Source organism: Streptomyces sp. NPDC020747, from assembly GCF_044334695.1.
In the GTDB taxonomy this organism is placed as follows: domain Bacteria; phylum Actinomycetota; class Actinomycetes; order Streptomycetales; family Streptomycetaceae; genus Streptomyces.
The window spans coordinates 1,003,509-1,118,851 of sequence record NZ_JBIRTJ010000001.1 but is presented as its reverse complement, the minus strand read 5'-3'; the positions used below and the strand labels follow the sequence as shown (position 1 = coordinate 1,118,851).

The following is a 115,343-nucleotide window of genomic DNA, read 5'->3' as shown; positions in this document are numbered from 1 at the left end:
CGCTCCACCTGTCAGTACCTTCTCTGAGCGACTAGGAGCGGCGCCATGGACTTCGGACTCGTCCTGCAGACAGACCCACCTGCCTCCCGCGTCATCAGCCTGATGAAGCGGGCCGAGCGCAACGGCTTCACGTACGGCTGGACGTTCGACTCCGCCGTGCTCTGGCAGGAGCCGTTCGTGATCTACAGCCAGATCCTCTCCAACACCACGAAGCTGAAGGTCGGCCCGATGGTGACGAACCCGGGCACCCGCACCTGGGAGGTCACCGCATCGACCTTCGCCACGCTCAACGACATGTTCGGCAACCGCACGGTCTGCGGTATCGGGCGCGGCGACTCGGCGATGCGCGTGGCCGGCCGCAAGCCCAACACGCTCGCCCGGATCAGCGAGGCCATGAAGGTCATCCGGGCGCTGGGCCGCGGCGACGAGGCGGACCTCGGCGGCACGGTCATCAAGTTCCCGTGGATCAAGCCCGGCGCCGAACTCCCGGTCTGGATGGCCGCGTACGGCCCCAAGGCGCTGAAGATGACCGGTGAGGAGGCCGACGGCTTCATCCTCCAGCTCGCCGACCTCTACCTGACCGAGTCCATGGTCAAGGCCGTGAAGACCGCGGCCGCCGAAGCCGGACGCGACCCCGCCGACGTCAAGATCTGTGTGGCCGCGCCCGCCTACGTCACCGAGGACGACTCGCCCGAGGCGCTCGCCCACGCGCGTGAGCAGTGCCGCTGGTTCGGCGGAATGGTCGGCAACCACGTCGCCGACCTCGTCTCCAAGTACGGCGAGCACTCCGCCGCCGTACCCGACGAACTCACCGACTACATCAAGTCCCGTGAGGGCTACGACTACTCGCACCACGGACGCAGCGGAAACCCCGACACCCAGTTCGTGCCCGACGAGATCGTCGACCGGTTCTGTCTGATCGGCACGGCCGAGAAGCACATCGAGAAGCTGAACGCGCTGCGCGAGCTGGGCGTCGACCAGTTCGCCCTGTACGACATGCATGACGCTCAAGAGGCGGTCATCGAGGCGTATGGATCAACGGTCATTCCCGCCGTCAACGGTTGAGGGCTGGTCAAGACTATTGACGACCTGTCCCAATAGTTGATGGTCGACCCATCCATCAACCATTGACGGCATCGGCTCCACTCTGCTCCACCTACTCAAGGCTCCACCCACTCAAGTCGTCCCCTTCCCACCTCCCCGGGAAGGGGACCGCACCACCGCAACACCGCACGACCACCCCCACGGCGCCACCCGCACGGCCTTTCCCGTCCCGCCTCATCGATTGGCCTGCCCATGACCGAAACCGTCCCCACGGGGCCGCCGATATCCCAGTCCGCCGACACCGCCGGCCGGATCGAACTCAGCCCCGGGGCCTTCCCCGACGACAGCCCCTTCGCCAACGACGACCTGCGTCCCGTCCCGGTCTCCGAGCGCAAGTGGACGACGTACAACTTCGCGGCGCTGTGGATATCCATGGCCCACTGCATCCCCAGCTGGACCCTGGCCTCCGGCCTGGTCGCCCTCGGCATGGACTGGAAGCAGGCCGTCTTCACCATCGCCCTGGCCAACATCATCGTGCTGCTGCCGATGCTGGCCACCGGTCACGCGGGGCCGAAGTACGGCATCCCGTTCCCCGTGCTCGCCCGCGCCTCGTTCGGGCTTCGCGGCGCCAACATCCCGGCGCTGATCCGCGCCGCCGTGGCCTGTGGCTGGTTCGGTATCCAGACCTGGATCGGCGGCAGCGGCATCTTCGCCCTGGGCTCCAAGCTCACCGGCGGTGAGTGGGAGAACGCGGGGAAGGTCGCGGGCAACCCGTGGCCGCTGTGGCTCTGCTTCCTCCTCTTCTGGGCCCTGCAGATCGCGATCATCTACCGCGGTATGGACTTCCTGCGGCACTTCGAGAACTGGGCCGCGCCCGTCGTGATCGTCGGTGCGTTCGCGCTGCTCATCTGGATCGCGGTCAAGGCCGACGGCTTCGGCGCGCTGCTCGACCAGCCGTCGAAGCTCGGCTGGGGCGCGGACTTCTGGCCGGTCTTCTTCCCGTCCCTGATGGGCATGATCGGCTTCTGGGCGACGCTGTCCCTCAACATCCCCGACTTCACGCGCTTCGGCGCCAGCCAGAAGGCGCAGACCTGGGGGCAGACCCTCGGCCTGCCGACGACGATGACGCTCTTCGCGATCCTCGCCGTGCTGGTCACCTCCGGCTCCGAGGCGATCTACGGGGAGGCGATCTGGGACCCGGTGGCCCTCGCGGCCAAGACGGACAACGCCTTCGGTCTGCTCTTCGCACTCTTCATCGTGTTGATCGCCACGATCTCCGTCAACATCGCGGCGAACGTGGTCTCCCCGGCCTACGACCTGTCCAACCTGGCCCCGAAGTTCATCAACTTCCGTACGGGCGCGCTGATTACGGGTGTCATCGGCATCCTGATCTTCCCGTGGAAGCTGATTTCCACGCCCCAGTTCTACATCTTCACCTGGCTCGGCGTGGTCGGCGGTCTGCTCGGCACGGTCGCGGGCATCCTGATCGCCGACTACTGGATCGTCCGCCGTACGGTCCTGCATCTCGCCGACCTCTACACGCCCGGCGGACGCTACTGGTACACGAACGGCTGGAACTGGCGGGCGGTGCTGGCCTTCGTGGTCGGCGGTGTCCTGGCGGTCGGCGGCTCGTACTCGAACGTCGACGCCGAGGGCGCCAAACTCGGCCCGTTCCCGACGGACGGACTCATCCCGTTCCTCAAGCCGCTCGCGGACTACGGCTGGGCGATCGGCCTCGCCTCGTCGCTCGTCCTGTACGTCGCGTTGATGGCGCCCTTCGCACGGGCGGAGCGGGCAGAGCGAGAGGGGCGCGCGGCGAAGGCCGACCAGGTCGCCTGACGGCGGCGGGCCGTGCTGGGAGCCCTCTTACTGAGCGGCCTCCAGCGCGGCCATCGCCTCCTTGGCGGCCTTGATGGCGCCCTTGTTGATCTCGTCCGTACTCGGCGCCTTCTTCGACTCGAAGTCACTGCCGTTGTACGTGATGACCACCAGGGCGTTGGACGCCTGGACGAACACCTGGCCCTCGCGCGTCTGTTGCTTGTCCTCGGTGGTCAGGTTCACCACCGAGTAGGCCGCGTCCCCGAGACCGGGAACGACCCCGCCGCCGCTCTTCTCCGTCGTGCGCTGCTTGTAGGCGGTCTGAGCGGTCTGGTCCGATTTCTTGATTTCGTACGAAATATCGAGCCAGCGGTAGTCGAAGCCCTTGAGCGCGTTCCACGAACAGGTGCGGCGCAGCGACTCGTCGGTCGACGGGATCTCCTTGCCGGCCGTCTTGGCGTCCGGCACCAGCGAGGTCACCGTCTTCTTCGTCACGCCCGTGCAGGGCGCGGGTGAGGTGCGGTACGTGCGGGTCGCCGCCGAGGTCGACGGCGCGGACGGTGACGGCCCGCCGTCGGGGGCCGCCTTCTTCTCCGTGGCCGGGGTCGCGGCGAACGGCCCGGACGACAACGACCAGCCCGCCAGGGCGAGCACGACAACCGGCAGCAGACGCGCGGTGAGAGCGAGAGGAAGAGAACGCACGGCGCACATTTCGTGGGGGACGGTGCGGAGAGTCCGCACAGCGGACGGGACGCCAGTGTCACATGCCTGCCTGTGGGGCGGTAGTACGAACTCGCTCCGTGCCCGGGTGGTGACAGGGACTCACCCTTGACCGTCCGTGACCCCGTGCGATACCGGAGCACCGAGGGGCATGGCCCGCTCGATGCGGTCGACGGCGGCGAACGCACCGTACGCGACGAGCTGGACCAGACAACGGTCCGTGTACGGCGGCTGCTTCCACGCCGCCACGTCCTCGTCGGTGATCCGGTACGGAGCCAGCGCGGCCAGTAACGCCAGCCGCGCCCCGGGCCTGTGCCTCCGGTCCGGCAGGGCGTCCCACATCAACGGCTGATGCGTACCGTCCCACGCCGCGACGACGTCTCGTACGAGGTCCTGGTCGGCCTCGGTCAGCAGGCCGGCGCCCTCCGAGGCGGCCGTCCGCAGTGCCGCGTAGGCCGGGGCGACCGTCGTGCCGGCCGCCCAGGACGGGCCGGGGCCAGGGTCGCCGTCGAGGAGGGCGAGGCTCGCGCCCGGGGGGAGACGCCGGCGAACGGTCTTGGCCAGGGAACGGCCGGCGAGGCTGCGGACCGGCCTGAACCGCTGGGTGTTGCCCGGCAGCAGGTTCTCCGTCAGCAGGGCCGAGACGATCCGGTTGATGAAGTGGAAGGACAGGGCGGTCCCCACGTACGCGGCGGTGTGCCGGACGAAGAAGGGCAGCGGGGTGAGATCCGGGCTGCCGGGGATCCGGGTCGCCTCTCCCCAGGCGACCATGCGCGCCTGCACCTCCTTCTCCGGGGTCCCGCCGCGGGCCAGCCGCTCCGCGAGGGCGTGGTCGCCGGTGGCGTGCAGCAGGACGGTGTGCGCGTCCACGCAGAACGGGCACCTGTTGGCGCGGGACACCCCGAGCGCGGCCAGCTCCTTGCCGGTGCGGCTGCCGTCGCCCGCGAGGAGCGACTCACGCATCAACGCCCAGGTGGCGGCGAGGAGTTCGGGCGCGGAGGACAGGACGACGAAGGTGACGGCACCGTCGACCCCGAAGTCCTCGGAGAGCTGTCGGTAGACCTCCGCGGTCCGGCCGGTGGCGGACCTGGGCGGCGGAGGCTGGGTGTAGCGAAAGGGCGTGGTCACGAAGGGGTACTTGAAGGGTGTGGTCATGCCGAGAACCCTCGCTCCCGAGGGTGCCTGCGGGCGTCGTACGGCCGAAGGCAGTTGGCGGTGCTCCGACGCGACCGTGCCGGGCATTGGACTACTGCGCCGGGAGTAGTCGCGGGGCCGTCCACAGGGCTGACGACCCTGTCGGTACGGCGGTCTACGGTACGGACATGGACGCGGACCAGGTCACCCTCAAGCGGCTCGCCGACGTGGCGCTCGCCGTCGTGATCGGCGCGATCGTCGTGTCCGTGGCGGCCTTCCGCAAGGACACCGAGCCGGTCGACTACGCGCTGATCGTGACCGGTTCGCTCGCGCTGGCCGCGTACCGGAAGGCGCCTCGCGCGGTGCTCGCCGTGACCACGGCCGCGCTGGCCGGCTATGTGCTGCACGCCGAGCCCGGGCCGGTGGCCTCCCTCCCGGTGATGGCCGCGGTCCACACGGCGGCACAGGCGGGGCACCGGGGTGTGGCCGCGGCCGCCGGCGGGGTGTTCCTCGGAGCGTGGCTCGCGACGGGGATCACCTCCCAGGCCACCGTCGAGCAGACCGCGTTGCTCGCGGGCTGGTTCCTGTGCGCCGTCGTCACCGGTCTCGCGGGCCGCAACTGGCAGGCCTATCTGCGCCAGACCGAACAGCGTGCCCTGGAGGCCGAACGCACCCGTGAGGAGGCGGCGTTGCGCCGGGCGGGCGAGGAACGCCTGCGTATCGCCCGCGAGTTGCACGACTCCCTCACGCACAGCATCTCGATCGTCAAGCTCCAGGCGGGAGTCGCCGTCCACCTCGCGCGCAAGCGCGGCGAGGAGATACCCCCGGCCCTGCTCGCCATCCAGGAGGCGGGCGGCGAGGCCATGCGCGAACTGCGCGCCACCCTTGAGGTGTTGCGCACCGACGAGCCGACCGGCACCCCGGCCCTGCTCGTGGAGCGCGCGCGGGCCGCGGGCCTCGCCGTCGACCTGACCGTGACCGGCCATGAGCGCCCGCTGACGGCGACCGTGGACCGTGCCGCGTACCGCATCGTCCAGGAGGCCCTGACGAACGCCGCCCGGCACGCCGGGCCCGCCAAGGTTGCCGTCCAACTGGAGTACGAAGAGCGCGAGTTGACGATACGCGTCGAGGACGACGGCACCGCCGAACCGTCCCGGCCGTGCGCCGAGGGCATCGGGCTCACCGGCATGCGCGAACGCGTCACGGCCCTCGGCGGCACCCTGCACGCCGCCCCGCGCGCGGAGGGCGGCTTCTCGGTACGGGCCAAAGTGCCGCTGGACCTGCCGTGAGCGGCCTGATCAGGGTCGCGCTGGTCGACGACCAGGCCCTGATGCGCGCCGGGTTCCGGGCCCTCCTGGACGCCGAGGAGGGCATCGAGGTGGTCGGCGAGGCCGCCGACGGGGAGCAGGGCCTGGCGCTGGTGCGCGCGCATGTCCCGGACATCGCCCTCGTCGACGTCCAGATGCCGGTGATGACGGGCATCGAGGCGACCCGCCGCATCGCCGCCGACCCCGGACTGTCCGGCGTACGCGTGGTGATGCTGACCAACTACGGCCTGGACGAGTACGTCTTCGAGGCGCTGCGGGCCGGCGCCAGCGGGTTCCTGCTCAAGGACACCGAGCCCGCCGACCTGCTCCAGGCCATCGAGGTCGTCGCGCGCGGCGAGGCCCTGCTGTCGCCGTCCGTCACCCGCACGCTGATCGGCGAGTTCGTGGCCCGGCCGCCGGACCGGGCCAGCGCTCCCGGCCTGGAGTGCCTCACCCGCCGCGAGCGCGAGGTCACCGCGCTCGCCGCGCGTGGCCTCACCAACGAGGAGATCGCCGCCCACATGGTCATCAGCCCCTTCACGGTCAAGACCCATGTCAGCCGCGCGATGACCAAGCTGGCAGCGCGAGATCGCGCCCAACTGGTCGTGTTCGCCTACGAGTCGGGGCTGGTCGCGGCACGGGGGCACGTGGAGTGAGGGACAACGGGGGAGCGTGGTGAGGGTGCCGGGGAGCGGAGTGACGGCTTCCGTCGAGGTCTCGTGTGATGATCGGCGCGTGATCGCGATACGTCCGAGATCGGTCCGCAGAGTCGCCCTCGCCTGTCTGCTGGTGCTGGGGGTGATCGCGGGTGTGAGCGGCTGCGGGCTCTCCGCCGAGTTGGACCGTGAGCGCAACCCCGAACGCAGGCCCACGCCGACGCCCACGCCGAACGTGGAGGTGCCGACCCGGGCGGCGGATCCGTCCCCGTCCGGGATCCCCACGCACTCTCCGTCCGTACCCGTCCAGGAGGGGCAGGGCTGTCCGCCGTCCGGCCTGCGCTTCTACGCCGACGAGGGCGACGCGGCCATGGGACTGCGTGCCATGGGCCTCGACGTCACCAACTGCGGTGACCGCCCGTACAAGTTGAACGGCTACCCGGCCGTCACCGTCCTCGATGCCTCGGGCGCCCCCTTCCCGGGCGTACGGACCGTCGAGGGCACGGACAAGGTGTCCATGGCGCCGGAGGACCCCGGCCCCCGGCCGCTGACCCTCGAACCCGGCGAGAGCGCACACGCGGCCCTGTACTGGCGGATGCACAACCAGGACGGTGTCTACCTCCGCGTCGCCCCGGAGAAGGGGGACGACACCGTGACCGTACGGCCGCCGTATCCGCTCGACATCGGCCCCGAGAACATCCTGGGGACGACGGCCTGGCAGCCCTCGGAGTAGGGGGCGGGAGCGGGCTGCGTACGATCGCCGGACGCCTGCCGGACGCCCGCCCACAGTCCGGATGCCCGCGCCGCAGTGAGGAGTTCCTCCGTGTTCACTACCCGACCCACCCTCCAGGGCACCTTCGGGATGGTGTCCTCCACGCACTGGCTCGCCTCGCAGTCGGCGATGGCCGTACTGGAGGACGGCGGCAACGCGTACGACGCCGCCGTCGCCGCCGGATTCGTGCTGCACGTCGTCGAGCCGCACCTCAACGGGCCCGCCGGCGAGGTGCCGATCATCCTCGCCCCGGCGGGCGGGGAGGTACGGGTGCTGTGCGGACAGGGCGTGGCACCGGCCGGGGCCACGATCGCCCACTACAGGGGACTGGGTTTGGATCTCGTACCCGGTACCGGACCCCTCGCGGCCGCGGTGCCGGGGGCCTTCGACGCGTGGATGCTGCTGCTGCGCGACCACGGCACGAAGTCCCTGGCGGACGTCCTGAAGTACGCCATCGGATACGCGGAGGACGGGCACGCGCCCGTGGAGCGCGTCGGCGAGACCGTCGAGACGATACGGGAGCTCTTCGAGACCGAGTGGACGTCCTCGGCCGACGTGTACCTGCCGGACGGGCGGCCCCCGCGCCCGGGCGAGCTGTTCCGGAATCCGACGCTGGCCGCGACGTGGAAGCGGCTGGTGGCGGAGGCCGCGGAGGAGGCGGGCGGCGACCGGGAGTCTGGAGTTGGTCAGGAGCCCGGAGACCGGATCGCCGAGATCGAGGCGGCGCGGCGGATCTGGCGCGAGGGCTTCATCGCCGAGGCCCTGGTACGGCAGGCGGCCCGGCCCACCATGGACACCAGCGGTGAACGGCACTGCGGCACGCTGACGGCGGCCGACCTGGCGGGCTGGTCCGCGTCCTACGAGGCACCGGCCACGTACGACTGGCGGGGCTGGACCCTCTGCAAGGCCGGGCCCTGGAGCCAGGGCCCGGTGCTCCTCCAGCAGCTGGCCCTGCTGCCGCCGGAGCTGCCGCGGTACGGCTCCGCCGAGTACGTGCACCTGCTGATCGAGGGCTGCAAGCTCGCGATGGCCGACCGGGAGGCGTGGTACGGGGACGCGGGCGAGGTGCCCCTGGAGGAGCTGCTGTCGGCGGAGTACAACGCCGGGCGGCGGGCGCTGGTCGGGGAGAAGGCCTCCTACGAGCTGCGGCCCGGCAGCCCCGGAGGGCGGGCCCCACGGCTCAGCGGGTACGCGCGCGTGGTGGCCGCGGGGGAGGAGGACGGGTACGACGCGCTCGGGGTGCCGGGAGCGGGGGAGCCGACGGTGGCGCGGGCGGGGGGCGCGGCGGGCGTGGGCGCCGGCCGCGCGGAGGCGGGCCGGGCGGGCCTCGGAGAGCCGACCGTGGCCAAGCGGCCGACCTCGCCCGTGCCCGGCGAGCCCGACGTCTCCGCGGACGGGGCGACCCGGGGCGACACCTGTCACCTCGACATCGTCGACCGCTGGGGCAACATGGTCGCGGCCACGCCCAGCGGCGGCTGGCTGCAGTCCAACCCGGTCGTGCCCGAGCTGGGCTTCCCGCTCGGTACCCGGCTCCAGATGGCCTGGCTGGACGAGGGGCTGCCCAACTCCCTGACCCCGGGCCGCCGACCGCGTACGACGCTCACGCCCTCGCTCGCGCTGCGGGACGGGGTGCCGGTCATGGCCTTCGGCACCCCCGGCGGTGATCAGCAGGACCAGTGGCAGCTGCACTTCTTCCTGGCCGTCGCCCTGCGTGCTCAGGTGCGCGGCGGCCTGGATCTCCAGGGCGCCATCGACGCCCCGAACTGGCACAACGACAGCTTCCCCGGTTCCTTCTACCCGCGCGGAATGCGTCCCGGCAGCGTCACCGTCGAGTCCCGCACGGATCCGGAGGTGGTGGAGGAGCTGCGCCGCCGCGGCCACGACGTCGAGGTCGGCGACGCCTGGTCCGAGGGCCGGCTGTGCGCGGTGGCGCGGGACCCGCGGACCGGAGTGCTGTCGGCGGCGGCGAACCCGCGCGGGATGCAGGGGTACGCGGTCGGACGCTGACGCCGGTCCTGGTTCTGGTCCCGGTCCTGGTCCCTGCACAGGTCACGTGGCGCTGAGCTCGTAACACCCGTTGTTCATGGTGATTCCACCCGGGATACACCGGGCGGGTGGGGATTGTCAGTGGCGCGTGCTCTCATGGAGGCATGATCCAGGACATCGAAACCATCGACGAGTTTCTCGCACACCGCACCGCCGACGTAGAAGAGGCCGTCCGTACGGCGGCCGCCACGGAGATCATGCCGCGCTTCCGGCAGCTCGCCGCGCACGAGATAGACGAGAAGACCGGTCCGCACGATCTGGTCACGGACGCCGACCGCAAGGCCGAGGAGTTTCTCACCGAGGCGCTGGTCAAGCTGCTGCCCGGCTCGGTCGTCGTGGGCGAGGAGGCGGTCCACGCCAACCCCGCGACGTACGAGGCGATCAAGGGCGAGGCCCCGGTCTGGATAGTCGACCCGGTGGACGGCACCCGACAGTTCGTCCACGGCGACCCCGGCTTCTGCACCCTGGTCGCACTCGCCCACCGCGGAGTCCTGCTGGCGTCCTGGACGTACGCACCGGCCCGCGACCAACTCGCCGTGGCCGTCCGGGGCAAGGGTGCCCTCTTGGACGGCGAGCCCCTCCGCGCCGGCTCGCCCGCGCCCGGCCGTGACCTCGAAGTGGCCACGTCCCACCCGGACTACACGACGGACGACCAGAAGCGCGCGCTCCTCGGCCTCTGGACGGAAGGCGTCGGCCCGCGCGCGTGCGGCTCGGCCGGCCTTGAGTATCTCGCCGTCGCCCGGGGCGAGTTGGACGCTACCGCGTTCTCGTGGGAGGCGGCCTGGGACCACGCGGCGGGCCTCCTGCTCGTCGAGGAGGCGGGCGGCGCGCACCTGACGCTCACGGGCGAGCCCTTCCGGATAACCGGCGGCAACACACTGCCGTTCACGGCGGCACGGGACGCGGCCACGGCCCGCCGGGTCCTCGGACTGCTGTCGGGCGGGGCCTGACCTGAGACGGCCCGGGGCTGAGACGGGCTGCGACGGGCCGAGACGGGGCTCTCGGAGGCCCGGCATATCCTGATCCCCAGTGGCCGTCGGCTGACAAAGGAGTCCGAAGGTGCCGTCGATGCTCGATGCCGTCGTGGTGGGTGCGGGGCCGAACGGACTGACGGCTGCCGTGGAGCTGGCCCGGCGCGGCTTCTCCGTGGCCGTCTTCGAAGCGCGCGACACGGTCGGGGGAGGTGCCCGCACCGAGGAGCTGACCCTGCCCGGCTTCCGGCACGACCCGTGCTCCGCCGCACATCCCCTGGGCATCAACTCACCCGCGTTCCGCGCGATACCGCTGGCGAGGTACGGCCTGGAGTGGCTGCAGCCCGAACTGCCCATGGCACACCCCTTCCTGGACGGTACGGCGGCCGTGCTGTCGCGTTCCGTGGCGGAGACGGCCGCCTCGTTCGGACCGCGTGACGCGGGCGCGTACCGCAGGCTCGTCGAGCCGTTCACCCATACCTGGGACACCCTGGCGCGGGACTTCATGTCCCTGCCGCTCACCGCCCTGCCGCGCGACCCGGTCACCCTCGCCCGGTTCGGCCTGGCCGGTCTGCCGCCCTCGACCTGGCTGATGCGCCGGTTCCGCGACGACCGGGCCAGGGCCCTGTTCGCCGGACTGGTCGCGCACGTCATGGCCCCGCTGGGCGGGTTCGCGACCGGCGCCGTCGGCCTCGTCTTCGCGCTGGCCGCCCACGCCCGGGGCTGGCCCGTCGCCCGCGGCGGCTCCCAGTCGATCTCCGACGCGCTGACCGCGTACCTGAAGGACCTCGGCGGCGCCGTCCACACCGACTACGAGGTCAAGCGGCTCGACGACCTGCCGCCCGCGCGCGCGTACGTCTTCGACACCTCGCCCACCGCGCTGGGCCGCATCGCGGGCTTCGGGCGGTACTACGAGCGGTTCCGGTACGGGGCGGGCGTCTTCAAGGTCGACTACGCCCTCGACGGGCCGGTGCCGTGGACCGCGAAGGAAGCCCGCGCGGCCGGCACGGTGCAGGTCGGCGCGAGCAGCAAGGAGATCGGTACCGCCCTGCGCCTGGCGTCCCGGGAGGGCCGTGCCCCCGACGCGCCGTTCCTGATCACCGTGCAGCCGAGCGTCGTCGACCCGTCCAGGGCGCCGGCCGGAAAGCATGTCTTCTGGGCGTACGGCCACGTGCCGAACGGCTGGACCGGGGACCTCACTGACGCGATGGAGCGCCAGCTGGAGCGGTTCGCGCCCGGGTTCCGGGACCGCGTCCTCGCCCGCGCCACGGCGGGCCCGCCCGAACTCGCCGCGCGCAACGCCAACTACGTGGGCGGCGACATCGCCTGCGGCGCGGCCTCCGGCCTCCAGCTGATGCTGCGCCCCAAGCTGTCCCTGTTCCCGTACAGCACCCCGCATCCGGCTGTGTTCATCTGCTCCTCGGCCACCCCGCCGGGCGCGGGCGTGCACGGCATGTCGGGGCACAACGCGGCCAAGGCCGTGTGGCGGAGGCTGCGTCAGTCATGACCGCCGTCGAGTTCGTCCGGGGCGACATCACCCGGCAGAGCGTGGACGCGATCGTCAACGCCGCGAACTCCTCCCTGCTGGGCGGCGGAGGCGTGGACGGCGCCATCCACCGGCGCGGCGGCCCCGAGATCCTCGCCGAGTGCCGCGCACTCCGCGCCTCCCACTACGGCAAGGGCCTGCGTACGGGGCAGGCCGTCGCCACCACGGCGGGCAAGCTGGACGCGCGCTGGGTGATCCACACGGTCGGCCCCGTCTTCAGCCGGAGCGAGGACCGCTCGGAGCTGCTGGCCTCCTGCTACCGGGAGTCGCTGCGGGTCGCCGACGAACTGGGCGCGCGGACCGTCGCGTTCCCGGCCGTCTCCGCCGGGATCTACGGATGGCCGATGGACGATGCGGCCCGCATCGCGGTCGGTACGGTTCGGGACACCGAGACGGCGGTCACCGAGGCCAGGTTCGTCCTCTTCGACGAGCGGGCGTACGAGGCGTTCGCGGCGCGGCTGCGCTGACCTGACCTGCCCTCAGGATCACACAAAGTCCGACAGGGTCATTGCTCCGATTGTGTTCGGGTCCTAGGGTTTTCTGTGGCTCACTAGGTGTCTTTGTCCTCAGCGGTCGCATTCTGTCCTGACATCAACTTCCGTCTGTCAGCCGCTTCGACCAGCTCGACAGAGCTGGCGCTCCCTCAGTTCGCGCACCCCACATGTCGTACCGAGGAAGGCCACAGCCATGCCGCACCCGCACGCGCAGATGCCTCCCGTCAGCCGCCGCCGACTGCTTGAGGGAGGGGCCGCCGTCCTCGGCGTGCTCGCCCTGCCCGCGTCGTCCGCCCCGGCGTACGCGGCCGAAAGGCCCGGTGCCGCCGCCGGCACACCGGAGTGGAACGGCGCCATCGACGTCTTCCGGGTGGGGACCGAGCCGCCCCACACCACGCTCACCCCGTACGCGGACGTCGGTCAGGCGCTGGCCGGCGACCGCACGCGTTCGCCGTACCGGATGAGTCTCGACGGGAAGTGGAAGTTCGCCTACGCCGACCGTCCCGACGACCGGGACACCGACTTCCACCGCACGGACGTCGACGACAGCTCCTGGGACACCATCCCGGTCCCCTCCGCCTGGCAGGTGCACGGCTACGACTTCCCGATCTACATCAACATCACGTATCCCTACTGGGGTCCCAACGGCCTGGGCGAGGAGCCGCAGCCGCCGGCGGCCCCGACCCGCTACAACCCCGTGGGCCAGTACCGGCGCACCTTCACCGTCCCCGAGGGATGGGCGGGGCGGCGGACGTTCCTGCACTTCGAGGGCGTGAAGTCCGCCCACTACGTGTGGATCAACGGCGAGTTGGTGGGCTACAGCGAGGACTCCTACGTCCCCGCCGAGTACGACATCACCCCGCACCTCAAGCCCGGCACCAACCAGATCGCGGTGGAGGTGTACCGCTACTCCGACGGCGACTGGCTGGAGGACCAGGACATGATCCGGCTGAGCGGCATCTTCCGCTCGGTCCACCTGTACTCCACACCGGCCGTGCACCTGCGCGACTTCAAGCTGGACACCCCGCTGAGCGACGACTACAAGGCCGCCGAACTGTCCGTCACCGCGAGCGTGCGCGCCTACGGAGACGGCAAGGACAAGGACAAGGGCAGTGGCGAGGGCAAGGGCAACGGCGAGGCTGACGGCAGCGGGCGGTACTCCGTCGAGACGCAGCTCTACGACGCGCGCGGACACGCCGTCTGGCCCCGCCCGCTGCAGCAGGCCGTCGACCTCGGCTCGGCCCCGGCCGGCGAGGACGTGACCGTACAGGCAGCCAAGGCGGTACCCGCGCCGAAGCTGTGGTCGGCCGAGGACCCGTACCTCTACACGGCCGTGCTGCGGCTGCGCGATCCGGCGGGCAAGGTCGTCGAGACGGTCTCGCACCGGGTCGGCCTGCGCGAGTTCGCGCTCAAGGGCGGGCTGATGCGCATCAACGGCAGACCCGTTTCCTTCCGGGGCACCAACCGGCACGAGATGCACCCCGACCGCGGCACCGCGCTCACCAGGGCGGACCTGGTCAAGGACATGGAAATCGTCAAGCGGCTGAACATCAACACGGTCCGCACCTCGCACTACCCCAACAACACGCTCTGGTACGAGCTCGCCGACGAGTACGGCCTGTACCTCGTGGACGAGACCAACCTCGAGACCCACGGCATCCGCGACGAGTACCCGGGCAACCACGCCGACTGGAGCAGGGCCTGCGTGTCCCGCGCCCAGAACATGGTCCACCGCGACAAGAACCACGCCTCCGTCGTCATCTGGTCGCTCGGCAACGAGGCGGGCGGCGGCAGCACGTTCGTCGCCATGCACGACTGGATCCGCTCCTACGACACCACCCGCGTCATCCAGTACGAGGGCGACGACCGCCCGGGGATCAGCGACATCCGCTCGGAGATGTACGACAGCCCCGCGCGCGTCGAACAGCGGGCGAAGGACACCGCCGACACCCGCCCGTACGTCATGATCGAGTACTCCCACTCGATGGGGAACTCGACGGGCAACTTCCAGAAGTACTGGGACCTCATCCGCCGCCACGACGTCCTTCAGGGCGGCTGGATCTGGGACTTCGTCGACCAGTCACTGACCTGGCCGACCCCGAGGCGCGTGCTGTTCACCGAGGCCGGGCCCGGCAGGGTGCGCGGTGAGATCCAGGCGAGCAGCGCGACCTTCGACCGTGAGAAGGGCCTGTCCGGCAGTACCGTCTTCGCCCGTGACACCGGCCTCGACATCACCGGCTCGCTGACGCTGGAGGCCTGGGTCACCCCGTCCGTGACCGGCTACCACCAGCCGCTCATCGTCAAGGGCGACACCCAGTACGCCCTGAAACAGTCGGACAGGACCCTGGAGTTCTTCATCCACGGCGGCGGCCAGTGGATCGCCGCGAACTGGGCCCTGCCGGACGACTGGACCGGCAAGGAGCACCACGTCGCGGGTGTCTTCGACGCGGAGGCGGGCACGCTGACCCTCTACGTCGACGGCGCGGCGAAGGCCACCAGGACCACCACCCGGCGGCCCGCCAACAACACCGCACCGCTGTCGCTCGCGACCGATGTCGACAACCCGACCCGGGAGTTCAGCGGCACGATCCGGCGGGCGCGCGTCTACGCCCGCGCCCTGTCCGCGGCCGAGCTCGCGTCGGACGGGCGCGGACCCGGCGACGACGGGGTGCGGTTCTGGTTCGACGCGGCCACCGTCAAGGTCACCGAGAAGCGGCCGAAGGAGCGCACGTTCTTCGCGTACGGCGGTGACTGGGGCGACCACCCCAACGACGGGGCCTTCGTCGCGGACGGCATCGTCACCGCCGACCGCGGACACACCGGCAAGGCCGCGGAGGTCAAGCAGGTCTACCAGGCGATCAACGCCGCACCGGCGTCCGGCACATCCCTCGCCGCCGGAGCCGCCGGAGCCGCGGTCACCCTCACCAACGAGTACCTGTTCACCAACCTCCGTGAATTCGACGGGAGTTGGACCCTCGTCGCCGACGGCGAGGTCGTACGGCGCGGGAAACTGAGCCGCGCCCAGCTGGACGTCCCGCCGCTCAGCAGCAAGGACATCACCGTGGCCTTCAGACTGCCGGCCGATCCGGCGCCCGGCGCGGAGTACTTCCTGCAGCTGTCCTTCACCACCAAGGAACGCACGAAGTGGGCGAAGGCCGGCTTCGAGGTGGCCAAGAAGCAGCTCCCGGTCGACGCCGACAGCCCGCCCGTGCGCCCAGTCCCGCTGGAGCGCGTGCCCGCCCTGCGACACCAGGACCGCGAACAGTCCATCACGGTCCAGGGCAAGGCTTTCTCCGTCACCGTCGACAAGCGCACGGGCGTCATCACGTCGTACGAGGTCCGTGGCACCCGGCTGATCACCTCCGGGCCCGTGCCGAACTTCTGGCGTGCACCGATCGACAACGACAGGGGCAACGGCCAGCACGTCCGCAACCAGACCTGGCGTGACGCCGGGGCGCTGCGGAAGGTGACGGACGTCAGCGTGCGTGCCCTGCGCGACCGGGCCGTCGAGATCAAGGTCGCGGGGACCCTGCCCACGACCACCGCATCGACGTACACCACCACGTACACGGTCTTCGGCAACGGCGAGATCAAGGTCGACAACACCCTCCACCCGGGCGCGGCGAACCTGCCCTACATCCCGGAGGTCGGCACCCTGCTGTTCCTGCCGGGGCGGCTGGAGCGCCTGCACTACTACGGCCGTGGCCCTGAGGAGAACCACTGGGACCGCAACACCGGCACCGACGTGGGCCTGTACTCCGGGACCGTCTCCGGGCAGTGGACGCCCTACATCCGCCCGCAGGAGAACGGCAACAAGACCGACGTCCGCTGGGCCGCACTGACCGACCGCGGCGGCGCCGGGCTGCTGGTCTCCGGCGAACCGCTCCTTGAGGTCAACGCCTCGCACTTCACGCCCGAGGACCTGTCCGTCGGGACGCGCCACGACTACCAGCTGACCCCGCGGGACGAGGTCGTCCTTCGCCTGAACCACCGGCAGATGGGGGTGGGCGGAGACAACAGCTGGGGCGCGCACACGCACGACGAGTACAAGCTCTTCGCCGACCGGGACTACTCCTACACCTACCGGCTGCGCCCGCTCACCGACGTCGACACGGCGATGGCGGCGTCACGGCGGCCCACGGCGGGGGAGTTCTCCGGGTAGTACGGCGGGGGAATTCCCCGGGAGCGGCGACACGCCCACCGTCCGGGCTCCGATTCTTTCGATCTTGTGTTCGGCGAGACGTAGGCTCGCCTCAGCAGGGGGGACGGCTCGGGGACCGTACGGGGTGGGGCATTGTGCACGACGACGAACTGATCCGGCCGCTACCGGAGTTGCTGAAGCGGCATGCCGCAAGGGCGGCCGACCGGGTCGCCTTCTCGGACTCCGCGCGTGGCGTGAGTTACGGGGAACTGGAGCAGCGCACAGGGAAGTTGGCCGGTCATCTGGCGGGGGCGGGGCTCGTTCGGGGTGACCGGGTCGCGGTCCTGCTGGGCAACTGCGTCGAGCTGGTGGAGAGTTGCCTCGCAGTGACGCGGGCGAACGGGGTCGGTGTCCTGCTGAACCCCCGCTCCTCCGACTCGGAACTCGCGCACCTGCTGACGGACAGTGGCGCCTCGGTGATCGTCACGGACCGGGCGCACCTCGGCCAATTGGCCCGGTTGGGTGAGGAGTTCGGCTGTCTGCGGGTGCTGGTCACCGGGGCGGGACCGGTGCCCGCGGAAGCCCCCGGCGGGACCGTGCTCTTCGACGCGGCGGTTGCGGACGAGGGCGCCGGACCGGCGCGGGACGACCTCGGACTCGACGAGCCGGCATGGCTGCTCTACACCTCCGGAACCACCCACCGGCCCAAGGGAGTTGTGTCCACGCAGCGCACCGCGCTCTGGTCGGCACAGGCCTGCTACGCGCCGATCTTCGGGCTCTCGTCCGGGGACCGGCTGCTGTGGCCGCTCCCGCTGTTCCACAGCTTCGGGCACTCTCTCGCCGTGCTGGGCGTCGTCGCCACCGGCGCGAGCGCGCACATCACCGGGGAACTCCTGCCGCCCGGTGGGCTGTTGCGCGTAATCGACGAAGCGCATGAGGCGCATGAGGCGCACGAGCGGCCCGAAGGGCCGTTCACGTTGATGGCCGGTGTCCCCGCGACCTACCACCGGCTGGTGTCGGCGGCCGGGGAGACCGCCGCCAGGCCCTCGCGTTCCGGGCTGCGGCACTGCGTCGTCGCGGGCGCGCCGAGTCCGCCGTCGCTCGCCCGGGCCGTCGAGGAGGTGCTCGGGGCACCCCTGCTGGACGCGTACGGCAGCACCGAGACGTGCGGGATGATCGCCGTGAACCGGCCTGACGGGCCCAGGGCCGACGGCTCGTGCGGGCCTCCGGTGCCCGGCATGGACGTACGGCTCGTCGATCCTCGCTCTGGGCGCGACGCGGAGGACGGCGACGAGGGCGAGGTGTGGGTGCGCGGCCCCGGGCTCATGACCGGGTACCACAACCAGCCCGAGGCGACCGGCGCCGCGCTCAAGGACGGCTGGTACCGCACCGGGGACCTGGCCCGCCGGGTCGAGCACGGGCATCTCGTCCTCACCGGCCGGGTCAGCGAACTGATCATCACCGGCGGCGAGAACATCCACCCCACCGAGATCGAACAGGCCCTGCTCAGCTGCCCCGGAGTGGCCGACGCCGTCGTCGTGGGCGCCCCGCACGACGTCCTCGGCGAGGTCCCGGTCGCCTTCGTCGTGCCCGGTCCGGGTGGGCTCGACCCGCAGCGCGTGCTGAGGACGTGCCGCACCCTGCTGTCCGACCACAAGGTGCCCGCGGAGATCCACGAGATCGCCGCCGTGCCGCGTACGGCATCCGGCAAGATCGCCCGCCGCGCGGTCGTGCCGGGGCTTGCACGGCCCGCACCCGACCTCCGTTTCCAGCCCGATACGCTCGGAATGCCCGAAGTACCTGAAAAGTCAGGCGTGTTGAGTGCCTCGGCGCTGCGCGAGCGGCTGGCCCCCCTCTCGCCTGAGGAACGCGAGCGCGTACTGCGTGAGACCGTGCTCTCCGTGACGGCGGAGGTCCGCGGTGAGCGGCCGTACGAACGGCGGGACGCGGAGCGCCCCTTCATCGAACTGGGGCTCACCTCCCTGGGCGCAGTCACGTTGATCGAGCGCCTGGGCGCGGCGACCGGGCTGCGGCTGCCGACCACGCTCGTCTACGACTTCCCGACACCAGCCGACGTGGCACGCCGCCTGCGGACCGCCCTCTTCACCCAGGGGGCAGCGGGTGCCGAGAGCCCTGCGGCCGACCCCGGCGAGGCCGACGACCCGGTGGTCGTCGTCGCCATGGCCTGCCGCTACCCCGGTGACGTCCAGTCGCCGGAGGACCTGTGGCGGCTGGTCTCCGAAGGCAGGGACGCCGTCTCGGACTTTCCCGCCGACCGTGGCTGGGACCTGGACGCCCTGTACGACCCCGATCCGGACCGCCTCGGGACGTCGTACGCGCGCAGCGGCGGATTCCTGCACCGGGCCGCCGAGTTCGACGCGGGCCTCTTCGGGATCTCGCCGCGCGAGGCGCTGGCCATGGACCCGCAGCAGCGACTGCTCCTTGAGACCTCGTGGGAGGTCTGGGAGCGTGCCGGGATCGACCCGGCGTCCCTGCGCGACAGCGACACGGGTGTGTTCGTCGGCGTGATGTACGCCGACTACGCGGACCGATTCGGCACCGAGCCGCACGAGTTGGAGGCGCACCTGGGCCTGGGCTCGGCCGGGAGCGTCGCCTCCGGGCGGATCGCCTACACGTTCGGGCTGCGCGGCCCGGCGATCACCCTCGACACCGCGTGCTCGGCCTCGTTGGTGTCGCTGCACTGGGCGGCGCGTGCGCTGCGCTCGGGCGAGTGCTCGATGGCCCTGGCGGGCGGTGTCACGGTGATGGCGACACCGAGGTCGTTCACCATGTTCAGCAGGCAGCGCGGGTTGTCGCCCGACGGCCGCTGCAAGTCGTTCTCCTCGTCGGCGGACGGCACCGGCTGGGGCGAGGGCGTCGGGCTCGTACTGCTGGAGCGGCTGTCCGACGCGCGGCGCAACGGACATCCGGTACTGGCCGTGCTGCGGGGTTCCGCCGTCAACTCCGACGGGGCGTCCAACGGGCTCACGGCACCCAACGGCCAGGCGCAGCGGCAGCTCATCGCCCGCGCGCTCGCCGACTCCGGGCTCCGGGCGAGCGACGTCGACGCGGTGGAGGGGCACGGCACCGGCACGAAGCTCGGCGATCCGATCGAGGCGAGCGCGCTGCTGGCCACGTACGGACAGGAACGCGCCCCGGAGCAGCCGCCGCTCTGGCTGGGCTCGGTCAAGTCCAACCTCGGGCACACCCAGGCCGCCGCCGGGGTCGCCGGAGTCATCAAGATGGTGCAGGCCATGCGGCATGCGGAGCTGCCCGCGACACTGCACGCCGAGACGCCGTCCCCGCACGTCGACTGGTCCTCGGGCCGGGTGGAACTGCTGACGGCGGCCCGGCCCTGGCCGTCGTCGCCCGACCGGCTGCGTAGGGCGGGTGTCTCGGCGTTCGGGATCGGCGGGACCAACGCCCACGTGATCCTCGAAGAGGCGCCGGCGGTCCTCGAAGAGGCCTCGGCGATCCTGGAAGAGCCGCTCACACCGCCCACGGACGGACGGCAGCCCGCTCGAACGACCGAGCGTGCTGAGACGGCCGACACGGCCGACACGGCGACGCAACTGCCCCGGCTGCCCTGGCTGTTGGCAGGAGCCGACGAGCACGCCCTGCGAGGCCAAGCGCGGCGGCTGGCCGACGAGTTGGCTGCCGGGCCCGCGGCGCTCACCCCCGCCGACTCGGCCGACATCGCTCTCTCGCTGGCCGTGTCGAGGTCGGCGCTCACACACCGTGCCGCCATCGCCCCGGGGGAGCGGGAGTTGGCGGGGCTCCGAGCCATTGCGGAGGGTGAGCTCGCCCCCGGAACCGTCCAGGGTGTCGCCGACCCCGGCATCCGCACGGCGTTCCTGTTCACCGGGCAGGGTGCCCAACGCGTAGGCATGGGACGGGAGTTGGCCGAGGCCTTCCCTGCTTTCGCGATCGCCTTCGACGAGGTGTGCAAGTCACTCGACGGACGGCTCGAACGCCCGCTGCGCACGGTGGTGTTCGCGGAGGACGGTTCACCGGACGCGTCGCTCCTCGACCGTACGGACTTCACCCAGGCCGCTCTGTTCGCCTTCGAGGTGGCGCTGTTCCGCCTGCTGGAATCCTGGGGCGTACGGCCCGACTTCCTGGTCGGACACTCGGTCGGGGAACTGGCCGCGGCGCATGTCGCCGGGGTGCTGGACCTGCCCGACGCCGCCGCCCTCGTCGCGGCCCGCGGCCGCCTGATGCAGGCGCTGCCGGAGGGCGGGGCGATGGTCGCGCTGTACGCGGCCGAGGACGAGGTCGTCCCCGTACTGACCGAACTCGGTCTCACGGACCGGGTCGCGATCGCCTCCGTGAACGGGCCGCGCTCCGTGGCGATCTCCGGCGTACGCGACGCCGTGTTCGCCGTCGCGGACGTGTTCGCGGAGCGTGGGCGCGGGACCGTACGGCTGCGGGTGAGCCATGCCTTCCACTCGCCGCTGGTGGAGCCAATGCTCGACGAATTCCGGCTCGTGGCCGAGGAGTCGACGTACCGGCAGCCGCGGATTCCGGTGGTGTCCACGGTGTCGGGGCGTCCGGCCGACGCCGAGGCCGGAGAGCTCTGCTCGGCTGAGTACTGGGTACGGCATGCCCGTCTGCCGGTGCGGTTCGCGGACGCCGTGCGGTGGCTCGGCGAGAGCGAGGACGTCGGGGCGTTCCTGGAGGTCGGTCCCGCCCCCGTGCTCACCGCGGCGGCCGAGGGTGTGCTGTCGCGTCCTGGCATCCGTGGCAGTGCCGAATTCGCCGCGGCCGTCGGGCAGTTGTCGGATGGGTCCGGCATACGGGAACCCGAGTCGCTGCTGTCGGCCGTGGCCCGGCTCCATGTGCGCGGTGCGGGTGTCGACTGGGCTGCGGTGTTCGCAGATTCGGGGGCGCGGCGGGTCGATCTGCCGACGTACGCGTTCCAGCGGCGGCGGTACTGGCTGGACGCTCCCCGTGCGGGTGCTGGGGCTCGGGCCGGCGCACAGGGGCATCCGCTGCTCGGCCCGGCGTTCACGGTGCCGGACACGGACCGGACAGTACTGTCCGGGTGGCTCTCGACGGTGGCACAGCCCTGGCTCGGCGACCATGTGGTCGCGGGGAGGGCCCTCGTCCCCGCGACCGCCTTCGTGGAGATGGCCGTCCGCGCCGGCGACGAGGTCGGCTGCGCCCGCCTGGACGAACTCGTGGTCGTGGCGCCGCTCGTGCTGTCCGGCGGCGCGGGGGTGCAGGTCCAGGTGGTGGTCGGGCCGGGGGACGACTCCGGGCGGCGTTCGGTGGACGTCTACTCGCGGCCGGACGAGCCGGGTGAGCCGGAGGGTGCGGAAGAGGACTGGACGCGGCATGTCACAGGGGCGCTGAGCGGGGCGCCTTCGGCGACGGCGGACCCGTCGGAGAGCGACCTCGAGGTGTGGCCTCCCGAAGGCGCCGTAGAGGTACAACTCACCGACGCGTACGAGACGTTGGTGGACGGTGACCTCGGCTACGGGCCCGCGTTCCAGGGCGTCCGTGCCGTGTGGCGGCGGGGAGCGGAGCTCTTCGCGGAGGTCCGGCTCCCCGAGGAACAGGCCCCGGACGCCGCCCGCTTCGGCATACATCCGGCCCTGCTGGACGCGGCGGTGCACAGCATGCTGCTTGCCGGGCCCGGCGCAGAGGCTGGGTCCGGCTCCGAGCCCGGCTCGGGTTCCGGGCCCGGTTCTCGCTCGGGTTCCGACCCCGGTTTCCGCTCCGGCTCTGGCTCCGGCTCAGGTTCCGTGCGGCTGCCGTTCGCGTGGAGTGGTGTGCAGTTGTACGCCGACGGGGCGTCCGAGGTACGGGTGCGGCTGACACCGACGGGACCGGGGGCCGTCACGGTGACACTCGCCGACACGGCTGGGCGGCCGGTGGCCGGAGTCGAGTCACTGGTCACCCGAGAACTGCCCGGCGGCCAGCTGGATTCGGCCGACGACGTGGTGCGGCGGGCGTTGCTGCGCCCCGACTGGACACAGGTCGTCCCGGTCGCCCCGGTTGCCAACCCGCCTGCCGACTCCGGGGGCGGGGCTGCCTGGACGGTGCTGGGGCCGGACGAGTTGGGCCTCGGCGCGTACCTTCCATCGGCGAGTAGCGCGGACATCCCGCGGGCCGGGAAACCCTCCGTGCCCGACGTCGTGGTGCTCACGGCCCTCACCCCCGCTGCGACCCCCGATCCCGTCTCCGCAACACACCGACTGACCGCCAGAGTCCTGGAAGCACTGCGGACCTGGCAGGCCAATCCACAGGCGGCGGGTTCACGGCTGCTCGTCGTGACCCGGGACGCCACCGCACCGGCCCCGGACCTCGCCGGAGCCGCCGTATGGGGCCTCGTGCGCACAGCCCAGTCGGAGATGCCGGGCCGTGTCGTCCTGGTCGACGTGGACGGACGGCCGGAGTCCTTGCGGATGCTGTCCACGGCAGTGGCCACTGGCGAACCCCAACTCTCCATCCGGTCCGGACGGCTGATGGCACCGCGGCTGGTCGCGGCCTCCGCCGCCGGTCGGGCCGAAACCGGAGCCTTCGGCCCGCACGGCACCGTGCTGATCACCGGCGGCACGGGCGCGCTCGGTGCGGAGCTGGCCCGGCATCTGGTCACCGCGCACGGCGTACGGCATCTGCTGCTCTCCGGGCGACGCGGCCCGCAGGCACCGGGCGTGGCCGAACTACGTACGGAATTGGAGGAGTTGGGTGCCGAGGTGCGCGTGGTCGCGTGCGACGCGGCCGACCGTTCCGCCCTGGCCGAGGTGATCGGGCTCTGCGAGCCTCCGCTGAGTGCCGTGGTCCACGCGGCGGGGGTGCTCGACGACGGCGTACTGGACTCGCTCACGCCGGAGCGGATGGCGGCGGTGCTGCGGCCCAAGGCGGACGCGGCCTGGCACCTTCATGAGCTGACCCGTGATCTGGACCTGTCGGCGTTCGTGCTGTTCTCCTCGGTGTCGGGGCTGCTCGGCCGGCCAGGCCAGGGCAACTACGCGGCGGCGAACTCCTTCCTGGACGCCCTCGCCCACCACCGCGTCTCGCTGGGGCTGCCGGCGGTCTCCCTCGCGTGGGGGCTGTGGGAGCAGGACGGCGGCATGGCGGCCGGACTCCGCGAGGCGACGGCCCGGGAACTGGTCCGGGCGCTCTCCCCGGAGCAGGGCATGGCGCTGTTCGACGCGGCGCTGCGCACCGACGAGCCCGTGCTCGCACCCGTCCTGCTGGACCGGGCCGCACTCCGGTCCGCCGACGGGCTCGTACCACCGCTGTTGCGCGGGCTGGTACGCACGGGACGACCGGCGGCCGCCCACGGCTCCGGAACCGGTGCCGGTGCGCAGCTCGCGGCGGAGCAGGAAGCATGGCGCGAGCGGTTGGCGGGGTTGCCCGACGGGGAACGGGAGGACGCGCTGGCAGAGCTGGTACGTGAGACGGTCGCCGTGGTCCTCGGATACCCCGACGGCGACGCGCTGCCCGCCGGAAAGCCGCTCGCCGACCTCGGCTTCGACTCCCTGATGGCGGTCCAGCTCCGCAACACGCTCAGCACGGCCACGGGGCTCTGGCTGCCCGCCACGGTGGTGTTCGACCACCCCACGGCGGACGCGCTCGCCCGGCATCTGCTCGACCTGATCAGCGGCGAAACGCCCGAGACGCAGGCGCAGACGCAGGCACAGGCGCAGATGCAGGCACAGACGCCGGGACAGGCGTCGGATCCGGACCTCGGGCAGAGGCCGTCGGATCACGTGCCGCTCCACGTGCCGGTCCACGGGCAGAATCACGGGCCTGATCCGAAAAGGCAGCCCGACCCTGCACCCGCGCCCGCACTGCCCGACCCCGTATCCCGCCCCTCCCAGACCCTCGCCGCCCTCTACCGCACGCTCTGCGCGAAGGGCGAGGTGACCGCGGGCATGCACATGCTGTTCTCGGCATCGCGCGCACTGCCGACGTTCGGGGCGGACGAGAGCCGGGCGCACGCCCTCCCGCCCCTCCGCCGGGCCGAGGGCCCCGCCCGTCCCGTGCTCGTCTTCCTCGGAGGGCACCATCCGCCCTTCGCCGTACCGGGAGGAGAGTTCGCCGACTTCCACCGCTGCTTCGACGGCGAACGAGACGTACTGGAACTCCCGCACCCGGGCCTCGGCGCGGGCGCCGCCGTGCCCGCCGACCGTGAGGCGCTGGCGCGCACCCACGCCGAGACGGTGCTGCGGCACGTCGGCGACCGGCCCTTCGTCCTCCTCGGCGCGTCCACGGGCGGTGCCACCGCCCACGCCATGACCCGGGAACTCGAACGGCTCGGGACGCCTCCCGCGGGCCAGATTCTGCTCGACACGTACCTCATCGACGAGGACAACAGCCGCAAGGACTGGCTGCTCGCCCTGCCCGCCGCCGTCGCACCCCGCCTGTACGAGGACACCGGCGTCGCCGCCATGGGGGCGTACACGCGGATCTTCATGGACTGGGACCCGGAACCGGTCGACACGCCGACCCTGCTGGTACGGGCCACGCACCCCACGCCGGAGATGGCGGCGGGACCGGACGCGGGCCGCTGGCGGACCTCGTGGCCGCTGCCGCACGAGCACGTGGACGTCCCGGGCGACCATCTGACCCTCCTCCGGGAAGATGCCCGTACGACGGCGTCCGCGGTCCGCACCTGGATCGGCACCCTCGGCGGGGCGGAGGGAGACGTCCTCGGGTAGGGGAGGCAGGCGTCCGGCGGAGGCAGGCGCCCTCAGGTAGATGTCGGATTCTCGCCAGCCGGTGCCATGACCATGGCCGATGCTGGGAGGTATGCAGAACGGGATGCACACCGACACCGAGCGCTGCGTACGCGCCGTCCGGTCGAAGGACGCCCGCTTCGACGGGTGGTTCTTCACCGCGGTGCTGACCACGCGGATCTACTGCCGACCGAGTTGCCCCGTCGTGCCGCCGAAGCCGGAGAACATGACGTTCCACCCGAGCGCCGCCGCCTGCCAGCAGGCCGGGTTCCGGGCCTGCAAGCGGTGCCGCCCCGACACGAGCCCCGGCTCGCCCGAGTGGAACCAGCGCGCCGACCTCGTGGCCCGCGCGATGCGGCTGATCGGCGACGGGATCGTGGACCGCGAGGGTGTGCCGGGCCTGGCGACCCGGCTCGGCTACAGCACCCGGCAGATCGAACGGCAGCTCCTCGCCGAGCTGGGCGCCGGACCGCTCGCCCTCGCCCGCGCCCAGCGCGCCCAGACGGCACGGCTGCTCATCGAGACGACCCCGCTCCCGATGGCCGACATCGCCTTCGCGGCAGGCTTCTCCTCCATCCGCACCTTCAACGACACGGTCCGCGAGGTCTTCGCCCTCTCACCGAGCGAGCTGCGCACCAGGGTCCCGAAGAACCGGGCCGGCCACGCCAACTCGTCCGGCACACCCGGGGTGTTGAGCCTCCGCCTGCCCTTCAGGTCCCCGCTCAACCCCGACAACCTCTTCGGCCACCTCGCCGCCACCGCCGTACCGGGCGTGGAGGAGTGGCGCGACGGCGCGTACCGGCGCACCCTGCGTCTGCCCTACGGCCACGGCGTCGTCTCGCTCACCCCGACGGCCGACCACATCGGCTGCCGGCTGACCCTCAGCGACATGCGCGACCTGACCGTCGCCATCAGCCGCTGCCGCCGCATGCTCGACCTGGACGCCGACCCGGTCGCGGTCGACGACCAACTGCGTACGGACCCACTGCTGGCCCCGCTCGTCGACAAGGCGCCGGGCCGCCGGGTGCCGCGTACGGTCGACGAGGCCGAGTTCGCCGTACGGGCCGTGCTGGGCCAGCAGGTCTCCACGGCCGCGGCCCGTACGCACGCGGCCCGCCTGGTCGCGGCGCACGGCGAAGCGGTCGACGACCCCGAAGGCGGGCTCACGCACCTCTTCCCGTCCGCCGAGTCGCTGGCGGCCCTCGACCCCGAGGCCCTCGCCATGCCGGCCACCCGCCGGGCCACCCTCACCACCCTCGTCCACCAACTGGCCGACGGAACGCTTCACTTGGGCGTGGAGAGCGACTGGGCGGAGAGCAGGGCCCGGCTGCTCGCGCTGCCGGGTTTCGGGCCGTGGACCGTCGAGGTCATCGCCATGCGCGCCCTCGGCGACCCCGACGCCTTCCTGCCCACCGACCTCGGAATCCGGCGTGCCGCCCAGGAGTTGGGCCTGCCGTCCACCCCCGCCGCGCTCACGGCACGGGCCGCGGACTGGCGCCCCTGGCGCGCGTACGCCGTGCAGTACCTGTGGGCGACCGACAGCCACCCGATCAACTTCCTTCCCGCATGATTCCTGATTCCGGCCCGAGGACCTTCAGTGAAACAGCACACCGTGATCGACAGCCCCTACGGCCCGCTCACCCTCGTCGCCACCGACGGCGTCCTGTCCGGCCTCTACATGACCGACCAGCGCCACCGCCCACCCCAGGAGACCTTCGGCGACCCGGACGACACACCCTTCACCGAGGTGATCGACGAACTACAGGCCTATTTCAAGGGTGAGTTGAAGGAGTTCAACGTCCAACTCCACCTGGACGGCACCCCGTTCCAACGGTCCGTCTGGGAACAGCTCCAGAAGATCCCGTACGGCGAGACCCGTTCGTACGGCGAACTCGCCGACGCCCTCGGCAACCCGAACGCATCCCGCGCGGTCGGCCTCGCCAACGGCAAGAACCCCCTCGGGATCATCGTGCCCTGCCACCGGGTCGTCGGCGCCAACGGCAGCCTGACCGGCTACGGCGGCGGCCTGGAACGCAAACGCCAACTGCTGGACTTCGAACGGGGAGAGGCGGACACCGCACTGTTCTGAATCGGATCTGAGCCGAGTCCGAAGCGGGCGCCCGCGCCTGTTCCCGGTTCTCCGTTCCGCCGCCGATCAGCCGGCCAGGCCCCGCAGCAGCCGGGGCAGAGCCGTGCCGATCGGCTCCCGGACGACGTCGTCGGCGCGATCGTCGTACGGGGTCGGCTCGGCGTTGACGATGACGAGCCGTGCGTCGTGGTCGGCGGCGATTCCGGCGAGGCCGGCGGCGGGCTGGACCTGGAGGCTGGTGCCGACGGCGATGAACACCTGGCAGGCCTTGGTGATCGCGACCGCCTCGCCGAGCACCTCGGGGTCGAGCCGCTCGCCGAAGAACACCGTCGCCGACTTCAGGACGCCGCCGCACTCCAGGCACGGTGGATCCTCCTCACCGGCCTCGACCCGGGCGAGGGCGTCCTCCATCGGTCCCCGCGCATGGCACTTCGTGCACACGAACCTCCGTGCGGTGCCGTGCAGTTCGAGCACCTTGCGCGCGGGCATTCCGGCCAGCTGGTGCAGCCCGTCCACGTTCTGCGTGAGCACCCTGACCGGCACCCCGGCCCGCTCCAGTTCGGCCACGGCCAGGTGCGCGGCGTTCGGCTCTGCCTGCAGCGTGCGGTTCTTCCGCCGCATCTGCCAGGACCGGCGCCGGATCTCCGGATCACCCATGTAGTACTCGTACGTCACGAGCTTCTGCGCCTCGGGATCCCGCTGCCACAGCCCGTTGGGGCCGCGATAGTCGGGGATCCCGGAATCGGTGGAGACACCTGCCCCGCTGAGGAGGGCGACGAGCGGCTTGTTCATGGGCCGAGGGTAGGTCGCGTGTCCACGCGGGGCGAGCGGATATCGGGCGCCTGCACGGCACGCGTCGTGCCGGTCGATGGGTCATGTGAGCGGCGGAGGTGGGGAATCCCAAGGCTCAGGCCACGGGACGCCCGTTCTCCAGCTCCATTGTCCCCGCGCCCGTCGCGAGCACGTCCAGTGAGGCGAGCACCCGGCCGCCCAGGGAACCCGAGATGTACTCGGAGAGCTCCTCGCGGGCCACGAGACGCCAGGACAGCAGCTCCTCCTCCTGGAGCCGGATCGCCTTGAACTGGTCCTCCGACAGGACGCCGCCGTCGTACAGGTACGCCACGATCGGCGGCCGCGTGGTCGCGGGCACCCAGTCCACGGCGAGCAGCCGGCCGATCTCCAGGTCCAGGCCGATCTCCTCCAGCGTCTCCCGGCGGGCGCCCTGCCGCGGGGTCTCGCCGTCGTCGGACTCGACGGTTCCGCCGGGCAGCGCCCAGCCGTCGCGGTAGTTGGGCTCGACGAGCAGCACACGGCCCTCGGCGTCACGGAAGAGCGCGGCGGCACCGACGAGGACACGGGGCAGTCCTGCGATGTACGCGGCGTAGTCAGGAGTCGTCATTGGGGCAGCGTAACGAGGCAGGACCGGCGCCCGGGCAAGATCACCCGGGAGTAATCCTTACGAGGTCACCGCCCCGGCGGGCGGGCCGGCGCCCACCGCCAACCGCACTGTCCGCTCCGCCAGTTCGCTGATCCGTACGCCGTCGAAGCCGAACACCGCGCTGTGCACGGTGTCCTCCAGCGGAACCGTCCACTGCGGGGGAATCGCGGCGGCTCCGCCCAGCACGCCCGCGACGGAACCCGCGGTCGCGCCGTTCGAGTCGGTGTCCAGGCCGCCGCGGACGGTGAGGGTGATGGAGCGGGTGAAGTCGCCCTCGCCGTACAGGAGTCCGGCCGTCAGGACGGCGGCGTTCGGGACCGTGTGGATCCACCCGAGGCCCGCCGTCTCCTCCGCCACCGTGTCGAGCGTGTCCTCCCAGCCCAGCCGGCTCTCGTGGAGGGTCATCACCCGGCGCACGGTACGCGCCAGGCGGCTGCTCGCCGGGATCACGGTGAGCGCGATGTCCAGGGCGTCCCGCACGGTCGGCGCGGTGAACGCGGCGGCCACCAGCGAGGCGGCCCACATCGCCCCGTACACACCGTTCCCCGTATGGGACAGGACAGCGTCCCGGCGGGCCAGCGAGGCCGCGCGCCGGGGCAGGCCCGGACTGGTCCAGCCGTAGATGTCGGCGCGGATGAGGGCTCCGATCCACTCCTGGTACGGGTTGTCGTAGGTCGCCGTCAGTGGCGGCTTCAGCCCGTTCGCGAGGTTCCGGTACGCGACGCGCTCCGCCGTGAACGTCTGCAGATACGGCAGCCGCAGCAGCCACAGGTCGCCCAGCTGCTCCGTACTGAAGCCGAAACCGTGCGTCTCCAGGAGATGCAGACCGAGGATCGCGTAGTCCACGTCGTCGTCACGGCAGCTGCCGTGGATCCGGCCGCGTACGCACCTGCGCCACTCCGGCCGCAGCACGAACTCGTCGCCGGGGCCGGCCGGCGGCTCGGGCAGGTAGTCGGTGAGGGGCAGCGCGTCGGCCTGCCGCAGGTAGCGGTCGATGCGGTCCCGCGTCCAGTAGTCACCCCGCTCCACCGGTTTGCCGAGCATGTTGCCCGCGATCCGGCCGAGCCAGCCGCCGAGGACGCGATCCGCGAGATCGTCAACGCCCACAGTGGTCATACACCCGGTGTACCGAATTCCTGCCGCTCCTGCCCGCTGTACGTAAATCAGGCATCGCACCACATGAGAGGCTCGTCAGGTTTTAGTCGTATTGCGGTTGGGGCCCGTGAACCGGGGCCCCGAGAACCCTGGGAGATCCATGAAGTCGATGAGCCGTACGACCGTCCTGGCGGCCGGTGCCGCCGCCGCGGTCGTCGCTGTCCTGTCCGTCACCGGCGCGGCGCCCGCGCAGGCGGCCCCCGCCGAGCCTCTGGTGAACACCGGGGACGTCGGGGTGCGGACCGGGGACGTCGACGCCCTGGAGGACGTGCTGGAGCACATCAGCGTGCCGTTCGGGGGCAGCGGGACGCTGACGCATCAGCTGTACGACTCCCGCGGCACCGACGCCGGCTGACCCGCGGCCGCTGTCCGGGACGTGAGAACCGCCCTGGGCAGCGGCCCCCTCCTGCGGTTAGGGTCGCAGCGGCGCGACTGCCTTGACGTGTGCAAGGCCCGAAGAGCAAGGGGAATGCAAGGTGGCGGACGCTGCAGTGAATCGGGGCCAGGGCCGGAACCAGCGGGTGCTCATCGCCGCGGACAAGTTCAAGGGCTCGCTCACGGCCGTGCAGGTGGCCGAGCGGGTGACGGCCGGACTGCGCAGGGTCGCACCGCGCGTCGAGGTCGAGGCGCTGCCGGTCGCCGACGGCGGTGACGGCACGGTCGACGCGGCGGTCGCCGCCGGGTTCGAGCGGCGTGAGGTACGGGTCGCCGGACCGCTCGGCGACGAGATCACCGCCGCGTTCGCGCTGCGCGACGACACCGCCGTCGTGGAGATGGCCGAGGCCAGCGGCCTCCAGCGGCTGGCCGCCGGGTCCTTCGCGCCGCTCACGTCGTCCACGTACGGGTCGGGGGAGCTGATCCGTGCCGCGCTGGACGCCGGGGCCCGGACCATCGTGTTCGGTGTCGGCGGCAGCGCCACCACGGACGGCGGGGCCGGGATGCTGGCCGCGCTCGGAGCACGCTTCCTCGACGAGGACGGCGAGCCGGTGCCGCCCGGCGGCGGCTCCCTGGGACAGCTCGCCACCGCGGACCTGTCCGGTCTGGACCCCCGCCTCTCCTCCGTCGACGTCGTCCTCGCCAGTGACGTGGACAATCCGCTGACCGGGCCCAAGGGGGCGCCGGCGGTGTACGGGCCGCAGAAGGGGGCCTCGCCCGACGACGTGGCGGTCCTGGACGCGGGGCTCGCGCACTTCGCCGCGGTGCTGGAGAAGACGATCGGGTCGAAGGCGGCGGAGTACGCCGTCGCGCCCGGGGCCGGGGCGGCGGGCGGTATCGGTTACGGGGCTCTGGTGGGCCTCGGCGCGAGCTTCCGCCCAGGCATCGAGGTCATGCTCGACGTCCTCGGCTTCGCCCCCGCGCTTGAGCGAGCCACGCTCGTCATCACCGGTGAGGGTTCCCTCGACGCGCAGACCCTCCACGGCAAGGCTCCCGCCGGGGTCGCGGCCGCCGCCCGGGCCGCCGACAAGGAGGTCATCGCCGTCTGCGGCCGCCTCGCCCTCCAGCCGGAGGCCCTCGGCCGGGCCGGCATCCGCCGCGCCTACCCCCTCACGGACGTCGAGCCCGACGTCTCCCGTTGCATCGCCGAAGCGGGTCCCATCCTGGAGGACGTGGGCGAACGCATCGCCCGGGACTTCCTGATCTGAGGGTCCGGTGGTGGCGGGGGCATTTCTTCGCCCCCGCCACCCCTTCCCATTCCCGTCCCTTTTCGGGGGCTCCGCCCCCGAACCCCCGCTCCTCAAACGCCGGAGGGGCTAACTACCAGCCCGTCCGGCGTTTGAGGACGAGCGCGTCAGCGCGATGCGGGGGTCTGGGGGCGCAGCCCCCAGGAACGGGATGGGACGGGTAGGGGCGGCGGGGGCGAAACCCCCTAGCTCAATCGATACGCATCCAACGCCAACGTCATCTCGATCAAATCCCGAGGCCGAGCCAACGACCGGGACGTCAGTTGCTCCAACCGCCGCAAGCGGTTGAACACCGTGTTCCGGTGGCAGTACAGACGCCCCGCCGCCCGCCCGGCGGACCCCTCGCACGCGAGCCACGCGTCCAGCGTCTCCAGCAACACGGCCCGATCCGCAGGTTCGAGTTCGAGCAGTGACCCGAACACGTCGGACACGAGCCGCCCCGCCAACTCGGGCTGGCTCACGACGAGCGCGGTCGGCATCCGCTGATCGAGCCGCACGACGGCCGTCGCATCGGGAGGGCACGTACGAAGGGCCAGCTCGGCCAGCCGCCGCGCCCGCCCGAGCTCGGCAAGCCCGGCGACGACGGGACTGATCCCACCGGGACCGGAACAACGCCCGTCGAGCGCCCGTGCGACCCCGTCGAGCCCCTGCCCGTCCGCAAGGGCCACCACCCCCACCTCGCAGTCGGCCCGCATCCGCCAGATGAACCGGAACCCGTCCCCCTCCACGGGCCGCCGATACGACTCCCGCCGCTCGGACCGCAGTACGACCACGGCGTACGGCCCCCGTTCGGGAAGGTCGAGCCCGGCGGCGGCCCGGGCCGCGAGCCCGGGTGCCTCCTGTCCTTCGAGGAGCGCGTCGAGCAGCGCCTGAAGCCGCTCGTCGGTACGCCGCCGAAGCTCCATCTCGGTCGCCCGATACGCCTCGGTGGCCACGGAGGCCTGCGCGTCCACGGCGGACCACACCATGGTCGCCGAACGCATCAGCACCACGAGCCGCTCCGGCTCCCGCCCGGCCGCCGCCCCCTCCTCCATCAACGCGTCCCACACCAGATACCCCGCGGCGCGATACGCGTGCACCAGTAACTCCAGCGGCAACCCCTGCTGGGCCCGCCGCCGCCCCGCCTCCTCCGCGTACTCCAGGTCACGGCGGGGCGAGTCCCGGGGCGCGGAGATCGTCTGGATCCCGATCCGCATCGCCTCCTCGGCCTCCCGCCACTGCTGGTCGTACGGCAGGAACTCCCCGTAGACGGAGGAGTGTTCGGCAAGCTGCCGCATGTGCTCGTCGACGAGCTCGGGCAGCCGTTCCAGCAGCGCTGTACAGGACTCGGTGAGCAGCTTCCAGTCATGACCGGTACGCCTTCTGCGGGCTCCCATGGCCGGAGGATGTCACCGTCGGGCCGCCCCGCACAGGCCCCTGACACGCGGTGTTGTGCGCGCGCACAACGCATGGCCGCGCCCGCTGGTCACCCGCAGCGATTCGCCCGTACCCCGTGGACGGACGCTCCCTCCGGTGCTGTGGTGAGCGCCACACGGGGCGAGAACAGGGGGCGTTCGATGGGTGGTTCGGGTGGTTCGGCCGGTTCCGGGCTGGTCGTTCATGAACTGTCGGTCGGTTACGGGCCCGTACGCGCACTGCGCCAGGTGTCCCTGGAGGTGCCCGAGGGCGCCGTGGTCACCGTCCTCGGCGGCAACGGCGCGGGCAAGTCGACCCTGCTCCGGGCGGTCTGCCGGACGCTGTCCTTCCACGGAGGCGCGGTCACCGGAGGCACGGTGAGCCTGAACGGCCGCCGTCTCGACGGACTGTCGCCGGATCGTGTCGTCGCCGCGGGAGTGTCCCAAATCCCGGAAGGGCGCCGGGTGTTCGCCCGGATGACCGTCGCCGACAACCTCCGCGCCGGAGCCCTCGGCGCCACCGGGGGCCGGGCCGGCCGGGCCGCCGCCCTGCGCCGCGTCCACGAGCTGTTCCCCGTCCTCGCCGACCGCGCCCAGCAGCGCGCCGGCCTGCTGTCGGGCGGGGAACAGCAGATGCTCGCGGTCGGCCGCGGCCTGATGGCCACCCCGCGCATCCTGCTCCTCGACGAACCGTCCCTCGGACTCGCCCCGCTGATGGCGGAGCGGATCGCCGACACCGTACGGGAGATCAACGCCCAGGGCACCTCGATCCTGCTCGTCGAACAGAACGCCGCCCTCGCCCTGCGGCTCGCCTCCCGCGCGTACGTCCTCGAAGTCGGCGAAGTCACCCTGTCCGGACCGGCGGACGAACTGGCCGCCTCCGACGAGGTGCGCCGCCGCTATCTGGGCGTCGTCGACGAGGACGCGGCGGCCGACGCCGAGGGGGCCCGCACCACGCACCCGGCACTGACCCGCTGGAAGGGGTGAACACCGACATGCCGAGCGACCCCATGCCCAGTAACGGCACACCGAGCGACGACGAGCCGGCCCCCGCCCGGCCGGACAACCGACAGGACCCAACGGGCAGACCGGCCCCCACCCGCCCGGACTCCCCACCGCCGGAGGCCACTTCACCCGCCCCCGACGTCCCGCCGCTCCACGTAAGGGAGTTGACCGTCCGCTTCGCGGGCCTCACCGCCCTGGACGCCGTCGACTTCACCGTGCGCCCCGGCACCGTGCATGCCCTCATCGGCCCCAACGGCGCCGGAAAATCCACCTGTTTCAACGTCCTGTCCGGGGTGTACCGCGCCACCGCCGGCAGTGTCCTCTTCGGCGAGCACGAACTGACCGGCATGCCTCCGCACCGCATCGCCGATCTGGGCGTCGCCCGCATCTTCCAGAACCTCGCGCTGCCTCCGCTCGCCACGGTCGAGGACAGCCTGCTCCTCGGACGCCACCGGCTCACCCGAACCGGCTTCCTGGCAGCGGGACTTCGCCTCCCCGCGGCGGCCCGCGAGGAGCGCAGGCACCGTGAACGCGTACGTGAGATCGCCGAGTTCGTCGGCATCGCGCCCTACCTCGGCCGCCCGGCGGGCTCCCTCCCGTACGGGCAGCAGAAACTCGCCGAACTCGCCCGCGCCCTCTGCATGGAGCCGCGCCTGCTGCTCCTGGACGAGCCGGTCGCGGGCATGACCGCCGATGAGCGCCGCCGAACCTCCGCCGTGATAGCGGGAGTTCGCGACAGCCTCGGCATCTCGATCGTCCTGGTGGAACACGACATGGGGGTGGTGATGCGGCTCGCTGACGCGGTGACCGTACTCGACTTCGGGCGCCTGATCGCGGACGGCGCCCCCGCCGACGTACAGAACGACCCGGCGGTCGTACGCGCCTACCTGGGGGAGCGCCGCTCGGGAGAGGAGAACGCGTCGTGAGCACCTTCGCCGAACTCCTCCTCAACGGCGTGTCGATGGGATCGGTCTACGCCCTCATCGCCCTCGGCTTCGTGGTCATCTTCCGGGCCACCGAGGTCGTCAACTTCGCCCACGCGTCACTGCTGTTGGCGGGCGGGTACGTCACCGCGACCCTCCACGACGACATCGGCTTCTGGCCCGCGCTGCTGGTCGGGATCGCGGGAGCCGCGGTGGTCGGCGCGGCCGTCGAGTTCCTGGTGATGCGCCGCTACCGGGGGTCCGACCACAGCGTCCTGGCCATTGTCACGATCGGCGTGGACATCCTGCTCACCACCGAACTGACCCGCCGCATCGGCACGGACGTCCTGCCCCTCGGCGACCCGTGGGGCGACGCCGTGCTCACCATCGGCCCCATCTCCCTTGCCCACACACGCATCGCCGCCTTCGTGGCCGCGGCCCTGCTCATCACCGTGTTCCTCCTCGCGTTCCGCTACACCTCCTGGGGCGTCGCGATGCGGGCCGCCGCCGAGAGCCCGGAGACGGCCGCGCTGATGGGCGTACGGCTCGGCCGGGTGTCGCTCGGGGCCTGGGCCGTGGCAGGCGGCCTCGCGGCCGTGGCGGCACTGTTCCTGACCGTCTTCCCGACACCCGGCCTGGAGAGAGCCACCTCGCTCGCCGCCCTCAAGGCGTTCCCCGCCGCGATTCTCGGCGGCCTGGACTCCACGACGGGCGCGCTCGTCGGCGGTCTGCTCGTCGGCGTCACCGAGTCCCTGGCCACCGGCTACCAGAGTGAACTGACCTTCCTGGGCCGGGGGTTGGGCGACCTGGCCCCCTATCTGGTGATGACGGTGATCCTGCTCATCCGGCCCGCCGGGCTGTTCGGCACGAAGGAGCTCGCCCGTGTCTGAGGTCCTCACGCGTGACGCGGCGGCCGACAAGCCACGGCCCGCCCGCCGCAGGCCTGCCCTGCCCACCCACGCGCGTCCGTACGTCTGGGCCGCCGGAGCCGTCCTCCTGCTCGCCCTGCCCTTCTACGTGGACCGGTTCTGGCTCCAGGCCGGGCTGTTCGCGATGGCCGCCGCGATCGGGGCGATCGGCATCAACCTCCTCACCGGCTCCACGGGCCAGCTCTCCATGGGCCACGCCTTCTTCCTCGCGGTCGGCGCGTACGGCTACTGCGTGTTCGCCGCCGAGGGCGGTGACGGGCTGACCGGCCTCGGCCTGCCGACCTGGCTCGCGGCCGTTCTCGCCGTCCTCGTCGCGGGCCTGGCCGGCGGCCTCTTCAGCCCCATCGCGGGCCGGCTGCGCGGCGCCTACCTGGGCATCGCCACACTCGCGCTGATCTTCATCGGCCAGCACGTGCTGTTCAACGCCCGCGACCTCACCGGCGGCTTCAACGGCCGCGACGTACCACCCCTGAGCCTCTTCGGGCTCACCTTCGACGACCGTGAACTCGTCGTCGCCGCCGTGCCGTTCGGCTCGGCGGAGAAGCTCTGGTACGCGGGACTCGTCCTCCTCCTCGGCGGTGCGCTCTTCGCCCGCGGGGTGCTGCGCTCCCGCCCCGGCCGCGCCATGAACGCGATCCGCGACCATCGCATCGCGGCCGGTGTCATCGGTGTCCCGGTCGCCCGCTACCGGGCCGCCGTCTTCGTCCTGTCCTCGATGTACGCGGGCCTCGCGGGCGTCCTGCTCGCCCTGGTCTTCCAGCGGACGGTGCCGGACTACTTCGGCATCACGCTGTCGCTCGAATACCTCGCCATGATCGTCATCGGCGGGCTCGGTTCGGTCTCCGGGGCGGTGGTCGGGGCCGCGTTCGTGTCCCTGCTGCCGCAGCTGCTGACCCGCTACAGCGATGCGCTGCCCCTGGTCTCCGCCCCCGGTACGGGCGGGATCGCACCGGGCGAGGCATCCCGGTACCTCTACGGCGCCGCCGTCGTCGCGGTGGTGCTCTTCCTGCCCGGCGGCCTGGTCAGGGTGGCCGCCGGGCGTCGTGTCAGGACCGGTCCACGGTCCAATCCAGGGGAGGAACGATGAGGACGACTTACGCGGCCCAGGTGACCGCAGGCGCGCTCGCCGCGCTGCTCGTGCTGGCCGGGTGCAGCTCAAAGGCCAAGGACTCCGACAGTGACAGCAAGGACAAGGGGACGGCCGCGGGCGGGGTGAAGACCGGCGACGGCATCTCCGGCAAGACCATCACGCTCGGCGTCCTCACCGACATGACCGGCGTGTACGCGACCCTCGGCAAGAGCGTCACCCAGGCCCAGCAGCTCTATGTGAAGCAGTTGAACGACGACGGCGGCGTCTGCGGCTACAAGGTCGCGCTCACCGTCCGCGACCACGGCTACGACCCGCAGAAGGCCGTCGCCGGGTACACCGAGCTGGAGCCGAAGGTGCTCGGCTTCACGCAGTTCATCGGCTCCCCGTTCGTCGCCGCGGTCAAGCAGCGCATCGACGGCCAGGACAAGGGCCTCGTCCTGCCGCAGGCCTGGTCGGCGACGCTGCTCGGCAGCCCGTACATCCGGGTCATCGGATCCACGTACGACATCGAGACGATCAACGCCGTCGACTTCCTGATGAAGGAGAAGGGCATCAAGAAGGGCGACAAGATCGGGCACGTCTACTTCGAGGGCGACTACGGGGAGAGCGCGCTGGTCGGCTCGAAGCACATCGCGAAGGAGGCCGGTCTGACCGTCGTCGAGCAGAAGATCAAGCCGACCGACAACGACATGACCGCCCAGGTCGCCGCCCTGAAGAAGGCCGGAGTCAAGGCGGTCGTGATCAGCGCGGGCCCGCGCCAGGCGGCCTCGCTGGTCGGTGTCGCCGCGGCCGGCGGCTTCGACGTCCCGATCATCGGCAACAACTCCGCCTTCGCCCCGCAGCTCCTGGCGACCCAGGCGGGCCCGGCCCTGATGAAGAACTACTACGTGGCCTCGCCCTCGCTGCCCATCGGCGCGGACACCCCGGAGGCCAAGAAGCTGGTCGCCGACTACAAGTCGGCCTACCCGAAGGACTCCCTCGACAACGGAGTCGTCGCCGGCTGGACCGCGGTCTACGCCTTCGGAGAGGCCCTCAAGAAGGCCTGCGCGTCCAAGGACCTGACCCGCGAGGGCGTCGACAAGGCCCTTCTCACCATCAACGCCCTCGACACGGGCTTCGGCATCCCCCAGGACTTCACCGACCCGAACGCCCCCTCCTCCAAGCAGAGCGTCATCCTCCAGCCCGACAAGACGGTGACGGGCGGCATGAAGGTGGTGAGGGACGCGGAGGCCTCGGACGTGGCGGCGGAGTACACACCGGCTACCTGAGAGACGGCCTCGGCTCTCAGGGGCGCGGGGAACTGCGCGACCAGCCCCCACCCACCCGCACCCACACACGCACCCGACGTCACCCCACACGAAGGGCCCCGAACCAAAAGGTTCGGGGCCCTTCGTGACACGCTCAAAGACAACTACGGCAGCTGCGCAGCCCGCGCCTCACGCCGGTTGTCCCTGAAGTTGTTCACCCTCCGAGCCGTGGCGAAGAGGGGCATCACCGCCCCGGTCACCAGCTGCAACGCACACCCGGTCTGGAGCAGCAGCTGACCACCGGGCGCGTCGAACGCCCAGGCCGCCAGCAGCGCCATGCTCGTGACGATCCAGGCGAGCATCGCCACGGCCAGCCGCCCCCGCGGCTTCGGGTACTCGACCCGGCTCACCATCAGCCACGCGGTGCCGATGATCGCCATGAGCGTGGCGACGAACGGCAGCTCGAGCAGCACGATGGAGACGACGGTCAGCGCGCCGAACGGCGAGGGCATGCCCTGGAAGGTGCCGTCCTTGACCGTGACGCAGGAGAATCTGGCGAGCCGCAGCACGACCGCCAGCAGGACCACGATGGCCCCCACCGCCGCCACCCGCTGGTGCGCGTCGTCGGCGACCATGCCGTAGACCAGCACGAAGTACGCCGGCGCCAGGCCGAAGCTGATCAGGTCGGAGAGGTTGTCCAGCTCCGCGCCCATGGGAGAGGAGCGCAGCTTACGGGCGACGAGGCCGTCGAACAGGTCGAAGACCGCGGCGCACAGCATCAGGATCACGGCGGTCGCGGCACTGTGCCGCGCCATGCCCGTCTCCTGGCTGCCCGTGAGGTGCGGGATCAGGATGCCCGTGGTGGTGAAGTACACCGCCATGAAGCCGCACGTGGCGTTACCGAGTGTGAGGGTGTCCGCTATTGAGAGGCGGAGAGAGAGGGGCATCTCCTCGTCGTCGTCCAGCTCGTCGGCCTCCGGCACCCAGCCGGCCTGTGTCTCGGGATCAATCACGGTCAATGCGAGTCACCCCCGCCGTGGTCTTCTGACCGACCTCCACGTCGACCTCCACGCCCTCGGGGAGGTAGATGTCGACGCGCGACCCGAAGCGGATCAGCCCGATCCGGTCGCCCTGCTCGACCTTCGTGCCCTGAGGGATGTACGGCACGATGCGCCGCGCGACCGCACCGGCGATCTGGATCATCTCGATGTCGCCGAGCTCGGTGTCGAAGTGCCAGACAACGCGCTCGTTGTTCTCGCTCTCCTTGTTGAACGCCGGGACGAAACCGCCGGGGATGTGCTCGACCGACGTCACCGTGCCGGAGAGAGGCGCGCGGTTGACGTGGACGTTCAGCGGGCTCATGAAGATCGCGACGCGGGTGCGCCCGTCCTTCCACGGCATGATGCTCTGCACCACACCGTCGGCCGGGGAGATGACCCGGCCCGGGGCGATCTCGCGCTCGGGGTCGCGGAAGAACCACAGCATGCCCGCCGCCAGCGCGGTGGCGGGCACGGCGACGGCCTTGGCGGCGCCGGACTTGCGCGCGCGTACCAGGCTGAGTGCTGCGGTGGCGACGGTCGGCAGGAGCCACGGCGATGCTCCGCGCGCAATACGTACGCCTGCCAGGCTGTCGCGTGGTGCAGAGGTTTGGCTGTGGGGCATGGATGACCTTCGTAGCGGATGATGCCGCGCTGTAACGGGGGACGGCGGCTTTCCCGGGATCGTACCGGTCGCGGGCCACAACTGGGCAAGCCAGGAAGCCGAGTCGGCGGCCGAAGAGCGTTGACGGGGTGTGACCTTCTTCTCGATGAAACACCCCGAATCGGTATATCTAGCCCTGCAGCCGATACTCTTCGAGCAGTCTGCGTCCGATGATCATTTTCTGGATCTCGGCGGTACCTTCACCGATGAGCAGCATCGGGGCCTCACGGTAGAGGCGCTCGATCTCGTACTCCTTGGAGAAGCCGTAACCGCCGTGGATCCGGAAGGCGTCCTCGACGACCTCTTTGCAGTACTCGGAGGCGAGGTACTTCGCCATCCCTGCCTCGAGGTCGTTTCGCTCCCCGGAGTCCTTTTTGCGTGCCGCATTCACCATCATCGCATGGGCGGCCTCGACCTTGGTAGCCATCTCGGCCAGCTTGAACTGGATCGCCTGGTGCTGGGCGATCGGTTTGCCGAAAGTGTGACGCTGCTGGGCATAGGAGACGCCCAGTTCGAACGCACGCTGAGCGACACCGCAGCCACGCGCCGCCACGTTGACGCGGCCGACCTCGACGCCGTCCATCATTTGGTAAAACCCTCGGCCGGTGGCCCCGCCGAGCACGCGATTGGCCGGAATGCGCAGGCCATCCATGATCAACTCGGTGGTGTCGACACCCTTGTACCCCATCTTGTCGATCTTCCCGGGGATGGTCAGGCCGGGGCGGACCTCGCCGAAGCCGGGTTCCTTCTCCACCAGGAAGGTCGTCATCGACTTGTGGGGCGCGGTGCCCTCGGGGTGGCCTTCGTCACTCTTCACCAGAACGGCCACGAGCGTCGACGTTCCGCCGTTCGTCAGCCACATCTTCTGACCGTTCAGGACGTACTCTTCGCCGTCCTTGACAGCCTTCGACGTGATCGCCGAAACGTCCGAGCCGAGCGCCGGTTCCGACATGGAGAACGCGCCGCGCACCTCGCCCGCCGCCATCCGCGGCAGGAAGTACTCCCGCTGCTCCTGGGTGCCGTGCTGCTTGAGCATGTACGCCACGATGAAGTGGGTGTTGATGATGCCGGACACCGACATCCAGCCGCGCGCGATCTCCTCCACACACAGGGCGTAGGTGAGGAGCGACTCGCCCAGACCCCCGTACTCCTCGGGGATCATGAGGCCGAAGAGGCCCAACTCCTTGAGCCCGTCGACGATCTGCTGCGGGTACTCGTCGCGGTGCTCCAGCTCGGTCGCGACCGGGATGATCTCCTTGTCCACGAAGTCCCGTACGGTGGACAGGATCTCCTGCTGGATGTCGGTCAGACCGGCGGTCTGGGCGAGTCGCGCCATGGCTACTTCTCCTGCTCCTTGAGCTGGGGGCGCCCGGGCTGTTCGCCGCCGCGCTCCTTGATGTACGTCTCGGTGGGGACCATCACCTTGCGGCGGAACACACAGACCAGCGTGCCGTCCTGCTTGTAGCCCTTGGTCTCGACGTAGACGATTCCGCGGTCGTTCTTGGACTTCGACGGGGTCTTGTCGAGGACCGTGGTCTCGCCGTAGATCGTGTCGCCGTGGAAGGTCGGCGCGACGTGCTTCAGCGACTCGACCTCCAGGTTGGCGATCGCCTTGCCGGACACGTCGGGCACGGACATGCCCAGCAGCAGCGAGTAGATGTAGTTGCCGACCACGACGTTCTTGCCGAAGTCCGTTGTGTTCTCGGCGTAGTTGGCGTCCATGTGGAGCGGGTGGTGGTTCATGGTCAGGAGACAGAACAGATGGTCGTCGTACTCGGTGACCGTCTTCCCGGGCCAGTGCTTGTAGACCGCGCCGACCTCGAACTCCTCGTAGGTGCGTCCGAACTGCATGTGCTCAGGCCTCCGGGGCTTCGAACTTGGACGTGCGCTCCATACCGGCGGCCCGGCCCTTGCCGGAGATGACGAGGGCCATCTTGCGGCTGGCCTCGTCGATCATCTCGTCGCCGAGCATCGCGGAGCCCTTCTTGCCGCCCGCCTCGGACGTGTAGAAGTCGTACGCGTCAAGGATCAGCTCGGCGTGGTCGAAGTCCTCCTGCGAGGGCGAGAAGATCTCGTTGGACGCCTCGACCTGGCCCGGGTGCAGCACCCACTTGCCGTCGAAACCGAGGGCGGCGGCACGCCCGGCGACCTCGCGGTAGCCGTCGATGTTGCGGATCTGGAGGTAGGGGCCGTCGATCGCCTGGAGGTTGTTGGCGCGGGCGGCCATCAGGATCTTCATCAGAATGTAGTGGTAGGCGTCCGCCGGGTAGCCGGGCGGCTGCTCGCCCACGACCAGCGACTTCATGTTGATCGACGCCATGAAGTCGGCCGGGCCGAAGATGATCGTCTCGACGCGCTGGGAGGCCGTCGCGATCTCGTTGACGTTGTTGAGACCCTGGGCGTTCTCGATCTGCGCCTCGATGCCGATCTTGCCGACCTCGAAGCCCATCGTCTTCTCGATCTGGGTGAGCAGGAGGTCCAGGGCCACGATCTGCTGGGCGTCCTGGACCTTCGGCAGCATGATGCAGTCGAGGTTGGGGCCGGCGCCCTCGACCACCGTCACGACATCGCGGTACGTCCACTCGGTCGTCCAGTCGTTGACACGCACGACCCGCGTCTTGCCCGTCCAGTCGCCCTCGTTGAGGAACTTGACGATGGTGTGCCGCGCCTCGGGCTTGGCCAGCGGCGCGCACGCGTCCTCCAGGTCCAGGAAGACCTGGTCGGCCGGGAGGCCCTGCGCCTTCTCCAGGAAGCGGGGGTTGCTCCCCGGCACGGCGAGGCAGGAGCGCCGCGGACGAAGGCGGTTGACGGGGCTGGTCATGCGGGGACCTCCAGTGGGTCGAGCTTGTTCGCTTTCCGGATCTCGTCGACGATCCGGCCGATGATTCCGGTGATGTCGAAATCCTTCGGAGTGAAGACCGCGGCCACTCCCGCGGCCCGCAGAACCTCGGCGTCGCCATTCGGGATAATGCCACCCGCGATCACCGGGATGTCTGTGGCACCGGCCACACGCAGCCGTTCCAGCACGTCAGGGACCAGCTGGGCGTGCGATCCGGAGAGGATCGACAGGCCGACCGCGTGCACGTCCTCGGCGACGGCCGCCGTCACGATCTCCTCGGGCGTGAGCCGGATGCCCTGGTAGACCACCTCGAAGCCGGCGTCACGGGCCCGTACGGCGATCTGCTCGGCGCCGTTGGAATGCCCGTCCAGGCCCGGCTTGCCCACCAGGAAGCGGAGCTTGCCGACGCCCATGTGCTTCGCGGTCAGCTCCACCTTGCGGCGGACCTCCGACATGGCCGAGCCCTCCTCGGCGGTCACCGCGACGGGCGCGGACGAGACACCGGTCGGGGCGCGGAACTCGCCGAACACCTCGCGCAGGGCACCGGCCCACTCGCCGGTCGTGACTCCGGCACGGGCGCACTCCAGGGTGGCCTCCATGAGGTTGCCGGTGCCCTTCGCGGCCTCCTTCAGCCGCTCCAGCGCCTTGCAGGGGCGCGGGTGGTTGAAGGGGGGCTGGTAGCGGGTGTCGCGCCAGTCCTTGAGGGCGGCGGTCACGCCGGCCTCGACCGCCGGGTCGACCGTCATGATCGCGGCGTCCAGATCGGCCGTGAGCGGGTTCGGCTCGGTCGACTCGAAGATGTTGACGCCGACGATCTTCTCGTCACCGGACTCGATACGGGCCCGGCGCTCGGCGTGCGAGGAGACGAGCTGCGACTTCAGATAGCCCGACTCGACGGCCGCCATCGCGCCGCCCATCTCCTGGATCCGGTCGATCTCGGCGAACGAGTCCTCGACCAGCTGGGCGACCTTGGCCTCGATGACGTGCGAGCCCTCGAAGATGTCCGCGTACTCCAGCAGGTCGCTCTCGTACGCGAGTACCTGCTGCATGCGCAGTGACCACTGCTGGTCCCAGGGCCGGGGCAGGCCCAACGCCTCGTTCCAGGCCGGGAGTTGGACGGCACGCGCGCGTGCGTCCTTCGAGAGGGTCACGGCCAGCATCTCCAGCACGATCCGCTGGATGTTGTTCTCCGGCTGGGCCTCGGTCAGACCGAGCGAGTTGACCTGGACCCCGTACCGGAAGCGGCGGTGCTTGGGGTTCTCGATGCCGTACCGCTCGCGCGTGATCCTGTCCCAGATGCGGCCGAACGCCCGCATCTTGCACATCTCCTCGACGAAGCGGACGCCCGCGTTCACGAAGAAGGAGATGCGCGCGACCACGTCGCCCTTCTGCTCCTCCGCGATCTGCCCGGACGCGAACACCGCGTCCAGGACGGCGATCGCGGTGGACATCGCGTACGCGATCTCCTGGACCGGAGTGGCTCCCGCCTCCTGCAAGTGGTAACTGCAGATGTTGATCGGGTTCCACTTGGGGATGTTGTTGACCGTGTAGCAGATCATGTCCGTCGTCAGACGGAGCGAGGGCACCGGCGGGAAGACGTGCGTCCCCCGCGACAGGTACTCCTTCACGATGTCGTTCTGGGTCGTGCCCTGGAGCGTGGTGATGTCGACACCCTGCTCCTCGGCGACGACCTGGTAGAGCGCCAGCAGCCACATGGCGGTGGCGTTGATGGTCATCGAGGTGTTCATCCGGTCCAGGGGGATGTCCTGGAACAGCCGGCGCATGTCACCGAGGTGCGAGACCGGCACGCCGACCCGGCCGACCTCGCCGCGGGCGAGGATGTGGTCGGGGTCGTACCCGGTCTGGGTCGGCAGGTCGAACGCGACCGACAGACCCGTCTGGCCCTTGGCGAGGTTGCGCCGGTACAGCTCGTTGGACGCCTCGGCCGTGGAGTGACCGGCGTAGGTGCGCATGAGCCACGGCCGGTCCCTTTCGTGCTTCGCCTGCGGCGCCTGGCGCTCAGTCATGGGTGGCCCTCAGATGTTCCGGAAGCGGTTGATGGCGTCGACGTGCTGGGCGCGCTTCTCCTCGTCGCGCACACCGAGGCCCTCGGTGGGCGCCAGCGCCAGGACTCCGACCTTGCCCTGATGGAGGTTGCGGTGCACGTCGTACGCGGCCTGCCCGGTCTCCTCCAGCGAGTACACCCGGGAGAGCGTCGGGTGGATCTTGCCCTTCGCGATGAGCCGGTTGGCCTCCCAGGCCTCGCGGTAGTTGGCGAAGTGTGAGCCGATGATCCGCTTCAGGGACATCCACAGGTAGCGGTTGTCGTACTCGTGGTTGTAGCCCGAGGTCGAGGCGCAGGTGACGATCGTGCCGCCCTTGCGGGTGACGTACACGCTTGCGCCGAAGGTCTCGCGGCCCGGGTGCTCGAAGACGATGTCGACGTCCTCGCCGCCGGTGAGCTCACGGATGCGCTTGCCGAAGCGCTTCCACTCCTTCGGGTCCTGGTGGTGCTCGTCCTTCCAGAACCGGTAGTCCTCGGCGTTGCGGTCGATGATCGCGTCGGCGCCCATCGCGCGGCAGATGTCCGCCTTCTGGGGGCTGGACACCACGCAGATGGGGTTGGCGCCGCCGGCGAGCGCGAACTGGGTGGCGTACGAGCCGAGTCCGCCGCTCGCGCCCCAGATGAGGACGTTGTCGCCCTGCTTCATGCCGGCGCCGTTGCGGGAGACCAGCTGGCGGTACGCGGTGGAGTTCACCAGACCGGGGGCGGCGGCCTCCTCCCACGACAGGTGGTCGGGCTTGGGCATCAGCTGGTTGGACTTCACAAGTGCGATCTCCGCCAGGCCGCCGAAGTTCGTCTCGAAGCCCCAGATCCGCTGCTCGGGGTCGAGCATCGTGTCGTTGTGCCCGTCGCTGGACTCCAGCTCGACGGACAGGCAGTGTGCGACGACCTCGTCACCGGGCCGCCAGGCGTTCACGCCCGGACCGGTGCGCAGCACGACGCCCGCCAGGTCGGAGCCGATGATGTGGTACGGCAGGTCGTGGCGCTTGGTGAGGTCGCTGAGCTTGCCGTAGCGCTCCAGGAACCCGAAGGTCGCCATGGGCTCGAAGATCGAGGTCCACACCGAGTTGTAGTTGACCGAGGAGGCCATCACGGCCACCAGGGCCTCGCCGGGGCCGAGTTCCGGCACCGGCACGTCGTCCAGGTGGATCGACTTGCGGGGGTCCTTGTCGCGGGTGGCGAGCCCGGTGAACATCTCGGTCTCGTCCTTGTGCACGGTGATCGCGCGGTACGACTCGGGGAGCGGCAGTGCGGCGAAGTCGGCGGACGTGGCCGTCCGCGACTGAATCGCGTCCAGGATTTCCTTCACGATGGTGCCTCCGGCGATGAGCGTCTGAGGGGAACGCTGAGGGTTACGTCGGGGTGGTTGCTGCTGGGGTGAGGCAGTGCCGTCGGTTCGGCGGGGGTGGTGCTCGGCAGCGCGTTGTGGCGCGGAAGGTTGCCTGTGACGCAGGCGTCCGGGCGCGCAGACCAATCGGTTTGCGGGGACAGCCGGCGTACGAAGGATCTCTGCACGCCGGCCGCCCGGACCACTTCAACGTATGGCACGCCGTGTCACTCCGCAAGGCACGGAGTGCCAGAAGTTGCGCTCAGATGAAATCTTTACGTAACACGTGAGCGATGATCGATCAGGTTGGGCCCGAAAACGCCCGAATGTGGGCAAAAAACTGCCGGACGCGCTCAGATTGAGCTCGTCCGGCGATGAGGCGTTCGGTGAGGGCGGCGGGTGAATCGCGGTTCCGCGGAGTGCCGCTACGGCCGTTCCCTGAGCGCCTGCTCGATCGTGCGCATCACCTGGTCCAGGGGAGCGTCCACGCGGGCCACGGTCACCAGCACCTCGCCCTCCACGGACGCGGTGGAGGCGGACGACGAGAGCGGTGCGGTCTCCCGCCCGGCACCGATCCCCGTACCGAAGGTCTTCCGGACGATCGCGAAGGCGTGGTCAAGCTGGCTCTCGACGTCTCCCTGGCCGCCCGCCCGCAGCCACCGCCGCAGCACGTGGTTGTGGGCCGTGACCACGGCGGACGCGGCGACCTCCGCGAGCAGCGGGTCGTCGTTGGCGTCGTCGTCGTGGGCGTGCTCGTCGAAGTGGCCCAGCAGATAGCGGGTGAACAGCCGCTCGTACCGCGCCACGGACGCGATCTCCGCCTCCCGCAGGGTCGGTACCTCGCGGGTGAGCTTGTAGCGCGACACCGAGATCTCCGGCCTCGCCGCGTACATCTTCATGACTTCCTTGATGCCGCGGCACACCGTGTCGAGCGGATGCTCGTGCGCCGGCGCCGCGTTGAGCACCGCCTCGGCCCGGATCAACGTGTCGTCGTGGTCCGGGAAGATCGCCTCTTCCTTGGAGCGGAAGTGCCGGAAGAAGGTGCGCCGGGCGACCCCGGCCGCGGCCGCGATCTCGTCGACGGTCGTCGCCTCGTACCCCTTGGTCGCGAACAGCTCCATCGCGGCGGCCGCCAGTTCGCGGCGCATCTTGAGCCGCTGCGCGGCCGCACGACTGCCCGCGGCACTCTCCGGAGCGTCGGACGTGGCTGGGGTACGGGAGGACTTGGCGGGCTGGGACATGCCCCGAACGTACTGCATGTACGCGGCGGGGCGCTCATGACCGGGTCTTTCCCCGACCGGGACCGGGACGGTGACGGGGGCGGTGACCGGGGCGGGGGCGGCGGCCGGATCGAGCAGCCCGCCCCAGTCCCGGTCCCGGTCCGCGGGGCCGTCTCCGGGCCGGAGGCCGGCCCGGAGGTCGCGTGGCTCAGCGCCGGGCATATTCGCGGAAGCCGCGGCCCGTCTTGCGGCCGAGGCAGCCCGCGGCCACCAGGTGCTCCAGGAGGGGCGCGGGGGCGAGGCCAGGGTCACGGAACTCGCGGTGCAGGACCTTCTCGATGGCCAGCGAGACGTCCAGGCCGACCACGTCGAGGAGTTCGAAGGGGCCCATCGGGTAGCCGCCGCCGAGCTTCATCGCGGCGTCGATGTCGTCGAGCGTCGCGTAGTGCTCCTCGACCATCTTGATCGCGTTGTTCAGGTACGGGAACAGCAGCGCGTTCACGATGAAACCGGCCCGGTCGCCGCAGTCCACCGGGTGCTTGCGGACCTTCGCGCAGACCTCCCGGACCGTGGCGTGCACGTCGTCGGCGGTCAGGACCGTACGCACGACCTCGACCAGCTTCATCGCCGGGGCCGGGTTGAAGAAGTGCATGCCGATCACGTCCTGCGGCCGCGAGGTGGCGCGGGCACAGGCCACGACGGGCAGCGACGAGGTCGTGGTGGCCAGGATCGCGCCCGGCTTGCAGACCTTGTCGAACACCGCGAACAGCTGCCGCTTGATCTCCAGGTCCTCGGCGACCGCCTCCAGCGCCAGATCGACGTCCGCGAAGGCGTCGTACGAGCCCGCCGGAGTGATCCGCCCCAGCGTCTCGGCGGCGGCCTCGGCGGTCATCCGGCCCTTGTCGACGGAGCGCGAGAGCGACTTGCCGATACGGGCCTTGGCGGTCTGCGCCTTCTCCTCGCTGCGCGCGGCGAGCACGACCTCGTACCCGGCCTTCGCGAAGACCTCCGCGATACCGGACGCCATGGTGCCGGAGCCCGCGACGCCGACCGAGCGCACGGTACGGCCGGGCACCGGCGAAGCGCCCTCCAGGGGAGTCAGCGCGTCCCGCACGACGGTCGCGCTGCCCGGGGCGTCGTACGTGTAGAAGCCGCGCCCCGACTTGCGGCCGGTCAGGCCCGCCTCGCTGAGCTGCTTGAGGACGGGGGAGGGCGCGTGCAGCCGGTCGTGCGACTCGGCGTACATGGCCTCCAGGACCGTACGCGCGGTGTCGACGCCGATCAGGTCCAGCAGGGCGAGCGGGCCCATGGGCAGGCCGCAGCCCAGCTTCATCGCGGCGTCGATGTCCTCGCGGCTCGCGTACTTCGCCTCGTACATCGCGGCGGCCTGGTTGAGGTAGCCGAAGAGCAGCCCGTCGGCGACGAAGCCGGGGCGGTCGCCGACCGCGACGGGCTCCTTGCCGAGTTCCAGGGCGAGGTCCGTGACGGCGGCGACGGCGGCCGGTGCGGTCAGCACGGACGAGACCACCTCGACCAGCTTCATCGCCGGGGCCGGATTGAAGAAGTGCAGGCCAAGGACCCGCTCGGGGCGGGCCGAGTCGGCGGCCAGACGCGTGACGGACAGCGCGTTGGTGCCGGTCGCCAGGATCGTCTCCGGGCGCACGATGCCGTCCAGCTCCCGGAAGATCTGGTGCTTGATGTCGTACGACTCCGGCGCCACTTCGATCACCAGGTCGGCGTCGGCAGCGGCCCGCAGGTCCGTGGAGGTGACGAAGCGGGCGAGGGCGTCGTCGCGCTCCTGCTCGGTGAGGCGTCCGCGCCGCACGGAGCGGGCGGTCGCGGACTCCAGGGCGGCGGTGGCCTGAGTGGCGGCGGCCTCGCTGATGTCGATGCCCACGACCTCGCGGCCGGCCGTGGCCAGGATCTCGGCGATGCCGGTCCCCATCGTGCCGAGGCCGACGACGGCGACGGTCTTGAGCGGGGACGCGGAGAGCGACAGGGAAGGGTCGGACAGGGGAGTGGCCATCGCGGGACTCCAGGATGAGTGACGACTGAGGGACGCACTCGGATACGCCAACGGGCGTACGCAGTGCGGAGGTTGCGGGTGATGCCGGGCTGCGGAAGCGCACCCGCCCGGCGCCGTGAGTGGGTGCGAACGCAAGCCCACGAAAACGGTGAGGAAGACCCGACCGGCCCTGTCCCGGAGCCGTGTCGTACTGAGGTACATGAAGTACCGAACCGACCAGCACCCGCGGCGGCTGCGTCACCAGGCCACCGCGAGCAAGTCAGCGAGTGGGTAACTCGCTCGATTGAGCTTAACTCGTGGGTAACGAGCGCGCCAGTCCCCGGTGAATGTGACGTACGTCGCCGATAGGCTTCGCCGATATGGACGAAGAGTTGCGATCGCTCACCCAGCGCTTACGGCATGAGGCGGGCGCGGCCGCGTCGTACTCGTACGAGCGGCTGGCCTCGACCGACGACTTGGACGAACTGGCCGATGTGCTCATCGCACCCGAACAGCGGCTCTGGGCACGGGAGTTGGCCGCTTTCCGGCTCGGGCTCGCCGGGGACCGGCGAGCCTTCGAGGCACTCGTCCTGCTGCTCAACCACCGCGACCCGCAGCGCTGCGTGTCCGCCGCGCACGCCCTGGCCCGGCTCGGCGACCCGCGCACGGCCCGCGCGGCGGCCGCCCTGGCCACCAACGAACTGCGCGTCGCCTACGCGCTTCATCCGGTACGGCTCCTGGTCGAGCTGCGCGCTCCCGAGTCCGTACCCGCGCTGATCACGACCCTGGCCCGCAGGTTCCGCCCGCACGATCCGTACCGCCGTGTCGCCATCGCGTGCGTGGACGGGCTCGGCGCCCTGGGCGACGAGCGGGCCCGCCCCGTCCTGAACGAGGCCCTCGCCCATCCGCCGCTGGCCCAGGCGGCGGCAGGCGCGCTGAAGCGACTGCCGGCGCAGCGGACGCCGCGCGGATAGGCGCGGACGGGAGTGGATGGGCACGGGGGAGTGCCCTTGTGAACAGAGGGATGCCGAGTGCCTTTGGAGAAGGCGGGGTCGCCGGGGGTTCGCCCGGCGGGAGACGGGCGACCGGCAGGCGGACGAACACCGCGGGATCCGACCTGCCGTCATCTCCACGCATCTGGCCCGGGTCCTGCTCCCCGACGGCCCCGGTCCGCGGGGCCGCACATTTCGCACGATAGGCAGTGGACGGGGGCCCGGGTATCCCCCAGGCGGGGCGAACGGCCCCCTCAGATGGGCTGATTCACCGTTCTACGTGCCGCTCCACATGCCGCTCCACGTCCTCCGGTGTCATGCGGTCGGGCGCGGCAGGATGCCCCGGCGCGTCGCCGTGACCACGGCCTCCAGCTGGCTGTGGGCGCCCAGTTTCACCAGGACGCTCTTCACGTGCCCGCGCACCGTGTGCCGGCTGAGCACGAGCCGGTCCGCGATCACCTTGAGGCCGTGTCCCTGGGCGAGCAGGGCCAGCACCTCGTGCTCCCGGCGGGTCAGCCCGCTCCGCTCCCACTGCCGCTCGGGCAGCCGCGCCGCCAGCGTGGACTCCTCCACCAGGAGCTTGCCGTCGGCCGTGGTCCGGATCGCGGTGAGGATGTCCCCGAAGGCGCTGTGCTTGGCGAGGAAGGCCGAGGCGCCCGCCGTCACAGCCCGGGCCAGCTGGTCGGGGGTCGCGTCCGCGGTGAGGACGACCACCCGGGTCGCGGGATGCGCGGCCTTCAGCAGCCGGGTGCCCTCGATACCGTCCGTGCCCGGCAGATGGATGTCCATGAGCACCACGGCGGGCGGCCGACGGGCCGCCTCCCGCAACGCCTCGTCGACCGTGCCCACCGCGTCACCGCAGTCCAGGTCGGGCTGCGCCGCGATGGCGATGGCCAGGGCGTCGGCCAGCGCGCGCTGGTCCTCGACCACGAGCACGCGGATCATCCCGGATCCTCCCCCTCCGGATGGCCGGCTCTCCCTGGGCCGGTTGTGGCGATGCGCTTTCGAGCGTAGTGCCGTGCGGTGTCGGCGGGACCTGGCCGTACTCGGAAATGTGTTCCCCGTGTCTGGCCCAACGGCGTTGTCACAGTCCAGAGTTGAGGCCCTAAGCGTGGTTCTCCGCCCCCGCCGCCCCTTTCCGTTTTGTCCCTGGGGGCTGCGCCCCCAGACCCCCGCATCGCGCTGACGCGCTCGTCCTCAAGCGCCGGACGGGCTGGTAGTCAGCCTCTCTCCGGCGTTTGAGGAGCGGGGGTTCGGGGGCGGAGCCCCCGAGTAGTGACGGGAATGGGTAGGGGCGGCGGGGGCGACATCAATGACTGACGACGGACCGCGGGATCTGTACGAGGCCATGACGCTGGCCGCGCACCAACTGCACAACCCGCTCGCCGCCCTGGGCGCCCTGGTGCACGTACTGAAGGAGCCCCCGCCCGATCTGACGGACGAGGCGCGGGCGGAACTGGTCGAGCGGATCGCCGAGCGCACGGCCCGACTGCAGTCCCTGGTCCGCAAACTGCTTACCGCCGCCCGCATCGACGGCGCGTGGCAGCAAGGTGTGCCGGAAACGGTGGCGGTGCTGGACTTCCTCCTGGAACGGCTCGCCGAGTCCGCGGCCGGCGGCCGTGATCTGCGACTGGCCGTTCCGGCGCGGCTGGTGGCCCGCGTCGACCGGGTCGGCTTCGCCGAGATCTTCACCAACTACCTGGAGAACGCCCTCGCCTACGGCCGGGAGCCCGTGGAGATCACGGCGCGCGCCACCGGCGGACGCGTCGAACTGTCCGTCGCGGACCACGGCCCGGGCGTGCCCGAGTCGTTCGTCCCGCACCTCTTCGAGCGCTACCGACGCGACCCCGCCACGGCGGCCGCCACCGAGGGCACCGGCCTCGGCCTGTGGATCGCCCGCAGCCTGGCCCGCGCGAACGGTGGCGACGCCTGGTACGAGCCGGGCCGGCCGAACGGCGCCGTGTTCTGCGTGAGCCTGCCCCAGGGACGACGTGAGCGCGACGATGCGAGCCCGACGACGTGAGCCCCAGGACATGACCGCCAGAACCTGAGCCTCCCTCAGGAGCCGCCCAGCACACGGGCGTAGCGCGCCTCCGGCACCTCGACACCCTCCACCTCGAAGGGCTCCTCCGCGCCGTCCGGGGCGAAACCGGCCTTCTCGTAGAAGCGGCGCGCGTTCGCGTTCTCCCGGAGCACCCACAGCAGCATCCGGCCGTGCCCAGCGGTCGTGCAGCGGGCGGTGGACTCCCGCAGCAGCGCGCGGCCCACACCGCACGCGATCCGGTCGGGGTCCACATAGATGGCGTACAACTCGGCGTCCGCCGTGCGGACTTCACCCTCCCGGTACGGGCCGTGGCACGCCCAGCCGACGACATCGCCGTCGCACTCCGCGACCAGATTCACCACGCCCTCACCGGCCCGCTCGAAGCGGGCCCGCAGACGCCTGGCTTCCTCCGCCGCGTCGAGTCCGTCCAGGTACGCCTGCGGCATCATCCCCTTGTACGCCGTCTGCCAGCCGTGCACGCGGATCTCGGCCACGCGGGGGCAGTCGGCCAGGGCCATCTCCCGGACGCGAAGGGTGGGAGAGGGGGAGTGGAGGTGCTCGTCCATGGCGGCACCCTAGGCGGCCGTGGGGGATGGGTTCCGTGAATTACCGCGGGCCCGTGGATCGCCGCCCGGGCGCCACCCGAGGCTGACCGGGGCGATACCCGCGGCTCACTCGGGCAGCAGCGCGAACGCCTCGATCTCCATCAGGAACTCCGGGCTCACCAGGGCGGCGACCTGCACGGCCGAGGCGGCCGGGAGGCGGTCCGGGGATATGTGCTCGTCCCGGGCCGCGCGGACGGCCGGCATGTGCGCCATGTCCGTGACGAAGTAGGTCAGTTTGACCACGTCGTCGAAGGTGGCCCCGGCCGCGGCGAGACAGCGCCGCAGGTTCTCGAAGACCTGACGGGCCTGCGCCGCCGGGTCGCCCTCCCCGACGAGCTTGCCGTCCTCGTCGAGCGCGAGCTGGCCCGAGACCGCGACGAAGCGGCCCGTGCCCATGACGACGTGGGTGTACGCGGTGGCGGGGGCGACCCCGTCGGGGGCGGAGATGCGCGTCAGTTCGGCCATGGATCAATCCTGCACCACGGCACTGACAACGCCCCCGACGGGAAGCCGCCGCTCACCTGCCGGGGCTCAGCCCCGGAATCCGAGCAGCCCGTGCAGCGTCGCGCCGCGCGAGCCCGAGGCCTTCTTGCTCAGCGGCTTGGGGTCGGGCAGCGGCTTGCACACCGCGTCGACCTCACCGCCACTGCGCGGCACCCTGCCGTCGGTCAGATACGTGACCAGGTGCTTGTCCAGGCAGGCGTTCCCGCTCAGTGTGACGCCGTGGTTGCCGCCGCCCTGCTCGACCACCAGGCTGGAGCCGCCCAGCAGATGATGGACCATGACACCGCCCTCGTACGGAGTGGCCGCGTCGTTCGTCGCCTGGAACAGCAGCACCGGCGGCACCGAGTCGTTGGAGACGTCCACGGGCTCCAGGGAGTCCGTCGGCCAGAACGCGCACGGCGCGTTGTACCAGGCGTTGCTCCAGGTCATGAAGGGCGCCTTCTCGTACGCCTCCCAGTTGTCCTCGCGCCACTTCTCCCAGTCGCGAGGCCAGGACGCGTCACGGCACTGCACCGAGGTGTAGATGCTGTAGCTGTTGTCGCCCGCGGCGTCGACGGCACCGAAGTTCCGGTACGCCTCGACCAGCGGGTCGTCGTTCTTGTCGTTGACGAAGGCCGCGAACGCCTCGGCGAGATACGGCCAGTAGCCGTTGTAGTAACCGCCGGGGGCGAACGTGTCCTCCAGTTCGGAGGCGCCCACCGTCTTGTCCGCGGGCTTCTTCGCCAGGGCTGCCCTCATCGCGTACCACTTGGCCTCGATCCTCTCCGGATCGGTGCCGAGCCGGTACTTCGCGTTGTTCTTGGCGACCCAGGCCATGAAGGCCCGGTGACGGTCGTTGAAGGCGTGGTCCTGCGCGAGGTTGTCCTGGTACCAGACACCGGTGGGATCGACGATGGAGTCGAGCACCATGCGCCGTACGCGGTCCGGGTGGAGCTTCGCGTAGACGGCGCCCAGGTAGGTGCCGTACGAGTACCCGAAGTAGTTGATCTTCTTGGCGCCGAGCGCGTGCCGGATCGCGTCCATGTCCTGGACGGCGCTCACGGTGTCGAGGTACGGCAGCAGCTTCCCGTACTTCGCGCCGCACGCCTTGGCGAAGGACTTGACCCTGTCGAGGTTGGCCTTCTCCAGGGCGGGGGTGCTCGGCAGCGAGTCGGGGCGTACGGGCTTGAAGTGCCCCGGCTTGCAGTTGGGGGCGGGCTTGCTGGCGCCGACGCCGCGCGGGTCGAAGCCGATGACGTCGTACTGCGAGGCCACCGCCTTCGGCAGCGTGGCCGCGACGAAGCCGGCGAGCGTGAGACCGCTGCCGCCGGGGCCGCCCGGGTTCACCAGGAGCGGTCCCTGGGACTTCTTCGCGGTGTGCGGCACCCGGGACAGCGCGAGTGTGATGCGCTCGCCGTGCGGGTGCGTGTGGTCGAGCGGCACCTTCAGTGACGCGCACTGGAGCGTCGGATAGGCGGTGGTGCCGCACTTCTTCCAGGTGAGCTTCGCCGGGTCGGCGGAGAGCGTGGTGCGTGGTGCGGTCGCGGAGTCGGCGCTCGCACCGACCGGGATCGCGGTGATCATTCCGGCCACCACTGCGGCGGCACCGCACAGAGCGGCTGCGCGTCGGTTCACGATGAATCGCCTCGCATGGATGTTCCGGGCAGGGATTCTGGCCTGATCCTCGGGCCGGGGGTCCGGGGGTCCCCCGGGGAGATGCAGCATCGGACCTCCCAGGACGGAGGGTGTGGGCCGTGCACGCCACGGCCTTCGCCGTATCGTTCCGGCGCGGGCGCCCGGAAGGACCGATTCTGACAAGAGTTTGACCCGATCGGGCCGCGCGATGCGCCCGGATGCAGCTGAGAAGCGCTGGTCGGAGCTGATGGCGGTGTCGGTCGGAGAAGAGCGGTGCCGGTCGGAGAAAGGCGGTGCAGGTCAGAGAAGGGTGAGCTGGGTCGGCTCCGGGAGGGCCGGTTCGGCGGGTGCCGGGATCCTGCGCGGCATCCCCGCGCGCGTGGGGCCTATCCCGTACTCCTCGGCCAGTTCGTGGACCTGACGGGTGATCCGGCGCTGGTACCACTTCGGGGCGTAGGCGCCCTCCGCGTACAGCCGCTCGTAGCGGCGCACCAGATACGGGTGGTGGTGTGCCAGCCAGCTCATGAACCACTCGCGCGCCCCCGGCCGCAGATGCAGCACGAGCGGGGTGACCGAGGTGGCGCCGGAGGCCGCGATCGCCCGTACAGTCGCGCGCAGCTGGGACGGGTCGTCGCCCAGGAAGGGGATCACCGGGGCCATCAGGACCCCGCAGTCGATGCCGTGCTCGCTCAGCGTGCGGACGGCGTCGAGGCGGCGCTCGGGGGCGGGCGTGCCCGGCTCCACGGTCCGCCACAGCTCGTGGTCGGTGAAGCCCACCGAGACGGAGATCCCGACCTCGGTCACCGCGGCCGCCTGCTTCAGGAGGTCGAGGTCACGCAGGATCAGCGTGCCCTTGGTGAGGATCGAGAAGGGGTTCGCGTGGTCGCGCAGGGCCGCGATGATGCCGGGCATCAGCTGGTAGCGGCCCTCGGCGCGCTGGTAGCAGTCCACGTTCGTGCCCATCGCTATGTGGTCGCCGAGCCAGCGCCGCGAGCCTAGGTGCCGTCGCAGCAGTTCCGGCGCGTTCACCTTCACCACGATCTGGCTGTCGAAGCCGAGGCCCGTGTCGAGGTCCAGATAGCTGTGGGTCTTGCGGGCGAAACAGTAGACACACGCGTGCGTGCACCCCCGATAGGGGTTGACCGTCCACTCGAAGGGCATGCGCGAGGCGCCCGGCACCCGGTTCACGATCGACTTGGCCCGGATCTCGTGGAACGTGATTCCACGGAACTCCGGGGTGTCGAACGTACGTGTGGTCACCGCGTCCGCGCCGAACAGCGCGGCGTCCCTCGGCAGGTTGCCGCCGGACTCCACTGTGAGGTTCTCCCAGCGCATGACGCCTCCTCGGTAGCACTGGACACAGAATAGAACACATGTTCCCTTGATCGTGCGAACTCACTTTCGACGGGCGTGGCGTCCGAGGCTCCGGGGCCTTGAGGGGACCCCGATTTGGGCGGCTCGACCGCCTGATGGTTGGCTGAGCGCTGACCCCCGAGATCCCGAGTGCTGGAGGAACGCAATGGCGCAGGTCGAGGCCACCACTGAGCGAGTCGTAGCGGCTCAGCCCGACGACGTGTTCGACGCGCTGGCCGACTACACCGGCACGCGTCCGAAGGTCCTGAGCGAGCACTTCAGTGAGTACGAGGTGCGCGAGGGCGGCGACGGAGAGGGCAGCCTCGTCCACTGGAAGCTCCAGGCCACCAGCAAGCGCGTCCGCGACTGCCTGCTGGAGGTGAGCGAGCCGACCGACGGCGAACTCGTCGAGAAGGACCGCAACTCCTCGATGGTGACCACCTGGCGGGTCACCCCGGCCGGCGAGGGCAAGTCCCGCGTCGTCGTGACCTCGGTGTGGAACGGCGCGGGCGGCATCGGCGGCTTCTTCGAGAAGACCTTCGCGCCCAAGGGCCTCGGGCGGATCTACGACGAGGTGCTGGCGAAGCTCGCCACCGAGGTGGAGAAGTAGCCCTCACGGACAGTTCCGGCCGGCGCCAGGAGGCGCTCGGCCGGGCGATTCTCACGCTCACCGTTTCGAGTGGTTTTCGGTATGGCTCCGTCGTGCGCCGTAGGGCTCCCACCGGCCATTACGCCTGCTGAGCCCCACTGACGGGCGACTCGTCGCGCTTGCTCCCAGTTGTCGCGTAATGCGAGAAATGGGCCGCGCAGGCGCGACGAGGGGAGCAGCACGTGGGCGGGACGACTCTGGCGGCGAGCGAACGCGGCGTTTCGGCCCCGGCACCTGACACACCCCAAGGGCCGCCGGAACCAACGCGGTTCGAGACGCTCAGCCCGGCCCGCGTGCGGACGGTGTTCTTCGCGCTGATGCTCGCGCTGCTGCTCGCCGCGCTGGAGCAGATGATCGTCGCCACCGCCCTCCCGAAGATCGTCGGGGAGCTGCACGGCCTGGACAGGATGTCCTGGGCGATCACCGCGTATCTGCTCACGGCCACCGTCGGACTGCCCGTCTACGGCAAGTTCGGCGACCTCTACGGTCGCAAGGGCGTCTTCCAGTTCGCGATCGTCGTCTTCGTGATCGGCTCCGCGCTGGCCGGACGGTCGCGCACCATGGACCAGTTGATCGCCTTCCGCGCACTCCAGGGCGTCGGCGCCGGCGGACTCATGATCGGCGTGCAGGCGATCATCGCGGACATCGTGCCGCCCCGGGAACGCGGCCGTTTCATGGGCCTGATCGGTGCCGCCTTCGGCCTCGCGTCGGTCGCGGGACCGCTGCTCGGCGGCTACTTCACCGACCACCTCTCCTGGCGCTGGTGCTTCTACGTCAACGTGCCCTTCGGCCTGGTCACGCTCGCCGTCGTCACCGTAGTGCTCAAACTGCCGAAGCCGACCGCCCGGCCCCGTCTCGACGTCCTCGGCGCCCTGCTGCTGGCCGCCGCCTCGACCTGCCTGGTCCTGCTGACCAGTTGGGGCGGAACCCAGCACGCGTGGGACTCGCGCGTCATCCTCGGGCTCGGGGTCGGAGCCGTCGCCGCGACTGTCTTGTTCCTCGTCGCCGAGCACTTCGCGGCCGAACCCCTCATGCCCCTGCGGCTGTTCCGCGACGGGGTCTTCAACGGCACCGCCCTGGTGGGCGTGATCGTCGGGGTCGCCCTCTTCGGAGCGGCGAGCTATCTGCCCACGTACCTGCAGATGGTCGACGGCGCCAGCGCCACCGAGTCCGGCCTGCTCATGCTCCCGATGATGGCCGGCATCGTCGGAGCCTCGGTCGTCGCGGGCCAACTCATCAGCCGCAGCGGCCACTACAAGATCTACCCGATCCTCGGCGGCTTCCTCTCCGTCCTCGGCATGTGGCTCCTGTCGCGGCTGGAGGTCGACACGCCCCGGCTGCACTACAGCATCTGGATGGCCGTGCTCGGCGCCGGGATCGGCCTGGTCATGCCCGTACTGATCCTCGCCGTGCAGAACTCCGTGGACCCCCGCGACCTCGGCACCGCGACCAGCGCCAACAACTACTTCCGGCAGATCGGCGGCAGCGTCGGCGCCGCGCTCTTCGGCACGCTCTTCGCCGACCGGCTCGCCGACTCCCTCGCCGAACGGCTGCCCGCCGGGGCCGGCCTGCCCGACCCCGAGTCCATCACCCCGCAGCTCGTCCACGCACTGCCCGCCGAGCTTCGCGACGGCTACATCACGGCCTACGCCGACGCCATGCCGCGGATCTTCCTCTACCTGGTGCCGGTGCTCGTCCTGGGCCTGCTCGTCGCCTTCTTCCTCAAGGAGAAACCGCTGGTGTCCCACCACACCCCTGCCGCCCCCGAGACCACCGCGTCCTACAACTCCGCGGTCCCGCAGGCTCGTTCGTACGCCGCCGGGGTGCCCGTCTGCGGCACCGTCCAGCATCCCGACGGCACCGTCGTGCCCCGCGCCGCGCTCACTCTCATCGACGTCGCGGGACAGCAGATCGGGCGGGGCGCGAGCGGGGACGACGGACGGTACGCGCTGTCGACGCCCGGCGCGGGGTCGTACGTCCTCATCGCCGCGGCCGGCGGGCATCAGCCGCAGGCCGTCAGTGTCACCGTCGGGGAGCGGCCGGTCGAGCTGGACGTCGTCCTCGGCGGCGCCGGACGGCTGGCCGGGAGCGTGGTGACGGCCGACGGGACGCCCGTACGGGACGCGATCGTCACGCTCACCAACGTGCACGGTGAGGTGGTCGCCACGACCCGCAGCGGGCGTGAAGGGGGTTACGTCATCACGGAGTTGGTGGCCGGGGAGTACACGTTGGCCGCGAGTGCGCCGGCCTTTCGGCCCGCCGCACTGCCGGTGAGTGTGCAGGCCGCCCGGGAGACTCGCCAGGATGTCGAACTCGCCGGTGGCGCGGTGCTTCGGGGGACTGTGCGGGCCAGTGGGGGGCGGCCGGTCGAGGACGCGCGGGTGACGCTGCTCGATGCCGCGGGGAACGTGGTGGACACGTTGACCACCGGGGGTGACGGAACGTTCCGGTTCGTTGATCTTTCTTCGGGGGAGTACACGGTGATTGCCGCTGGGTACCCGCCGGTGGCCACCGTTCTGCAGGTGGCCGGGGGTGGGCGGACCGAGCGGGATCTTCAGTTGGGGCATGAGGACTGAGGGCTGTTCGTCGGCTGCGGGCAGGTGGGGGCTGGGCGCGCGCCCACGCGGCGGAGCCGCGCAATGTCACAGCCCCGCGCCCCTATCGGGGCGCTGGTGTGCGCCGGTGCCAATTCCCTCAATGCCACACATGGCAACCACGCGCGGACGTACCGTGGTTGTGCTGGTTACAGATCTTGCGGACCGTGGGGAGAGAGGGCCTGGGCCATGGACCGTGGCACCGAGATGGGCACAGCTCACGGCCGTGCGGGCGGTAACGGGGTCGCGGCGGGCCGGATTCCGTTGGCCGTGGTGGTCGTCGACCGCGAAGGTCTGGTCTCGCACTGGAGCCGGGGCGCCCGGCGGCTGTTCGGGGCCGCCAGGGACGAGGCGGTCGGACGGCCCGCCGTCGATCTGCTGCCCGTGTCCGGCGCCCTGCCCGATGACGACGAGACCGCTCCCTACGGGGCGTACTCGGCGTACGACGGTCTCGGGCCCGACCTGGAGTCCTCCCTGGACGGGCGGCTGTCCTATCCGGCGGCGGGGCGCGCGCGGTTGTCGGCGCCCGACAGCGCCCGGATCGATGTGCTGTGGTGGGCGTATCCGCTGGTGGGCCCGGGGCCCGAGCGGCTGCTGGTGCTCGCCGCCGACGCGGCCGGGCTGCGCCACGAGGACACCGGCGCGGGGCCGGCCGTGGAGCGCATCGCACCCGGGTTCGCGCTGCACACCGACTTCCCCGGCGCCGAGGAACTGGCCCGCAGGCTGCCCGAGATCCTGCCCAGCATGAGCGTCGGCGAGAGTGCCCGCATCGTCTCCCAGGTCCTCGAACTGGGTTATCCCGTCCTGGAGTTCAGCCAGAACGACCGAGTGCCCGTCACTCCCGACTGGGGCGTGCCCCGGCGCGCAGAGCGCAAGGCGCGTCAGGAGCGGGCGGCCGCCGCCGCCGCGGCCGGCGCACCCCTGCCGCAGGGCGAAGCCGACGAGGTCGAGAACCTCGAATACGCCGCCGTCCGTGAACGCCTGGAATTCCTGAACGAGGTCAGCGGGCGCATCGGCACCTCGCTCGACCTGTCCCGCACCATCGTCGAGGTCAGCCGGGCCGTGGTCCCGCGCTTCACCGACGTGGCCGGCACCTATCTCCGCGAACAGGTCGTCGCAGGTGAGGGCTTCCCCGAGGGTGTGCCCGACACCACCACCATGTGGCACCGGGTCGCCCTGGAGCACACGGACGAGCCGGGCCGCTGGGACGACGTCGTGCCGGTCGGCGAGGCCATGCCGTTCCCGGCCCACACCCCGTTCTTCCAGTGCATGACCACCGGCGACCCCGTCCTGGTGCCCCGCATCAGCGAGCAGATGGGGCACATGATCGCTGCGCAGTTCGAGAAGCGCGACATCCGGCCCCTCATCACGGGCCGCTCCATGCTGGTCGTGCCCCTCAAGGCCCGCAACGTGGTCCTCGGCTTCATGATCCTGCTGCGGCACCCGGAGCGCGTCGAGTTCAACGACATGGACCGCGTCACCGGCGCCGAACTCGCCGCCCGCGCCGGGCTCGTACTCGACAACGCCCGGATGTACACGTACCAGGAGAGCGTCGCCGACACCCTCCAGGACAGCATGCTGCCGCACATCGCGCCGCGCATGGCGGGCTGCGACATCGCGACCCGCTATCTGCCGGGCACGCTGCTGGGGCGGGTCGGCGGCGACTGGTTCGACTCGGTCAAACTCCCCGGGTCACGGACCGCGCTCGTCGTCGGCGACGTGATGGGGCACGGGCTCAACTCGGCCGCGATGATGGGCCAGTTGCGCACCGCAGTACAGACCATGGCGGCCCTCGATCTGCCGCCCGCCCAACTCCTGCGCAACCTCGACGACTTGGCGCAGCGTCTCGGCGAGCACTACCTCGCGACCTGCCTGTACGCGGTGTACGACCCCATCAAGAGCGAGTTGCAGATGGCCAACGCGGGCCATATCCCACCGGTGTTGGTCCGCGCCGAGGGCGGTCGCAGCGATCTGCTCGACCTGCCGACGGGCGCGCCCATCGGCGTCGGCGGGGTGCCCTTCGAGTCCGTACGGGTCCAAGTGGCGCCCGGCGACCGGCTCGTGATGTGCACCGACGGCCTGGTCGAGGTCCGCGGTGAGGACATCGGTGTCGGACTCGCCACGCTCTGCGAGTCCGCCGCGCACCCGGCCGCTTCCATGGACGACGCCTGCGACACCATCATCCGCGCCCTCAACACCCGCGGCGGCCGCAAGGACGACGTGGCGCTCCTGATGGCCCGGCTCAACGGCATCGAGCCCGAGGACGTCGCCCGGTGGCGGATCGGCCACGACCGGACGGAGGTCGCCAGGGCGCGCGCCGCGGTCCGCGAACAGCTCCACGCGTGGGGTCTGAACTCCCTTGTCGACCCGACCGAGTTGATGGTCAGCGAACTCGTCACCAACGCCGTACGGCACTCCCACAGCCGGCCGATCGAGCTGCGGCTCGTCCGGGGCGAGACACTGCTGTGCGAGGTGGACGACGACGACCACACCCTGCCGACGCTGCTCAGCGTGCGCCGGCTCGACGAGTTCGGGCGCGGGATGCATGTGGTCAGCACGCTGGCGCGGGAGTGGGGGACCAGCCGGACGAGCTCCGGCAAGACGGTGTGGTTCGAGTTGACCTTGCCACGCCGCTAGCCCTGTCGGCCTTGCTGGCCCGGGCCACCGCTGCCGGCTCCTGGGGAGCGAGAGGCACGCGGGGCGCACATCGGCGTGCGGCCGTCGAATGAGCGGTGAAGGTGTGCGCCGCGTGCTTGTCGGTTCACTCCCGGCGCGATAAACCGGACTGCCCGTCACTTTTCGGCGGTCCGCGGTAGCGTCCTGGGGAGCTTTCATGAGTGTGACGACTCGGTACAGAGAGGCCTGGGAGGGCTTCTGGAGTGAGGCCCCCGGCGAGCAGGGGGCCGTCTTCTGGGACGCCGAGCCCGCGGTCACGGTCGGGATCCATCTCGGGCTCCTCGAACCGTACTTGGCGGCTCCCGGCCTGCCTCTCGTGGACCTCGGATGCGGCAACGGGACCCAGACCCGGTTCCTCGCCGACCGCTATCCGCATGTCATCGGTGCCGACCTCTCGGCTGCCGCCCTCGATCACGCCCGGCTCGCGGACCCGGCGGGGCAGGCCTCCTACCGGCTGTTCGACGCGGCCGAGAAGGTCGAGGCCGAGACGCTGCACGCGGAACTCGGTGACGCGAACGTCTATATGCGGGGCGTTCTGCATCAGTGCGAGCGGGACGATCGGCAGCCGGTGGTGGACGGGCTCGCCACGCTTGTCGGCGACCGGGGGCGTGCCTTTCTTGTCGAGCCCGCGGAGGCGGCGGGGCCGATTCTGCGGGATCTTGCCCAGGGCCCGGGCGGTCCTCCGGCCAAGCTCGCGCCCGTGTTCCGGCATGGGATCGCGCCGGGGGAAGTGGCTGACGCCGCCGTGCCCGAGTATCTGCGGGCTGCGGGGCTCGCCGTTCTGGCCAGTGGGGAGTTGCCGCTTGTGACGACCGAGTATCTCGCGGACGGGACGCGGATCGAGTTGCCGTCGAAGTGGGTTGTGGTGGGGCGCGGCTGACAGTCCGGGGCTGCGTGGCGGGTGCGGGTGTGCGGGTGCAGGTTGCGCCCACGTGGCGGAGCCGCACGACGTCGCAGCCCCGCGCCCCTATCGGGGCCCGTGGTGACCGGGGTCCGATAGGGGCTGCCCGCCGCCGTGGCGGCGCGGCCCGGGCACCCTTGGCCCATACAGAGGTATGTGACATAGTACTGGCGTGACCAAGTCGCTGACCTGCGATGTTGTGGTCGTCGGGGCCGGAATGGTCGGGGCGGCCAGTGCTTTGTACGCGGTTCGGGCGGGGCTGAGTGTCGTGCTGGTGGACCGGGGGCCGGTGGCCGGGGGTACGACCGGGGCGGGGGAGGGGAACCTGCTCGTCTCGGACAAGGAACCGGGGCCCGAGCTCGAACTCGCCCTGCTCTCCGGGCGGTTGTGGGCCGATCTCGCCGCCGAGACCGGAGTGGCCGGGGCCGTCGAGTACGAGGCCAAGGGCGGGGTCGTCGTGGCGTCCGCACCTGAGGGGCTCGCGGCGCTGGAACAGTTCGCCGTCGGCCAGCGCTCCGCCGGAGTGGAGGCCGTGTCCGTCGCCGCCGGTGAACTCCACGATCTGGAGCCCTACTTGGCGAAGGGGCTCGCGGGCGGGGTCCTCTATCCGCAGGACGCCCAGGTGATGCCGACACTGGCCGCCGCCCATCTCGTACGGCTCGCCCGCGCGGCCGGTGCCGAGTTGCGGACCGGGTGGACGGTCACGGAGGTGCTGCGCACGGTGGCGGGGGCGGTGCGTGGAGTCCGTACCTCGCACGGCGATGTCCACGCGCCCACCGTCGTCAACGCCGCCGGGACCTGGGGCGGGGAACTGGCCGCGCTGGCCGGGGTGTCCCTGCCCGTGCTGCCCCGGCGCGGCTTCGTCCTGGTCACCGAGCCGCTGCCCCGCCGGGTGCGGCACAAGGTGTACGCCGCCGACTACGTGGCCGACGTGGCCAGCGACTCGGCCGCGCTGCAGACCTCCCCGGTGGTCGAGGGCACGGCGGCGGGACCGGTACTGATCGGGGCGAGCCGGGAACGGGTCGGCTTCGACCGCTCCTTCTCCCTGCCCGTCGCCCGGGCGCTCGCGGCGGGGGCGACCCGGCTGATCCCCTTCCTGGCCGAGGTCAGGGCCATGCGCGCCTACCTCGGCTTCCGGCCGTACATGCCCGACCATCTGCCCGCGATCGGGCCCGACGCACGCGTACCCGGGCTCTTCCACGCGTGTGGGCACGAGGGCGCGGGCATCGGACTCGCCACCGGGACGGGCCACTTGATCGCCCAGGTGCTGACGGAGAAGGCCCCCGACCTGGACCTCGCGCCGTTCCGCCCCGACCGCTTTCCGGATCCGGTGACCGAGGAGGCTCCGTGACGCCCCGCACTCCGCTCGACCTGGTCGACGCCCGGCCCGGGCCCGCCTTCACCGTCACCTTCGACGACCGGGAGATCGCCGTCCTGCCCGGTCGGACGATCGCCGCCGCGCTCTGGTCGGCGGGCATCACGTCCTGGCGTACGACCCGGGGGAGCGGCGAGCCGCGCGGTGTCTTCTGTGCCATCGGGGTGTGCTTCGACTGTCTGGTGAGCGTCAACGGGCGGGTGAACCAACGGGCTTGTCTGGTCCCGGCCGAGGCCGGAGACGTGATTCGCACACAGGAAGGGACCGGTCACCATGACTGAACGACGCCGCCTTGCGGTGATCGGCGCGGGGCCCGCCGGGCTCACGGCCGCCCTCGCCGCCGCGGCTCGCGGTGTGCGGGTGACCCTGGTCGACTCCGCCCCGCAGGCGGGCGGGCAGTTCTACCGCCAGACCGCCCCGGGGCTCGGGGCCCGCCGTCCGCAAGCGCTGCATCACCAGTGGCGTACCTGGGAACGGCTTCGGGACGGACTCGCGGCGCATGTCGCTGCAGGCCGCGTCAGTCACCTGACGGATCATCATGTGTGGTTCGTGGAGCGGCAGTCCGGCACCGCCACCGCCGACGACACCGCTGAAGGCTTCGGGTCCTTCGCCGTTCACGCTCTCCTCGGGCCCGGGCAGGAAGAGCCTGTCACCGTTCACGCGGACGCTGTGCTGCTCGCCACCGGTGGGTACGAGAAGGTGCTCCCCTTTCCCGGCTGGACCCTCCCCGGAGTGGTGACCGCCGGTGGGGCGCAGGCCATGCTCAAGGGCGGGCTCGTGCTGCCGGGCCGTACCGCCGTGGTGGCCGGGACCGGGCCGTTGCTGCTGCCCGTGGCCGTCGGGCTCGCCTCGGCCGGGGCGAAGGTCGCGGCCCTGGTGGAGTCCGCCGATCCCCGGAACCTCGCCCGGCAGGCCCGCGTGCTCGCCGCCCATCCCGCGAAACTCGCTGAAGGCGCCCGGTACGCGGCCGAGTTGGCCCGCCACCGTGTCAGGGCCCAGGTCCGCAGCACGGTCGTCGCCGGACACGGCACCGGCCGACTCGAAGCCGTCACCGTCGCCGCCCTGGACGGTGACGGGCGGGTCAGGCCGGGAACAGGCCGGCACGTCCCCTGCGACACCCTCGCCGTCGGCCACGGCATGCTCCCGCACACCGACCTCGCCGAAGCGCTCGGTTGCCGTCTCGACGGGGTCGACGTCGCCGTGGACGACGAACAGCGCACCGAGGTGCCCGGCGTCTGGGCCGCCGGCGAGACCACGGGGATCGGTGGCGCGGCGCTCGCGTCGGCCGAGGGCAGGATCGCCGGACTGTCCATCGCGGCCCGACTCAACTCCCGTACACCCGACAGGAGTTCGTACGCATCGGCCGCCAAGGCGCGTGCCGGGCTGCGGGAGTTCTTCGCCGCCGTCGACACAGTCTGTGCCCCGCCCGCCCATTGGACCGAGCAGGTCACCGACGACACCGTCGTGTGCCGGTGCGAGGAGGTGCCCGCCTCCGCGATCCGGGAGGCCGTCGACGAGCTCGGCGCCGGGGACGTACGCACCGTGAAACTGCTGACCCGGGCCGGGATGGGCTGGTGCCAGGGGCGGATGTGCGGCCCGGCGGTCGCGGGGCTCGCGCGCTGTCCGGAGACGCCCTCCCGACGGCCGTTCGCCCGGCCGGTGCCCCTCGGGGTGCTCGCGAGTGAACCCGGCGAACCCGCATGACACGTCATGCTCTACCGAGACTGGATGGGACCCCTCATGACTGACGACACCACCACCGACAACCGGCCCTGGCGCGGCGTCCTCGTCGCCACCGCCCTCCCGCTGAACGACGACCTCTCCGTCAACCTCGACAAGTACGCGGAGCACTGCACGTGGCTCGTCGAGAACGGCTGCGACGGGGTCGTACCGAACGGCTCGCTCGGCGAGTACCAGGTGCTCACCCCGGAGGAGCGGTCCAAGGTCGTCGAGACCGCCGTGGCCGCGATCGGCGGGCAGCGTGTGATGCCTGGCGTGGCCGCGTACGGATCCGCCGAGGCCCGCCGCTGGGCCGAGCAGGCACGCGACGCGGGCTGCGCCTCCGTGATGCTGCTGCCGCCGAACGCCTACCGCGCCGACGAGCGCTCGGTCCTCGCCCACTACGCGGAGGTCGCGAAGGCAGGCGTGCCGGTCGTCGCGTACAACAACCCCATCGACACCAAGGTCGACCTCGTGCCCGAGCTGCTCGCGAAGCTGCACGGCGAGGGGTACATCCACGGGGTCAAGGAGTTCTCCGGTGACGTACGCCGTGCCTACCGCATCGCCGAACTCGCCCCGGAACTCGACCTGTTGATCGGTGCCGACGACGTGCTGCTGGAACTGGCGGTTGCGGGAGCCAAGGGCTGGGTGGCCGGTTACCCGAACGCGCTGCCCGCCGCGTCCGTCGCGCTGTACCGCGCCGCCGTCGCGGGAGACCTGGACACCGCGGGCAAGCTCTACCGCCAGCTGCACCCCCTGCTGCGCTGGGACTCGAAGACCGAGTTCGTGCAGGCCATCAAGTTGTCGATGGACATCGTGGGGCGGCACGGCGGTCCCGTACGGGCGCCGCGCGTGCCGCTCCTTCCCGAGCAGGAGCAGGCCGTGCGCGAGGCCACCGAACGGGCCGTCGCTGCCGGGCTCGCCTGAGCCCGTCCCACCACACCGGCGATACACCGGCGGCGGTACACCAGCGACACACCGGCGGCGGTACACCAGCGACACACCGGCGATCGCGAACTCGCGGGAGACCTCACCCCCAGGGAGACCCATGCGCAGCAAACTCGTCCTGCACGCCGTCGACTCGCACACCGAGGGCATGCCGACCCGTGTGATCACCGGCGGCATCGGCACGGTCCCGGGCGCGACCATGAACGAGCGGCGGCTGTATTTCCGTGAACACCGGGACGACATCAAGCAGTTGCTGATGAACGAGCCGCGCGGGCACTCGGCCATGAGCGGTGCGATCCTGCAGCCGCCGACCCGGCCCGACTGCGACTACGGGGTCATCTACATCGAGGTGTCGGGCTATCTCCCGATGTGCGGGCACGGGACCATCGGGGTCGCGACCGTCCTCGTGGAGACCGGCATGGTCGAGGTCGTCGAGCCGGTGACCACCATCCGCCTCGACACCCCGGCGGGACTCGTCGTCGCAGAGGTGGCGGTGGAGGACGGTGCCGCCAAGGCGGTCACGCTCAGGAACGTGCCGTCCTTCTCCGTCGCCCTGGACCGCAAGATCCAGCTCGCCGACGGGCGGACGGTGACCTACGACCTGGCGTACGGCGGCAACTTCTACGCGATCCTGCCGCTCGACCAGTTCGGGCTGCCCTTCGACCGGGCGCGCAAGGACGACATCCTCGCGGCCGGGCTCTCGCTGATGGACGCCATCGACGCGGAGGGGGAGCCCGTCCATCCCGAGGATCCGTCCATCCGGGGCTGTCATCATGTGCAGCTCACCGCTCCGGGCTCGACGGCCCGGCACTCGCGGCACGCGATGGCCATCCACCCCGGCTGGTTCGACCGATCACCCTGCGGTACAGGCACCTCCGCGCGCATGGCGCAGCTGCATGCCCGCGGCGAACTCCCCCTGAACACCGAGTTCTTGAACGAGTCCTTCATCGGTACCCACTTCACCGGCCGGCTCCTCGACACCACCGAGGTCGCCGGGATCCCGGCCGTCCTGCCAAGCTTCACCGGGCGGGCCTGGGTGACCGGCACGGCCCAGTATCTGCTCGACCCCACCGACCCGTTCCCGGCGGGCTTCGTCCTCTGAAGCCCACGACCACGACAAGGAAATCCCCGATGCCCGCCCAGCGCGCCAGCGCCCCCGCCCTGCCCTCGCTGGGCGGCAAGAAGCCCAGCTACCGCGAGCGTGTCGCGGACGCGCTGCGGGCCGCCCTCATCGCCGGGGAACTGCGTCCGGGCGAGGTGTACTCCGCGCCGGCCCTCGCCGCCCGCTTCGGTGTCTCGGCCACGCCCGTCCGCGAGGCCATGCTCGACCTCGCCAAGGAGGGCCTGGTCGACACCGTGCCCAACAAGGGCTTCCGGGTCACCGCCGTGTCCGAGAAGCAGCTCGACGAGTACACGCACATCCGCTCGCTCATCGAGATCCCCACGACCGTGTCGCTCGCCGCCACCGCCGACCCCGCAGCCCTGGAGGCACTGCGCCCGGCCGCCCAGGAGAGCGTCACGGCGGCTGCGACCGGTGACCTGATCGCGCACGTCGAGGCGGACATGCGCTTCCACCTCGGCCTACTCGCCCTCGCGGGCAACGACCATCTGGTCGAGGTGGTCCGCGACCTCCGCAAGCGCTCCCGCCTCTACGGCCTGCACGCGCTGGTGAAGGCGGGCCGACTGGAGGCCTCCGCCGCGGAGCACCTGGACATCCTCGACGCGCTCATCGCCCGCGACGAGGAGGCGGTACGGGCCGTCATGACCCGCCACCTCGGACACGTACGGGGGTTGTGGGCGGCCGAGTGACCTCGGCGGCGACACGCTGCTGGGCAACCCGCCCCATCCGCACCGCCATGCTCTCCTGAGTGCGCCCCGGCAGCCGCGAGAAGGACGCACGTTGAGCAAGCGCATCCGCAGATCTCCGCTCCTCCACAGTTCCGTGCTCCTCCGCAGTTCCCCGCGCCTGCGCGGATCCCTGGTCGCCGCCGTCGCTGTCACCGTCGCCGCCGCACTGGCCGTCCAAGCCCCAGGCGCCTCCGCCGCGGACGCCTCCCCGGAGACCGAGGCCGCCGCCGAGGCCCCCAGCCACGACTTGCTGAGCGAGAGAGGTGAGCGGACCCAGCGCGCCCGGGCCCTGGCCGTCGCCAAGGTCGCCGCCGGACAGGCGACGCCCGAGACGCGCGGCTCCTCGCAGCGCATCGAGTACCGCGAGGGCTCGTACGCGGAGACGGCCCGCACCGCGGACCGGATCTTCGTGCTGCCGGTGGAGTTCGGCGACTACACGCACAACCGGATCCCCGAGCCCGACCGCACCACCGACAACACCACGGTGTGGACCCGGGACTACAGCAGGGCCTACTACCAGCGGCAGATCTTCGGCACGGCCGACGAGGCCGCGGGCGACACCCTCAGGTCGTACTTCCGGCGCCAGTCCAGCGGCGCCTACTCGATCACCGGAACCGTCCACGACTGGACCCGCGTCGACCACCCCCTCGCGCACTACGGCACCGACGCCTGCCGGAGGAACGGCGTCGCCATCTCGACGTACTACTGCAACGAGCAGCTCGTCACCGACGGCCTCGACAAGTGGTACGAGGACCAGCGCGCGACTGGCCGGACCGTCGCCTCGTTGACCAAGTACCTTGCCACATACGACACTTGGGACCGCAACGACCACGACCGGGACGGGATCTTCAACGAACCCGACGGCTATCTCGACCGCGTGATGCTGATGTTCGCGGGGGAGTCCCAGGCCAACGGCGGTGGCGTCAACGGCACCGATGCCATCGGCTCGCACCGTGGCTCCGTCAGCTATCTCCAGTCCGGCGCGGGCAAGTTGGGCCCCGCCAACGGAAACCGGGACGGCGGCAGCCAGGTCGGTGACTCGGGAATCTGGGTCAACGACTACACGATGACCAACGAGAACAGGGGACTTGGCACACTCGCCCACGAGTACGGCCACGACCTGGGTCTGCCCGATCTGTACGACACCTCCGGCGGCGAGAACTCGACCGGCTTCTGGTCGGTCATGTCGCACGGCTCGCTGCTCTCGGAAGCGGCCGAACTGTCCGCCCATCCCGCCGACTTGGGTGCCTGGGCCAGACTGCGGCTCGGCTGGCTCGACCACGCGACGGCCAAGGCCGGCACCCCTTCGACCGTCGTCCTGAACCCGCTGTCGGTCGACTCCTCGACGCAGGGCGAGGAAGCACTCCTGGTGAAGCTCCCCGCGGACGCGGACGGCAACGCGCGCTACTACGTCGTCGAGAACCGGCAGTACGTCGGCGAGGACAGGTATCTCAAGTCCGGCCCGTTCCAGCTGGGTTGGCGCTCCACACTGCCCAGGCTGAAGGAGCGGCTGCGCTACGAGAGCGGCACGCTGATCTGGTACTGGAACACCAAGTACCGGGACAACAGGACCAAGGCCAACGGCGGCCACGGCCAGATCCTGCCGGTCGACGCACACGCCGAGCCCGCCCTGGACACCGCGGGCGCCGCGATCAGGGGCCGCCTCCAGACGTACGACGCTCCCTTCGGCCATCGGCCCACCGCAGGGCTCGCCTTTCACCAGAACGGCGTGCGGACGACGATCCCGTCCAGGCCGGGCGTCCCGGCGCTCGCGGGACCCGACGGCACCACGATCACCGTGGACGAGGAGTACGCCGACGGCCGAGTGAAGGTTTCGGTCGGTTCGTCCGGCTGACCGCCCTCCCCTGTGGGGCTCCTCCCGACTGCGATACAACTGGAACATGGCAAAGATCCTCATCAGCGCTGACATGGAGGGCGCCACCGGGGTGACCTGGCCGGCCGACGTGCTGCCGGGCACACCGCAGTGGGAGCGGTGCCGGTCGATGTTCACCTCGGACGTGAACGCGGCCGTCCTCGGCTTCCTCGACGGCGGCGCCGACGAGGTCCTCATCAACGAGGCCCACTCGACCATGCGCAACCTGCTCCTGGAGCAGCTGGACGAACGGGCGCAGATGCTCACCGGGCGGCACAAGTCGCTGTCCATGGTGGAGGGCGTGCAGCACGGCGACGTCGACGGCATCGCGTTCGTCGGCTACCACGCGGGAGCGGGCATGGAGGGCGTCCTCGCCCACACCTACCTCGCCAACTCGATCACCGGCGTCTGGATCAACGATGTACGCGCCAGCGAGGGCCTGCTCAACGCGCATGTCGTCGCCGAGTACGGCGTCCCTGTCGTCCTCGTCACCGGCGACGACGTGGCCTGCGAGGACGCGCTCGGTTACGCCCCCGAGGCACTGAAGGTCGCCGTCAAGGACCATGTCTCGCGGTACGCGGCCGTGTGCCGCACTCCGGCGCGTACGGCGTCCGACATCCGCGCCGCCGCCAAGGAGGCCACGCGGCTCGCGGTGCGGCACGAGCCCGTGGACGGCGGCCCGTTCACCGTGGCCCTGGAGTTCGACGCCGAGCACCTCGCGATGGCGGCCACCGTCGTCCCGGGCGTCGAGCGCACCGGGGAGCGGAAGGTCGCGTACACCAGCCCGACCATGTACGAGGGGATTCGTACCTTCAAGGCGGTCACCACGATCGTCTCGGCCGCCGTGGAGGAGAGCTATGGCTGACAACAAGAGCGCGACCGACGAGCAGGCGATCAGTGCGGGATCGGTCGACGGGCAGGCACTGGACGAGGTCGTCCGGTTCACCTCCGACCTCATCCGGATCGACACGACGAACCGCGGCGGCGGGGACTGCCAGGAGCGGCCCGCCGCCGAGTACGCGGCCGTGCTGCTCGCCGAGGCGGGCCTGGAGCCGACACTCCTGGAGCGCACGAAGGGGCGTGCGAACGTCGTCGCGCGCCTGGAGGGCACCGACCCGTCCGCCGACGCGCTGCTCGTCCACGGTCACCTGGACGTCGTACCCGCGCAGGCGGAGGACTGGAGCGTGCACCCGTTCTCCGGCGAGGTCCGCGACGGGGTCGTCTGGGGCCGGGGCGCGGTCGACATGAAGAACATGGACGCGATGATCCTCGCGGTCGTACGCCAGTGGGCCCGCGCGGGCGTGCGCCCCCGGCGGGACATCGTGATCGCCTTCACCGCGGACGAGGAGGCGAGCGCCGAGGACGGCTCGGGCTTCCTCGCCGACGAGCACCCGGGGCTCTTCGAGGGGTGCACCGAGGGCATCAGCGAGTCCGGCGCCTTCACCTTCCACGACGGCTCCGGCCGCGAGCTGTACCCCGTCGCGGCGGGCGAGCGCGGCACCGGCTGGCTGAAGCTCACCGCCCGCGGCCGGGCCGGTCACGGCTCCAAGGTGAACCGGGAGAACTCGGTGACCCGGCTAGCCGCCGCCATCGCGCGGATCGGCGCCCACGAGTGGCCCGTACGGATCACCCCGACGGTCCGCGCCGCGCTCACCGAGATGGCCGCGGTGTACGGCATCGAGCCCGACTTCGACGATGTCGATGCCCTGCTGCACAAGCTCGGTCCGGCCGCCTCGCTCGTCGAGTCCACCGTGCGCAACAGCGCCAACCCGACCATGCTGAACGCCGGTTACAAGGTCAACGTCATTCCGGGTGAGGCCGTCGCCCACGTGGACGGACGCTATCTGCCCGGCACCGAGGACGAGTTCCGCGCGACCCTTGACCATCTCACCGGTCCGGACGTGGAGTGGGAGTTCCACCACCGTGAGGTGGCCCTCCAGGCACCGGTGGACTCGACGACGTACGCCAACATGCGTGCCGCCGTGGAGGAGTTCGCGCCCGAGGGGCATGTCGTGCCGTACTGCATGTCGGGCGGCACGGACGCCAAGCAGTTCTCGCGCCTCGGTATCACCGGCTACGGATTCGCGCCACTGAAGCTCCCGCCGGGCTTTGATTACCAGGCCCTCTTCCACGGGGTCGACGAACGTGTGCCCGTCGAGGCGCTGCATTTCGGCGTCCGGGTACTCGACCGCTTTCTGCGCACGGCCTAGGGAAAAATGGGGGACATCGTGCAGACCCTGGCCTATGGTTCCTGGCCCTCGCCCATCGACGCGTCGCTCGCCGCCGCGCACGACGGACACCCCGACTTCGTCGGCTTCGTCGGCGACGAGGTCTGGTGGACCGAGCCCCGGCCCACCGAGGGCGGCCGCCGCGCCCTGGTGCGCCGCCGCTCCGACGGCACCGAGGAATCGGTACTGCCCGCCCCGTGGAACGTGCGCAGTCGCGTCATGGAGTACGGCGGACACCCCTGGGCCGGGGCGGTCGGCGACGACGGCCCGCTGGTGGTCTTCGTCGACTTCGCCGACCAGCGGCTGTACGCGTACGAGCCCGCCGACCCCGACAAGGAGCCGCGCCCCCTGACGCCCGTGTCCCAGGTGGGCGGCGGACTGCGGTGGGTGGACCCGCGGATGCGTCTCGAACTCGGCGAAGTCTGGTGCGTACTGGAGGAGTTCACCGGCGACGGGCCGACCGACGTGCGACGGGTCGTCGCCGCGGTGCCGCTGGACGGTTCGGCCGCGCGGGACAGGGGCGCGGTACGTGAACTCACCGACGGGCAGCACCGGTTCGTCACCGGGCCGCGCATCTCGCCCGACGGGCGGCGCGCGGCCTGGCTGGCCTGGGACCACCCGCGGATGCCGTGGGACGGGACCGAACTGATGGTGGCCGACGTCGGCCCCGACGGCACACTGCGGGGGGCCCGGAAGGCCGCCGGCGGCCCGGACGAGGCGATCGCCCAGGCCGACTGGTCCGCCGACGGCACGCTGTTGTACGCGAGCGACCGCTCCGGCTGGTGGAACCTCTACCGCGACGGCGAGGCGATCTGCACGCGCGAGGAGGAGTTCGCCGGGCCGCTGTGGACGGTCGGGCGGCGCTGGTTCGCGCCGCTGGACAGCGGACTGATCGCCGTCGTGCACGGCAGGGGCGCAGCCGCGCTCGGCATCCTCGACCCGGAGACCGGCGAGGTCGTCGACGCCGCCGGACCCTGGACCGAGTACGCGGCCACGCTCGCCGCCGACGGCAGCCGGGTCGCCGCCGTCGCCGCCAGCCCGCGCAGCGCCTACGAGGTCGTCGAACTGGACGCCCGAACCGGCCGGGCGCGGGTCGTCGGCGCCCCGCACGACGACCCGGTGGACCCGGCCTACTACCCGGAACCGCAGATCCGCACGTTCAGCGGGCCCGCCGGGCGCGAGATCCACGCGCACATCTACCCGCCGCACCACCCCGGCCATGTCGCCCCCGGCGACGAACTCCCGCCGTACGTCGTGTGGGCGCACGGCGGCCCGACCGGCCGCGCCCCGCTCGTCCTCGACCTGCAGATCGCGTACTTCACCTCGCGGGGCATCGGGGTCGCCGAGGTCAACTACGGCGGATCCACCGGGTACGGGCGTGAGTACCGAAACCGGCTGCGCGAGCAGTGGGGTGTCGTGGACGTCGAGGACTGCGCGGCCGTCGCGCTCGCCCTCGCCGAGGAGGGCACCGCCGACCGCGACCGGCTCGCCGTCCGCGGCGGCAGCGCGGGCGGCTGGACCGCGGCCGCGTCCCTGGTGAGCACCGACGTGTACGCCTGCGGGACGATCATCTACCCGATCCTCGACCTGGCGGGCTGGGGCGAGGGCGAGACCCACGACTTCGAGTCCCAGTACCTGGAGACCCTGGTCGGACCGCTCGCCGAGGTCCCCGGCCGGTACGCCGAGCGCTCGCCCACAGAGCACGCCGACCGCGTCACCGTGCCCTTCCTGCTCCTCCAGGGCCTCGACGACGTCATCTGCCCGCCCGCGCAGTGCGAACGGTTCCTGGCCAGGCTGGAGGAGCGGGAACGGCCGCTGCCGCACGCCTACATCGCCTTCGAGGGCGAGGGCCACGGCTTCCGGCGGGCCGACACGATGGTGCGGGCCCTGGAGGCCGAACTCTCCCTGTACGCCCAGGTGTTCGGCCTGAATCCGCCAGGCGTCCCCACCCTGGAGCTCGCCAAGTGAAGGGACTGGTGCGACCTCGGCGGCTGGCTCCCGGAGCCCGTGTCGCCGTCGTCGCGCCGAGCGGCCCCGTGCCCGAGGAGCGGCTGCAGGCGGGACTCGACATCCTGCGCGGCTGGGACCTGGACCCGGTCGTGGCACCCCATGTCCTCGACCGGCACGACACGTTCGACTACCTGGCGGGCGCCGACACCGACCGGGCCGCCGACCTCCAGGCCGCCTGGTGCGACCCGGGTGTGGACGCCGTGCTGTGCGCCCGCGGCGGCTACGGCGTACAGCGCATGGCCGAACTGCTCGACTGGGACGCGCTGCGGGCCGCCGGCCCCAAGGTGTTCCTCGGCTTCAGCGACATCACGGCCCTGCACGAGGCCTTCGCCACCCGGCTGGGGCTCGTGACACTGCACGGACCGATGGCCGCGGGCGTCGACTTCATCAAGAACGCCCGCGCCCAGGAGCAGCTGCGGGCGACCCTCTTCGAACCGGAGTCGGTGCGGACCCTCACCTCGGCCGGGCAGGCGCTGGTGCCCGGGCGGGCCAGGGGCGTCCTCCTCGGCGGCTGCCTGAGCCTGCTCGCCGCCGACCTCGGCACACCCCACGCCCGGCCCTCGGCACGCGGCGGCCTCCTCTGCCTGGAGGACGTGGGCGAGGAGACCTACCGCCTGGACCGCTACCTCACCCAACTCCTGCGCGCAGGCTGGCTCGACGGCGTCACCGGGATCCTGCTCGGCTCCTGGGAGCGGTGCGACCCGTACGACCGGATCAGGGCCCTCGTCCTCGACCGGCTCGGCGGACTCGGGGTGCCGATCGCCGAGGAGTTCGGCTTCGGGCACTGCGAGGGGGCGCTGACGGTCCCGTTCGGGGTGCCGGGGGAGCTGGACGCCGAGGCCGGGACGCTGACACTGGACGTGCCCGCGCTGGCCTGACGCCTGCGACGGCCGCGAGGCCCATGGCGGTCGTGCCGCCCGCGACGCCCGCGTCACCCCCTTGGCCCCGCGCCTCACCCGGAGGAACCCCTCACCGCGCGTGCCCCCCGCCCCCGAGCCCATCCTGAGCGCATGAGCCCGAAGACCTCGGAGAGCAGCGGTGGCGGCGGCAAGGCCGGCGGCCGGAACCTGATGACGCCCGGGCGGGTGTCCGTCATCGCGCTGGCCGTGCTCGCGCTGGTCTTCATCTTCGAGAACACCCGCGCCACCAAGATCCGCCTGCTGATCCCCGAGGTCACCATGCCCCTGTGGATGGCACTCCTCGGCACGGCGGTGATCGGTGCGCTGTGCGGGGCGTATTTCATGAGGCGCCGAGTCTGACCTGCGGCGTACCGTTGTGGGATGCGTGGCTCGACCGAATACCTCGCCGAAGGCTCCCGCGTGGGCATACGTCACTACACCCACGACGACGGCGCCGAGTTCGTCGCCCGGGCGCGCGAGAGCAAGGCGCTGCACCAGCCCTGGCTGTTCCCGCCGGCCAACGCCGCCACCTACGCCTCGTACGCGGGACGGCTGATCGAGGATCCGACGAAGGCCGGGTTCCTCGTCTGTGAGCGGGACGGCGGCGGGATCGCCGGGTTCATCAACATCAACAACATCGTGGAGGGCGCCTTCCAGTGCGGGGCGCTCGGTTACGGGGCCTTCGCGCACGCGGCCGGGCGCGGGCTGATGGGGGAGGGGCTCGACCTGGTGGTGCGGTACGCGTTCGGCGGGCTGGGACTGCACCGGCTGGAGATCAACGTGCAGCCGGACAACGCCGCCTCGATCGCGCTGGCCCGCCGCTGCGGCTTCCGTCTGGAGGGTTTCTCGCCGGATTTCCTCTTCATCGACGGGGCCTGGCGGGACCACGAACGGTGGGCCATCACCGCCGATATGATTCGAACATGAGTCCCATCCGGAACCTTGTCGTCCTGGACGCTCCGTCGAACCTGGGCCTTCGCCCGGTGTTTGAACGCATGATCGATGATCCACTCTCGCGGGTGGACGCGTGGGGCACCCTGGATCTGGGCCCCGATGGCGTGGCGGCAACGCTAGAGTCGGCCTGTCCGACAACACGGTTGACGGACCTACCGCCGGACGGGCGGGAAGTGACGCCGGTGGAGGCCCATGTAAGACCGCTCCCCCCAGGGAACGGCGAGGGCCTGTGAAGCAGGAACCCAAGGTGGCACCATGCAACGGTGCGGACCGGAATCGTCTGCTCTCGGGCGGGTGAGGGCGTCAAAAGCTCGCCGGTGCCCTTCACGACAGCGGATCGTGTGGGGGCGCCGCGGGTGACGGTGAACGCGCACTGGCCAAGCCAGGCGCGGCCAGGACGACCTGGAGGGGCTGAAGCCCTATCTGCGGGACGAGGACGTGCGGTTCTTCGGCATCCGGGACGAGTTCGAGGAGGACCGCGCCGAACTCGCCGCGCTGAAGATCCCCACGGTGACCGTCGGCGACGTGCGCGAGTGGGGCGCCGACGCCCTGGCCCGGGCCACCGCCCAGGCCTTCGACGTACCGGAGTTGGACGGCTTCTGGGTGCACCTCGACGCCGACGTGCTCGACCCGACCGTGATGCCCGCCGTCGACAGCCCCGACCCCGGCGGACTGCTGCCCGACGAACTGACCGCGCTGCTGCGGCCGTTGGTGAACTCACCGCACTGCGTGGGCTTCAACGTCACCATCTACGACCCCGACCTGGACCCCGACGGGACCGCCGGAGCCCTGCTCGCCGACATCGTCGTCGCGGCCTTTGCGCAATCCTGACCGGGAGTGCCCCTGGTCGGCTCGCCGTCCACGCTGTTCCATGGTCGACGTGACGACCATCCGACGTGACGTACTGACGCTGCCGGTCGCGGAGTTGGGCCCCAGCAACCCGCTCCCTCCGCTGCGTCCGCTCGACGAGACGCACCACGTGGACGAGCGGGAACGCGAGGGCCTGCCCCGCGACATGGCCCGCCAGATCGGCTACGAACCGCTGCGCGGCCTCCTGCCCGAACGCGTCCGCGACGGGTACGGGAGAACGCGGGAGCCCCGCGAGGTCGAGGCGCTCGTCATCGAGAACGACCGGCTGCGCGCGACCGTGCTGCCCGGCTACGGCGGCCGTGTCGTGTCCCTCTTCCACAAGCCGTCCGACCGTGAACTCCTCTACCGCAACCCGGTGTTGCAGCCCGCCGACTTCGCGCTCAACGGCGCCTGGTTCTCCGGCGGCATCGAATGGAACATCGGCGCCACCGGACACTCGGCCCTCGCCTGCGCACCCCTGCACGCGGCCCGCGTCACCGCGCCCGACGGCGGCGAGATGCTGCGCCTGTGGGAGTGGGAACGGCTGCGCGACCTGCCGTTCCAGGTCGACCTGTGGCTGCCCGAGGACTCCGACTTCCTGTACGTCGGCGTACGCGTCCGCAATCCGCACGAGAAGGCCGCGCCGCTGTACTGGTGGTCCAACACCGCCGTCCCCGAGGAACGCCGGGTGCTCGCGCCCGCCGAGGAGGCCTGGCACTTCGGCTACGAGCGCCGGCTGCGCCGGGTGCCGGTTCCGGTGTGCGAGGGCGCCGACCGGACGTATCCGCTGCGTGGCGAGTACCCGGCCGACTACTTCTACGAGGTGCCCGACGGCCAGCGGCGCTGGATCGCCGCCCTGGACGAGACGGGGCAGGGGCTCGTGCAGACGTCCACCGACGTGCTCCGCGGGCGCAAGCTCTTCGTGTGGGGGTCGGGCACCGGCGGCCGGCGCTGGCAGGAGTGGCTCACCGAGCCCGGCACCGGCGGCTACTGCGAGATCCAGGCGGGGCTCGCCCGCACCCAGTTGGAACACCTCCGCCTCGACGCCGAGAGCGAGGTGGCGTGGCTGGAGGCGTACGGGCCGCTGACGGCGGACGCGGACACCGTGCACGGCACCGACTGGGCCGCGGCCCGCTCCGGAGTCGAGGAACGGCTCCAACAGGTCCTGCCACGCGGGGAGTTCGAGACGGCGTACGAGAACTGGCGGGCGTCCGCCGACACCGAACCCGGTGAGACGCTGGCCGTCGGATCCGGCTGGGGCGCGCTCGAAGTCCTGCGCGGCGACCTCAAGTTGCCCGGCACGCCCTTCGAGGAGGACACACTCGGGGACCTACAGGCGCCCTGGGTGGAGCTGCTCAGGTCCGGGGCCTTCCCGGAACCGCGCCGGGTGGGACCGCCAGGAGAGACGCTCGTCGCCCGGCACTGGCGGGACATGCTGGAGACGGCACCCGCGAAGCCGCTCACCGAGTACCACCTGGGCGTGGCCCAGTGGCACGAAGGAGACCTGGCACAGGCCGTGCGCAGCTGGGAGCGGGCCCTCGAACTCGCCCCGTCCCTCTGGCCGTTGCTGCGCTGCCTCGCCGTCGCCGACCAGGACGCGGGCAACCGGGAACGGGCCGCAGACCGGTACGCGGACGCCTTCGACGACCTGTGCCGGGAGCGGCGCGACGACGGAGAGGCATGGACGGCCGCCACGGCCGCGCTCGGGCGGGAGGCCATCGCGGCGCTCCTCGCGGTGCGGCGGACGGCGGACGCGCGCTCCGTGTGGGAGCGGCTGCGCCCGGCGACCCGCGCACGCGGCCGATTCCGGCTGATCGAGGCGGAGTTGCTGCTCGCTGAGGGCGACAGGGACGCGGCGCGCGCGATCTTCGACGTGGGCTTCGAGGTGGCCGACCTGCGTGAGGGCGCCGAGGCGATCGGCGTGGCCTGGTCCCGTATCGCCGACGAACCCCTGCCGGAGCGCTACGACTTCAGGATGCGGCCGCCCGGCGCCGACGGCGCGGGGTGACTTGGGCGTGGGTGCCGGGTGACCTACTCGGCCGCTCGGCGGTCCGCGTACTCGTAGATGTAGCCGTCCGGGTGCATCGCGATCAGGTTGCGGCCGCCGGGTGTCGCCACCGGGCCCGCCACGACGTGGGCGCCCGAGTCGGTGAGCACCCGGTGGGCTTCGTCGACGTCCGTCACCGCGATGGTCGCCGAGACCTTGCGGAGCACCTCCAACTCCGACTCCGGCCCGCTCATCAACAGGAAGCAGCCGACGGCGGCGACGGAGACCCCGCCGCGCTCGAAGCGGAGCGCCGGAGCGCCCGCCAGCTTCTCGTAGAAGGGGACCGCAGTCTCCAGGTCGTCGACGCAGATGCGCAGCGTGGCTCCCAGAATGTCCATGCGGACGAGCCTAGTTGGGGCCGGCCGGGGAGGAGATCGTTTCGTACGGATCCCGGGTCGCGGGCGGGGACGGCCGGGGTGCCGCCGGGCGAACGGAGCCGGAGGCGCCCGGCGTTACGGGCGAAGGGGCGCGGGTACCCGGCCGCCATGGACCGCATCGAACACATGGAACATCTGGACAAACACCTGGTCGACGAACTGGCCCAGGTGGCCCGCGACGCCGTACGCGAGGAACTGCGGGAGCAGACCAGCAAGCAGCGCCGTACGGCCTCGCTGTACGCCGCGTCCGGTGCCGTCGCCCTGTACGCGGGCGCGTCCCTCGCGCTGACCGTCGGCCTCGTCCTCGCGCTCGGACTGCCCGACTGGGTGGCCGCGCTGATCACCGCCGTCCTGCTCGGAGCCGCGGCCTACGCGCTGCGCAACGCGGCGCGGCCGACGGCATCCCGGCCCGCGGCGCCGACGCAGGTCGCCGAGGGACAGGCCGCCGCGGGACGGACCGTCGAGGAGCAGAGCGCGAGGGTCGCCGGCAGCACGGCTCCCGGCACGCCGCCCGGTGGGCTCGCCGGGCCCTCCACCCCGCCCGCCCCGCCTGCCCCGTCCGTTCCGCCCGTCGCTCCCGGCGGCGTGAGCGGGGCGCCCGGGCCCTCCGGTGCGGGCACGCCCCCGATGCCGGGCGCGACGGATCCCGAGGGGCCGCACCGCCCGGCCCGGTGAACCCACGGAGGCGTACCGAACCGGTGCGTCTCCGTCGCGTGGGATGCGGTGACGGGTGGCGCCCCGGACAATCGGGGGAGACACCGTCCGTGGACCCGCACGGCCGGAACGGGCCCGAACCAGCCCGGACGGTCCCGCCGGTTTCCGGTGGCCTCGGCGCCCGCCGCCCGGCCCGTGACGCCGACGGGCGGGGACCTCGACGTTTGGGTGTCCCGGCCAGGGGGACGCGGAAAGCCCCGAACGATCGACTCCGCCGGAGGCGCCCCATGAGCCGACCTCGTGTCGTGATCGTCGGAGCGGGATTCGCCGGGTACCGGACGGCGCGCACCCTCTCCCGGCTGCCCCGGAACAAGGCCGACATCGTCCTGCTGAACCCCACGGACCACTCTCTCTGCCTTCCCCTGCTGCCCCAGGTCGCCGCCGGTGTCCTGGAGCCGCGCCGCGTCACCGTCTCGCTGACGGGCACCCGGCCGGGCGTACGGCTGGTGCTGGGCGAGGCCGACGGCACCCTCTCGTACGACCGGCTCGTACCGGCTGTCGGCAGCGTCAACGAACTGCTGCCCGTGCCTGGTGTCGCCGAGCACGCGCACGGCTTCCGGGGACTGCCCGAGGCGCTGTACCCGCGTGACCCGGGCGACTGCCCGGCGTCGGAACCCGACGCCCTCGCGGCCCGGGATCCCGTCGACCCCGGGGCTCCGGATCCCGGCCGCTCCGCGTGCACTGCCGGGAGCCGCCAGGCGGGCGGTGATTCCGCCCACCCGGCCGCCGGTCGCCCGGCAGGCGCGGCTCCCGCCCGCCCGGCCTCTCGCGGCCCCGCCGAATCCTCGGGCCTCGATCCCGTTGAGCCCGTCGCCCCCAGCCCCGTACGCCCTGTCGAAGGAGAGTCATGAATTCCCGTCAACTCGCCGAACTGGGGCAGCAGTTGCGTGTGGACAGTGTTCGGGCGGCCGCTGCGGCGGGATCCGGGCATCCCACCTCCTCGATGTCCGCCGCCGACCTTCTGGCGGTCCTGTTCGCCAACCATCTGCGCTACGACTTCGACCGCCCCGCCCACCCGGGCAACGACCGCTTCATCCTGTCCAAGGGGCACGCCTCGCCGCTGCTGTATGCCGCGTACAAGGCGGCCGGGGCGATCAACGACACCGAGCTGATGACGTTCCGCAGGCTCGGCAGCCGGCTCGAAGGGCACCCGACACCGCGCCGGCTGCCGTGGGTCGAGACGGCCACCGGATCGCTCGGGCAGGGGCTGCCCGTCGGCGTGGGCATCGCGCTGTCCGGCAAGCGGCTCGACCGGGTCGGCTACCGGGTGTGGGTGCTGTGCGGCGACAGCGAGCTGGCCGAGGGCTCCGTGTGGGAGGCGGCCGAGCACGCCGGCTACGAGCACCTCGACAACCTGATCGCGATCGTGGACGTCAACCGGCTCGGCCAGCGCGGCCCCACCCGGCACGGCCACGACCTCGGCGCGTACGCCCGCCGCTTCCAGGCCTTCGGCTGGCACACCGTCGAGGTCGACGGCCATGACGTGGACGCGATCGACCGCGCGTACCGCGAGGCGGTCTCCACCGTCGGACAGCCGACCGCGATCATCGCCCGCACCCTCAAGGGCAAGGGCGTCGCGTCCGTCCAGGACCGCGAGGGCCTGCACGGCAAGCCGCTGCCCGACGCCGAAGAGGCGATCCAGGAACTCGGCGGAGTGCACGACCTCCGCATCGAGGTCCGGCAGCCGCCCGCCGCCCGCATGCTCCACGCCGTACGCGCCGGGCACCTGGACCTGCCGCGCTACGAGACCGGTGACGAGGTCGCCACCCGCGACGCCTACGGGCAGGCGCTCGCCGCGCTCGGCACCGCGCGCGGAGACGTCGTCGCCCTCGACGGAGAGGTGAGCGACTCGACGCGCGCCGAGTTCTTCGCGAAGGAGCACCCCGACCGGTTCTTCGAGTGCTACATCGCCGAACAACAGCTGGTCGCGGCGGCCGTGGGGCTCGCCGCGCGCGGCTGGGTGCCGTACGTGTCGACCTTCGCCGCCTTCCTCACGCGTGCCCACGACTTCGTCCGGATGGCGGCCGTCAGCGGCGCGGGCATCAACCTCGTCGGCTCCCACGCGGGCGTCGCGATCGGGCAGGACGGGCCTTCGCAGATGGGACTTGAGGACCTGGCGATGTTCCGGGCGGTGCACGGCTCGACCGTGCTCCACCCGTGCGACGGCAACCAGACCGCCAAGCTCGTCGCCGGGATGGCGGGCTGCGAGGGCGTCCGCTATCTGCGCACCTCGCGCGGCGAGATGCCGGTCCTGTACGGCCCCAACGAGGAGTTCCCGGTCGGTGGCAGCAAGGTCCTGCGGGCCTCCCCGCAGGACAGGCTGACGGTCGTCGCCGCCGGAGTGACCGTGCACGAGGCGCTGAAGGCCGCGGACTCGCTGGCCGCCGACGGTATCTCCGTGCAGGTCATCGACCTGTACTCGGTCAAGCCCGTCGACCGTCGCGCCCTGCGCGAGGCCGCCGAACGCACCGGCTGCCTGCTGACCGTGGAGGACCACCACGAGGAGGGCGGCCTCGGCGACGCGGTCCTCGACGCCTTCCTCGACGGGCGCCCCGTGCCCCGGCTGGTCCGGCTCGCCGTGCGCACCATGCCCGGCTCGGCCTCGCCCGAGGAGCAGCTGCACGCCGCCGGCATCGACGCCGAGTCGATCGCGGCCTCGGCGAAGCTGCTGGTGGAGAACGCGATCGTGCGATGACCCGCGCCGCCGGGTACGTACGGCACTCGGACGTCGGCGGCGACTTTCGGAAGGAGTGACCATGACCGGCACACGGTCCGTACGGGCCGGGCGGCGGACCGTCGAGGTCCACCGGCCCGACAAGGTGCTGTTCCCCGGCGACGGGTCGGCGAAGGAGTACACGAAGGCCGACCTGGTCGAGTACTACCGCGAGGTCGCCCCGTTCATGCTGCCGCACCTGCGGGGACGGCCGCTGATGCTGGAGCGGTACCCGGACGGGCTCGGCGGGCCCCGGTTCATGCAGAAGAACGTCCAGGACCACGACCCGGACTGGCTCCGGCGGGTCGAGGTGTCCAAGGAGGGCGGCACGGTCGTCCACCCCGTGTGCGACGACACCGCGACCCTCGTGTACCTCACGGACCAGGCCTGTCTGACCCTGCACCGGTGGCTGTCCCGGGTCTCGCCGGACGGTCGGGTCGACCGTCCCGACCGGCTGGTCTTCGACCTCGACCCCTCCGGCGACGACTTCGAGCCGGTGCGCGAGGCGGCCCGGCGGCTCAGCGAGCTGCTCGACGAACTCCGGCTGCCGTCCGCCCTGATGACCACCGGCTCCCGCGGACTGCACGTCGTCGTACCGCTCGACGGACGGCTCGACTTCGACGAGGTACGAGAGTTCGCCAAGGCGGTCGCCGACACCCTCACCGAGGCGCACCCCGAGCAACTCACCACGGCCGCCCGCAAGAAGGACCGCGGCGACCGCCTCTACCTGGACATCCAGCGCAACGCCTACGCCCAGACCTCGGTCGCCCCCTTCACCGTCCGCGCCAGGCCCGGCGCCCCGGTCGCCACCCCCCTCACCTGGGAGCAGCTCGACGACCCCGGCCTCGGCCCCCGCCGCTGGACCGTCGCCGACGCCGTCGACCAGGCCCGCACCAACCCCTGGGCGGGGCTGCTCCGCAGAGGCCGCGCGCTCGGTCCGGCCCGCCGCCGACTGAACGCGCTGCGCGGCTGAGGCACGTACCGGCCGGGGACGAACAACCGGCCGAGGAACGCACCGTTGGAGGTTTGGCCAACGTCCGCCGGGCCACTCGGAGTCCGAGGTGGCCATGTCGAACACATCCAACACATCAGGTTCACAGAGTTCATCGAACTCATCCAAAAGCAACTCATCGAACAGCAAGCAGCAGGACGCGGCGGACGAGGACGCGCCGGGCGCCATGGAGGTGCTGCGCAACGCGCGCACCCAGCTCTCGGAGCTGACCGGAATGGTGGCCGAGTCCGTGTCGTCCTTCGAACGCACCGAGGACGGCTGGGCGTTGCAGATCGAGGTCCTGGAACTGGAACGGGTCCCCGACACGATGAGCCTGCTCGCGAGCTACGAGGCGACCTGCGCCCTCGACGGCGAGCTCACCGGCTATCGGCGTGTCCGCCGCTACGAACGCGGGAGGGCCGACTCCAACAGGCCCGGCGGCCGGTAGGCCACGGCACCTTACCCGGCCCTTCGGCCGAGGAGACAGGTCTCCAGTCCTTCGGGCGGGGAACCCGTCCCGCTTCGCTCACACACCCGACAACAGACAAGGAGGCACGGTCGGCATGACCGTTGTCCCGGCACAACAGAGTGGCGGCGGAGGCGGCAGCAGCGGCCTCTACGACGTCCTGGAACTCGTTCTGGACCGAGGGATCGTCATCGACGCATTCATCCGGGTCTCGCTGGTCGGAATCGAGATCCTGAAGATCGACGTACGTGTCGTCATCGCCAGCGTCGACACCTACCTGCGCTTCGCGGAGGCGTGCAACCGGCTCGACCTGGAGGCCGGCCCCAAGCGCAGCCCCGGACTCCCCGACCTGGTCGGCGAGATCACCGAGTCCGGCGCGCGAGGCAAGTCGAAGGGGGCGCTGTCCGGCGCCGCCGAGACGATCTCCGGTGCCTTCAAGGAGGCCCGCGAGGACGGCCAGGCCGAGTCCAGGCCGCGCGCCCGCAAGTCCACCGCGGCACGCCGGAAGGAGGAGCAGGAGTGAGTACGTACGTCTACGGCATCACGTCCGGCTCGCATCCTTCGCTCCCCGACGGCATGGAAGGCGTCGGTGAGCCGGCCCGCCAGGTGCGCATCATCAAGGAGGGCGGCCTCGCCGCGGTCGTCAGTGACGCGCCCGAGGGGCTGCGGCCCAAGCGCAGGGACCTGCTCGCCCACCAGAACGTGCTGGCCGAGACGGGTGCGGCAGCCGCGGTGCTGCCCATGCGGTTCGGCAGCGTCTCACCGGACGACGCGGCCGTGGCCGGGGTGCTCGCCGAGCGCGCCGACCACTTCAAGGAGCGCCTGGGGGCGCTGTCGGGCAAGGTCGAGTACAACGTCAAGGCCACGCACGACGAAGAGGCCGTACTGCACCGGGTGATGTCCGAGAACCCGGAGGTGCGGGCGCTCACCGAGGCCAACCGCAAGTCGGGCGGCGGCAGTTACGACGACAAGCTGCGGCTGGGCGAGGTGGTGGTCGCCGCCGTGCAGCACCGTGAGGCGGAGGACGCCGCCGAGCTGCAGCGCGTTCTGGAACCGGTCGCCGCCGCGGTGAGCGTCGGACCGGAGTCCACCGGGTGGCTGGCCAACCTGTCGTTCCTCGTGGAGCGCGCGTCGGCCGAGGACTTCATCGCCGCGGTGGAAGAGCTCCGCAAGGGGCAACCGCATCTCGAGGTGCGGCTCCACGGGCCGCTGCCGCCCTACAGCTTCGTCGAACCCGGGCCGTCCGAGCCCGCCGAGACGCACCACTGAGAGCCGGGACGGCCGGGACGGCCGGGACATACGAGACAGAGGAGTCGAGGACATGGGGCTGATCGGAGAGGTCCTGATGCTGCCGTTCGCCCCCGTTCGCGGCAGCCTCTGGGCCATGCAACAGGTAGTGGCGGAGGCAGAGCGCCAGTACTACGACCCGGCGGCGGTCCGCGCCGATCTCGCTCGCCTTGAGCAGCGGCTCGAGGCGGGCGAGATCGACGACGCGGAGTTCGACCGTCTGGAAGACGAGCTCCTGGACAGGCTGGAGATCGCCATGACCAGGGGGACCGGAACAGGCAACAACGGGACTACACGATGAATCGACTGGGACTGGGCCTCGCGGTAGGGGCCGGCTACGTCCTCGGGCGTACCAAGAAGATGAAACTGGCGTTCGCCGTCGGCACGATGGTGGCCGGCAAACGGATGCACCTGAGCCCGCGGGCGCTCGCGGACCTGGTGTCCGGGCAGCTGCAGAACAACCCGCAGTTCAAGGAGATCGGGGACCAGCTGCGAGAGGACCTGCGAGGCGTGGGCAAGGCCGCGTCCGGCGCTCTCGTCGAGCGGCAGATCGAGGGTCTCGCCGACCGGCTGCACGGACGCACCGCACAGGTACGGGACCAGCTCTCGGGCGTGGTTCCGGATGTGCCCGGCGTCGGTGGCAAGTCCGGTGGCAGGTCCCGCGGCGACCGGGAGGACGAGCCCGAGGACGAGTACGCGTACGAGGACGGGCCTGAGGATTACGACGAGTACGACGAACGCGACCCGGAAGCCTCGGACGACGAGGAACGGCCGCCGCCGCGCAAGAGGGCCCCGGCCCAGAAGGCCGCGAAGAAGGTGCCCGCCAAGAAGGCCGCCGAGAAGCGGAGCCCCCGCAAGGAGGCCCCGGCCAAGAAGACGGCGGCCAGGGCCGCGAAGAAGGCTCCGGCGAAGAAGACGGCCGCGGCGAAGACCGCCGGGCGCCGCGCCTCGCGGGGCCGGCTGACGAGGGGAGGCGGAGACAATGACTGACACCCTCGGATCCGCGACCAAGCACGCGACCGATCACGCGTCCAAGGCTGCGAAGGACAACCCGCTCACCTCCGTCGCCCAGAGCGCGGCGGCCGACCGGCTCAAGGAAGAGGTCCAGGCGTATCTGGGCGCCCAGGCGCAGCGGCTGCTGGTCGGCGTCGGGCACAAGCTCGGTGCGACGACGGGCAAGCTCAACGACATCGCCGAGGGCAACAGTCCGGGCTTCGCCAAGCTGGCCCTCGACGGTGGCCGCAAGCTGGCCGAGGGCAAGGGGCCGCTGAGGTCCGCCGTGGAACTCGGCGCGGGCCGGGCCAAGGACAGCGTCGTCGGCGCGTTCAAGAACCTGACCGGCGGCAAGGGCAAGCGCAAGGGCGGCGCGGGCAAGAAGCCCACGGTCATCCTCGAGTACGTCGATGTCGGCGTGCCGCTGCGTACGGCCTACGACCAGTGGACCCAGTTCCAGGACTTCAGCACCTTCGCGAAGGGTGTCAAGAGCGCGAACCGCGGCGACGACACCACCTCGGACTGGCAGATGAAGATCTTCTGGTCCAACCGGAGCTGGAAGGCGAAGACCACCGACCAGGTGCCCGACGACCGCATCTCCTGGACGTCCGAGGGCGCCAAGGGCACGACGAAGGGTGTCGTCTCCTTCCACTCCCTCGCCGAGAACCTCACCCGGGTCCTGCTGATCGTCGAGTACTACCCCAAGGGCCTGTTCGAGAAGACCGGCAACATCTGGCGTGCCCAGGGCCGCAGGGTCCGGCTCGACCTCAAGAACTTCGCCCGCTTCATCACGCTCAAGGGCGAGGCGAGCGACAGCTGGCGTGGCGAGATCCGCGACGGCGAGGTGGTCGTCACCCACGAGGACGCGCTCGCGGAGGAAGAGGCCGAGGACACCGAGGCGTCCGACGAGCTCGACGACGACGGGACCGAGGCGGCTGACGAGACCGAGGCTGCCGACGAACTTCCCGAGGACGAGGAGATCCCCGAGGACGAGGAGGCCGCGGAGGGCGAGTACGAGGAGGAGGACGAGGAGGCGTACGACGACGAGAACGACGCGTACGCCGAGGACGAGGAACTGCCCGAGGAGGAAGCGGACGAAGAGGAAGCCGAGGCCGCCGAACCCCGGAGCCGCCGATGACCACGGCCCAGCGCTTCCCCGACGCCTACGGCCAGCAGGGCAGCAGTGCCAACCTCGCCGACATCCTCGAACGGGTACTCGACAAGGGCATCGTGATCGCGGGCGACATCCGCATCAACCTGCTCGACATCGAGCTGGTCACCATCAAACTGAGGCTCATCGTGTGCTCCGTCGACAAGGCGAAGGAGATGGGCATCGACTGGTGGGAGTCCGACCCGGAGCTGTCCTCGAACGCGCGCCGCAACGAACTCTCGCGGGAGAACGCCGAGCTGCGCGCGCACGTCGCCGAACTGGAACGCGGTCGCGAGGTCGCCCCCGCGCGCGAGCGCGAACCCACGGAGGAGGAAGCTCAGGGATGAGTGGTCTGCGCTACGTCTACGCCGTCTGCCGCCCCTTCGGCACACCGCTGTCGGCCCAGCTGACGGGCGTCGCGGGTGTCCCGCCCAAGCAGTTGACCCACCACGGCCTCGTCGCCGTGGTGGGTCACGTGCCGGAGGAGGACTTCGCCGAGAGGCCGCTGCGGGCCCATCTGGAGGACCTGGACTGGCTCGGCGCGACAGCGCGGGCCCACCAGAACGTGATCGACGCGCTCACCGTCGTCACCTCGCCGCTGCCACTCCGGCTCGCCACCGTGTTCCTGGACGACAGTGGCGTCCGCACGATGATCGAACGGCGCGAGGAGACCTTCCTGCGGACGCTCGACCGGCTCGACGGGCGGGTCGAATGGGGAGTGAAGGTCTACGCGGAATCCCCGGAATCTCCGGAGCCTTCTGAGAGCACGGAATCCGCTGGGAATTCGGGAGCCCGGCCGGCGCCTGCTTCGGTAAAACCCGTTTCGGGGCGCGACTATCTGCGACAGCGGCGCGGTCAGCGCAGGGCGCACGAGGATAAATGGGAACAGGCCGAGGAATTCTCGCGCCGGCTGCACGAAACCCTTTCCGGGTACGCGGAGGACACCCGGATCCACGCGCCGCAGAACCCGGCGCTCTCCCACGCGTCCGGCCGGAACGTGCTCAACGCCGCCTATCTGGTGCCGCGTTCGGAATCCGAGGCGTTCGTGGAACTGGTGGACCGCACGAAGGACGACTCTCCCGGACTGCGGGTCGAACTCACCGGGCCGTGGGCGGCCTACTCGTTCAGCGGGGAGGACTCGTGACCGTCGTGGAACGCCGGGAGATAGCTCTCGTCGACCTGCTCGACCGGCTGCTCGCGGGCGGGGTCGTCATCACCGGCGACCTCACACTGCGGATCGCGGACGTCGATCTCGTACGCATCGACCTGAACGCGCTCATCAGCTCGGTGAACGAACAGGTCCCCTCGCCCTGGAGGGAGTTGGAGTGAGCGACATGCGCGACATCAGTGACGTGGACGGCGTGAGCGACGTGAGTGGCGACACTGCCGGGAAGCCCCGGCGGAACCGGCTGGATCTCGAACCGGACACCGTGGAGAAGGACCTGGTCAAGCTGGTACTGACCGTGGTCGAGCTGCTGCGGCAGTTGATGGAGCGGCAGGCGCTGCGCCGGTTCGACACCGGGGACCTCACGGAGGACCAGGAGGAGCGGATCGGTCTCACGCTCATGCTCCTGGACGACCGTATGGCCGAACTGCGCGAGCGCTACGGGTTGCGGCCCGAGGACCTGAATCTGGACCTCGGGCCGCTCGGACCGCTACTGCCAAGGGAGTAGAGCCACCGGTGGAAACGGAAATACCGGTGGCGCTACCAGCGATACCAGCGGCCCCTGGAACCGCTCGCGCCCGTGCCGCGAACAAGGAATCCCAGTAGCCACACGACGATAACTATCAGTGCGATCCACCAGAGAATTTTCACCGCGAAGCCGGCGCCGAAAAGGATGAGCGCCAGAAGCAGTACCAGCAGGATGGGAACCATAGTTTATTACCTCCTGCTGGCCGGGTTTCCCGGATCAAGGAAATCAGGCCGGTTTCCGGCAGAGAATTTCCCCGTGCAGGACGGAGAACCAGGCGTCCTCCTGCCGCCCCCACTCCCGCCAGGCCTCCGAGACCGTGTTCAGCTGCTCCGCCGTCGCGTGACCGCCCTCCGTGGCGCGGTCCGCGTACGCGGAGGCGACCGTACGGTCCGCCCACAGGCCGCTCCACCAGGCGCGCTCCTCGGCGGTGGCGTAGCACCAGGTGCTCGACGAGCTGGTGACGTCGGTGAAGCCGGCCGTCAGCGCCCAGGACCTCAGGCGCCGCCCGGCGTCCGGCTCGCCGCCGTTCGCGCGGGCCACCCGCCGGTAGAGATCCAGCCAGTCGTTCATGCCCCGCGACAGCGGGTACCAGGTCATCGCCGCGTAGTCCGAGTCGCGGACGGCCACGAAGCCGCCAGGTTTCGTGACCCGGTACATCTCGCGCAGCGCCCGCACCGGGTCGCCCACGTGCTGCAGCACCTGGTGTGCGTGGACGACGCAGAAGGTGTCGTCCGGATACTCCAGCGCGTGGACGTCCGCGACCGCGAACTCCACGTTCTCCAGGCCCCGTTCGGCCGCCGTGGCCCGTGCCTGGTCCAGGATGCCCGGCGCGTGGTCGACGGCGGTGACGTGTCCGTCCGGGACCAGTTCCGCCAGGTCTGCGGTGATGGTCCCGGGCCCGCAGCCGATGTCCAGGATCCTCATGTGGGGCTTGAGCGAGGGGAGGAGGTAGGCCGCCGAGTTCAGGGCCGTGCGCCAGGTGTGCGAGCGCAGCACGGACTCGTGGTGGCCGTGCGTGTAGACGGCGGTCTCCTTCGACATGGCGTCCCCATTCCCTCGTGACTCTCGGACGGGCCTGCGGAGCCGCTCCGCGAGCGATACGTGTTACCGTACGCCGCCATGTCGAATGATGAGACCTGCGTCTTGCCATGCGGACCATTCGGGTCTCGTCAGCGTCGTTGCTGGAGCGGCCGGTACACCGTCAGCGCCTCGGGCAGCTTTCGCAGCGTCACCTCGCCCTCCACGGTGGTGACCTCGCCGTCGTAGGCCAGCAGGGTGCCGGGCTCGACGCCCTCCACGCGGAGCGCGCCGACGCGGACCGCCGCGTGCGCGGGTGAGCGGGTGAGCGGCCCGGCGACGGCTGCGGCGAGGAGGCGTACGGCCGGGAAGCGGCCCCCGTGCACGACCCGTACGTCCAGGCGGCCGTCCGCGAGGTCGTAGCGGCGGGCGGGCACCGGACCCATCCGGTGGTACGTGCCATTTCCGGCGAACAGGAGCCACAACGGGTGCTCCTTGCCGCTGAGTTCGGCCTTGAGGGGGTGCCGGTCGGCGCGCAGCACGCGCAGGGTCGCGACCACTCCGGCCGGCCAGCCGCCGATCCGCTTCGACCAGCGGTCCCGTTCGCGCACCAGCTCCGGATAGACGCCGAGGCTGCAGGTGTTGAGGAAGTAGCCCTCCGCGCCGTCGGCGGAGAACAGGCCCACGTCGACCCGTACGGCATCGCCTTCTTGCAGGGCCTGGCTCAGATCGCGTACGTCCTCCACGCCCAGGTCCTGCGCGAAGTGGTTGAGCGTGCCGCCGGGCAGCACGGCGAGCGGGAGGCGGTGGCGCAGGGCCACGGTGGCGGCGGCGTTGACCGTGCCGTCGCCGCCGCAGACGCCGAGCACCTCGGCTCGGGCCGCCGCCTTCTCCAACTCGGCCCGCAGCTCGGCCGGTTCGCACTCCACGAGCTCGGCGCGTGGCAGGGCGTCACCGAGGGCGCGGACGCGGTCCGAGCTGCCCGCCGCCTTGTTGACCACCATGACCAGGCCCTCCCCGTCCGGCAGCGCGGGCGCGTCCGCGCGCGGACGGCCGGGTGGGGGCAGTTGGTCGCGGGTCGGCACCAGGCCGCGTACGGCGAAGGCGGCGCCCGCGCCGAACGCCGCCCCGACGAGCACGTCGCTCGGGAAGTGCGCGCCCGTGTAGATACGGGAGAGGGCCACCGCGGCGGCCACCGGCGCCACCATCGCGCCCAGGGGACGGGACTCAAGGGCGACACCGGTCGCGAAGGCCGCCGCCGACGCCGAGTGCCCCGACGGGAACGAGGTGGTGATCGGCTGGCGCTTCAGCTGCCGGACCAGAGGTACCGCGTCCAGCAGGGGGCGCGGGCGGCGCACAGAGCGCTTGCCGAGGGTGTTGATGGTGGCCGAGGCCAGGGCCAGCGAGGCGACACCGCGGACGGCCGCGCGGCGGGCCCGCGGCGAACGCGTCGCCGCGAGCGCCGCCGCCGTGCCGAACCACAGCAGACCGTGGTTCGCGCTGCGGCTCAGCTTCGGCAGCAGTGGGTCGGCGCCCGGCCAGTGCCGGGCCGCCACGGCCTCGAAGATGCGGAAGTCGAGGGCCAGCAGCCGGTCGCGCAGGGCGTGGCCGGGTCCGGTGACGGTGAGGTCGAGGTCTGCGGTCATGCACCATCGTGTACCCAGACGGGGCCCTGCCGCGCATGTCGGTTCGACGAGAACCGGTTGTGTGACCTATGCGACCTGTCTGTCCTCCGTCCGCCGCCCCTGTCCGCCACTCCGGTCCGTCGCTCCGGTCCGCCGGTCGGGTAACCCGTTTGCCGCGCGCCCCGCCCACCCCGGACAATGCCCAACCATGGGACATCTGGAAGCCGCGCACCTGGAGTACTACCTCCCCGACGGGAGGGCGCTGCTCGGCGATGTGTCCTTCCGGGTGGGCGAAGGGGCCGTGGTCGCGCTGGTCGGGCCCAACGGAGCCGGTAAGACGACACTGCTGCGGCTGATCTCCGGCGAGCTGAAGCCGCACGCCGGCACCGTCACGGTGAGCGGCGGTCTCGGCGTGATGCGCCAGTTCGTGGGATCCGTACGGGACGAGTCGACCGTCCGGGACCTGCTCGTGTCGGTCTCCCAGCCGCGCATCCGGGAGGCCGCCGAGGCCGTCGACCGGGCCGAGCACCTCATCATGACCGTGGACGACGAGGCCGCCCAGATGAGTTACGCGCAGGCGCTCTCCGACTGGGCGGAGGTCCAGGGGTACGAGGCCGAGACCCTCTGGGACATGTGCACCACGGCCGCGCTCGGCATCCCGTACGACAAGGCGCAGTTCCGTGAGGTGCGCACGCTCTCCGGCGGTGAGCAGAAGCGGCTCGTCCTGGAGGCGCTGCTGCGCGGCACCGACGAGGTGCTGCTGCTCGACGAGCCGGACAACTACCTCGACGTCCCCGGCAAGCGCTGGCTGGAGGAGCGGCTGCGGGAGACCCGCAAGACGGTCCTGTTCGTCTCCCACGACCGGGAGCTGCTCGCCCGCTCCGCCGAGAAGATCGTGAGCGTCGAGCCCGGGCCGGCCGGCGCCGACGCCTGGGTGCACGGCGGCGGCTTCGACACGTACCACGAGGCACGCCGGGAGCGCTTCGCGCGCTTCGAGGAGCTGCGGCGGCGCTGGGACGAGAAGCACGCCCAGCTGAAGAAGCTGGTGCTCAACCTGCGGCAGGCGGCCTCCATCAGCCATGAGCTGGCCTCCCGCTACCAGGCCGCGCAGACCAGGCTCCGCAAGTTCGAGGAGGCGGGACCGCCGCCGGAGCCGCCACGCGAGCAGGACATCACCATGCGCCTGCACGGCGGCCGCACCGGCGTACGGGCCGTGACCTGCAAGGGACTCGAACTGACCGGGCTGATGAAACCCTTCGACCTGGAGGTCTTCTACGGCGAGCGGGTCGCCGTGCTCGGCTCGAACGGCTCCGGCAAGTCGCACTTCCTGCGGCTCCTCGCGGGCGGCGACGTCACGCACGCGGGAGAGTGGAAGCTCGGCGCGCGCGTCGTGCCCGGCCACTGCGCGCAGACGCACGCCCACCCCGAGCTGGAGGGGCGCACCCTGCTCGACATCCTGTGGTCCGAGCACTCCCAGGACCGCGGCGCCGCCGCTTCCCGGCTGCGGCGCTACGAGCTGACGGCCCAGGCCGAGCAGCGCTTCGACCGGCTCTCCGGCGGGCAGCAGGCCCGTTTCCAGATCCTCCTCCTGGAGCTGGAGGGCTGTACGGCGCTGCTTCTGGACGAGCCCACGGACAACCTCGACCTGGAGTCGGCCGAGGCCCTTCAGGAGGGGTTGGAGGCCTTCCAGGGCACGGTTCTCGCGGTCACGCACGACCGCTGGTTCGCCCGTTCGTTCGACCGGTATCTGGTGTTCGGCAGCGACGGACGGGTGCGGGAGTCGGCGGAGCCGGTGTGGGACGAGCGCCGGGTTGAGCGGGTCCGGTAGCTCTCCGCCGGGCCGGGCGCGCGGTTCCCCGCGTCCCCGAGGGGGCGCGAGTGTGCCCCGGTGTTCGTAAGGTGGAGGGAGACACGACGATCGGGGTAGCGCCATGACCGGAGTCGACCCGGGCAGCCTGGACGATCAGCAGCTGATGAAAGAGCTGGAGACGATCCATCGCACCCGCCACGACACGCTGCTGCACGGCTCGAACGACGCGCTGCGCACGCACAACGTCCGGATGGCGGAACTGGAGGGCGAGTATCTGCGCCGGAACCCGCGCCGCCCGGTCGCCCTGGGCCGGACCCGGGCGGGGGCACGGGAGAGGCACCCGGACGCGAGCCGGTGACGCGCGCGGCGGGCGGCGCGGCTGAACCGGCGTAGGCCCTACCGGGCGGGCGTATGCCCCAGCGGAACGGGCGGCGACCACCTGTTCGTCGCCCCGGGTGCCGCCCGCGCTGCGGACGGCGCCCCGGGTGCCGCCCGCGCTGCGGACGTCCGTACTCAGGCTCAGACACGAGCTGCGCGAGATGAAGGTGCCGCCGCGTGGGTCTGTTCGCGTCACATGCCGGTCCTGCCTCCGGGGCCGTACGGGGCCGCGCGGCTGATCTCCGCCAGGGCCGAGTCCGGGTTCTCGGCGATGGCCAGGTCGCCCAGGGTGACCATGCCGACCGCCTGGCCGTCCTCGACGACCGGGAGCCGGCGCACGGCGTGGTCGCGCATCAGCGCGACCGCCGCCGCCACCCCGTCGTCCGGGCCCACCACGACCGGATCGGGCGTGCACATTGACCGGGCGCTCACCGTCAGCGGGTCGACACCGTTCGCGACCGCGCGCAGCGCGATGTCGCGGTCGGTCAGGACGCCGATGAGAGCGTGGTCGCCCGCCACCAGGACATCGCCGATGTCCTGGGCCCGCATGAGCTGAGCGGCTTCGACGAGCGAGGCGTCCGGGCGGACCGAGACGACGCCTGGCGTCATGACTTCCCTCACGAAAACAGCCATGGCTGTGGGCCTTTCCTCCGTTCCCCGGCGAAGGGGTACGGCTACGTCGGTGTGACGTCGCCCGCAGTACCCCTGAGACGGCCGGTCATGCGTCCGGCGCCGGCTCTTCGGGCGCCTCGGCCCCGCTCTCGGCGGAGCGCACGACGGCATCGGCCAGTTCCTGGGCGTTCGCGAAGCGCGCGCCGCCCGGCAGCCGCTCCAGCGCTTCGACGAGCGTGTCCGGCGCGTACCGGGCCCGCAGGACGCCGGTCAGCTCACGAGGACCCGCGGGGAACGACGTACGGCCCAGGTGGCGCGCCAGTTCCAGGCGGACGGCGGCCACCGAGCCCCGGTCCGAGCCCGGCGTCACCGGGCCGCCGGCGACCGGCGGATCGTCGTCGGCGATCGGCTCCGGATCGTGCCACTCCTCCACGCGGGTCGGACGGCCGGACCTCAGCAGGCCCTGCAGTTCGTGCTTCATCTCCTCGTCCCGGTGGACGCTGAGGCGGTTGCTGCCTCGCTCCATGTGTCCCTCCAGCTGTTCGGGGGTGGACCCTCGCGTACCCGTCTCCCGAACATCGACACGGGGGTTTGCTCCATCCGCGACCACGAGACTCGGTCTCCACCCTTTGCTGTGATCCCTTTGGGGAAGGACAGGTCACGACCGACGGCGCCACATTGAGCCACTGAGCCGGGCAAGTCGCGTTTGCCCGGGAAGTCGAGGGGCAGGCGAAGACACAGTGCTTCGGACAGGAGGCACGTCCGTGGGAGCGGTGTATCCCCCGCCACGGGTGTGCCCGTCCGGCCAGGTGCGCTCCCTCGGTTGACCGCCCAACCAAGGCACCCCTCAAGGGAGTTGCACGCACCATGCGAACTCACGCGAGCGCCAGGCACCCCCATGACGACGCCCCGGACACCGCGGAGGACTTCCGCAGGCTCGCCTCGTTGCCTCCGGGGCAGCAGCGCGACACTCTCCGGGAGCGGATCATCGAGGCCTGGCTGCCCATGGCGAACCGCCTGGCAGGCCGTTTCCGCAACCGTGGCGAGAACTACGACGACCTGCGGCAGGTCGCGGCCATGGGCCTGGTCAAGGCCGTCGACCGCTACGACCCCGAACTCGGCAACGCCTTCGAGAGCTACGCCGTACCCACCATCACGGGTGAGATCAAGCGTCACTTCCGTGACCACATGTGGACCCTGCACGTGCCGCGCCGGGTCCAGGACCTGCGCAACCGCGTCCGCTTCGCCCGCCAGGACCTCTCCCAGACCATCCCGGGCCGCCGGCCCACGGTCACCGAGATCGCCGAGCACGCGCAGATGAGCGAGGAGGACGTACGCACCGGTCTTGAGGCCCTGGAGAGCTTCACGGCGCTCTCGCTCGACGCCGAACTCCCGGGCAGCGAGGACGGATACTCGCTGAGCGACGCGCTCGGCTCGGCCGATCCGGCGCTCGACGTCGTCATCGACCGTGAGGCGGTCAAGCCGCGGCTGGAGGCGTTGCCCGAGCGTGAACGGGCCATCCTGTACATGCGGTTCTTCGCGGACATGACGCAGAGCCGGATCGCCGAGCAGCTCGGGATCTCGCAGATGCACGTCTCCCGGCTGATCAGCCGGTGTTGCAGCAGGCTGCGGGATCAGGTTCTGCAAGACGTCGCGTAGGCCTCCGGCGGTTCGGCGGGGTCCTGCGTGCGGGTGTGGATGGGTGTGGGTCCGCTGCGGTTGCCCGCGCCCACGCGGCGGAGCCGCAGAGTGTCACAGCCCCGCGCCTCTTTAAGGGCGCCCCAAGTTGCCCAGCGCCAAGGCTATGTGACGGGACATCAGGTCCATTGCCTGGGCCTCCGCCATGGAGAAGGCCAGGCGGGGGCCGGTGCGGAAGAGGGTGAGGACGCCCTGGGCCGCGCCGTCGAGGGTGAGGGGGACGCAGAGGAGGGACGTGACGTTCGTGCGGACCAGGACGGGGGCGCCGGAGGCGTCGCGGCCGAAGGCGTCCGGGTCCTCCGGGCGCACCTGGAGGGCCGTGGAACCGGCCCGCGCCGCCTCGACGACGAGCGGGCACGCGGCAGGGTCCTGCGCCTCCAGGTCCCCGGCTCGTACGTCCCGTTGGTCCCGCTGGTCCACCGGTCCCAGGACGGTCGTACGGCACAGCCGCGCGGCCCCCTCGTCGGCCACCACCCAGTCCGCGAACCGCCCGTGCAGCACCCGCGCCGCCCGCTCCAGCACGGCGGCCCGGGTCCTGGCGGGCTCGCTCAGCAGTGCCGTGGTCATCGCGTCCAGCAGGTCCATCAGTGCCGCGTGCCGTGTCGTCTCGCCGAGGTCCGGCACGGGCCCCGGCCCGCCCCCGGCCGACGGTGCCCGCACCCCGGCGGACTGGAGCACCACGAGGACGGCGGTACGCGGCTCGCCGCTCGGCCGCAGCGCGGTGAGCGTCGCGCGCACGGGAACGGCCGGGCGCTGCTGGAGATGGACCGTGAGGCTGCGGTCGCCGTCACCGCGTGCCACCGCCGCCGTCTGTGAGCGGAACGCGGCCCGGTCCGCGTGCGCGAGGAAGCCGGAGAGCGGGCGGCCCGTCGCGTAACCGGCCCTGACACCAGTGAAGTTGGTGCCCGCGAAGTTCAGCCTGCGGACCACCGTCTCACGGTCGATCAGCGCGACGGGCAGCGGCAGCCGTTGGAAGATCGCCTTCAGCAGCTGCTGTTCCTGACGGTCGGCGGAGGACGTGTTCGTGGTGCCGGTGGCCGTCAGCCGCTCGTACCACGGCCACAACTGGCCGGCCACGTGGTCGAGTTCGAAGATCGCCGTGTCCAGCACGGTGGGCAGGTCGTCGTGGGGCACGGACCGTGCCGCCTTCAACTCCGCGACACGGCGCACGAAATCCGCGAGTTCCTCACCGAATTCCTCCGTCTGCGCCATGCGACGAACGTAGCTCTTCACGCCCGCGTCCGGGGAGGCCGTGGCGGGGCGCCTCGACGTCGTTTTCTCCGCAGGTGAGCGGGAAGGCGGAGGAATCAGGAGGTGCGAAGCATGCCGGACACTGAACATCTTGGGCCCCGGGGTACGACATCCCCGGAATCTGCACTTCCGGGTCGTCGGCTGTCGGAACTCGCCGAGCAGGCCGTCCGCTGCACCACCGACTGCTGCGGCGCGGGTACGACGGTCTCCGACGGTGGTATGGAGCGGCCGGCCGCGGTGACGCACCCGGACCTCGCCGCACTCGTCTCGCTGCAGCTCCGCTCCGGCGAGGGCCCGATCCCGGCCGCGCTGGAGCGCGGTGAGCCCGTCGAGTCGGGCGACCTGCTGTGCGAGGAGCGCTGGCCGCGGTACCGGGCGATGGCGCTCGACTCGGGCGTGCGCTCCAGCGTCACCCTTCCCTTCCGCCGGGCGGGCCTGACGGTCACCCTCAGCCTGTACAGCTTCCGCGCGGGCGGACTGGAGGACGCTCCGCACGGACCCGCCCGGGCCCTCGGCGATCTTGCCGCCACCTGTCTCGTCCGTGACCGCTCCTACCGCGCCGCGCTCACCGAGCTCGACCAGCTGGGCGCCGCGCTGCGCACCCGCCCCGTCGTCGACCAGGCGTGCGGCATCGTCATGCATGCGCTGGCCTGCGACGCGGACGCGGCCTTCAAGGTTCTGCGCCGCGTCTCGCAGGGAACCAACCGCAAACTGTCCGAGGTCGCCTCGGCCCTCGTGGACTCACGGGGCCGCGGCCTGGAACGGGAACTGGTGTCCCTGTCGGACTGAGACGGTACGGCGGCCGTGCGGTGTCACCCGCCCGGGCGTCCGCGTGGCACGAATGGTGTCCGGCCGCGCGCGCCCGGGCGGCGGCCGGGCTCTGATGGGCTGCGGGGCATGTCGGTCGTGCCCCGCCTCCGCCGCCGTCCACGGGCGTGGGGGTCCCAAGCCGCCGGCCGAAGGAGCCCGAGCCCCATGCGCATGCGCCGTACCGTCCGCGCCCTGTCCGCCACCGCCCTCACCGCCGTCGCCCTGGGCGCCACCGTGGCCGCCGCCGAGAACCCGGGGGCGGAGGTCAGCCCCCGCACAGTGGCCCCCGGCGGCACGGTCACCGTCTCCGTGTCCTGCGAACCGACGGGCGGTCCCGCACCCGAGACCATCGACGCCACCTCACAGGCCTTCGAGCACGGCACCGTCCAGCTGCACAAGGCCGCGGGTGCGGAGGACGCCGCGGGAGGTCCGGCCTACAGCGGCACCGCCCGTATCGCGCCCGCCGCGAACTTCGAGGAGGGCGGGCCCGACACCGTCGGCAAGGACGGTGCGGCCGGCGAGGACAGTGCGGCAGGCAGGGGCGACGCGGTCGGCAAGGGTGCCGAGTGGAGTGTCGACGGCACCTGTCCGGCCGCGCCCGGTGGCCAGGGAAAGCAGTGGAGCGCGTCCTTCACCGCGTCCCGTGAGGGCTCCCGCGAGGACTCCCACGACAGTTCCCGTGACGGTTCCCGTGACGAGGGGGCCGCGGTCCAGCGCGGGGTGCACGCGGGCGAGGGCGGTACCTTCACCGACTCCACCGCCGCTCTGGTCACGGGCGGTGTCCTCATCGCGGGCGCGGCCGGCGCCGCCGTCCACAGACTGCGCCGCCGGGAGTCGTCCTCGAACGGCTGAGTTGACGGCGCGATCCACTGGGTACGCAGAGCTTTGGGTACTCGAAGCACAGGGGCACGACAGGCACCGTGGGAACCACGACGGACCACGGACCGGCGTCCACGGATCCGCGATCCACGGAGGTGCGGTCCCCAGGCCGACGGCCGGTCCACGGATCACTGCGCGGAGGCACGTATGCGGCGGATCGATCCGGAAGGCCACGGCCCCGTCCGATACGGCCCACCGCTCCCCGGCCAGGACCTGCCGGTGCCGCCCGGACTCGCCGCCGCCGCGACCGGCGCGCACACCGAACCGACCGGCGGCGGACCCGCCCTCCTGGACGCCGCCCTCGCCTACTGGGCCCGGCGCGGACTGTCCGCCGACCGCCACCGGACGGCCGCGGCGCCAGGCGCCCCCGCACTCCTCCTCGCCCTGACCGCCGCGCTCGGCGGCGACGTTCTCGTGCCGCGCCCCTGCGCGGCCTGGTGGGCGCCGCAGGCACGCCTGCTGGGCAGATCCGTCTTCCACGTGGGGACACCCGCCGAGTGCGGCGGAGTCCCGGACCCGTACGCCCTCCTGGAGACCGTGCGCCGAGTACGCGCCGAGGGCGGTGACCCGCGGCTGCTCGTCCTGTCCGTCGCCGACGACCCCACCGCCACCGTCGCGCCGCCCGAGGTGGTCCACGAGGCCATCGAGGCGGCCGTGGGCGAGGGGCTGCACGTGGTCAGCGACGAGACCTGGCGCGACACCCTGCACGAACCGCACGACACCGTGTTCCTGAGCCCCGCCGAGATGCTGCCGGAACACGTCACGGTCCTGACCGACCTCGCCGGACCCTTCCTGCCGCCCGGCTGGCCCGCCGCGATCGCCCGCTTCCCCGCCAACGACACCGGCACCCGGCTGCGCGACCGCGTCCTCGACGTACTGACCGCGCTCGACGCCCGGATCGCGGCCCCGGTCGCCGCGGCGGCCGCGTACGCGCTCGCCGAGCCCGACGACATCACGCACCGCCTCGCCGCGTCGGTACGCCTGCACGCGCGCGTGGCCACCGCCGCGCACCACACCCTCGTGGGCGCGGGCGCCCTCGCCCGGCCCCCGCGCGCGGGCCGCCACGTGTACGCGGACCTCGGCCCGCTGCGCTCCGCGCTGACCGCGCGCGGTGTCGGCGACGCCCAGGAACTGGAGGACTTCCTCACCGACCGCCTCGGCATGCCCGTGCCCGGCGGCCACCGCTTCGGCGACGACCTCGGCGCACTGCGCGTACGCCTGGCCACCGGCCCCTTCCTCGGCACAACCCACGACGAGCGAACGGCGTCTCTCACGTCACCGGAACCTCTGGAATTGCCGCATGTGGAACGCGCGTTGAGTCTGCTGGGCTCGGCACTCGCCGATCTCCGCGATGACGATGACGCTCGGCGACGGGAGTCCCCTCGATGACGCAGCAGTCCGAGTCGACCACGACCACCACGACCACCGCATCCACGGACGCCGAAGATCCGGCGTCGTCCTCTCCTCCGCCCTCCACTCCGTCCTCACCCGCGTTCGCGTCCGCCGTCGGAACCCCGCTCGCCGAACCCCGACCGCTCGCCGAACCCCGTCCGCTCGGCGAACGCCGCGTCTGGCCCCGCTCGTTCGCGGACCGGCTGACCGCCCCGCTGCCGGGCCTGAGCGGCTTCGCCCGGTTCGCCCGCGAGGGCGCGCTGCGGCCCGGTCCCGAGGGGCTCGCCGACATTCCCCGACTTCCTTACGAGCCGGGCCCGCTGCCCCGGGTGGACGCCCGCACGATCGCCGTCTCCTGGGCGGGGCACGCCAGTTGGGTGATCCGGATCGGCGGGCTCACCGTGCTCACCGACCCGGTGTGGTCCCGCAAGATCCTCGGAACTCCCGCCCGGATCACGCCCGTCGGCGTGGCCTGGAGCGCACTGCCACGCATCGACGCGGTCGTCATCAGCCACAACCACTACGACCACCTGGACGCGCCGACGCTGCGCCGACTCCCGCGCGACACCCCCGTGTTCGTCCCGGCCGGGCTCGGCCGCTGGTTCCGGCGCCGCCGGTTCTCGCACGTCACCGAGCTGGACTGGTGGGAGGCGGCCGAACTGAACGGCATCCGCCTCGACTTCGTACCGGCCCACCACTGGTCCAAGCGCAGCCTCCACGACACCTGCCGCACCCTGTGGGGCGGCTGGGTCCTCACCGCGTCCGACGGCCGGCGTGTGTACTTCGCGGGCGACACGGGATACGGCCACTGGTTCTCCCGCATCGGCGCCCGCTACCCCGGTATCGACCTGGCCCTGCTCCCCATCGGCGCGTACGACCCGCGCTGGTGGCTCAGCGACGTCCACTGCGACCCCGAGGACGCGGTCCGGGCCACCGAGGACCTGGGCGCCCGCCGCATGGCTCCCATGCACTGGGGCACGTTCGTCCTGTCGGCGGAGCCGGTCCTGGAGCCCCTGACCCGAGTGCGTACGGCATGGGAGAAGGCAGGCTTGGCGAGGGAGCACCTGTGGGACCTGCCGGTGGGCGCCTCAAGGGTGCTCGGCTGAGGCTCTTTCAGGGGCGCGGGGAACTGCGCAACCGCCGCCAGAGCCCCGGGGCCACGCTGATCACAACGGTCAGGACGACCACCGCCACCACACCCTCCCAGGGTTCCTTGAACAGGGAACCCCCGGCCACCCCGATGAGTTGATACGTCGCGGCCCACGCCAGGCACGCCGGCACATCCCCCCGGGCGAACCTCCGCAACGGCCACTTGGCCATCAGGCAAGCCAGCATCACCGGAATACGCCCGGCCGGCACCAGCCGCGACAACACCAGCACGGCCACGCCGTGCTCCGCGAGCTTCTCCTGCGCCTGCGCCAGCCGGTCCTCCGGCGCACGGTCCCGGATCGCGGCCAGCCAACGCGACCCGTTCTTCGACCTCATGCCACGGCGCCCGAGCCAGTACAGCGCGACATCCCCGAGGAACGCCGCGAAGGCCGCCACCACGAAGACCAGCACCATCGAGAACGGCGCGGTCTGGTGAAAGGCCACCACCGCCGCCGAACTCACCAGGGCACCCGTCGGCACGACGGGCACCAGCGCCCCGATCAGCACCAGCAGGAACAGCGACGGATAGCCGAGCGCCTGCTGGGTGGACTCGGGCGGCACGGTCGTGACCACGGCGGCGAGCACATCCCTCACCGGGCTTCGCCCTCCCGCTCGTCGTCGCCCCGGCCGGCCGGCGCGTCCCTCGGGGACGACCGGTACCCCGCGACCCGCGGCCGCACACGCTGTCCGTGTTCCAGAAGGTGCACCGCCACCTCGGGCGCGCGCTCGGCTGCCAGGCGCACGAACTCCTCGCCGGGCGCGTGGAATTCATGGGGGCGCACGGCATCCATCCCGATCGGCCAGTACGTGCCGTAGTGCACCGGCACCGCGCTCCCCGGCCGCAGACGGGCCAGCGCCTCGGCCGCCCGCCCCGCGTCCAGGTGCCCCTCGCCCAGATAGGGTCCCCACCCGCCGACCGGCAGCAGCGCCACGTCGACCGGTCCGACCTCCTTGGCCATCGACTCGAAGAGACCCGTGTCCCCGGCGAAGTACGTCCGTGCCTCGCCCTCGATCACATAGCCGAGGGCGGGCGCCCGGTGCGGCCCGACCGGCAGCCGCCGTCCGTCGTGCCGCGCGGGAACGGCCTGTACGACCAGGTCACCGACCCTTGTCCGGTCGCCGCTCGCCATCTCGGTGACCCGCAGATGGCTGAGCCTGCGCAGCCCGGGGACGGCCCGCGGGGTGCCCTTCGGCACCAGTAGCCGGGTGCCCGGGGCGAGCCGCGCCAGGGACGGGACGTGCAGATGATCGGCGTGCAGATGGGACACCAGGGCCACGTCCGCCACCGCGGCCTCCGGCGGGGGCGGCGCGCCCCGGCGCCTGCGCAGATGCGCGAGCCGGCGCGCGAAGAGCGGGTCCGTGAGCACGCGTGCGCCCGAGTCCTCGACGGTGCAGGTGGCGTGACCCCACCAGGTGATCTCCACCGGCACTCCTTTGCCTCCCTCGCGCGACTCCCCCCGAGCCTACGGGCAGGAGTAGGGTCTGCGACGAAACCCGGAGGTGAGGGGGGACACCATGGGAGACACACGCCGTGCCTCCGGCATGCTTCGCGTGACGACGATCGCGAGTCTGACGCCGTTGGAGGAGCTGGAGGCGGATCCCTTCCTGGTGGACTCGCGCAGCCAGCACGCCATGTGCGCGCGCTGGGCCGCCGAGCACGGCTACGTCGTCACCCGCGAACTGCTCGTACGGGGGCTGCGGCCCGACCACTGCGCGCTCTGGGAGGACGCCGAGGCGGGCCTCGTCGACCTGTTCGTGGCGCCCAGCCGCCGGGTCCTGGAGCGGGCGCTCGCCTCCGTCGACGAGTTCACCGCCGAGTGTGCCCGGCGCGGAGTACGGGTCGAGACGGTCGGCCACGCGGAACCCGCGTACGACGCCCAGATGAAGGCCCATGTCCACCGCCGTCTGTCGATGCCGACGGCGGGCTACGACGGCCGCTGACGCCTTCCCCGGTACCGACCCCGGGGTCACCCCGTGCGAGTGGCCCGCCGTCGACCCCTGCCGCGATGGTGAGCGACCGTCGTGCCCTTGTGCGCCGCCGAAGCGGCTTGCGTGCTTGTGACAGGGTTGGGGCAGGTCTGAGAGCGGGGTGGAGGTGGGCGTGGCGTGAGCGGCGCGAGATGGCGGCGGCTGGTGAGCGCGCTCTGGCGGAGCGTAGCCGTGTGGGCCGTGTCCACGGTCACCATGCTGGTGCTCGCCGGGATCCTGCCGGACTTCAGGATCCAGTCCGCCGACGGGGACAGCGCGACGCAGATCGCCATCACGGCCGCGCTAGGCGCCGGGGCGTTCGGCGTGCTCTCCTCCGTCGTGTGGCCGCTCCTCGTCCGGGCCCTGCTCCTCGTCCCCGCCCTCGTCCTCGGCCTGCTCGTCTTCTTCCTCAACGGCTCGCTCCTGTGGCTCGCCCTGCGCATCATCCCGTCGGGAGAGAGCGAGGCCGCCCCGGAGACCGCCGTGGTGGTCGCCGCGGTCATGTCGGCCGTCGCCTCCGCGACCGGCGCCGCCCTGGCCGTCCGGGACGACGACGCGTACAGACGCAGGCTCTACCGGCTCTCCGACCGACGGCGGCCCGCGCTCGAAACGGGCTCGGGCCCGTCCACCCCCGGCACGGTCTTCCTCCAGCTCGACGGCGTCGGTCACGACGTACTCCTGGACGCGGTCGGACGCGGTCTGATGCCCACCGTCGCCGCCCTGCTCGGCGACGGCGAGGAGGCCCGCGCCACCCACCGGCTCACCCCCTGGCGCACCGACTGGTCCAGCCAGACCGGCGCCAGCCAGCTGGGCATCCTGCACGGCACCAACCACGACATCCCCGCCTTCCGCTGGTACGAGAAGGACACCCGGGAGGTCATGGTCTGCAACCGCCCCACCAGCGCCGCCGAACTCCAGCGCCGCGCCGTCGCACGCACCGGCGACGGCGGCCTGCTCACCATGGACGGCGCGAGTCGCGGCAACCTGTTCAGCGGCGGCGCCGACCAGCTCGCCCTGGTGCTCTCCGTGGCCGCCAGGCGGGGCAGCAGGAACCGCTCGCGGGCCGGGTACTTCGCCTACTTCTCCGACCCCGCCAACGCCGTCCGAACCGCCATGTCCTTCGTCGCCGACGTCGGCCGCGAAATCGGCGAGTCCACCCGGGCCCGCCTCAAGAAGCGCCGCCCCCGCGTCGGCCGCGGTGGCCTCTACCCGTTCATCCGGGCCTTCGCGACCGTCGTCGAGCGGGACGTCGTCGTCGCCGCGGTGATCGGGGACATGCTCGCCGGACGCTCCTCGGTCTACGCGGACCTGGTGGCGTACGACGAGGTGGCGCACCACTCGGGCCCGCACAGCCGCGACACGGAGAAGGTCCTGGGCCGCCTGGACCGCTCGCTGGCCCTGCTCGCGCAGGTCGCCGAGCACGCCCCGCGCGCGTACCGCATCGTCCTGCTGTCCGACCACGGCCAGAGCCCCGGCGAGACCTTCCGCGCCCGCTACGGCCTCGGCCTCGGCGAGCTTGTCCGGGCCGGCTGCGGGCTGCCCGTGCCCCGCAAGGCACGCCGCACCCACAGCGGCGCCGAGGCCAGGGCCACCGTACGGGCCGCACTGCGCAGGCCCGTCGAGGAGGGCGCCGAGGAGTACCGCCCCTCCAGCCGCCACTCGGAGCCGCTCGTGCTGGCCTCCGGCAACCTCGGCCTCGTGTCCTTCCCGGACGTACCGCACCGGATGAGCCGCGAGGAGATCGACGCCCGCCACCCGGCCCTGCTGACCACCCTCGCCAACCACCCCGGCGTCGGCTTCGTTCTCATACGCAGCGAGGAGCACGGCGGCCTGGTGCTCGGCGCGAACGGCGCCGAGATCCCGCTGGACCAACTGGACGAGAACCCGGGCCCGCTCGCCGACTTCGGCCCGGGCGCCGCCGACGCCGTACGCCGCACGCACGCGTTCCCGCACACCGCGGACATCATGGTCAACTCCTGGTACGACCCGCAGGAGGGCGAAGTCCTCGCGTTCGAGGAGCAGATCGGCTCGCACGGCGGCCTCGGGGGAGCGCAGGGGCGGCCCTTCCTGATGTCGCCGCTCACGTTCTCCGCGCCCGTCGAGGACGGGGAGGAGCTGGTCGGTGCCGAGGCCGTCCACCACGTACTGCGGCGCTGGCTGCGCGAGTGCGACGGCCCGCAGGTCCCCGTCGAGACCGGCCCCGAGCGGCGGGTCGCGTAGGCACCCGCACCTCTCAGGGGCCCCGAAAATGGGCTGCGGTCCGGGGGAGGAACCGCACACACTGTTCGCATCGGACATCGCGCACCGGCGCGCCCCGCTCGAACACCCTCCAGGAGCCACTGCGTGCAGGCAGCCGTCACCGTCACTCCCGCCCGTATACCGGAACTGCTGCTCGGCCTCGCGACCGTGCGGCCGGTCTTCATCTGGGGCGCTCCCGGCATCGGAAAATCCTCCCTGGTACGGGAGTTCGCCGAGTCGCTGGGACTTGAGTGCGTGAGTCTGCTGGGTACGCAGCTGGCGCCGGAGGACCTGATCGGCGTACCGCAGATCCGCGACGGCCGTTCGGTCTTCTGCCCGCCCGAGGCGATCGCCCGCGACGAGCCGTACTGCCTGTTCCTGGACGAGCTGAACGCGGCGACACCGGACGTCCAGAAGGCGTTCTACTCGCTGATCCTGGAGCGGCGCATCGGCAACTACGAGCTGCCGGCGGGCTCGATCGTGATCGGCGCGGGCAACCGCGCGACGGACAACGCGCTCGCGCGCCCGATCGCGTCGGCGCTGGTCAACCGGCTCGCGCATGTGCACCTGGAGGCGTCCCCGAAAGACTGGCTGGTGTGGGCCGGGGCCAACGGCATCCACCCGTGGGTGCTCGACCACCTCATCGACCGCCCCGACCACCTCTGGTCCAAGCCGCCGAAGACCGAGGAGCCCTTCTCGACGCCCCGCTCCTGGCACATGCTCTCCGACGCGCTGCACTCCTTCGGTCCGGCGCTCGACGAGCCCACGCTGAAGGTGATCGCGCACGGCACGCTGACGCCCGCGCACGCGGTCGCCTTCTGCGGCTACGTGAAGATCGTGCGCAGCCGGTTCGGTATCGAGGCCATCATGAAGGGCGAGGCCCGCTGGCCGAACCGCCTTGAGGACCGCGACCTCCTCTACTACCTCGCGGAGTCCTTCCGGGGCCGCCTCGTCAAGGAACTCCCCGCCAGCAAGGAGCACGCCTCGGCGAGCGGCCGCCAGACCGCCTACCGCGCGAAGTCCCTGCTCGTGCAGCTCGCCGAGATCTCCGTCGAGGTCGCCCAGAGCGTCATCGCCGCGGACGAGGACGGCAACCCCGTACTGCCCGCCTGGTTCCTGGTGGAGGCGGCCCGCGACATGCCCCGACTGGTGGAGGCGCGACGGTGAGCGTTCCGCGTGAGCAGGCGGCCGTCGGCCGGGAGGGGGCCACGCGATGAGCCGTACGCGCAATCAGGAGCAGCCCAGGAAGAAGGACCTGGCCGCCAAGGCGTTCGCCGAGGGGATGCGGCTCGTGCGGGCCAACCGCGCGCTGGCCGCCATCGGGTTCAGCACCTGCCGCCAGGAGGACTGCGAGGAGGCGCCGGACGACGGACTGGTGCGGGTCGACTCCGACGGCGTGCTGCACGTGCACCCCAAGCGCCGGGCGGACCCCGTCGAGTGGGCCTGGGCGGTCGCGCACGGCGCCCTGCATCTCGGCTTCGGGCATGTCACGGCGGCGACCGGCCTGCGCGCCCAGCCCGACCGGTTCGACATCGCCGCCCGCTGTGTCGTCGTCAACCGCTTCCTGCTCGGCTTCCCGATCGGCCAGACGCCGGCGGATCTTCCGATGGCGTACCCCGACGGCGACGAGGAGCAGCTCGCCGCGCGCTGGCGCCGCGACGGCATCCCGCCCATGTACGAGCGCTGCGGCACGGCGGGCGGCGAGCCGGACCAGCTGCTGGTGCCCTGGGACAGCTGGCTCGGCGGTCGGCCTCCGGACTGGCAGCTCGCCTTCGCCCACGCGCTCACCCGCACGGTGGCCACCGCGATGGACATGGCGGGCGGCCGCCGCGACTCGATGCGCGGCGGCCTCACCCCGCTGCAGCCCTGGGAGCGGGCGCTGAGCTGGTTCGTCTCCTCCTACCCCCTCCTCGGCGGCATCGCGGCGGGCATCACGATCGTCGCGGACGCCGAACTCGCCCGCGCGCACGGCATCTCCGTCGCCGCCGTCGACGCGGGGGCGGCCGAGATCTACATCAACCCGCTGCGCCAACTCGACGACGAGGAATGGCGGTTCGTCCTCGCCCACGAGATGCTGCACGCCGCGCTGCGCCACGGCGACCGCTGCGGCGCCCGCGACCCGTACCTCTTCAACGTCGCCTGCGACTACGTCGTCAACGCCTGGCTGGTCGAGATGCAGGTCGGCACCATGCCCGAAGGGCTGCTGTACGACCAGGAGTTGAAGGACCTCTCCGCCGAGGAGGTCTACGACCGCCTCGCCACCGACCTGCGCCGCATGCGACGGCTCGCCACCCTGCGCGGCAAGGGCGTCGGCGACATCCTCGGCGGCCCGCTCGGCTCGCCGCGCGACTATGTGGACCTCGACGAGTTCTACCGCCGTGGCCTCGCCAACGGCCTCGACCTGCACCAGCAGCAGAGCCGCGGCTTCCTGCCCGGCGGACTGGTGGAGGAGATCCGCGCGCTCAGCCATCCGCCGCTGCCCTGGGACGCCCGACTCGCCCGCTGGTTCGACGAGTTCGTGCCCCGCCCCGAGCCGGTACGGACCTACGCGCGCCCCGCCCGCCGCCAGGCGGCAACCCCCGACATCCCGCGCGCCGGACGCTACTTCCCGCCGGAGGAGATCGCCCGCTGCACCTTCGGCGTCGTCCTCGACACCTCCGGCTCCATGGACCGCACCCTCCTCGGCAAGGCACTGGGCGCCATCGCCTCGTACGCCGAGGCCCGTGACGTACCGGCCGCCCGCGTCGTCTTCTGTGACGCGGCCCCGCACGACGCGGGCTTCCTGCCCGTCACGGAGATCGCGGGCCGGGTACGGGTCCACGGTCGCGGCGGGACCATCCTCCAGCCCGGCATCGATCTGCTGCACCGCGCCGAGGACTTCCCGCCGGGTGCCCCGATCCTGGTCATCACTGACGGCTGGTGCGACGTCCTGCGCGTCCGGCGCGAGCACGCCTATCTGATCCCGCAGGGTTCGTCCCTGCCGTTCACCGCACGTGGGCCCGTCTTTCGCGTGCGCTGAGCCCGAGTGTGATCGGATGGTGCTACGGACCCCAAAACCGGGACCTGATCGAAAGGGATTCATCGTGGCAACCACGCGCTCCGCACACACCGTCTGGGAAGGCAACCTGCTGGAGGGCAACGGAGTCGTCAGCTTCGACTCCTCCGGCGCCATCGCACAGCAGCCCGTGACCTGGGCGTCGCGCTCGCAGGACGCGAACGGCAAGACCAGCCCCGAAGAGCTGATCGCCGCCGCGCACTCCAGCTGCTTCTCCATGGCGTTCTCGCACGCCCTGGCCGGGGCCGGCACGCCGGCCACCAAGCTCACCACCTCCGCCGACGTCACGTTCCAGCCGGGCGAGGGCATCACGGGCATCCACCTCACGGTGGAGGGCACGGTGCCGGGCATCGAGGAGGACGCGTTCGTCGCGGCCGCCGAGGACGCCAAGAAGAACTGCCCGGTCAGCCAGGCGCTGACCGGCACGACGATCACGCTGTCGGCCAAGCTCGCCTGACCGCCCGCACGTACGACCATGCCGCGCCCGCCGCACAGGGGGCGCGGCATCGTCGTGTCCGGTCCGGTCGCCAGGCTCTCCAGGGTCGTTCGGGGCCGACTTGGGTACCCGCCCCATTGACAGGGAGGCACTCAAGTTTTGTGATGGTAGGCGTCAAGGCCCGGGTGGAAGGGGACGGACATGGCACGTGCGGTCGGGATCGATCTTGGTACCACCAACTCGGTGGTGGCCGTTCTGGAAGGGGGTGATCCCACGGTCGTGGCCAACGCCGAGGGCGCGCGCACCACCCCCTCGGTGGTGGCCTTCGCCAAGAACGGCGAGGTCCTCGTCGGTGAGGTCGCCAAACGGCAGGCCGTGACGAACGTCGAGCGCACCGCGCGTTCCGTCAAACGCCATATGGGCGACCCGAGTTGGCAGTTCCCCGACAGCGGCACGGTCGACGGCACCCGCTACCGCGCGCAGGAACTGTCCGCGCGCGTGCTGCAGAAACTGAAGCGGGACGCCGAGGCGTATCTCGGCGAGGACGTCACCGACGCGGTGATCACCGTGCCCGCCCACTTCGACGACACCCAGCGCCAGGCCACCAAGGAGGCCGGCGAGATCGCGGGCCTCAAGGTCCTGCGGATCATCAACGAACCGACGGCCGCGGCCCTCGCGTACGGACTCGACCGCGGCGAGGAGCAGACCGTACTCGTCTTCGACCTGGGCGGCGGCACCTTCGACGTCTCGCTCCTGGAGATCGGCGACGGCGTCATCGAGGTCAAGGCCACCAACGGCGACACCCAACTGGGCGGCGACGACTGGGACCACCGGATCGTCGAGCACCTCGTCAAACGCTTCAAGGGCTCGAACGGCATCGACCTCGGCCAGGACAAGATGGCGCTCCAACGGCTGCGCGAGGGCGCGGAGAAGGCCAAGATCGAGCTGTCCTCGTCGACCGAGACGACCATCAACCTGCCCTACATCACCGCCTCCGCCGAGGGTCCGCTGCACCTCGACGAGAAACTGACGCGCGCTCAGTTCCAGGAGCTCACCGCCGACTTGCTCGACCGCTGCAAGAACCCCTTCCACCAGGCGGTCAAGGACGCGGGCGTGAAGCTCTCGGCGGTCGACCACGTCATCCTCGTCGGCGGCTCCACCCGGATGCCCGCGGTGACCGAGCTCGTGAAGGAACTCACCGGCAAGGACCCGCACAAGGGCGTCAACCCGGACGAGGTCGTGGCCCTCGGTGCGGCCCTCCAGGCGGGCGTCATCCGCGGCGACGTGAAGGACGTCCTGCTCCTCGACGTCACCCCGCTGTCCCTGGGCATCGAGACCAAGGGCGGCATCATGACCAAGCTCATCGAGCGCAACACGACCATTCCCACGAGGCGTTCGGAGATCTTCACCACCGCCACGGACAACCAGCCCTCGGTCGGCATCCAGGTCTTCCAGGGCGAGCGTGAAATCGCCGCCTACAACAAGAAGTTGGGCGTCTTCGACCTCACCGGGCTGCCTCCCTCGCCCCGCGGGCTGCCGCAGATCGAGGTCGCCTTCGACATCGACGCCGACGGAATCATGCACGTCTCGGCGAAGGACCTCGCCACCGGCCGCGAACAGAAGATGACGGTGACGGGCGGCTCGGCGCTCGCCAAGGACGACATCGACCGCATGATGCGCGAGGCCGAGCAGTACGCCGACGAGGACCGCGGGCGCCGGGAGGCCGCGGAGACCCGCAACCAGGCCGAGCAACTCGTGTACCAGACCGAGAAGTTCATCCGCGAGAACGAAGAACGCATCCAGGCCGGCACGAAGACCGAGGTCGAGTCCGCGATCACCGAACTGAAGGCCCTCCTGGAGCAACGGGACGCCACGGACACGAACACCCTGCGCACAGGCGTCGAGAAACTCGCCACCGTCAGCCAGAAGATGGGCCAGGAGATGTACGCCCAGGCCCAGCAGTCACCCCCACCACAGGACCAGCCGGGTACCGAACAGCCCCCACCTGGTGACGAGGAGGGCGTGGTCGACGCGGAGATCGTCGACGACGAGAAGGACGCAGCCGAGAACAAGCCCGGCGAGCCCGGCGACAACACGAAGAGCAACTCGACCTGAGGGGCCCCGCCCCTGAAGGGGCGCCCCTTCAGGGGCGCGGGGAACCGCGCAGCCGGCCCACGACGGCCGTCACCCGACAACCGACAGCGAGCCCAACACCCTAGAAGTCGGCCCGCCGCGCCCGGATCAACTCCTCGGTCCGCCGCGCGCCGCCCGCCCCGGTCGTCATATGGTCCAGCACCTCCAGATGCGCGGCCACCTCCTTGCGCGAGTCGAGGTACAGCGCCCCGGTCAGATACTCGGTGTAGACCATGTCCGGAAGCTCCGGCTCGGCGAAGCGGAACAGCACGAACGGCGCGTACGTCCCCGGATGCGGCCCGGACGCGAACTCGGCGATCTGCAATGTGATGTGGTCGTTCTCGACGGCTTCCAGCAGATGGTCGAGCTGCTCCGCCATCACCTCGGAGTGGATACCGACCGGCCGCCGCAGGACCGTTTCTTCCATGATCACCCAGAGGTGGGGCGGATTCTCCCTGGTCAGCAGCTCCTGCCGGGCCATCCGCAGGGACACATGGCGCTCGATCTCCTCGGCCCCGGTCTTCCCGACCGTGCCCGCCTCCAGGACCGCACGCGCGTAGTCCTCGGTCTGCAGCAGCCCGGGCACGAAGTGCGGCTCGTACGACCGGATGATCGAGGCCGCGCCCTCCAGGCTCACATGCATGCTGAACCAGTCCGGCAGGACGTCGTGGAAGCGCTGCCACCAGCCTGGCTGGTTCGCCTCCTCCGTCAGCCGCACGAACGCCGCGATCTCGCCGTCGGGCACGCCGTACGTCGACAGGAGCACCTGGACGTACGGGATCTTCAGCGCGACCTCGGCCATCTCCATCCGGCGGATGGTCGCGCCCGTGACCCGCAGGATCCGCGCCGCCTCGTCCCGTCTCAGACCGGACGCCTCGCGCAGCTCCTGCAGTCGTCTGCCCAACACCACCTGCCCCACGGTCGGCGCAGGACGCCTTTCACTCACGCCACGCCTCCCCATGCGCCGAGCATGGCGAGAAGTGTGCCATGTTCCCGCTCAACCCTCACCTGCTCCGGGGCGCTGTCATTACCTCAGCGGTAATCGACCGCCACCCCGGGCGCACGCCATGGTGGGTGTACCGGTTTCCGGTCCGGCGCACTCCGGTCCGGGAACCGGGTCCCGTTGTTCCGCCACGACCTCGACGGAGGGTGATCCGCCATGTCCGCAACCCAGTTCGCCGCCCTGGCCCGCACCACCGAGCCGCAGACCATGCTGCGCCGCTTCCTGGCGCTCGACGCGGCGGTGACCGGCGTGAACGGCGTCGCCTACCTCGTCGCGTCCGGACCGCTGGGGCGGCTGCTCGACGTCGGCTCGGGGCTGCTGCTCGCCCTAGGCCCGGTACTCACGGTGTACGCGGCGGGCGTCGCGTGGCTCGCCTCGCGACGGCCGTCGCCCGTCCTCGCGGTACGGGCCGTGATCGAGATCAACCTCGCCTGGGCGGCGCTGAGTTTCGTCGCGCTCGCCGTGTGGCTGACGCCGAGTACCGCGGGAGCGGTGTGGATCCCCTTGCAGGCACTGACCGTTGCGGGCTTCGCCCTGGCGCAGCACGTGGCACTGCGAGCCGTACAGGGCGGCGCTACGGGCGGCGCCCGCCGGGACCTCCCGAGCTGACGGGCTATCAGGACATCAGTGACTGAAGGTACTTGACCGTCGCGGGGTCGGCCGGGAGCAGCGTCTCGATGGCCAGCTCGGCGACGGTCACGTCCATGGGCGTGTTGAACGTCGAGATGGACGAGATGAAGGACAGTACCCGTCCGTCGTGCTCGATCTGCATCGGCAGGGCGAAGTGGGGGACAGCCTCCCCGGATCCCTCGTCGCTCTCGCTCCCGTTCTTGTTGCCGTTCCCGTTCCCGTTCCCGGGAGGGCCCTCCGAGGGATACGGATACGCCGCCACCTCCTCGTACAGCGCGCGCAGCGGCTCGGAACGGCGCAGGGCGATGTCCCGCTCCATCTGGGCCAGCAGATGGCCGCGCCACTCCCGCAGATTGCGGATCCTCGGCGCCAGACCCTCCGGGTGCAGCGTCAGCCGCATCGCGTTCAGCGGAGGGGCGAGAAGGTGCTCGGGCACGGTGTCGAGGAGCATCGCGATGCCCCGGTTGGCGGCGACCACGTTGTACGTCGCGTCCACCACGAACGCCGGATAGGGCTCGTAGCCCTGGATCAGCCGCTCCACGCCCTCGCGCAACGCGTCGAGCGCCGGATCGTCGAGCGGGGTCTCGGGGTAGCGGGGCGCGTAACCGGCCGCCAGCAGAAGGGCGTTGCGGTCCCGCACGGGTACGTCCAGGTGCTCGGCCAGCCGCAGCACCATCTCCTCGCTCGGGCGGGAGCGGCCCGTCTCCACGAAGCTGATGTGCCGCGCCGACGACCCCGCCCGCA

The 115,343-nt window shown here is 71.4% G+C and carries 98 protein-coding genes and 3 pseudogenes (2 of these 101 cut by a window edge); 70 read left to right on the top strand and 31 right to left on the bottom strand.

Going from position 1 to position 115,343, the window contains the following annotated elements:
* The 3 genes from hydA to ACH4YP_RS04525 form a co-directional block, all read left to right on the top strand.
* Positions 1-27, top strand: the 3' portion of a protein-coding gene (hydA, locus tag ACH4YP_RS04535) for a dihydropyrimidinase (protein WP_361065391.1). Its footprint begins 1,377 nt before the window's first position; 27 of the gene's 1,404 nt are visible here — the last part of the coding sequence; its start codon lies off the left edge, out of view; its stop codon occupies positions 25-27.
* A gap of 18 nt (positions 28-45) precedes the next feature.
* A complete protein-coding gene (locus ACH4YP_RS04530; protein ID WP_361065394.1) occupies positions 46-1,065 on the top strand; it encodes a TIGR03842 family LLM class F420-dependent oxidoreductase in 1,020 nt (339 codons plus the stop codon).
* Between the two features lie 231 nt (positions 1,066-1,296).
* Entirely contained in the window at positions 1,297-2,883 is a 1,587-nt protein-coding gene (locus ACH4YP_RS04525; protein WP_398489303.1) for an NCS1 family nucleobase:cation symporter-1, read from the top strand.
* Positions 2,884-2,910: 27 nt separating this feature from the next.
* Here the strand turns inward: ACH4YP_RS04525 and ACH4YP_RS04520 are convergent, their stop codons facing one another.
* Both ACH4YP_RS04520 and ACH4YP_RS04515 read right to left on the bottom strand, forming a co-directional pair.
* On the bottom strand, positions 2,911-3,573 hold the full coding sequence (locus ACH4YP_RS04520; RefSeq protein WP_361065400.1) for a hypothetical protein: 663 nt from the start codon (positions 3,571-3,573) through the stop codon (positions 2,911-2,913).
* A gap of 111 nt (positions 3,574-3,684) precedes the next feature.
* A complete protein-coding gene (locus ACH4YP_RS04515) occupies positions 3,685-4,710 on the bottom strand; it encodes a carboxymuconolactone decarboxylase family protein (protein ID WP_398489477.1) in 1,026 nt (341 codons plus the stop codon).
* A 194-nt stretch (positions 4,711-4,904) separates the two neighbouring features.
* On the opposite strand from ACH4YP_RS04515, the gene ACH4YP_RS04510 reads away from it, so the two are divergent.
* The 11 genes from ACH4YP_RS04510 to ACH4YP_RS04460 all read left to right on the top strand — a co-directional run bounded on the left by ACH4YP_RS04510 (position 4,905) and on the right by ACH4YP_RS04460 (position 27,428).
* The gene (locus tag ACH4YP_RS04510; RefSeq protein WP_398489302.1) at positions 4,905-6,005 is read left to right on the top strand and encodes a sensor histidine kinase; all 1,101 of its coding nucleotides are present in this window, start codon (positions 4,905-4,907) and stop codon (positions 6,003-6,005) included.
* Between the two features lie 5 nt (positions 6,006-6,010).
* On the top strand, positions 6,011-6,679 hold the full coding sequence (locus tag ACH4YP_RS04505; RefSeq protein ID WP_361065440.1) for a response regulator transcription factor: 669 nt from the start codon (positions 6,011-6,013) through the stop codon (positions 6,677-6,679).
* 79 nt (positions 6,680-6,758) lie between these two features.
* Positions 6,759-7,412 (top strand): DUF4232 domain-containing protein, encoded by a 654-nt coding sequence (locus tag ACH4YP_RS04500; RefSeq protein WP_398489300.1) that lies wholly within the window; start codon positions 6,759-6,761, stop codon positions 7,410-7,412.
* Positions 7,413-7,502: 90 nt separating this feature from the next.
* On the top strand, positions 7,503-9,458 hold the full coding sequence (locus ACH4YP_RS04495; RefSeq protein WP_398489299.1) for a gamma-glutamyltransferase family protein: 1,956 nt from the start codon (positions 7,503-7,505) through the stop codon (positions 9,456-9,458).
* Between the two features lie 143 nt (positions 9,459-9,601).
* Positions 9,602-10,447, top strand: a complete 846-nt coding sequence (locus tag ACH4YP_RS04490; RefSeq protein ID WP_398489297.1) for an inositol monophosphatase family protein — start codon at positions 9,602-9,604, stop codon at positions 10,445-10,447.
* 118 nt (positions 10,448-10,565) lie between these two features.
* Positions 10,566-11,975 (top strand): phytoene desaturase family protein, encoded by a 1,410-nt coding sequence (locus ACH4YP_RS04485; protein WP_398489475.1) that lies wholly within the window; start codon positions 10,566-10,568, stop codon positions 11,973-11,975.
* Positions 11,972-12,481 carry an O-acetyl-ADP-ribose deacetylase gene (locus tag ACH4YP_RS04480; protein ID WP_361065415.1) on the top strand — a complete coding sequence of 170 codons (510 nt, stop codon included), beginning with the start codon at positions 11,972-11,974 and terminating at the stop codon, positions 12,479-12,481. Before ACH4YP_RS04485 ends, ACH4YP_RS04480 begins: the two co-directional genes overlap by 4 nt.
* Positions 12,482-12,701: 220 nt before the next feature.
* Positions 12,702-16,670, top strand: a complete 3,969-nt coding sequence (locus tag ACH4YP_RS04475; RefSeq protein WP_398489296.1) for a glycoside hydrolase family 2 TIM barrel-domain containing protein — start codon at positions 12,702-12,704, stop codon at positions 16,668-16,670.
* A gap of 134 nt (positions 16,671-16,804) precedes the next feature.
* On the top strand, positions 16,805-25,321 hold the full coding sequence (locus ACH4YP_RS04470; RefSeq protein ID WP_398489295.1) for a type I polyketide synthase: 8,517 nt from the start codon (positions 16,805-16,807) through the stop codon (positions 25,319-25,321).
* Between the two features lie 91 nt (positions 25,322-25,412).
* Positions 25,413-26,909 carry an AlkA N-terminal domain-containing protein gene (locus tag ACH4YP_RS04465; protein WP_361065423.1) on the top strand — a complete coding sequence of 499 codons (1,497 nt, stop codon included), beginning with the start codon at positions 25,413-25,415 and terminating at the stop codon, positions 26,907-26,909.
* A 27-nt stretch (positions 26,910-26,936) separates the two neighbouring features.
* A complete protein-coding gene (locus ACH4YP_RS04460; protein ID WP_361065426.1) occupies positions 26,937-27,428 on the top strand; it encodes a methylated-DNA--[protein]-cysteine S-methyltransferase in 492 nt (163 codons plus the stop codon).
* Between the two features lie 66 nt (positions 27,429-27,494).
* Here the strand turns inward: ACH4YP_RS04460 and ACH4YP_RS04455 are convergent, their stop codons facing one another.
* The 3 genes from ACH4YP_RS04455 to ACH4YP_RS04445 all read right to left on the bottom strand — a co-directional run bounded on the left by ACH4YP_RS04455 (position 27,495) and on the right by ACH4YP_RS04445 (position 29,982).
* The gene (locus ACH4YP_RS04455) at positions 27,495-28,220 is read right to left on the bottom strand and encodes an SIR2 family NAD-dependent protein deacylase (RefSeq protein ID WP_398489294.1); all 726 of its coding nucleotides are present in this window, start codon (positions 28,218-28,220) and stop codon (positions 27,495-27,497) included.
* Positions 28,221-28,335: 115 nt separating this feature from the next.
* On the bottom strand, positions 28,336-28,827 hold the full coding sequence (locus ACH4YP_RS04450; RefSeq protein ID WP_398489292.1) for an NUDIX domain-containing protein: 492 nt from the start codon (positions 28,825-28,827) through the stop codon (positions 28,336-28,338).
* A gap of 57 nt (positions 28,828-28,884) precedes the next feature.
* Entirely contained in the window at positions 28,885-29,982 is a 1,098-nt protein-coding gene (locus tag ACH4YP_RS04445) for an ADP-ribosylglycohydrolase family protein (protein WP_398489291.1), read from the bottom strand.
* Positions 29,983-30,121: 139 nt separating this feature from the next.
* On the opposite strand from ACH4YP_RS04445, the gene ACH4YP_RS04440 reads away from it, so the two are divergent.
* Entirely contained in the window at positions 30,122-30,376 is a 255-nt protein-coding gene (locus ACH4YP_RS04440) for a hypothetical protein (RefSeq protein ID WP_055618550.1), read from the top strand.
* A gap of 166 nt (positions 30,377-30,542) precedes the next feature.
* Complete coding sequence (locus ACH4YP_RS04435; protein ID WP_361065445.1) at positions 30,543-31,664, top strand: glycerate kinase; 1,122 nt, start codon at positions 30,543-30,545, stop codon at positions 31,662-31,664.
* A 224-nt stretch (positions 31,665-31,888) separates the two neighbouring features.
* Here ACH4YP_RS04435 and ACH4YP_RS04430 read toward each other — a convergent pair whose 3' ends face one another.
* On the bottom strand, positions 31,889-33,079 hold the full coding sequence (locus ACH4YP_RS04430; RefSeq protein ID WP_398489290.1) for a PucR family transcriptional regulator: 1,191 nt from the start codon (positions 33,077-33,079) through the stop codon (positions 31,889-31,891).
* A gap of 180 nt (positions 33,080-33,259) precedes the next feature.
* Here ACH4YP_RS04430 and ACH4YP_RS04425 point away from each other — a divergent pair, with 180 nt between their 5' ends.
* Genes ACH4YP_RS04425 through ACH4YP_RS04405 form a run of 5 tightly spaced genes read left to right on the top strand, consistent with a single transcriptional unit; the run spans position 33,260 to position 38,312 of the window.
* The gene (locus tag ACH4YP_RS04425; RefSeq protein ID WP_361069544.1) at positions 33,260-34,084 is read left to right on the top strand and encodes an ABC transporter ATP-binding protein; all 825 of its coding nucleotides are present in this window, start codon (positions 33,260-33,262) and stop codon (positions 34,082-34,084) included.
* Between the two features lie 8 nt (positions 34,085-34,092).
* Positions 34,093-35,028: an ABC transporter ATP-binding protein gene (locus ACH4YP_RS04420; protein ID WP_361069532.1), complete on the top strand. Its 936-nt coding sequence runs from the start codon at positions 34,093-34,095 to the stop codon at positions 35,026-35,028.
* Complete coding sequence (locus ACH4YP_RS04415; protein ID WP_306936663.1) at positions 35,025-35,915, top strand: branched-chain amino acid ABC transporter permease; 891 nt, start codon at positions 35,025-35,027, stop codon at positions 35,913-35,915. Before ACH4YP_RS04420 ends, ACH4YP_RS04415 begins: the two co-directional genes overlap by 4 nt.
* Entirely contained in the window at positions 35,908-37,041 is a 1,134-nt protein-coding gene (locus ACH4YP_RS04410) for a branched-chain amino acid ABC transporter permease (RefSeq protein WP_398489287.1), read from the top strand. Before ACH4YP_RS04415 ends, ACH4YP_RS04410 begins: the two co-directional genes overlap by 8 nt.
* The gene (locus tag ACH4YP_RS04405; protein WP_361069528.1) at positions 37,038-38,312 is read left to right on the top strand and encodes an ABC transporter substrate-binding protein; all 1,275 of its coding nucleotides are present in this window, start codon (positions 37,038-37,040) and stop codon (positions 38,310-38,312) included. The genes ACH4YP_RS04410 and ACH4YP_RS04405 overlap by 4 nt, the downstream gene beginning before the upstream one ends.
* A 143-nt stretch (positions 38,313-38,455) precedes the next feature.
* Here ACH4YP_RS04405 and pssA read toward each other — a convergent pair whose 3' ends face one another.
* The 9 genes from pssA to ACH4YP_RS04360 all read right to left on the bottom strand — a co-directional run bounded on the left by pssA (position 38,456) and on the right by ACH4YP_RS04360 (position 49,469).
* A complete protein-coding gene (pssA, locus tag ACH4YP_RS04400) occupies positions 38,456-39,274 on the bottom strand; it encodes a CDP-diacylglycerol--serine O-phosphatidyltransferase (RefSeq protein WP_361069538.1) in 819 nt (272 codons plus the stop codon).
* A gap of 22 nt (positions 39,275-39,296) precedes the next feature.
* Positions 39,297-39,953 carry a phosphatidylserine decarboxylase gene (locus tag ACH4YP_RS04395; RefSeq protein WP_361069525.1) on the bottom strand — a complete coding sequence of 219 codons (657 nt, stop codon included), beginning with the start codon at positions 39,951-39,953 and terminating at the stop codon, positions 39,297-39,299.
* A gap of 169 nt (positions 39,954-40,122) precedes the next feature.
* Complete coding sequence (locus ACH4YP_RS04390; RefSeq protein ID WP_398489286.1) at positions 40,123-41,328, bottom strand: acyl-CoA dehydrogenase family protein; 1,206 nt, start codon at positions 41,326-41,328, stop codon at positions 40,123-40,125.
* A gap of 2 nt (positions 41,329-41,330) precedes the next feature.
* Positions 41,331-41,843, bottom strand: coding sequence for a MaoC family dehydratase (locus tag ACH4YP_RS04385; protein ID WP_043687845.1), 513 nt, complete (start codon positions 41,841-41,843; stop codon positions 41,331-41,333).
* A gap of 4 nt (positions 41,844-41,847) precedes the next feature.
* Complete coding sequence (locus tag ACH4YP_RS04380; protein ID WP_361069518.1) at positions 41,848-42,813, bottom strand: CoA ester lyase; 966 nt, start codon at positions 42,811-42,813, stop codon at positions 41,848-41,850.
* Positions 42,810-44,858 (bottom strand): protein meaA, encoded by a 2,049-nt coding sequence (locus ACH4YP_RS04375; protein ID WP_398489284.1) that lies wholly within the window; start codon positions 44,856-44,858, stop codon positions 42,810-42,812. The genes ACH4YP_RS04380 and ACH4YP_RS04375 overlap by 4 nt, the downstream gene beginning before the upstream one ends.
* Before the next feature lie 9 nt (positions 44,859-44,867).
* Positions 44,868-46,205 carry a crotonyl-CoA carboxylase/reductase gene (gene ccrA / locus ACH4YP_RS04370; protein ID WP_361069512.1) on the bottom strand — a complete coding sequence of 446 codons (1,338 nt, stop codon included), beginning with the start codon at positions 46,203-46,205 and terminating at the stop codon, positions 44,868-44,870.
* Positions 46,206-46,648: 443 nt separating this feature from the next.
* A complete protein-coding gene (locus ACH4YP_RS04365; protein ID WP_361069509.1) occupies positions 46,649-47,464 on the bottom strand; it encodes a TetR family transcriptional regulator in 816 nt (271 codons plus the stop codon).
* A 187-nt stretch (positions 47,465-47,651) separates the two neighbouring features.
* Positions 47,652-49,469 carry a 3-hydroxybutyryl-CoA dehydrogenase gene (locus tag ACH4YP_RS04360; protein WP_361069506.1) on the bottom strand — a complete coding sequence of 606 codons (1,818 nt, stop codon included), beginning with the start codon at positions 49,467-49,469 and terminating at the stop codon, positions 47,652-47,654.
* Between the two features lie 359 nt (positions 49,470-49,828).
* Here ACH4YP_RS04360 and ACH4YP_RS04355 point away from each other — a divergent pair, with 359 nt between their 5' ends.
* Entirely contained in the window at positions 49,829-50,422 is a 594-nt protein-coding gene (locus tag ACH4YP_RS04355; RefSeq protein ID WP_361069504.1) for an adenylosuccinate lyase, read from the top strand.
* A 333-nt stretch (positions 50,423-50,755) separates the two neighbouring features.
* On the opposite strand, the gene ACH4YP_RS04350 is transcribed toward ACH4YP_RS04355, so the two are convergent.
* Entirely contained in the window at positions 50,756-51,385 is a 630-nt protein-coding gene (locus tag ACH4YP_RS04350) for a response regulator (protein WP_398489281.1), read from the bottom strand.
* Between the two features lie 367 nt (positions 51,386-51,752).
* Here ACH4YP_RS04350 and ACH4YP_RS04345 point away from each other — a divergent pair, with 367 nt between their 5' ends.
* Positions 51,753-52,463: a sensor histidine kinase gene (locus ACH4YP_RS04345; RefSeq protein WP_398489280.1), complete on the top strand. Its 711-nt coding sequence runs from the start codon at positions 51,753-51,755 to the stop codon at positions 52,461-52,463.
* 35 nt (positions 52,464-52,498) lie between these two features.
* Here the strand turns inward: ACH4YP_RS04345 and ACH4YP_RS04340 are convergent, their stop codons facing one another.
* From ACH4YP_RS04340 to ACH4YP_RS04325, 4 genes are all read right to left on the bottom strand, one after another.
* Complete coding sequence (locus ACH4YP_RS04340) at positions 52,499-53,050, bottom strand: GNAT family N-acetyltransferase (protein WP_398489278.1); 552 nt, start codon at positions 53,048-53,050, stop codon at positions 52,499-52,501.
* 105 nt (positions 53,051-53,155) lie between these two features.
* Positions 53,156-53,554, bottom strand: coding sequence for a RidA family protein (locus ACH4YP_RS04335; protein ID WP_361053500.1), 399 nt, complete (start codon positions 53,552-53,554; stop codon positions 53,156-53,158).
* A gap of 66 nt (positions 53,555-53,620) precedes the next feature.
* Positions 53,621-55,207 (bottom strand): alpha/beta hydrolase, encoded by a 1,587-nt coding sequence (locus tag ACH4YP_RS04330; RefSeq protein WP_361053497.1) that lies wholly within the window; start codon positions 55,205-55,207, stop codon positions 53,621-53,623.
* A 300-nt stretch (positions 55,208-55,507) separates the two neighbouring features.
* Complete coding sequence (locus ACH4YP_RS04325; protein ID WP_398489277.1) at positions 55,508-56,542, bottom strand: Rv2578c family radical SAM protein; 1,035 nt, start codon at positions 56,540-56,542, stop codon at positions 55,508-55,510.
* A 184-nt stretch (positions 56,543-56,726) separates the two neighbouring features.
* Here ACH4YP_RS04325 and ACH4YP_RS04320 point away from each other — a divergent pair, with 184 nt between their 5' ends.
* The 19 genes and pseudogenes from ACH4YP_RS04320 to ACH4YP_RS04230 all read left to right on the top strand — a co-directional run bounded on the left by ACH4YP_RS04320 (position 56,727) and on the right by ACH4YP_RS04230 (position 80,091).
* Complete coding sequence (locus ACH4YP_RS04320; RefSeq protein ID WP_189840899.1) at positions 56,727-57,170, top strand: SRPBCC family protein; 444 nt, start codon at positions 56,727-56,729, stop codon at positions 57,168-57,170.
* Between the two features lie 221 nt (positions 57,171-57,391).
* Positions 57,392-59,785 carry an MFS transporter gene (locus ACH4YP_RS04315; protein WP_398489276.1) on the top strand — a complete coding sequence of 798 codons (2,394 nt, stop codon included), beginning with the start codon at positions 57,392-57,394 and terminating at the stop codon, positions 59,783-59,785.
* A gap of 207 nt (positions 59,786-59,992) precedes the next feature.
* Positions 59,993-62,440, top strand: a complete 2,448-nt coding sequence (locus ACH4YP_RS04310; protein WP_398489274.1) for a SpoIIE family protein phosphatase — start codon at positions 59,993-59,995, stop codon at positions 62,438-62,440.
* A 196-nt stretch (positions 62,441-62,636) separates the two neighbouring features.
* Positions 62,637-63,359 carry a class I SAM-dependent methyltransferase gene (locus tag ACH4YP_RS04305; protein WP_361053485.1) on the top strand — a complete coding sequence of 241 codons (723 nt, stop codon included), beginning with the start codon at positions 62,637-62,639 and terminating at the stop codon, positions 63,357-63,359.
* Between the two features lie 193 nt (positions 63,360-63,552).
* A complete protein-coding gene (locus ACH4YP_RS04300; RefSeq protein ID WP_398489273.1) occupies positions 63,553-64,731 on the top strand; it encodes an NAD(P)/FAD-dependent oxidoreductase in 1,179 nt (392 codons plus the stop codon).
* Complete coding sequence (locus tag ACH4YP_RS04295; protein WP_398489272.1) at positions 64,728-65,036, top strand: (2Fe-2S)-binding protein; 309 nt, start codon at positions 64,728-64,730, stop codon at positions 65,034-65,036. Before ACH4YP_RS04300 ends, ACH4YP_RS04295 begins: the two co-directional genes overlap by 4 nt.
* Complete coding sequence (locus tag ACH4YP_RS04290; protein WP_398489271.1) at positions 65,029-66,459, top strand: NAD(P)/FAD-dependent oxidoreductase; 1,431 nt, start codon at positions 65,029-65,031, stop codon at positions 66,457-66,459. The genes ACH4YP_RS04295 and ACH4YP_RS04290 overlap by 8 nt, the downstream gene beginning before the upstream one ends.
* 36 nt (positions 66,460-66,495) lie before the next feature.
* Positions 66,496-67,401, top strand: a complete 906-nt coding sequence (locus ACH4YP_RS04285) for a dihydrodipicolinate synthase family protein (RefSeq protein ID WP_398489270.1) — start codon at positions 66,496-66,498, stop codon at positions 67,399-67,401.
* A gap of 121 nt (positions 67,402-67,522) precedes the next feature.
* A complete protein-coding gene (locus ACH4YP_RS04280) occupies positions 67,523-68,524 on the top strand; it encodes a proline racemase family protein (RefSeq protein ID WP_361062849.1) in 1,002 nt (333 codons plus the stop codon).
* 29 nt (positions 68,525-68,553) lie between these two features.
* Complete coding sequence (locus ACH4YP_RS04275) at positions 68,554-69,231, top strand: GntR family transcriptional regulator (protein WP_398489269.1); 678 nt, start codon at positions 68,554-68,556, stop codon at positions 69,229-69,231.
* A gap of 91 nt (positions 69,232-69,322) precedes the next feature.
* The gene (locus ACH4YP_RS04270) at positions 69,323-71,125 is read left to right on the top strand and encodes an immune inhibitor A domain-containing protein (RefSeq protein ID WP_398489267.1); all 1,803 of its coding nucleotides are present in this window, start codon (positions 69,323-69,325) and stop codon (positions 71,123-71,125) included.
* Between the two features lie 46 nt (positions 71,126-71,171).
* Positions 71,172-72,008, top strand: coding sequence for a M55 family metallopeptidase (locus tag ACH4YP_RS04265; protein WP_361062858.1), 837 nt, complete (start codon positions 71,172-71,174; stop codon positions 72,006-72,008).
* On the top strand, positions 72,001-73,353 hold the full coding sequence (locus ACH4YP_RS04260) for a M20/M25/M40 family metallo-hydrolase (RefSeq protein ID WP_398489266.1): 1,353 nt from the start codon (positions 72,001-72,003) through the stop codon (positions 73,351-73,353). The genes ACH4YP_RS04265 and ACH4YP_RS04260 overlap by 8 nt, the downstream gene beginning before the upstream one ends.
* A gap of 6 nt (positions 73,354-73,359) precedes the next feature.
* A complete protein-coding gene (locus ACH4YP_RS04255) occupies positions 73,360-75,339 on the top strand; it encodes a prolyl oligopeptidase family serine peptidase (RefSeq protein WP_398489265.1) in 1,980 nt (659 codons plus the stop codon).
* A complete protein-coding gene (locus ACH4YP_RS04250) occupies positions 75,336-76,259 on the top strand; it encodes an LD-carboxypeptidase (protein ID WP_398489264.1) in 924 nt (307 codons plus the stop codon). The genes ACH4YP_RS04255 and ACH4YP_RS04250 overlap by 4 nt, the downstream gene beginning before the upstream one ends.
* Positions 76,260-76,391: 132 nt before the next feature.
* Positions 76,392-76,640 (top strand): LapA family protein, encoded by a 249-nt coding sequence (locus tag ACH4YP_RS04245; protein WP_361070307.1) that lies wholly within the window; start codon positions 76,392-76,394, stop codon positions 76,638-76,640.
* Positions 76,641-76,661: 21 nt separating this feature from the next.
* Positions 76,662-77,207, top strand: coding sequence for a GNAT family N-acetyltransferase (locus tag ACH4YP_RS04240; RefSeq protein WP_398489263.1), 546 nt, complete (start codon positions 76,662-76,664; stop codon positions 77,205-77,207).
* A gap of 5 nt (positions 77,208-77,212) precedes the next feature.
* Positions 77,213-78,065, top strand: a pseudogene (locus ACH4YP_RS04235) (arginase family protein).
* A 40-nt stretch (positions 78,066-78,105) separates the two neighbouring features.
* Positions 78,106-80,091 (top strand): DUF5107 domain-containing protein, encoded by a 1,986-nt coding sequence (locus ACH4YP_RS04230; protein ID WP_398489262.1) that lies wholly within the window; start codon positions 78,106-78,108, stop codon positions 80,089-80,091.
* A gap of 23 nt (positions 80,092-80,114) precedes the next feature.
* Here ACH4YP_RS04230 and ACH4YP_RS04225 read toward each other — a convergent pair whose 3' ends face one another.
* Complete coding sequence (locus ACH4YP_RS04225; RefSeq protein ID WP_189840916.1) at positions 80,115-80,468, bottom strand: VOC family protein; 354 nt, start codon at positions 80,466-80,468, stop codon at positions 80,115-80,117.
* 147 nt (positions 80,469-80,615) lie between these two features.
* On the opposite strand from ACH4YP_RS04225, the gene ACH4YP_RS04220 reads away from it, so the two are divergent.
* The 14 genes and pseudogenes from ACH4YP_RS04220 (at position 80,616) to ACH4YP_RS04155 (ending at position 90,494) form a co-directional block, all read left to right on the top strand.
* The gene (locus ACH4YP_RS04220; RefSeq protein ID WP_361070316.1) at positions 80,616-81,182 is read left to right on the top strand and encodes a phage holin family protein; all 567 of its coding nucleotides are present in this window, start codon (positions 80,616-80,618) and stop codon (positions 81,180-81,182) included.
* 266 nt (positions 81,183-81,448) lie between these two features.
* Positions 81,449-81,811: pseudogene (locus ACH4YP_RS04215) on the top strand (FAD-dependent oxidoreductase); the annotation flags it as partial.
* Positions 81,812-82,068: 257 nt separating this feature from the next.
* Complete coding sequence (locus ACH4YP_RS04210) at positions 82,069-83,916, top strand: transketolase (protein ID WP_398489261.1); 1,848 nt, start codon at positions 82,069-82,071, stop codon at positions 83,914-83,916.
* Positions 83,917-83,977: 61 nt separating this feature from the next.
* Positions 83,978-84,907 (top strand): non-homologous end-joining DNA ligase, encoded by a 930-nt coding sequence (gene ligD, locus ACH4YP_RS04205; protein ID WP_398489260.1) that lies wholly within the window; start codon positions 83,978-83,980, stop codon positions 84,905-84,907.
* A 94-nt stretch (positions 84,908-85,001) separates the two neighbouring features.
* Complete coding sequence (locus ACH4YP_RS04200) at positions 85,002-85,373, top strand: gas vesicle protein (RefSeq protein WP_361070323.1); 372 nt, start codon at positions 85,002-85,004, stop codon at positions 85,371-85,373.
* A gap of 115 nt (positions 85,374-85,488) precedes the next feature.
* Positions 85,489-85,914 carry a gas vesicle structural protein GvpA gene (locus ACH4YP_RS04195; RefSeq protein ID WP_398489259.1) on the top strand — a complete coding sequence of 142 codons (426 nt, stop codon included), beginning with the start codon at positions 85,489-85,491 and terminating at the stop codon, positions 85,912-85,914.
* A complete protein-coding gene (locus ACH4YP_RS04190; protein WP_398489258.1) occupies positions 85,911-86,660 on the top strand; it encodes a GvpL/GvpF family gas vesicle protein in 750 nt (249 codons plus the stop codon). The genes ACH4YP_RS04195 and ACH4YP_RS04190 overlap by 4 nt, the downstream gene beginning before the upstream one ends.
* Before the next feature lie 52 nt (positions 86,661-86,712).
* Positions 86,713-86,979 (top strand): gas vesicle protein GvpG, encoded by a 267-nt coding sequence (locus ACH4YP_RS04185; RefSeq protein ID WP_359858491.1) that lies wholly within the window; start codon positions 86,713-86,715, stop codon positions 86,977-86,979.
* On the top strand, positions 86,976-87,668 hold the full coding sequence (locus tag ACH4YP_RS04180) for a DNA primase (protein ID WP_398489256.1): 693 nt from the start codon (positions 86,976-86,978) through the stop codon (positions 87,666-87,668). The genes ACH4YP_RS04185 and ACH4YP_RS04180 overlap by 4 nt, the downstream gene beginning before the upstream one ends.
* Positions 87,661-88,809 (top strand): SRPBCC family protein, encoded by a 1,149-nt coding sequence (locus tag ACH4YP_RS04175; protein WP_398489255.1) that lies wholly within the window; start codon positions 87,661-87,663, stop codon positions 88,807-88,809. Before ACH4YP_RS04180 ends, ACH4YP_RS04175 begins: the two co-directional genes overlap by 8 nt.
* Positions 88,806-89,168, top strand: a complete 363-nt coding sequence (locus tag ACH4YP_RS04170) for a gas vesicle protein (protein ID WP_269651456.1) — start codon at positions 88,806-88,808, stop codon at positions 89,166-89,168. The genes ACH4YP_RS04175 and ACH4YP_RS04170 overlap by 4 nt, the downstream gene beginning before the upstream one ends.
* Positions 89,165-89,965, top strand: a complete 801-nt coding sequence (locus tag ACH4YP_RS04165) for a GvpL/GvpF family gas vesicle protein (RefSeq protein WP_398489254.1) — start codon at positions 89,165-89,167, stop codon at positions 89,963-89,965. Before ACH4YP_RS04170 ends, ACH4YP_RS04165 begins: the two co-directional genes overlap by 4 nt.
* Entirely contained in the window at positions 89,962-90,150 is a 189-nt protein-coding gene (locus ACH4YP_RS04160) for a gas vesicle protein (protein ID WP_143640948.1), read from the top strand. Before ACH4YP_RS04165 ends, ACH4YP_RS04160 begins: the two co-directional genes overlap by 4 nt.
* A gap of 5 nt (positions 90,151-90,155) precedes the next feature.
* On the top strand, positions 90,156-90,494 hold the full coding sequence (locus ACH4YP_RS04155; protein ID WP_361070353.1) for a gas vesicle protein K: 339 nt from the start codon (positions 90,156-90,158) through the stop codon (positions 90,492-90,494).
* A gap of 32 nt (positions 90,495-90,526) precedes the next feature.
* On the opposite strand, the gene ACH4YP_RS04150 is transcribed toward ACH4YP_RS04155, so the two are convergent.
* The 3 genes from ACH4YP_RS04150 to ACH4YP_RS04140 form a co-directional block, all read right to left on the bottom strand.
* Entirely contained in the window at positions 90,527-90,697 is a 171-nt protein-coding gene (locus tag ACH4YP_RS04150; protein WP_361070344.1) for a hydrophobic protein, read from the bottom strand.
* A gap of 43 nt (positions 90,698-90,740) precedes the next feature.
* Positions 90,741-91,556 (bottom strand): class I SAM-dependent methyltransferase, encoded by an 816-nt coding sequence (locus ACH4YP_RS04145; RefSeq protein ID WP_398489253.1) that lies wholly within the window; start codon positions 91,554-91,556, stop codon positions 90,741-90,743.
* 128 nt (positions 91,557-91,684) lie between these two features.
* The gene (locus tag ACH4YP_RS04140) at positions 91,685-93,178 is read right to left on the bottom strand and encodes a bifunctional phosphatase PAP2/diacylglycerol kinase family protein (protein ID WP_398489252.1); all 1,494 of its coding nucleotides are present in this window, start codon (positions 93,176-93,178) and stop codon (positions 91,685-91,687) included.
* A gap of 187 nt (positions 93,179-93,365) precedes the next feature.
* On the opposite strand from ACH4YP_RS04140, the gene ACH4YP_RS04135 reads away from it, so the two are divergent.
* A complete protein-coding gene (locus ACH4YP_RS04135; protein WP_398489251.1) occupies positions 93,366-94,985 on the top strand; it encodes an ABC-F family ATP-binding cassette domain-containing protein in 1,620 nt (539 codons plus the stop codon).
* Between the two features lie 103 nt (positions 94,986-95,088).
* Positions 95,089-95,325 carry a DUF6158 family protein gene (locus ACH4YP_RS04130; protein WP_189840931.1) on the top strand — a complete coding sequence of 79 codons (237 nt, stop codon included), beginning with the start codon at positions 95,089-95,091 and terminating at the stop codon, positions 95,323-95,325.
* A 212-nt stretch (positions 95,326-95,537) separates the two neighbouring features.
* Here ACH4YP_RS04130 and ACH4YP_RS04125 read toward each other — a convergent pair whose 3' ends face one another.
* Together ACH4YP_RS04125 and ACH4YP_RS04120 are read right to left on the bottom strand one after the other, a co-directional pair.
* The gene (locus ACH4YP_RS04125; RefSeq protein ID WP_398489250.1) at positions 95,538-95,978 is read right to left on the bottom strand and encodes a CBS domain-containing protein; all 441 of its coding nucleotides are present in this window, start codon (positions 95,976-95,978) and stop codon (positions 95,538-95,540) included.
* Positions 95,979-96,063: 85 nt separating this feature from the next.
* On the bottom strand, positions 96,064-96,483 hold the full coding sequence (locus ACH4YP_RS04120; RefSeq protein ID WP_361064459.1) for a DUF2795 domain-containing protein: 420 nt from the start codon (positions 96,481-96,483) through the stop codon (positions 96,064-96,066).
* 341 nt (positions 96,484-96,824) lie between these two features.
* Between ACH4YP_RS04120 and ACH4YP_RS04115 the strand changes: the two genes are divergently transcribed.
* Positions 96,825-97,616 (top strand): RNA polymerase sigma factor SigF, encoded by a 792-nt coding sequence (locus ACH4YP_RS04115; protein WP_361064462.1) that lies wholly within the window; start codon positions 96,825-96,827, stop codon positions 97,614-97,616.
* Between the two features lie 111 nt (positions 97,617-97,727).
* On the opposite strand, the gene ACH4YP_RS04110 is transcribed toward ACH4YP_RS04115, so the two are convergent.
* On the bottom strand, positions 97,728-98,867 hold the full coding sequence (locus ACH4YP_RS04110; protein WP_398489248.1) for a PAS domain-containing protein: 1,140 nt from the start codon (positions 98,865-98,867) through the stop codon (positions 97,728-97,730).
* 111 nt (positions 98,868-98,978) lie between these two features.
* Between ACH4YP_RS04110 and ACH4YP_RS04105 the strand changes: the two genes are divergently transcribed.
* From ACH4YP_RS04105 to ACH4YP_RS04090, 4 genes are all read left to right on the top strand, one after another.
* Entirely contained in the window at positions 98,979-99,695 is a 717-nt protein-coding gene (locus ACH4YP_RS04105) for an ANTAR domain-containing response regulator (RefSeq protein ID WP_398489247.1), read from the top strand.
* A 192-nt stretch (positions 99,696-99,887) separates the two neighbouring features.
* The gene (locus ACH4YP_RS04100) at positions 99,888-100,568 is read left to right on the top strand and encodes a hypothetical protein (RefSeq protein ID WP_398489474.1); all 681 of its coding nucleotides are present in this window, start codon (positions 99,888-99,890) and stop codon (positions 100,566-100,568) included.
* Positions 100,569-100,742: 174 nt separating this feature from the next.
* Positions 100,743-101,984, top strand: coding sequence for an aminotransferase class I/II-fold pyridoxal phosphate-dependent enzyme (locus tag ACH4YP_RS04095; RefSeq protein ID WP_398489245.1), 1,242 nt, complete (start codon positions 100,743-100,745; stop codon positions 101,982-101,984).
* Positions 101,981-103,093 carry an MBL fold metallo-hydrolase gene (locus ACH4YP_RS04090; protein ID WP_398489244.1) on the top strand — a complete coding sequence of 371 codons (1,113 nt, stop codon included), beginning with the start codon at positions 101,981-101,983 and terminating at the stop codon, positions 103,091-103,093. The genes ACH4YP_RS04095 and ACH4YP_RS04090 overlap by 4 nt, the downstream gene beginning before the upstream one ends.
* A 7-nt stretch (positions 103,094-103,100) precedes the next feature.
* Here ACH4YP_RS04090 and ACH4YP_RS04085 read toward each other — a convergent pair whose 3' ends face one another.
* Together ACH4YP_RS04085 and ACH4YP_RS04080 are read right to left on the bottom strand one after the other, a co-directional pair.
* The gene (locus ACH4YP_RS04085; RefSeq protein WP_361064480.1) at positions 103,101-103,730 is read right to left on the bottom strand and encodes a VTT domain-containing protein; all 630 of its coding nucleotides are present in this window, start codon (positions 103,728-103,730) and stop codon (positions 103,101-103,103) included.
* Positions 103,731-103,798: 68 nt separating this feature from the next.
* Positions 103,799-104,566: pseudogene (locus ACH4YP_RS04080) on the bottom strand (MBL fold metallo-hydrolase); the annotation flags it as partial.
* A gap of 85 nt (positions 104,567-104,651) precedes the next feature.
* On the opposite strand from ACH4YP_RS04080, the gene ACH4YP_RS04075 reads away from it, so the two are divergent.
* The 6 genes from ACH4YP_RS04075 (at position 104,652) to dnaK (ending at position 112,948) form a co-directional block, all read left to right on the top strand.
* Positions 104,652-105,077, top strand: a complete 426-nt coding sequence (locus ACH4YP_RS04075) for a hypothetical protein (protein ID WP_361064486.1) — start codon at positions 104,652-104,654, stop codon at positions 105,075-105,077.
* A gap of 165 nt (positions 105,078-105,242) precedes the next feature.
* The gene (locus tag ACH4YP_RS04070) at positions 105,243-107,324 is read left to right on the top strand and encodes a phage holin family protein (RefSeq protein ID WP_398489243.1); all 2,082 of its coding nucleotides are present in this window, start codon (positions 105,243-105,245) and stop codon (positions 107,322-107,324) included.
* A 123-nt stretch (positions 107,325-107,447) separates the two neighbouring features.
* The gene (locus ACH4YP_RS04065; protein ID WP_398489241.1) at positions 107,448-108,509 is read left to right on the top strand and encodes an ATP-binding protein; all 1,062 of its coding nucleotides are present in this window, start codon (positions 107,448-107,450) and stop codon (positions 108,507-108,509) included.
* A 46-nt stretch (positions 108,510-108,555) separates the two neighbouring features.
* Complete coding sequence (locus ACH4YP_RS04060; protein ID WP_398489239.1) at positions 108,556-110,361, top strand: hypothetical protein; 1,806 nt, start codon at positions 108,556-108,558, stop codon at positions 110,359-110,361.
* A gap of 64 nt (positions 110,362-110,425) precedes the next feature.
* Positions 110,426-110,854 (top strand): OsmC family protein, encoded by a 429-nt coding sequence (locus ACH4YP_RS04055; RefSeq protein WP_143640927.1) that lies wholly within the window; start codon positions 110,426-110,428, stop codon positions 110,852-110,854.
* A 180-nt stretch (positions 110,855-111,034) separates the two neighbouring features.
* Complete coding sequence (gene dnaK, locus ACH4YP_RS04050; protein WP_361064497.1) at positions 111,035-112,948, top strand: molecular chaperone DnaK; 1,914 nt, start codon at positions 111,035-111,037, stop codon at positions 112,946-112,948.
* Between the two features lie 100 nt (positions 112,949-113,048).
* Here the strand turns inward: dnaK and ACH4YP_RS04045 are convergent, their stop codons facing one another.
* Positions 113,049-113,912, bottom strand: a complete 864-nt coding sequence (locus ACH4YP_RS04045; RefSeq protein ID WP_361064500.1) for a helix-turn-helix transcriptional regulator — start codon at positions 113,910-113,912, stop codon at positions 113,049-113,051.
* 213 nt (positions 113,913-114,125) lie between these two features.
* Here ACH4YP_RS04045 and ACH4YP_RS04040 point away from each other — a divergent pair, with 213 nt between their 5' ends.
* Entirely contained in the window at positions 114,126-114,578 is a 453-nt protein-coding gene (locus ACH4YP_RS04040) for a hypothetical protein (RefSeq protein WP_361064503.1), read from the top strand.
* A 7-nt stretch (positions 114,579-114,585) separates the two neighbouring features.
* Here ACH4YP_RS04040 and ACH4YP_RS04035 read toward each other — a convergent pair whose 3' ends face one another.
* Positions 114,586-115,343, bottom strand: partial view of a helix-turn-helix domain-containing protein gene (locus ACH4YP_RS04035; RefSeq protein ID WP_398489236.1) — the 3' portion only. 142 nt of this gene lie beyond the right edge of the window; only the last 758 of its 900 coding nucleotides appear in the window; the start codon falls outside the window, past its right edge; its stop codon occupies positions 114,586-114,588.

Coding starts and splice junctions, on each gene's coding strand:
- ACH4YP_RS04265 (WP_361062858.1), top strand. CDS start 71,172: ATGGCAAAGATCCTCATCAGCGCTGACATGGAGGGCGCCACCGGGGTG.
- ACH4YP_RS04385 (WP_043687845.1), bottom strand. CDS start 41,843: ATGCAGTTCGGACGCACCTACGAGGAGTTCGAGGTCGGCGCGGTCTAC.
- ACH4YP_RS04430 (WP_398489290.1), bottom strand. CDS start 33,079: ATGGGAGCCCGCAGAAGGCGTACCGGTCATGACTGGAAGCTGCTCACC.
- ACH4YP_RS04075 (WP_361064486.1), top strand. CDS start 104,652: ATGGGAGACACACGCCGTGCCTCCGGCATGCTTCGCGTGACGACGATC.
- ACH4YP_RS04455 (WP_398489294.1), bottom strand. CDS start 28,220: ATGAACAAGCCGCTCGTCGCCCTCCTCAGCGGGGCAGGTGTCTCCACC.
- ACH4YP_RS04150 (WP_361070344.1), bottom strand. CDS start 90,697: ATGGTTCCCATCCTGCTGGTACTGCTTCTGGCGCTCATCCTTTTCGGC.
- ACH4YP_RS04425 (WP_361069544.1), top strand. CDS start 33,260: ATGGGTGGTTCGGGTGGTTCGGCCGGTTCCGGGCTGGTCGTTCATGAA.
- ACH4YP_RS04510 (WP_398489302.1), top strand. CDS start 4,905: ATGGACGCGGACCAGGTCACCCTCAAGCGGCTCGCCGACGTGGCGCTC.
- ligD (WP_398489260.1), top strand. CDS start 83,978: ATGACCGGCACACGGTCCGTACGGGCCGGGCGGCGGACCGTCGAGGTC.
- ACH4YP_RS04365 (WP_361069509.1), bottom strand. CDS start 47,464: ATGTCCCAGCCCGCCAAGTCCTCCCGTACCCCAGCCACGTCCGACGCT.
- ACH4YP_RS04255 (WP_398489265.1), top strand. CDS start 73,360: ATGGGGGACATCGTGCAGACCCTGGCCTATGGTTCCTGGCCCTCGCCC.
- ACH4YP_RS04225 (WP_189840916.1), bottom strand. CDS start 80,468: ATGGACATTCTGGGAGCCACGCTGCGCATCTGCGTCGACGACCTGGAG.
- ACH4YP_RS04145 (WP_398489253.1), bottom strand. CDS start 91,556: ATGTCGAAGGAGACCGCCGTCTACACGCACGGCCACCACGAGTCCGTG.
- ACH4YP_RS04155 (WP_361070353.1), top strand. CDS start 90,156: ATGCGCGACATCAGTGACGTGGACGGCGTGAGCGACGTGAGTGGCGAC.
- ACH4YP_RS04125 (WP_398489250.1), bottom strand. CDS start 95,978: ATGGCTGTTTTCGTGAGGGAAGTCATGACGCCAGGCGTCGTCTCGGTC.
- ACH4YP_RS04340 (WP_398489278.1), bottom strand. CDS start 53,050: ATGGACGAGCACCTCCACTCCCCCTCTCCCACCCTTCGCGTCCGGGAG.
- ACH4YP_RS04230 (WP_398489262.1), top strand. CDS start 78,106: ATGGTCGACGTGACGACCATCCGACGTGACGTACTGACGCTGCCGGTC.
- ACH4YP_RS04530 (WP_361065394.1), top strand. CDS start 46: ATGGACTTCGGACTCGTCCTGCAGACAGACCCACCTGCCTCCCGCGTC.
- ACH4YP_RS04475 (WP_398489296.1), top strand. CDS start 12,702: ATGCCGCACCCGCACGCGCAGATGCCTCCCGTCAGCCGCCGCCGACTG.
- ACH4YP_RS04060 (WP_398489239.1), top strand. CDS start 108,556: ATGAGCCGTACGCGCAATCAGGAGCAGCCCAGGAAGAAGGACCTGGCC.
- ACH4YP_RS04310 (WP_398489274.1), top strand. CDS start 59,993: ATGGACCGTGGCACCGAGATGGGCACAGCTCACGGCCGTGCGGGCGGT.
- ACH4YP_RS04240 (WP_398489263.1), top strand. CDS start 76,662: ATGCGTGGCTCGACCGAATACCTCGCCGAAGGCTCCCGCGTGGGCATA.
- ACH4YP_RS04110 (WP_398489248.1), bottom strand. CDS start 98,867: ATGGCGCAGACGGAGGAATTCGGTGAGGAACTCGCGGATTTCGTGCGC.
- ACH4YP_RS04480 (WP_361065415.1), top strand. CDS start 11,972: ATGACCGCCGTCGAGTTCGTCCGGGGCGACATCACCCGGCAGAGCGTG.
- ACH4YP_RS04260 (WP_398489266.1), top strand. CDS start 72,001: ATGGCTGACAACAAGAGCGCGACCGACGAGCAGGCGATCAGTGCGGGA.
- ACH4YP_RS04220 (WP_361070316.1), top strand. CDS start 80,616: ATGGACCGCATCGAACACATGGAACATCTGGACAAACACCTGGTCGAC.
- ACH4YP_RS04390 (WP_398489286.1), bottom strand. CDS start 41,328: ATGGCGCGACTCGCCCAGACCGCCGGTCTGACCGACATCCAGCAGGAG.
- ACH4YP_RS04245 (WP_361070307.1), top strand. CDS start 76,392: ATGAGCCCGAAGACCTCGGAGAGCAGCGGTGGCGGCGGCAAGGCCGGC.
- ACH4YP_RS04405 (WP_361069528.1), top strand. CDS start 37,038: ATGAGGACGACTTACGCGGCCCAGGTGACCGCAGGCGCGCTCGCCGCG.
- ACH4YP_RS04335 (WP_361053500.1), bottom strand. CDS start 53,554: ATGGCCGAACTGACGCGCATCTCCGCCCCCGACGGGGTCGCCCCCGCC.
- ACH4YP_RS04200 (WP_361070323.1), top strand. CDS start 85,002: ATGTCGAACACATCCAACACATCAGGTTCACAGAGTTCATCGAACTCA.
- ACH4YP_RS04465 (WP_361065423.1), top strand. CDS start 25,413: ATGCAGAACGGGATGCACACCGACACCGAGCGCTGCGTACGCGCCGTC.
- ACH4YP_RS04285 (WP_398489270.1), top strand. CDS start 66,496: ATGACTGACGACACCACCACCGACAACCGGCCCTGGCGCGGCGTCCTC.
- ACH4YP_RS04175 (WP_398489255.1), top strand. CDS start 87,661: ATGACTGACACCCTCGGATCCGCGACCAAGCACGCGACCGATCACGCG.
- ACH4YP_RS04165 (WP_398489254.1), top strand. CDS start 89,165: ATGAGTGGTCTGCGCTACGTCTACGCCGTCTGCCGCCCCTTCGGCACA.
- ACH4YP_RS04375 (WP_398489284.1), bottom strand. CDS start 44,858: ATGACTGAGCGCCAGGCGCCGCAGGCGAAGCACGAAAGGGACCGGCCG.
- ACH4YP_RS04490 (WP_398489297.1), top strand. CDS start 9,602: ATGATCCAGGACATCGAAACCATCGACGAGTTTCTCGCACACCGCACC.
- ACH4YP_RS04445 (WP_398489291.1), bottom strand. CDS start 29,982: ATGACCACTGTGGGCGTTGACGATCTCGCGGATCGCGTCCTCGGCGGC.
- ACH4YP_RS04450 (WP_398489292.1), bottom strand. CDS start 28,827: ATGACGACTCCTGACTACGCCGCGTACATCGCAGGACTGCCCCGTGTC.
- ACH4YP_RS04180 (WP_398489256.1), top strand. CDS start 86,976: ATGAATCGACTGGGACTGGGCCTCGCGGTAGGGGCCGGCTACGTCCTC.
- ACH4YP_RS04350 (WP_398489281.1), bottom strand. CDS start 51,385: ATGATCCGCGTGCTCGTGGTCGAGGACCAGCGCGCGCTGGCCGACGCC.
- ACH4YP_RS04395 (WP_361069525.1), bottom strand. CDS start 39,953: ATGCCCCACAGCCAAACCTCTGCACCACGCGACAGCCTGGCAGGCGTA.
- ACH4YP_RS04305 (WP_361053485.1), top strand. CDS start 62,637: ATGAGTGTGACGACTCGGTACAGAGAGGCCTGGGAGGGCTTCTGGAGT.
- ACH4YP_RS04140 (WP_398489252.1), bottom strand. CDS start 93,178: ATGACCGCAGACCTCGACCTCACCGTCACCGGACCCGGCCACGCCCTG.
- ACH4YP_RS04135 (WP_398489251.1), top strand. CDS start 93,366: ATGGGACATCTGGAAGCCGCGCACCTGGAGTACTACCTCCCCGACGGG.
- ACH4YP_RS04355 (WP_361069504.1), top strand. CDS start 49,829: ATGGACGAAGAGTTGCGATCGCTCACCCAGCGCTTACGGCATGAGGCG.
- ACH4YP_RS04095 (WP_398489245.1), top strand. CDS start 100,743: ATGCGGCGGATCGATCCGGAAGGCCACGGCCCCGTCCGATACGGCCCA.
- ACH4YP_RS04170 (WP_269651456.1), top strand. CDS start 88,806: ATGACCACGGCCCAGCGCTTCCCCGACGCCTACGGCCAGCAGGGCAGC.
- ACH4YP_RS04120 (WP_361064459.1), bottom strand. CDS start 96,483: ATGGAGCGAGGCAGCAACCGCCTCAGCGTCCACCGGGACGAGGAGATG.
- ACH4YP_RS04360 (WP_361069506.1), bottom strand. CDS start 49,469: ATGGCCACTCCCCTGTCCGACCCTTCCCTGTCGCTCTCCGCGTCCCCG.
- ACH4YP_RS04320 (WP_189840899.1), top strand. CDS start 56,727: ATGGCGCAGGTCGAGGCCACCACTGAGCGAGTCGTAGCGGCTCAGCCC.
- ACH4YP_RS04345 (WP_398489280.1), top strand. CDS start 51,753: ATGACTGACGACGGACCGCGGGATCTGTACGAGGCCATGACGCTGGCC.
- ACH4YP_RS04105 (WP_398489247.1), top strand. CDS start 98,979: ATGCCGGACACTGAACATCTTGGGCCCCGGGGTACGACATCCCCGGAA.
- ACH4YP_RS04090 (WP_398489244.1), top strand. CDS start 101,981: ATGACGCAGCAGTCCGAGTCGACCACGACCACCACGACCACCGCATCC.
- ACH4YP_RS04115 (WP_361064462.1), top strand. CDS start 96,825: ATGCGAACTCACGCGAGCGCCAGGCACCCCCATGACGACGCCCCGGAC.
- ACH4YP_RS04130 (WP_189840931.1), top strand. CDS start 95,089: ATGACCGGAGTCGACCCGGGCAGCCTGGACGATCAGCAGCTGATGAAA.
- ACH4YP_RS04100 (WP_398489474.1), top strand. CDS start 99,888: ATGCGCCGTACCGTCCGCGCCCTGTCCGCCACCGCCCTCACCGCCGTC.
- ACH4YP_RS04275 (WP_398489269.1), top strand. CDS start 68,554: ATGCCCGCCCAGCGCGCCAGCGCCCCCGCCCTGCCCTCGCTGGGCGGC.
- ACH4YP_RS04525 (WP_398489303.1), top strand. CDS start 1,297: ATGACCGAAACCGTCCCCACGGGGCCGCCGATATCCCAGTCCGCCGAC.
- ACH4YP_RS04485 (WP_398489475.1), top strand. CDS start 10,566: ATGCTCGATGCCGTCGTGGTGGGTGCGGGGCCGAACGGACTGACGGCT.
- ACH4YP_RS04420 (WP_361069532.1), top strand. CDS start 34,093: ATGCCGAGCGACCCCATGCCCAGTAACGGCACACCGAGCGACGACGAG.
- ACH4YP_RS04440 (WP_055618550.1), top strand. CDS start 30,122: ATGAAGTCGATGAGCCGTACGACCGTCCTGGCGGCCGGTGCCGCCGCC.
- ACH4YP_RS04210 (WP_398489261.1), top strand. CDS start 82,069: ATGAATTCCCGTCAACTCGCCGAACTGGGGCAGCAGTTGCGTGTGGAC.
- ACH4YP_RS04380 (WP_361069518.1), bottom strand. CDS start 42,813: ATGACCAGCCCCGTCAACCGCCTTCGTCCGCGGCGCTCCTGCCTCGCC.
- ACH4YP_RS04195 (WP_398489259.1), top strand. CDS start 85,489: ATGACCGTTGTCCCGGCACAACAGAGTGGCGGCGGAGGCGGCAGCAGC.
- dnaK (WP_361064497.1), top strand. CDS start 111,035: ATGGCACGTGCGGTCGGGATCGATCTTGGTACCACCAACTCGGTGGTG.
- ACH4YP_RS04040 (WP_361064503.1), top strand. CDS start 114,126: ATGTCCGCAACCCAGTTCGCCGCCCTGGCCCGCACCACCGAGCCGCAG.
- ACH4YP_RS04280 (WP_361062849.1), top strand. CDS start 67,523: ATGCGCAGCAAACTCGTCCTGCACGCCGTCGACTCGCACACCGAGGGC.
- ACH4YP_RS04325 (WP_398489277.1), bottom strand. CDS start 56,542: ATGCGCTGGGAGAACCTCACAGTGGAGTCCGGCGGCAACCTGCCGAGG.
- ACH4YP_RS04520 (WP_361065400.1), bottom strand. CDS start 3,573: ATGTGCGCCGTGCGTTCTCTTCCTCTCGCTCTCACCGCGCGTCTGCTG.
- ACH4YP_RS04290 (WP_398489271.1), top strand. CDS start 65,029: ATGACTGAACGACGCCGCCTTGCGGTGATCGGCGCGGGGCCCGCCGGG.
- ACH4YP_RS04185 (WP_359858491.1), top strand. CDS start 86,713: ATGGGGCTGATCGGAGAGGTCCTGATGCTGCCGTTCGCCCCCGTTCGC.